Origin of the sequence: Collinsella aerofaciens, assembly GCF_015561195.1 — a bacterium.
Lineage (GTDB): Bacteria > Actinomycetota > Coriobacteriia > Coriobacteriales > Coriobacteriaceae > Collinsella > Collinsella aerofaciens_AC.
This window is the reverse complement of sequence record NZ_JADMSU010000001.1, coordinates 1-115,343: the sequence shown is the minus strand read 5'-3', so window position 1 is coordinate 115,343 and position 115,343 is coordinate 1. Positions and strand designations below refer to the sequence as shown.

The 115,343-nt window shown below is 60.5% G+C and carries 98 protein-coding genes, 2 tRNA genes and 1 riboswitch (1 of these 101 running past the window's edge); of the genes, 80 read left to right on the top strand and 20 right to left on the bottom strand.

The window, feature by feature from the left end; translation table 11 throughout:
* The 7 genes from I2H81_RS00500 to I2H81_RS00470 all read left to right on the top strand — a co-directional run.
* Positions 1-256 carry the end of an ATP-binding protein gene (locus I2H81_RS00500; protein ID WP_195644129.1) on the top strand. Its footprint begins 1,124 nt before the window's first position, so the window shows 256 of its 1,380 coding nt (coding positions 1,125-1,380); its start codon lies off the left edge, out of view; its stop codon occupies positions 254-256.
* A 458-nt stretch (positions 257-714) separates the two neighbouring features.
* Complete coding sequence (locus I2H81_RS00495; protein ID WP_195644127.1) at positions 715-1,449, top strand: 3'-5' exonuclease; 735 nt, start codon at positions 715-717, stop codon at positions 1,447-1,449.
* A gap of 63 nt (positions 1,450-1,512) precedes the next feature.
* The gene (locus I2H81_RS00490) at positions 1,513-1,677 is read left to right on the top strand and encodes a hypothetical protein (RefSeq protein ID WP_195644126.1); all 165 of its coding nucleotides are present in this window, start codon (positions 1,513-1,515) and stop codon (positions 1,675-1,677) included.
* Positions 1,678-1,885: 208 nt separating this feature from the next.
* Positions 1,886-5,452, top strand: a complete 3,567-nt coding sequence (locus tag I2H81_RS00485) for a helicase-related protein (RefSeq protein ID WP_195644124.1) — start codon at positions 1,886-1,888, stop codon at positions 5,450-5,452.
* Complete coding sequence (locus tag I2H81_RS00480) at positions 5,443-8,214, top strand: DUF1156 domain-containing protein (protein WP_195644122.1); 2,772 nt, start codon at positions 5,443-5,445, stop codon at positions 8,212-8,214. Before I2H81_RS00485 ends, I2H81_RS00480 begins: the two co-directional genes overlap by 10 nt.
* Before the next feature lie 18 nt (positions 8,215-8,232).
* Complete coding sequence (locus I2H81_RS00475; RefSeq protein ID WP_195644120.1) at positions 8,233-11,646, top strand: DUF499 domain-containing protein; 3,414 nt, start codon at positions 8,233-8,235, stop codon at positions 11,644-11,646.
* 5 nt (positions 11,647-11,651) lie between these two features.
* Complete coding sequence (locus tag I2H81_RS00470) at positions 11,652-12,125, top strand: hypothetical protein (protein WP_195644119.1); 474 nt, start codon at positions 11,652-11,654, stop codon at positions 12,123-12,125.
* Positions 12,126-12,404: 279 nt separating this feature from the next.
* On the opposite strand, the gene I2H81_RS00465 is transcribed toward I2H81_RS00470, so the two are convergent.
* Entirely contained in the window at positions 12,405-12,827 is a 423-nt protein-coding gene (locus I2H81_RS00465; RefSeq protein ID WP_195644117.1) for a hypothetical protein, read from the bottom strand.
* A gap of 8 nt (positions 12,828-12,835) precedes the next feature.
* A riboswitch (SAM riboswitch) is annotated at positions 12,836-12,926 on the bottom strand.
* Positions 12,927-13,194: 268 nt separating this feature from the next.
* On the opposite strand from I2H81_RS00465, the gene I2H81_RS00460 reads away from it, so the two are divergent.
* On the top strand, positions 13,195-14,517 hold the full coding sequence (locus I2H81_RS00460) for an ATP-binding protein (RefSeq protein WP_195644115.1): 1,323 nt from the start codon (positions 13,195-13,197) through the stop codon (positions 14,515-14,517).
* 37 nt (positions 14,518-14,554) lie between these two features.
* Here the strand turns inward: I2H81_RS00460 and I2H81_RS00455 are convergent, their stop codons facing one another.
* The gene (locus I2H81_RS00455) at positions 14,555-15,520 is read right to left on the bottom strand and encodes a hypothetical protein (RefSeq protein WP_195644113.1); all 966 of its coding nucleotides are present in this window, start codon (positions 15,518-15,520) and stop codon (positions 14,555-14,557) included.
* 123 nt (positions 15,521-15,643) lie between these two features.
* Positions 15,644-16,297, bottom strand: coding sequence for a helix-turn-helix transcriptional regulator (locus I2H81_RS00450; protein WP_117583047.1), 654 nt, complete (start codon positions 16,295-16,297; stop codon positions 15,644-15,646).
* A 277-nt stretch (positions 16,298-16,574) separates the two neighbouring features.
* On the opposite strand from I2H81_RS00450, the gene dpaL reads away from it, so the two are divergent.
* From dpaL to hydA, 5 genes are all read left to right on the top strand, one after another.
* On the top strand, positions 16,575-17,789 hold the full coding sequence (gene dpaL, locus I2H81_RS00445) for a diaminopropionate ammonia-lyase (RefSeq protein ID WP_055252227.1): 1,215 nt from the start codon (positions 16,575-16,577) through the stop codon (positions 17,787-17,789).
* A gap of 285 nt (positions 17,790-18,074) precedes the next feature.
* A complete protein-coding gene (locus I2H81_RS00440) occupies positions 18,075-19,460 on the top strand; it encodes a YgeY family selenium metabolism-linked hydrolase (RefSeq protein ID WP_195246774.1) in 1,386 nt (461 codons plus the stop codon).
* 201 nt (positions 19,461-19,661) lie between these two features.
* Positions 19,662-20,864, top strand: coding sequence for a knotted carbamoyltransferase YgeW (gene ygeW / locus I2H81_RS00435; RefSeq protein ID WP_195644111.1), 1,203 nt, complete (start codon positions 19,662-19,664; stop codon positions 20,862-20,864).
* Between the two features lie 150 nt (positions 20,865-21,014).
* Positions 21,015-21,629 (top strand): nucleotidyltransferase family protein, encoded by a 615-nt coding sequence (locus I2H81_RS00430; RefSeq protein ID WP_195644109.1) that lies wholly within the window; start codon positions 21,015-21,017, stop codon positions 21,627-21,629.
* Between the two features lie 9 nt (positions 21,630-21,638).
* Positions 21,639-23,006: a dihydropyrimidinase gene (gene hydA / locus I2H81_RS00425; protein WP_195644107.1), complete on the top strand. Its 1,368-nt coding sequence runs from the start codon at positions 21,639-21,641 to the stop codon at positions 23,004-23,006.
* 171 nt (positions 23,007-23,177) lie between these two features.
* On the opposite strand, the gene yqeC is transcribed toward hydA, so the two are convergent.
* Complete coding sequence (gene yqeC, locus I2H81_RS00420) at positions 23,178-23,912, bottom strand: selenium cofactor biosynthesis protein YqeC (protein ID WP_195644105.1); 735 nt, start codon at positions 23,910-23,912, stop codon at positions 23,178-23,180.
* Between the two features lie 101 nt (positions 23,913-24,013).
* On the opposite strand from yqeC, the gene yqeB reads away from it, so the two are divergent.
* The 24 genes from yqeB (at position 24,014) to I2H81_RS00300 (ending at position 40,067) form a co-directional block, all read left to right on the top strand.
* On the top strand, positions 24,014-24,808 hold the full coding sequence (yqeB, locus tag I2H81_RS00415) for a selenium-dependent molybdenum cofactor biosynthesis protein YqeB (RefSeq protein WP_117564179.1): 795 nt from the start codon (positions 24,014-24,016) through the stop codon (positions 24,806-24,808).
* Between the two features lie 9 nt (positions 24,809-24,817).
* Positions 24,818-25,861: an XdhC family protein gene (locus tag I2H81_RS00410; RefSeq protein WP_195644099.1), complete on the top strand. Its 1,044-nt coding sequence runs from the start codon at positions 24,818-24,820 to the stop codon at positions 25,859-25,861.
* A gap of 126 nt (positions 25,862-25,987) precedes the next feature.
* Positions 25,988-27,301 (top strand): uracil-xanthine permease family protein, encoded by a 1,314-nt coding sequence (locus I2H81_RS00405; protein ID WP_195644097.1) that lies wholly within the window; start codon positions 25,988-25,990, stop codon positions 27,299-27,301.
* 308 nt (positions 27,302-27,609) lie between these two features.
* Positions 27,610-28,167 carry a 50S ribosomal protein L5 gene (gene rplE, locus I2H81_RS00400; protein ID WP_006235260.1) on the top strand — a complete coding sequence of 186 codons (558 nt, stop codon included), beginning with the start codon at positions 27,610-27,612 and terminating at the stop codon, positions 28,165-28,167.
* Positions 28,168-28,247: 80 nt separating this feature from the next.
* Positions 28,248-28,433, top strand: coding sequence for a type Z 30S ribosomal protein S14 (locus tag I2H81_RS00395; RefSeq protein ID WP_022094280.1), 186 nt, complete (start codon positions 28,248-28,250; stop codon positions 28,431-28,433).
* A 119-nt stretch (positions 28,434-28,552) separates the two neighbouring features.
* Positions 28,553-28,951: a 30S ribosomal protein S8 gene (rpsH, locus tag I2H81_RS00390; protein WP_006235262.1), complete on the top strand. Its 399-nt coding sequence runs from the start codon at positions 28,553-28,555 to the stop codon at positions 28,949-28,951.
* 33 nt (positions 28,952-28,984) lie between these two features.
* Positions 28,985-29,521 (top strand): 50S ribosomal protein L6, encoded by a 537-nt coding sequence (gene rplF, locus I2H81_RS00385; protein ID WP_117564182.1) that lies wholly within the window; start codon positions 28,985-28,987, stop codon positions 29,519-29,521.
* Between the two features lie 75 nt (positions 29,522-29,596).
* Positions 29,597-29,965, top strand: coding sequence for a 50S ribosomal protein L18 (rplR, locus tag I2H81_RS00380; RefSeq protein WP_006235264.1), 369 nt, complete (start codon positions 29,597-29,599; stop codon positions 29,963-29,965).
* 14 nt (positions 29,966-29,979) lie between these two features.
* A complete protein-coding gene (gene rpsE / locus I2H81_RS00375; protein ID WP_055252236.1) occupies positions 29,980-30,504 on the top strand; it encodes a 30S ribosomal protein S5 in 525 nt (174 codons plus the stop codon).
* A 2-nt stretch (positions 30,505-30,506) separates the two neighbouring features.
* A complete protein-coding gene (rpmD, locus tag I2H81_RS00370) occupies positions 30,507-30,689 on the top strand; it encodes a 50S ribosomal protein L30 (protein ID WP_006235266.1) in 183 nt (60 codons plus the stop codon).
* Positions 30,690-30,692: 3 nt separating this feature from the next.
* Positions 30,693-31,142 carry a 50S ribosomal protein L15 gene (gene rplO, locus I2H81_RS00365; protein ID WP_006235267.1) on the top strand — a complete coding sequence of 150 codons (450 nt, stop codon included), beginning with the start codon at positions 30,693-30,695 and terminating at the stop codon, positions 31,140-31,142.
* Positions 31,136-32,422, top strand: coding sequence for a preprotein translocase subunit SecY (gene secY, locus I2H81_RS00360; RefSeq protein ID WP_195644086.1), 1,287 nt, complete (start codon positions 31,136-31,138; stop codon positions 32,420-32,422). The genes rplO and secY overlap by 7 nt, the downstream gene beginning before the upstream one ends.
* Before the next feature lie 18 nt (positions 32,423-32,440).
* Positions 32,441-33,067, top strand: coding sequence for an adenylate kinase (locus I2H81_RS00355; RefSeq protein ID WP_195644085.1), 627 nt, complete (start codon positions 32,441-32,443; stop codon positions 33,065-33,067).
* The gene (gene map / locus I2H81_RS00350) at positions 33,064-33,852 is read left to right on the top strand and encodes a type I methionyl aminopeptidase (RefSeq protein WP_006235270.1); all 789 of its coding nucleotides are present in this window, start codon (positions 33,064-33,066) and stop codon (positions 33,850-33,852) included. Before I2H81_RS00355 ends, map begins: the two co-directional genes overlap by 4 nt.
* Before the next feature lie 148 nt (positions 33,853-34,000).
* A complete protein-coding gene (gene infA / locus I2H81_RS00345; RefSeq protein WP_035137443.1) occupies positions 34,001-34,219 on the top strand; it encodes a translation initiation factor IF-1 in 219 nt (72 codons plus the stop codon).
* 150 nt (positions 34,220-34,369) lie between these two features.
* Positions 34,370-34,483, top strand: a complete 114-nt coding sequence (gene rpmJ, locus I2H81_RS00340) for a 50S ribosomal protein L36 (RefSeq protein WP_006363204.1) — start codon at positions 34,370-34,372, stop codon at positions 34,481-34,483.
* Between the two features lie 14 nt (positions 34,484-34,497).
* Positions 34,498-34,872 (top strand): 30S ribosomal protein S13, encoded by a 375-nt coding sequence (rpsM, locus tag I2H81_RS00335; RefSeq protein WP_022094275.1) that lies wholly within the window; start codon positions 34,498-34,500, stop codon positions 34,870-34,872.
* 14 nt (positions 34,873-34,886) lie between these two features.
* On the top strand, positions 34,887-35,291 hold the full coding sequence (gene rpsK / locus I2H81_RS00330; protein WP_006235274.1) for a 30S ribosomal protein S11: 405 nt from the start codon (positions 34,887-34,889) through the stop codon (positions 35,289-35,291).
* Between the two features lie 19 nt (positions 35,292-35,310).
* A complete protein-coding gene (gene rpsD, locus I2H81_RS00325) occupies positions 35,311-35,907 on the top strand; it encodes a 30S ribosomal protein S4 (RefSeq protein WP_006235275.1) in 597 nt (198 codons plus the stop codon).
* A 32-nt stretch (positions 35,908-35,939) separates the two neighbouring features.
* A complete protein-coding gene (locus I2H81_RS00320; RefSeq protein ID WP_006235276.1) occupies positions 35,940-36,881 on the top strand; it encodes a DNA-directed RNA polymerase subunit alpha in 942 nt (313 codons plus the stop codon).
* A 30-nt stretch (positions 36,882-36,911) separates the two neighbouring features.
* Complete coding sequence (gene rplQ / locus I2H81_RS00315) at positions 36,912-37,379, top strand: 50S ribosomal protein L17 (protein ID WP_006235277.1); 468 nt, start codon at positions 36,912-36,914, stop codon at positions 37,377-37,379.
* Between the two features lie 92 nt (positions 37,380-37,471).
* Positions 37,472-38,296: a tRNA pseudouridine(38-40) synthase TruA gene (gene truA, locus I2H81_RS00310; protein WP_195644083.1), complete on the top strand. Its 825-nt coding sequence runs from the start codon at positions 37,472-37,474 to the stop codon at positions 38,294-38,296.
* Between the two features lie 160 nt (positions 38,297-38,456).
* Positions 38,457-39,497: a glycosyltransferase family 2 protein gene (locus I2H81_RS00305; RefSeq protein WP_195644082.1), complete on the top strand. Its 1,041-nt coding sequence runs from the start codon at positions 38,457-38,459 to the stop codon at positions 39,495-39,497.
* Between the two features lie 132 nt (positions 39,498-39,629).
* Complete coding sequence (locus I2H81_RS00300; protein WP_006235280.1) at positions 39,630-40,067, top strand: arginine repressor; 438 nt, start codon at positions 39,630-39,632, stop codon at positions 40,065-40,067.
* A gap of 185 nt (positions 40,068-40,252) precedes the next feature.
* Here I2H81_RS00300 and I2H81_RS00295 read toward each other — a convergent pair whose 3' ends face one another.
* Positions 40,253-42,451 (bottom strand): transglycosylase domain-containing protein, encoded by a 2,199-nt coding sequence (locus tag I2H81_RS00295; protein ID WP_195644081.1) that lies wholly within the window; start codon positions 42,449-42,451, stop codon positions 40,253-40,255.
* 162 nt (positions 42,452-42,613) lie between these two features.
* Here I2H81_RS00295 and I2H81_RS00290 point away from each other — a divergent pair, with 162 nt between their 5' ends.
* From I2H81_RS00290 to I2H81_RS00275, 4 genes are all read left to right on the top strand, one after another.
* A complete protein-coding gene (locus I2H81_RS00290; RefSeq protein ID WP_195644080.1) occupies positions 42,614-44,572 on the top strand; it encodes a peptidase U32 family protein in 1,959 nt (652 codons plus the stop codon).
* 97 nt (positions 44,573-44,669) lie between these two features.
* On the top strand, positions 44,670-45,881 hold the full coding sequence (tyrS, locus tag I2H81_RS00285; protein ID WP_117635320.1) for a tyrosine--tRNA ligase: 1,212 nt from the start codon (positions 44,670-44,672) through the stop codon (positions 45,879-45,881).
* Positions 45,882-46,157: 276 nt separating this feature from the next.
* Positions 46,158-47,978: an adenine deaminase gene (locus tag I2H81_RS00280; protein WP_195644079.1), complete on the top strand. Its 1,821-nt coding sequence runs from the start codon at positions 46,158-46,160 to the stop codon at positions 47,976-47,978.
* 206 nt (positions 47,979-48,184) lie between these two features.
* Complete coding sequence (locus tag I2H81_RS00275; RefSeq protein WP_195644078.1) at positions 48,185-48,979, top strand: Cof-type HAD-IIB family hydrolase; 795 nt, start codon at positions 48,185-48,187, stop codon at positions 48,977-48,979.
* A 118-nt stretch (positions 48,980-49,097) separates the two neighbouring features.
* On the opposite strand, the gene I2H81_RS00270 is transcribed toward I2H81_RS00275, so the two are convergent.
* The 3 genes from I2H81_RS00270 to I2H81_RS00260 all read right to left on the bottom strand — a co-directional run bounded on the left by I2H81_RS00270 (position 49,098) and on the right by I2H81_RS00260 (position 51,811).
* Positions 49,098-49,940 carry a Cof-type HAD-IIB family hydrolase gene (locus I2H81_RS00270; RefSeq protein WP_195644077.1) on the bottom strand — a complete coding sequence of 281 codons (843 nt, stop codon included), beginning with the start codon at positions 49,938-49,940 and terminating at the stop codon, positions 49,098-49,100.
* Positions 49,941-50,027: 87 nt separating this feature from the next.
* The gene (locus tag I2H81_RS00265; RefSeq protein ID WP_195644076.1) at positions 50,028-51,446 is read right to left on the bottom strand and encodes a citrate synthase; all 1,419 of its coding nucleotides are present in this window, start codon (positions 51,444-51,446) and stop codon (positions 50,028-50,030) included.
* Positions 51,447-51,523: 77 nt separating this feature from the next.
* Positions 51,524-51,811, bottom strand: a complete 288-nt coding sequence (locus tag I2H81_RS00260) for an ACT domain-containing protein (RefSeq protein WP_006235289.1) — start codon at positions 51,809-51,811, stop codon at positions 51,524-51,526.
* Between the two features lie 304 nt (positions 51,812-52,115).
* Between I2H81_RS00260 and rpmE the strand changes: the two genes are divergently transcribed.
* From rpmE to I2H81_RS00230, 6 genes are all read left to right on the top strand, one after another.
* Entirely contained in the window at positions 52,116-52,541 is a 426-nt protein-coding gene (gene rpmE, locus I2H81_RS00255; protein ID WP_006235303.1) for a 50S ribosomal protein L31, read from the top strand.
* A gap of 307 nt (positions 52,542-52,848) precedes the next feature.
* On the top strand, positions 52,849-55,656 hold the full coding sequence (secA, locus tag I2H81_RS00250) for a preprotein translocase subunit SecA (RefSeq protein ID WP_195644075.1): 2,808 nt from the start codon (positions 52,849-52,851) through the stop codon (positions 55,654-55,656).
* Entirely contained in the window at positions 55,656-56,804 is a 1,149-nt protein-coding gene (gene prfB, locus I2H81_RS00245; protein ID WP_195644066.1) for a peptide chain release factor 2, read from the top strand. Before secA ends, prfB begins: the two co-directional genes overlap by 1 nt.
* Positions 56,805-56,970: 166 nt before the next feature.
* A complete protein-coding gene (locus tag I2H81_RS00240; RefSeq protein WP_195644064.1) occupies positions 56,971-57,861 on the top strand; it encodes a YitT family protein in 891 nt (296 codons plus the stop codon).
* A gap of 207 nt (positions 57,862-58,068) precedes the next feature.
* On the top strand, positions 58,069-58,899 hold the full coding sequence (locus tag I2H81_RS00235) for a transketolase (protein WP_195644061.1): 831 nt from the start codon (positions 58,069-58,071) through the stop codon (positions 58,897-58,899).
* Between the two features lies 1 nt (position 58,900).
* Positions 58,901-59,842 (top strand): transketolase family protein, encoded by a 942-nt coding sequence (locus I2H81_RS00230; protein ID WP_195644060.1) that lies wholly within the window; start codon positions 58,901-58,903, stop codon positions 59,840-59,842.
* 142 nt (positions 59,843-59,984) lie between these two features.
* On the opposite strand, the gene I2H81_RS00225 is transcribed toward I2H81_RS00230, so the two are convergent.
* Positions 59,985-60,479, bottom strand: a complete 495-nt coding sequence (locus tag I2H81_RS00225) for a hypothetical protein (protein WP_195644059.1) — start codon at positions 60,477-60,479, stop codon at positions 59,985-59,987.
* A 747-nt stretch (positions 60,480-61,226) separates the two neighbouring features.
* Between I2H81_RS00225 and ftsE the strand changes: the two genes are divergently transcribed.
* From ftsE to I2H81_RS00175, 10 genes are all read left to right on the top strand, one after another.
* Positions 61,227-62,447, top strand: coding sequence for a cell division ATP-binding protein FtsE (ftsE, locus tag I2H81_RS00220; RefSeq protein ID WP_195644058.1), 1,221 nt, complete (start codon positions 61,227-61,229; stop codon positions 62,445-62,447).
* Positions 62,434-63,354 carry a permease-like cell division protein FtsX gene (gene ftsX, locus I2H81_RS00215; RefSeq protein ID WP_117778507.1) on the top strand — a complete coding sequence of 307 codons (921 nt, stop codon included), beginning with the start codon at positions 62,434-62,436 and terminating at the stop codon, positions 63,352-63,354. Before ftsE ends, ftsX begins: the two co-directional genes overlap by 14 nt.
* Positions 63,355-63,545: 191 nt before the next feature.
* On the top strand, positions 63,546-65,681 hold the full coding sequence (locus tag I2H81_RS00210; RefSeq protein WP_195644057.1) for a ribonuclease R family protein: 2,136 nt from the start codon (positions 63,546-63,548) through the stop codon (positions 65,679-65,681).
* Positions 65,682-65,858: 177 nt separating this feature from the next.
* Positions 65,859-66,464, top strand: coding sequence for a recombinase family protein (locus I2H81_RS00205; RefSeq protein WP_195644056.1), 606 nt, complete (start codon positions 65,859-65,861; stop codon positions 66,462-66,464).
* Positions 66,465-66,568: 104 nt separating this feature from the next.
* Entirely contained in the window at positions 66,569-67,150 is a 582-nt protein-coding gene (locus I2H81_RS00200) for a VanZ family protein (RefSeq protein WP_195644055.1), read from the top strand.
* 204 nt (positions 67,151-67,354) lie between these two features.
* Positions 67,355-68,206, top strand: coding sequence for a MurR/RpiR family transcriptional regulator (locus tag I2H81_RS00195; RefSeq protein WP_195644054.1), 852 nt, complete (start codon positions 67,355-67,357; stop codon positions 68,204-68,206).
* A gap of 10 nt (positions 68,207-68,216) precedes the next feature.
* Positions 68,217-69,140, top strand: a complete 924-nt coding sequence (gene murQ, locus I2H81_RS00190; RefSeq protein WP_195644053.1) for an N-acetylmuramic acid 6-phosphate etherase — start codon at positions 68,217-68,219, stop codon at positions 69,138-69,140.
* Between the two features lie 57 nt (positions 69,141-69,197).
* Positions 69,198-70,628 (top strand): PTS transporter subunit EIIC, encoded by a 1,431-nt coding sequence (locus I2H81_RS00185; protein ID WP_195644051.1) that lies wholly within the window; start codon positions 69,198-69,200, stop codon positions 70,626-70,628.
* A gap of 117 nt (positions 70,629-70,745) precedes the next feature.
* Positions 70,746-71,798, top strand: coding sequence for a MupG family TIM beta-alpha barrel fold protein (locus tag I2H81_RS10550; RefSeq protein WP_195644049.1), 1,053 nt, complete (start codon positions 70,746-70,748; stop codon positions 71,796-71,798).
* A gap of 92 nt (positions 71,799-71,890) precedes the next feature.
* Entirely contained in the window at positions 71,891-72,250 is a 360-nt protein-coding gene (locus I2H81_RS00175) for an arsenate reductase family protein (protein WP_118226386.1), read from the top strand.
* A gap of 72 nt (positions 72,251-72,322) precedes the next feature.
* Here I2H81_RS00175 and I2H81_RS00170 read toward each other — a convergent pair whose 3' ends face one another.
* Complete coding sequence (locus I2H81_RS00170) at positions 72,323-72,733, bottom strand: hypothetical protein (RefSeq protein WP_195644047.1); 411 nt, start codon at positions 72,731-72,733, stop codon at positions 72,323-72,325.
* A 266-nt stretch (positions 72,734-72,999) separates the two neighbouring features.
* Between I2H81_RS00170 and I2H81_RS00165 the strand changes: the two genes are divergently transcribed.
* The 6 genes from I2H81_RS00165 to I2H81_RS00140 all read left to right on the top strand — a co-directional run bounded on the left by I2H81_RS00165 (position 73,000) and on the right by I2H81_RS00140 (position 75,585).
* A tRNA-Gln gene (locus I2H81_RS00165) sits at positions 73,000-73,073 on the top strand.
* A gap of 17 nt (positions 73,074-73,090) precedes the next feature.
* Positions 73,091-73,167, top strand: a tRNA-Glu gene (locus I2H81_RS00160).
* A 97-nt stretch (positions 73,168-73,264) separates the two neighbouring features.
* Positions 73,265-74,182 carry a tetratricopeptide repeat protein gene (locus tag I2H81_RS00155; protein WP_195644045.1) on the top strand — a complete coding sequence of 306 codons (918 nt, stop codon included), beginning with the start codon at positions 73,265-73,267 and terminating at the stop codon, positions 74,180-74,182.
* Positions 74,172-74,642, top strand: coding sequence for an SsrA-binding protein SmpB (gene smpB / locus I2H81_RS00150; RefSeq protein ID WP_195644043.1), 471 nt, complete (start codon positions 74,172-74,174; stop codon positions 74,640-74,642). The genes I2H81_RS00155 and smpB overlap by 11 nt, the downstream gene beginning before the upstream one ends.
* A gap of 206 nt (positions 74,643-74,848) precedes the next feature.
* On the top strand, positions 74,849-75,352 hold the full coding sequence (locus I2H81_RS00145; RefSeq protein WP_195644034.1) for a flavin reductase family protein: 504 nt from the start codon (positions 74,849-74,851) through the stop codon (positions 75,350-75,352).
* 89 nt (positions 75,353-75,441) lie between these two features.
* Positions 75,442-75,585, top strand: a complete 144-nt coding sequence (locus tag I2H81_RS00140) for a rubredoxin-like domain-containing protein (protein ID WP_117638060.1) — start codon at positions 75,442-75,444, stop codon at positions 75,583-75,585.
* A 153-nt stretch (positions 75,586-75,738) separates the two neighbouring features.
* On the opposite strand, the gene I2H81_RS00135 is transcribed toward I2H81_RS00140, so the two are convergent.
* Together I2H81_RS00135 and gpmA are read right to left on the bottom strand one after the other, a co-directional pair.
* The gene (locus I2H81_RS00135) at positions 75,739-76,995 is read right to left on the bottom strand and encodes an Nramp family divalent metal transporter (protein ID WP_195644032.1); all 1,257 of its coding nucleotides are present in this window, start codon (positions 76,993-76,995) and stop codon (positions 75,739-75,741) included.
* Positions 76,996-77,069: 74 nt separating this feature from the next.
* Complete coding sequence (gene gpmA / locus I2H81_RS00130) at positions 77,070-77,843, bottom strand: 2,3-diphosphoglycerate-dependent phosphoglycerate mutase (protein ID WP_229107982.1); 774 nt, start codon at positions 77,841-77,843, stop codon at positions 77,070-77,072.
* A gap of 624 nt (positions 77,844-78,467) precedes the next feature.
* Between gpmA and gltB the strand changes: the two genes are divergently transcribed.
* The 5 genes from gltB (at position 78,468) to I2H81_RS00105 (ending at position 88,814) form a co-directional block, all read left to right on the top strand.
* Positions 78,468-83,174: a glutamate synthase large subunit gene (gltB, locus tag I2H81_RS00125; protein WP_195644030.1), complete on the top strand. Its 4,707-nt coding sequence runs from the start codon at positions 78,468-78,470 to the stop codon at positions 83,172-83,174.
* A 5-nt stretch (positions 83,175-83,179) separates the two neighbouring features.
* Positions 83,180-84,661 carry a glutamate synthase subunit beta gene (locus I2H81_RS00120; protein ID WP_195644028.1) on the top strand — a complete coding sequence of 494 codons (1,482 nt, stop codon included), beginning with the start codon at positions 83,180-83,182 and terminating at the stop codon, positions 84,659-84,661.
* A gap of 424 nt (positions 84,662-85,085) precedes the next feature.
* Positions 85,086-85,793, top strand: a complete 708-nt coding sequence (locus tag I2H81_RS00115; protein WP_195644026.1) for a hypothetical protein — start codon at positions 85,086-85,088, stop codon at positions 85,791-85,793.
* Positions 85,794-86,070: 277 nt separating this feature from the next.
* Complete coding sequence (locus I2H81_RS00110) at positions 86,071-87,147, top strand: hypothetical protein (RefSeq protein WP_195644025.1); 1,077 nt, start codon at positions 86,071-86,073, stop codon at positions 87,145-87,147.
* A gap of 296 nt (positions 87,148-87,443) precedes the next feature.
* Positions 87,444-88,814 carry an amidohydrolase family protein gene (locus tag I2H81_RS00105; protein WP_229107981.1) on the top strand — a complete coding sequence of 457 codons (1,371 nt, stop codon included), beginning with the start codon at positions 87,444-87,446 and terminating at the stop codon, positions 88,812-88,814.
* Positions 88,815-88,946: 132 nt separating this feature from the next.
* Here I2H81_RS00105 and I2H81_RS00100 read toward each other — a convergent pair whose 3' ends face one another.
* From I2H81_RS00100 to I2H81_RS10545, 7 genes are all read right to left on the bottom strand, one after another.
* Positions 88,947-89,420, bottom strand: coding sequence for a hypothetical protein (locus I2H81_RS00100; protein WP_195644023.1), 474 nt, complete (start codon positions 89,418-89,420; stop codon positions 88,947-88,949).
* Positions 89,421-89,566: 146 nt separating this feature from the next.
* A complete protein-coding gene (locus I2H81_RS00095) occupies positions 89,567-89,836 on the bottom strand; it encodes a metal-sensing transcriptional repressor (RefSeq protein WP_226812542.1) in 270 nt (89 codons plus the stop codon).
* A gap of 50 nt (positions 89,837-89,886) precedes the next feature.
* Positions 89,887-90,108, bottom strand: a complete 222-nt coding sequence (locus tag I2H81_RS00090; protein WP_006235338.1) for a heavy-metal-associated domain-containing protein — start codon at positions 90,106-90,108, stop codon at positions 89,887-89,889.
* Between the two features lie 147 nt (positions 90,109-90,255).
* The gene (locus I2H81_RS00085; protein ID WP_195644022.1) at positions 90,256-92,598 is read right to left on the bottom strand and encodes a heavy metal translocating P-type ATPase; all 2,343 of its coding nucleotides are present in this window, start codon (positions 92,596-92,598) and stop codon (positions 90,256-90,258) included.
* Positions 92,599-93,090: 492 nt separating this feature from the next.
* Positions 93,091-94,164 carry a DUF6273 domain-containing protein gene (locus tag I2H81_RS00080; protein WP_195644021.1) on the bottom strand — a complete coding sequence of 358 codons (1,074 nt, stop codon included), beginning with the start codon at positions 94,162-94,164 and terminating at the stop codon, positions 93,091-93,093.
* A gap of 3 nt (positions 94,165-94,167) precedes the next feature.
* Positions 94,168-95,175 (bottom strand): protein kinase domain-containing protein, encoded by a 1,008-nt coding sequence (locus tag I2H81_RS00075; protein ID WP_195644020.1) that lies wholly within the window; start codon positions 95,173-95,175, stop codon positions 94,168-94,170.
* A gap of 171 nt (positions 95,176-95,346) precedes the next feature.
* Positions 95,347-96,309 (bottom strand): FHA domain-containing protein, encoded by a 963-nt coding sequence (locus I2H81_RS10545; RefSeq protein ID WP_195644019.1) that lies wholly within the window; start codon positions 96,307-96,309, stop codon positions 95,347-95,349.
* 508 nt (positions 96,310-96,817) lie between these two features.
* Between I2H81_RS10545 and I2H81_RS00065 the strand changes: the two genes are divergently transcribed.
* The 12 genes from I2H81_RS00065 to I2H81_RS00010 all read left to right on the top strand — a co-directional run bounded on the left by I2H81_RS00065 (position 96,818) and on the right by I2H81_RS00010 (position 112,975).
* On the top strand, positions 96,818-99,061 hold the full coding sequence (locus I2H81_RS00065) for a DEAD/DEAH box helicase (protein WP_195644017.1): 2,244 nt from the start codon (positions 96,818-96,820) through the stop codon (positions 99,059-99,061).
* A 619-nt stretch (positions 99,062-99,680) separates the two neighbouring features.
* A complete protein-coding gene (locus I2H81_RS00060) occupies positions 99,681-100,442 on the top strand; it encodes a 4Fe-4S dicluster domain-containing protein (RefSeq protein WP_195644016.1) in 762 nt (253 codons plus the stop codon).
* A 294-nt stretch (positions 100,443-100,736) separates the two neighbouring features.
* Positions 100,737-101,249: a PTS sugar transporter subunit IIA gene (locus tag I2H81_RS00055; protein WP_195644015.1), complete on the top strand. Its 513-nt coding sequence runs from the start codon at positions 100,737-100,739 to the stop codon at positions 101,247-101,249.
* Positions 101,250-101,267: 18 nt separating this feature from the next.
* Positions 101,268-102,122, top strand: a complete 855-nt coding sequence (locus tag I2H81_RS10540; protein WP_195644014.1) for a PRD domain-containing protein — start codon at positions 101,268-101,270, stop codon at positions 102,120-102,122.
* A 99-nt stretch (positions 102,123-102,221) separates the two neighbouring features.
* A complete protein-coding gene (locus I2H81_RS00045; protein WP_117817223.1) occupies positions 102,222-103,838 on the top strand; it encodes a PTS transporter subunit EIIC in 1,617 nt (538 codons plus the stop codon).
* A gap of 3 nt (positions 103,839-103,841) precedes the next feature.
* A complete protein-coding gene (locus I2H81_RS00040; RefSeq protein WP_195644009.1) occupies positions 103,842-105,224 on the top strand; it encodes a 6-phospho-alpha-glucosidase in 1,383 nt (460 codons plus the stop codon).
* Between the two features lie 256 nt (positions 105,225-105,480).
* Positions 105,481-107,313 (top strand): NAD(P)-binding protein, encoded by a 1,833-nt coding sequence (locus I2H81_RS00035; RefSeq protein ID WP_195644008.1) that lies wholly within the window; start codon positions 105,481-105,483, stop codon positions 107,311-107,313.
* A complete protein-coding gene (locus tag I2H81_RS00030) occupies positions 107,307-109,118 on the top strand; it encodes a [FeFe] hydrogenase, group A (RefSeq protein ID WP_229107980.1) in 1,812 nt (603 codons plus the stop codon). Before I2H81_RS00035 ends, I2H81_RS00030 begins: the two co-directional genes overlap by 7 nt.
* Positions 109,119-109,120: 2 nt before the next feature.
* Positions 109,121-110,176 carry an ABC transporter substrate-binding protein gene (locus I2H81_RS00025; RefSeq protein WP_195644006.1) on the top strand — a complete coding sequence of 352 codons (1,056 nt, stop codon included), beginning with the start codon at positions 109,121-109,123 and terminating at the stop codon, positions 110,174-110,176.
* 3 nt (positions 110,177-110,179) lie between these two features.
* Positions 110,180-111,556: an ATP-binding cassette domain-containing protein gene (locus tag I2H81_RS00020; RefSeq protein ID WP_195644003.1), complete on the top strand. Its 1,377-nt coding sequence runs from the start codon at positions 110,180-110,182 to the stop codon at positions 111,554-111,556.
* 215 nt (positions 111,557-111,771) lie between these two features.
* Positions 111,772-111,975, top strand: coding sequence for a type II toxin-antitoxin system RelB/DinJ family antitoxin (locus I2H81_RS00015; protein WP_117637355.1), 204 nt, complete (start codon positions 111,772-111,774; stop codon positions 111,973-111,975).
* Positions 111,976-112,039: 64 nt separating this feature from the next.
* Positions 112,040-112,975 carry a CPBP family intramembrane glutamic endopeptidase gene (locus tag I2H81_RS00010; RefSeq protein WP_195643998.1) on the top strand — a complete coding sequence of 312 codons (936 nt, stop codon included), beginning with the start codon at positions 112,040-112,042 and terminating at the stop codon, positions 112,973-112,975.
* On the opposite strand, the gene I2H81_RS00005 is transcribed toward I2H81_RS00010, so the two are convergent.
* Positions 112,972-115,113 carry a YgiQ family radical SAM protein gene (locus I2H81_RS00005; RefSeq protein ID WP_271817461.1) on the bottom strand — a complete coding sequence of 714 codons (2,142 nt, stop codon included), beginning with the start codon at positions 115,111-115,113 and terminating at the stop codon, positions 112,972-112,974. The two genes, I2H81_RS00010 and I2H81_RS00005, sit on opposite strands and share 4 nt — an antisense overlap.
* Positions 115,114-115,343: the final 230 nt, after the last annotated feature.

The following is a 115,343-nucleotide window of genomic DNA, read 5'->3' as shown; positions in this document are numbered from 1 at the left end:
TAATCGCACGCATACGCAGGAAGAAATCGACTTGATTGTTGACGATGGCGAGGGCGCTGCGCTGTTTGTGGAGTGCAAATGGCGCAATGAACCGGCGGGCGAAGACGTGCTGCAAAAGCTCGTGCATCGAAGTGAGCTCTTTAGACGGCAACGAAAAAGCTATGCACTTTTCTCAAAAAGCGGCTTTACGCAGGGATGTCGGGATGCCGCGGAAAGTAGGGGAGACGTCAGACTGATCTCGTTTGCCGAGATGTGAGGGCGCAGCGGCGGTTGCCGAGGCCTCGTTACCGAAAATCCATTTGTTAAACCCAGTGTCCGTGGCTAGAATAAAATGGACGGCAGCCCAAGTAGTGAAGAGCTGGGCAGCGCCGTTGCTTGGTCAAGAGGTCAGTGCCTTAATGGCAGCGACTTGTTATGCTTCGAATGCTGCTTGAGTGCCTCGGAAAGTTCGATAAGCGCCGTGAAGAGCAAGACCAAAGCAACCAAGAGCTCTGTGAGCTCTGATGGGCCCGGGATGACCGCTGATTCAAGTCACCGGGCCTAAATCTTTTTCATGCATTTGAATAGAGCGGGCGACTCCCTTGGGGCCGTCTGTGTGGCGAGTGCCTGGCGCATGGCATTGCGTCCCGCTTTCATGTCCGCACGGGCGCCTATCCTTACGGCAATGTAGCCGCCTGTGTAGCAAGCGGCAAGCAACGGAGAAAGGCCCTAACCGTGTCAGCTGAAAAGACGCCGTGTATCTCGGCTATCGATACGACGAACTTTGCGCGCCAGATCGTGCTGGACTTTGAGTTTGCGCCGGTGCCAAAGCAGCGCCAGCGCCGTGGACTGCGCAACGAGATTATCGAGGTCGGCGCCGTCAAGCTCGATTACCACGGCAACGTTATGGGCGAGTTCTCGCAGTTTGTACAGACGAATTTTACCGAAGGCGTTGCGTTTCCCGTCCGCGAGCTTACGGGGATATCGGCCGTGGACACCGCGACGGCCGATCCGCTCTATGTGGTGATCAAAAGGCTCAGCGATTGGATTGGTCGCTACTCCGCCCAGATAGTTTGCTGGAGCGGGACGGATCGTCGACAGCTTTTGACCGAGTGCCAGGCAAAACACATCGACCTTGCCGCATTTCCGACGGACTGGGCCGACCTGCAGGCGTTTTACACTTCGATTATGGACGTGGGCAGCCACGGGCGCGTCTCGTTGGGCGACGCGGCAACGTGGTTTGGCATCGAGTTCGACGAGTCGACGGGCCACGCCCACAGCGCCCTTGCCGATGCGCGCGTGACCGCCAAGCTGCTCAAGCAGGCGATGGATGGGGACTATCACGTGAGTCCGCGCGCCCAGGAGATCCGCCAGCGGTGGGGGATGGGCGAGCGAGCCCAGACGCGCCTCTCCAGCAAGTGCCCCGAGCTGGGCGACCTGCTGCTAAAGCTGAAGGCGGAGGGGAGGTAGGCGGATGCCCTCCGCCCATGTTGGTGCAGCGAATTACTGCCTGGCAGTTCCCGATGTCGGTAAATGACTTCTGCAGTGACCTATCGCGATCAGCTTCGCCTCGTCGTCAAAACAATGGCGACGGCAACGCCAAGCGATTACAAGGCATTCACGCCGTTCGCAGCATTGTTGGACAACAAACCGCGCGAGGTAAAAACGATTCCTTTTGCAGAAAACCTCATGACATAGCAAGCTGATTGAAAGACAATAGATAAAGCTGTAGCAAGGGTGAATCGTCTTTCACCCCGGTATCAATAAACCCAGGAGACTTTTCGTGATCATTCAGGCGAAAACTCTTCGGGGGGGGGGTGCTCGTTGGCGAGTATCTTCCTTCGATAGACAATCCTAACGTCATCTTGCTACGCGCGTTTCCGCTTCTCGTAAAGCGGGGCGCGTGATGGCAAAGCTAGCAGAGATAACGCCCGGTACGCGCGTTCGCGGTATCGCGGGGGATTCGCCCGTGACTATCAAGGCTGTCGAATGGCATGGCGATTCCGTCTTAAACGTAATCTACAAGACGGACCAGGGCGCACTGGGTGACCGACCTCTCTTCGATACGGACGAGGATAATTACACCATCGAAAAGTCCAGCGCCTGGGCGTTCGATGCCGACCCCGATGACCTGCGACTCGTGTCCGAGGCATATCGCATAGGTTTGGCTCATCTGTTCGACCCCTATCTGGCTATTCGCACGTCGTCTATCGAGCCGCTGCCGCACCAGATTTCGGCCGTCTACAAGGAAATGCTGCCGCGCTTGCCGCTGCGTTATGTGCTGGCGGACGATCCCGGTGCAGGCAAGACCATCATGACGGGCCTCCTAATAAAAGAAATGATTGCTCGCGGCGATCTTAGGCGTTGCCTTATCGTGGCTCCCGGTAATCTTGTGGAACAGTGGCAAGATGAGCTATGGCAAAAGTTTGGGCTCAAATTCCGCTTGCTAACAAATGATGTTCTGGAGTCTTCTGCTACCGGGAATCCCTTCGATGAGGTCAATTTTTGTATCGGCCGCCTAGATAAGCTTGCTCGCAACGACGAGATTCAAAAGAAACTCAGTGCGACCGCGTGGGATCTCGTTGTATGCGACGAGGCCCACAAGATGAGCGCGACAAACTTTGGCGGCGAGTTCAAGCCGACCAAACGCTATAAGCTCGGTCAGCTCTTGGGTGACACAACCGAAAACTTGTTGCTTCTTACGGCTACGCCTCACAACGGTAAGCCGGCTGACTTCCGCTACTTTATGGCGCTTGTGGACAAGGACCGGTTTGCGGGAGGCAACCGCGTTAAGAATCCTGCGGCGCGCTCCACTGCCGGTCAGGCTCAGAGCCTTCCGCCCGCACCTTCGCTTGACTGCGATGTTTCCGATGTGATGCGTCGCCTCGTGAAAGAGGAGCTGCTCAAGTTCGATGGGCGCCCGCTATTCCCCGAACGCTGCGCCTACACAGTCGAATACGACCTATCTCCTGCCGAGCGGGAGCTCTATGACTCGGTGACTCATTACGTCACCGAGGAGTTTAACCGTGCGGAGCGCTTGGGTGGCAAGCATAAGAACAGCGTCGGCTTTGCTTTGACTATCTTGCAGCGTCGTCTTGCGTCGAGTCCCGAGGCCATCTTCCAGTCGCTTCGGCGTCGTCGCATACGGCTTGAGTCCAAGCTCGCCGAGGCAAAAAGCGTTGCGAGCGGCAAGGTCGCCTATGCAGATAAATGGGGCATCGATTCCAGAGATTTTGACGAGGACGATTACGACTCCGAAGAGTACGAACAAATGGAAGATGACGTCGTAGACACCGCTTCTGCGGCGGCGACTGCGGCTGAGCTCGATGCCGAGATCGCGATTTTACGTACGCTCGAGCGCAAGGCAAACGATGTTCGCATTAGTGGCGAGGACCGTAAGTGGGAGGAGCTTTCGCGACTGCTTCAAGACGATTCCAATATGTTTGGCATGGACGGTCGACGTGAGAAACTCATTATCTTTACGGAGCACAAAGACACGCTGAACTACCTCGCAGAGAAGATTGGCTCCCTCCTGGGTGACCGTTCTGCCGTGCTCACTATTAAGGGCGGTATGACGCGCGACGAGCGCCATCGTGCCGAGGAAATGTTCAAGCAGGATGCGAACTCGCGCATCCTAGTTGCTACGGATGCCGCCGGCGAGGGCATTAACCTACAACGCGCGCACCTTATGATCAACTACGACCTGCCGTGGAATCCCAATCGACTCGAGCAGCGCTTCGGTCGTATTCACCGCATCGGTCAAACCGAAGTATGCCATCTGTGGAACCTTGTCTCCACACAGACGCGCGAGGGAGAAGTATTCCAGCGCCTGTTCAACAAACTCGAGGTGGAACGTGCCGCGCTGGGCGGCAAGGTTTTCGACATCTTGGGCAGGGTCACCTTTGAAGGCAAGACACTCCGTGACTTGCTCCTCGATGCGATTCGCTATGGCGATGACCCCGAGGTGCGGGCGCGGCTCAACCAGGTAGTCGATGCGTCGCTCGATACGAGTGCCATCAAAATGCTCCTCAAGGAATATGCGCTTACCGATGACGTCATGGACGCTCGCAGCGTAAGCGCTATTCGCGAGGACATGGAACGCATGGAGGCGCGCAAGCTCGAGCCGCACTTTATCCAGGCATTTTTCATGGCGGCAATGAAGCGTTTGGGAGGACGCGTGGCATCTCGCGAGTCTGGAAGGTTCGAGGTGCTCGAAGTGCCGTTCTCGGTTCGCTCGATGAGCATGGGCGGCGAATGCGGCCACGTGCTTGCCTCCTATGAGCGTATTTGCTTTGACAAAGAATCTAAAGAGGGTCCTGGACTCGTTCCCGCGGAGTTGGTATGCCCCGGTGAACCGCTTTTGGATGCAACGGTGAAGGTACTGATTGGCCAAATGGGCTCGGCGCTCAAGCGGGGCTGTGTGCTCGTGGACGATAGAGATTTTGGAGACAAGCCGAGACTCTTGCTCTATATCGAGAACTCCGTCCAGGACGACACGACGCTGGCCGACGGCACCAAGCGTACGGTATCCAAAGAGTTTAGGTTCGTTGAGGTTGACGCTGCGGGCGAAGCTCGTGATGCGGGCTATGCGCCCTATTTGGACTATCGCGGTCCTCGTCCGTCCGATGCGTCTGCCGCACACGCTATCGCTTCTGAGCAGGAGTGGCTTACCGGCGACATTGACGCGCTTGCCATGGATTTCGCCATTCGCGAGATCCTCCCTGTGAGCCTCAAAGAGGTGCGCGGTCGTCGTATTCCGCAGATCGAGAAGATTGAGCGAGCCGTTGACGCGCGTCTTACCGACGAGGCCAATTATTGGGATGGTCGCGCGTGGGAGCTGGAGGAGAAAGAAAAGCAAGGCAAGAAGACACGCCTGAGCTCTCTGAATGCTCGTCGTCGCGCCGACGATTTGCGCGACCGTAGACGAATGCGCTTGGCGGAGCTGCAGCGCGAAAAGACCATCACTCCCGCGTCTCCGAGGGTGCTGGGCGGCGCGCTTGTGATTCCAGTTGGCATGCTGCCCCACGACTCGCATGCTACCACCGAGTCCAGTGCGGCAGGCAGGCGCGAGGTAGAGCTTGCCGGCATGCGTGCCGTCATGGCTATCGAGCGGGAGCTGGGATTTATGCCGCGGGATCGAAGTGCAGATAACTGCGGCTACGACATCGAATCTGCGGTGCCCGATGAGCTTCGTGCCAAGGGGCCGGCGCTGCGAATGATTGAGGTCAAGAGTCGCACCGCGGGCGCCACTACGGTCACCGTCTCGCACAACGAAGTGATGTGTGCGCTCAACAGGCCAGATGCCTTTGTGCTCGCACTGGTCGAGGTCGAGGGAAACACGACCCGAACTTCTTACATCGCACATCCATTTACAAGTCCGCCGGATTATGCCGCGGCAAGCACGAACTACGACATCGCGCGCCTCAAGGAAGCAGGCGACGTGATACTAGAGAGGGAGCAGACATGGCAGTAAAGAAGAAGCTCATCGAGGTGGCTCTGCCGCTCGATGATATCAATGCGGCGTCCGCGCGTGAGAAGTCCATCCGCCATGGGCATCCCTCGACGCTGCATCTCTGGTGGGCCCGCCGCCCGCTGGCCGCGGCGCGCGCCGTCATCTGGTCGTCGCTGGTGGACGACCCGTCGGCGCATCCCGAGGAGTTCCCCACCGTGGAGGAGCAGGCTGCCGAGCGCGAGCGCTTGTTCAACATCCTGCGCGAGCTCGTGATATGGGAGAACTCGAACGACGAACGCGTCCTGGACGCTGCGAAGGCGGAGATCAGGAAGTCGATGGGCGACGAGTTGCCGCCGTTACTAGACCCGTTCGCGGGCGGCGGCGCCATACCGCTGGAGGCGCAGCGCCTGGGCCTCGAGGCCTATGCGCAGGACCTGAACCCCGTTGCGGTGACCATCAACAAGGCCATGATCGAGATTCCGCCGCTGTTCGCGGACAAGCCTGCTGTCAATCCCGAGGCTTGTGGCAAGCTGACCAATGGAGGCTGGAGTGGCAATGCTGGTCTGGCTACCGACGTTAAGTACTATGGCACCTGGATGAAGAAGGAGGCCGCCCAGCGTATCGGGCATATGTACCCCAAAGTGTGGGTGCCTGCCGAGCAGGGCGGCGGCGAGGCGACCGTCATCGCATGGCTGTGGACCCGCACCGTCAAGTGCCCCAACCCCGCCTGCGGACACGAGGCAATCCTCGTGCGCTCGTTCGATCTCTCCAAGAAGAAGGGCAAGGAGTGGCACGTCGAGCCCGTCTGCGAGGACGGCGAGGTGCGCTTCGAAGTCGCGCCTGGCAAGGCGACGCAGGACGGCACGGTGAACCGCCGCGGCGCGACCTGCGTGCACTGCGGGACACCTATAGATTTTAAATACGTCAGGGCGGAAGGCCGCGCGCACCGCATGGGCGAAAAACTTATGGCGATTGTTGCCGAGGGTAAGCGTGGGAGGGTTTATTGCGCGCCAAACGATGAACAGGCATCCGTAGCGGACATCCCAAAGCCAGACGAATATCCCGATGCGGATATCGCATCTAACCCCAGGGACTTCAAGACTCCCAACTATGGTCTCGCAACTTTTTCTCAGCTCTTTACCAATCGACAGCTGACGGCGCTGACGACGTTCTCGGAGCTCGTCGGCGAGGCGCAGAAAAAGGCCGAGTCGGACGCCATCGCTGCCGGGCTGCCCGATGACGGCGTGGGCCTGGCGGACGGCGGCACCGGCGCTCGCGCCTACGGCGAGGCCATTGGCGTGTACTTGGCGAATCTTGTTGACCAGCTTGCAAACCACAATTCGTCAATCTGCAGCTGGCACGCCGGGAACACGCAGCTCAGGAATGTTTTCTCGCGTCAAGCCATTCCAATGACATGGGACTATGCAGAAAGTAATCCGTTCTGCAACTCATCTGGCTGCTTCGACAACCTGTTTATCCGGATGACAGAGGCCTTTCAGGGGCTTCCGAGCATCGTTGGCAAGCCAGGTATCGTTCGGCAATTTGACGCCCAGAGCGATAACGGCATGCGAAACATTGTTGTCTCGACCGATCCCCCGTACTACGACAACATCGGTTATGCAGACCTATCGGATTTCTTTTATGTCTGGCTGCGCCAATCGTTGCGACGCACTTACCCCAGACTTTTTAGCACCATGCTCGTGCCCAAGCACGAGGAGCTTGTAGCCACGCCTTATCGGGAAAGTCGCGGCAAGGACGGCGCGCGTGACTTCTTTGAAGAGGGCATGTTCAGTACATTCAAACAGATTTGTAAATATGCTTGCGATGACGTCCCTGTAACTATCTACTATGCCTTCAAACAAAGCGAGACCGAATCGACTAATGATGTCGAATCTACTGCGTCGACGGGCTGGGAGACAATGCTCTCTGCTATCATCCGCGCGGGGTTCTCTATCACTGGAACCTGGCCCATGCGAACCGAAATGGGCTCTCGTATGATTGCCTCGGGCACCAATGCTCTCGCGTCTTCCATCGTCCTCGTCTGCCGCAAACGCCCCGAAGATGCCCCCATGGGTACGCGTCGCGACTTTGTGATGTCGCTCAAGCGCGAGCTGGGGTCTGCGCTCGATAAACTTCGTTCTTCGAATATCGCACCTGTTGACCTTGCGCAGTCGGCTATCGGACCTGCTATTGGCGTGTATTCGCGCTACAGCCAGGTGCTCGAGGCCGACGGTAGCCCCATGACGGTGCGTGCAGCGCTGCAACTTATCAACCAAGAGGTCGATGCGTACTTCAGTGACCAGGATGGCGAGCTCGATCGCGAGAGCCGCTTCTGCATCGATCTTTATACGCAGAAAGCCTTTGACACCATTAAGTTCGGAGAAGCCGACGTGCTTGCTCGCGCTAAGAACGTTTCCATCGAAGGGCTGGCGGCACAGGGGCTCCTTGCTTCCGTTAAGGGCAACGTGCACTTACTCGACCGCAGTGAGGTATCGGAGCGCATTGACTTTAAAGCGCCTACCTGGCTCACGACTCAGCAGCTGACGCGTGCGCTCGAGGAGGGCGGTGTTACGGCTTGTGCCAAGATCGTTAGCCAGACGCTCGGCGGTCGTGCGGATGGTGCCAAGGCACTTGCGTATCGCCTCTTTACCATTGCGGACAAGCGCAACTGGCAGCAGGAGGCCTTCGCTTACAACTCGCTCGTAACGGCATGGCCCGAGATTCAGTCGAAGGCAGCGCAGCTTGCTATCGAGCGTCCCACGCAAGACTCGCTCTTCGATTAAGTCTCAAGGAGATAAACCATGGAGAACAACAGCAACAACAGCGAGCTTCTCAACAAGGGTTTTGACCTTTTGCTCAAGGCTCTCGACCCTTATGTGATGCGCGAGCTTATCCAGGCATATGGCAATAATTTTTGGCAAGTCGGCGTGCTCAACAAGCTCTATGACGACCAAAAGCGCAACCTGCCTGAATCGGGTGACTATGCCACTCTTGCCGACTCGCTCGATATTGCCTTGTGCTTGCTGCTCATTGACATCAACTGGCGCGATGTGTTTCGTCTTAGGTTGCCTCAGGATTGCAAAAACTACGTCATGGAGCTCAAGGGCGTTCGTAACAAGGTCGCGCATCGCGGTATGGGTGGCATCTCCGACAGCGATGCATGGCGTGCGCTCGATACCATGAGCCGCTTGGCCGAGCAAATCGATCAAGATGCCGCAGCGCAGATCAACGCGATGCTCCGCGAGGTTCGTTATGGCAGCGCCGAAGGCTCGACGGCAGTGACAACAAATGTTGATGCTGGCGTGAATGCCCCGGCGTCTCGTAGGAAATCACTCGAGCAAACCAAGGCTGTGCGTGGCCTGCCTAGCTGGCGCGACGTCATGGAGCCCCATATGGATGTGGCTGAGGGGCGCTATAAAAACGCTGAGTTTGCGGCTGATCTTGCCCAGGTGGCGCGCGGCAAGGGCGAGCTGGAGTACCGCGACCCAGTCGAGTTCTTTAATCGTACGTATGTGACTGAAGGCATGAAGGGCCTGCTCGTGCAGTCGCTGCGCCGCGTGAGCGGCCTCGACGGCGAGCCCGTCATCCAGCTCAAGACGGCCTTCGGTGGCGGCAAAACGCACAGCATGCTCGCGCTTTACCATATGATGCGCAGCCGTTCGCGTTTGGGGCAAATCGCTAATATCGCTTCCGTGCTCGAGGAGGCGGGCGTTGCCGAAGTCCCTGAGGTGCATGTTGCTGTGCTCGTGGGCACCTCTATCAATCCGGCAAAAGCCATGCGCCCGGCTACCATGCCCGGCATCATGGTCAACACGCTTTGGGGCCATATGGCATACCAGCTTGCAGAATCCGCTGGCAGGCCCGAGCTCTATGACTATGTGAAAGATGCTGATAAGAAGGGCGTCTCGCCGGGATCCGCTGCTCTGACTGAATTATTCGACGATTGCGGCTGCTGCCTTGTCCTTATGGACGAGCTCGTTGCCTATGCCAAGAAGATTTATGGCGTCGATGGACTTAACGCCGGCAGCTTCGACAACTTCATCACCTTTATTCAGGAGCTCACTGAAGCAGCACGCGCTTCGAAGCGCAGTCTGGTCGTGGCCTCTATTCCCGAATCTGACAACGAGATAGGTGGCGAGGCGGGCCAGCGAGCTTTGGAGCAGATTGAGCATACCTTTGGGCGTATGGAGGCTATCTGGAAGCCCGTGGCGGCAAACGAAGGGTTCGAGGTTGTGCGCCGCAGGCTTTTCCTTGATTGCAAGGATGATGCCGCTCGCGATGAAGTGTGCGCGACATTTAGCAAGATGTACAACGAAAATACTACGGACTTCCCGGTGGAGTCGCGCGAGCTTGAATACCGCGACCGCATGGTTTCCTGCTACCCGATTCACCCTGAAGTGTTCGACCGTCTCTACGAGGACTGGGCAACGCTCGAAAAGTTTCAGCGTACCCGTGGCGTGTTGCGCTTAATGGCGTCGGTTATCCACGAGCTGTGGATGAATCAGGATCCTTCGCCCATGATTATGCCGGGGTCGTTCCCCCTCGATGTGCCTGGCGTGCGCGATGAGCTCACGCGCTATCTTGATGACAACTGGAATGCAGTTGTTGATTCCGAGATTGACGGCAAGCAGTCCGTTCCGTATCGCAATGACGGCAACAATACTCGTTACGGCAATCTATTGGCTTCGCGTCGCGTCGCACGTACCATCATGCTTGGCAGTGCTCCCGACGTGGGCGGTCAATCCGTCCGCGGTATCGAGCGCGCGCACATTCGCTTGGGCACTGTTCAGCCTGGCGAGAACATCTCCGTATTCAACGATGCCCTGGGCACGCTGCAGACATCCTCGTCTTTCCTCTATAGCGATGTCAACGGGAATCGTTTTTGGTATGACACTCGTCCCACGTTGCGCAAAGTTGCCGATGACCGCGCCCAGCAGGTCAAGGACTCAGACGCGCTCTACGAAGTCGAGAGCCGCCTAAAGAAGCTGCGCAAGATCGATCCTTTCTCGGGCATTCATGTATGCCCTGCAAGCTCACTTGACGTACCGGATGACCAGACGCTGCGTCTGGTGGTGCTGACGCCTTCTGCAAATCACCGTTCAAAGGCAGTTGAGTCCGCGGCGCTCTCCCTGGCTTCGGAGATGCTCTCAAATCGTGGTACGTCCCCTCGTACATACAAGAATATGGTTGTGTTCGCCGCTGCGGACGCATCTTACTATGCACAACTCCTAAGTGCGGCGAAACAATACCTTGCTTGGGATTCCATCAAGAAAGATCGCGAGTCACTGAACCTTGACGTGGCACAGACGCGCGAGACTGACCAGAGTGTGAGACGTGCCGACGAATCGCTCGAGCTAAAGATCCAGGAGGCCTATAGCTGGCTTATTTATCCGCGTGTTGACCTTTTCAGCGGCTCGATGGATATCGTTTGGGAAGCAGAACACGTTGAGGGCGGCGGCGAAAATATCGTTGCCAAGATGGCGCGCAAGCTTGTTTCCGATGAGGCGGCCATCAAGACCTGGGCACCGGCTCTGCTTAAGATAGAGCTCGATCGAGTGCTCTGGAAGGACGCAGACCACATCCAGATTAAGCGTCTGTGGGAGTTCCTGTGCTCTTATTGCTATCTCCCCAGGCTGTCGTGCTATGGCGTGCTCGAGGACGCGATTCAAAGGGGCTTGGGCTCAAAGGAATACTTTGGCCTTGCTGCTGGCTTCTCGGACGATCGCTATATGGAGCTGACGTTTGGTGAACAGAAGACATTTATTAACGAGAGCGACCTGCTGGTAAAGCCGACTGTGGCAACAAAGCAGATCGAAGAGGAGGAGGCCGCTGCTCGTGCCGCGGCAGCGGAGGCTGCGCAGAGCTCCGATGGCGGCGGGCATGGAATTGCGTTTGGTCCTACGACGAGCGAGACGGTGACGGACGGAATTGGCAGGACCACGGTTGTCGACACGACGCCAGTGGTGGTGCAGCCCACGAGGCAAAAGACATCCTTCCATATGACGGCAAAGCTCGACAACACTCGTGTCAATCGCAACATCCAGATCATCATGGACGAAGTGGTGAGCCAACTAAGCATGCTGGGCGGTGCCGACGTACAGCTTTCGTTTAGTGTCTCCGCTTATGTCGAAGACGGAATTCCCGTGCAAACAGTCCGAGCAATAAGCGAGAACTGCTCCACGTTGGACATCAACGACTATAGATTTGGGGAGTAACGGCGATGACAATTAATAAGACGAAGATTCTTTCCTCTGGGACTTGCGAAAACGTTGGCGACGGTCCCGAGTCGATAGTGGTGCATGTTCGTGTCGATACACATAGGTGTGGCGAAAAAGATGACGCATGGATACTGGCGAGTGCGTTTTTGGGATGCGGTGACGATCATATTTGTGCTCAGGTGCAAAAGATGGCTGATTTTCAATACGATGAATCGGATTTGGTCGCAGAATGCGAATATGAATGCCGGTTCGAAGTTTCGTCAGCCTTCTGGCAAAAAGCCTTGTCTGATTCCGATATTTTGCGCTTGGTTATTGTTGAGTACACGGAGGCGGGGGATGTTACCGACTATGAATTCGTGAGGGACAAAGAGTTTTCAGAGAAATGCTCATGGACGTTGCCCGCGGACACCATTAACGTGCCCGACTATGTCGAAACGGCTGTTAGGAATTTGAAGGCAGAGCTGAAATCGAAATAAGCTAACTGACGCTTATTGTCCGGGGGCATAGAGAATCACAATTATCATCATCTGGCATGATGGGTTGATGCGGATTGCGGCTGACTATCCTGCGGGCAGTTGGTAAGACACTCCGCCAAACAAATGAACCGCGCTGACACTTGTGTATGTCAAAAGGCATACACAAGTGTCAGTCTTTTGACATCGTGTGGCCTGAGAAACTGTACGTGATGGCAACCATCGTTTACGGCGTTGCGACGGCAACAGCATTAAGACGTGCGCAGAGCGGCCTCCGCCCGTCTACACCTCCGCAATCCCACGCGCCACATTCAGCAGCTCATACTCCCTCTGGCTCCACTGACGCAGCTTGGTCGCGCGTACGGCGTCGCGGCACAGATCCAGGAACACCTCGGTTCCCTCGCAGAAGCACTCGCGGGCAAAGTCACCCGAGCCGCTTGCGACGCACGAGCCGTCGGCAAACAGCTTCCAGCTGGACGGCTCACGCGAGTCATCTCCGAGAAGCTGAATCTGCAGCACGTGCGGGTCGCCAGTGGCGCAGAGCTCTTCCTCGAGCTTCTGCACGGTAAAGCGCATCTGGTGGGAGAGGCTGCTCTTGACCATTGCCGAGGCATGGCCGCTCGGCTCGTCCAGAAGATGCATGTGATTCGGTTTGACGACCAGGTTGTGGAAGTTGCGCTCGCTGCGCACGGAAAAATTGTCCATACGGACTCCTTTCATCGATGTTGGCAGGGCCACCGTGCCTCTTGGCCGGTTGGCGTCGGGATCGTGGAGCCAACTCTCTACCCCGACTCTGGATAAAACGCGCCCGCTCCTTGCGGGCACGATGGAGTCTATCAGCGAGCGCGGACACAAATCAAGCGCGCTTGCGAAATGACGCGCGAACGGCGCTTGATTTCGCCGGCTACTGCTAGGCTAAAGTCCGAAAAAGTGTCGAAATCTCCCGTGTAAAAGAACGAAAAAGTGTCGTAATTTACACTTTAAAACCTCGGAGAAGTGTCAAATCGACCGTAATCTAACTACGGAAAAGTGTATCCTAGTGCTAAAACAGCACGTAATAAGGGGTACGCTTATGCTGCAGAGAAAAGCGAAAGCACAGTTTGAATCTTGGCTTACCTCGTCGCCTAACAAGGCTCTTTTGGTCAAGGGCGCCCGACAGGTAGGAAAGTCATATTTGGTCAACGTCTTTGCAAACGAATCGTTCGAAAATGTCGTGACGTTCGACCTTATCGCCGACACGTCCGTGCGCGATTCGTTTTTAGCGGCAAAAAGTGCGGATGACCTGCTTATGCGCATGTCTATCGCTGCGACGCAGCCGATGGTTGCGAACAAGACCGTTGTGGTTATCGACGAGGTGCAGCGATGCCCCAACGTGGTGACGTTTATCAAATACCTGGTCCAGCGCGGCGACTTTCGATACATCCTTACCGGATCGCTCCTTGGCGTTGAGCTCGAGGGCATCGATTCCCTGCCGGTGGGGTATGTCGAGCAGGTCCAGATGTACCCGCTCGACTTTGAGGAGTTTTGCTGGGCAAATGGCGTTGGTGCCAGCGTGTTTGACATGCTCAGGGGCTGTCTAAAGAATGAGGGGGAGCTCCCCGGCTATCTGTATGACCGCTTGCTCGATCTGTTCCATCAGTATGTGGTGGTGGGAGGCATGCCCGATGCGGTCAATTCCTTCTTGGCGACGCGCAATGTCGACGAGGTTCGAAACACTCACCGCGATCTTCACGCCCTGTATCGCGATGACATCGCAAAGTACGCTCCGCCTGAGCTACGCTTAGTTATTCGCGATATCTATGATCTGATTCCCAGCGAGGCCGGCTCCAAAAACAAGCGATTCAAACTGTCATCGATTAACGGTGTCAAACGTTTTTCGCAGGTGACAGATCATTTTCTCTGGCTATCGGAGGCGGGTGTTGCGCTTCCTGTGTATAACGTAACGGCGCCCGTGGCACCCCTTTTATTGGGGGAGCAACGAAATCTGTTTAAGCTGTTTTACTTGGACACCGGAATGCTTATGTCGTCGTATTCCAAAAGGGTCGCCCAAGGCGTTTTTGATGGGGAAGCGGAAGACGCCTTTGGCATGAATATGGGGGCGGCATTCGAGGGCTTCGTTGCCCAAGAGTTCAAAGCCCACGGATTTAGATTGCGCTACTTTACGTCCAAAAAGGTCGGTGAGCTCGATTTTGTGGAAGAGACGTTCGATGGGGAAGTGTTTGCCATCGAGGTCAAATCGGGCAAGAGTTTTAAGTCCCACGCGGCGCTCGATAACGCACTGGCAACGAAGGGCTACGGAATCGATCGCGCCCTGGTACTTGCGGAATGTAATCTTCACCGCGATGGTGACGTGCTGTATATGCCCATCTTTATGGCAGGGCTTTTGGAGCCGTAACATGCCGCCGGCTCTTCCGGCCCTCCCTTAACCCTCGCTACTCGTCTCCGTCGTTGGGGTCGCCTTTGAGGGTGTTGATGTCCAGGTGCTGGTTGTCATCCTCTTTTTCCTGGGTCTCCGACTCCGCTTGGGTAGGGCCGGAGAACAGACGGAATCCCTCAAACGCAATGACGCCGAGCAGGGCAATGACAATGGCGATAAAGGCAACCTTGACTGCCTGCGGAAATTCCGAGAAACGCAGCGCCTTTTCCTCGGCGTAATAATCGGCGAAGCGCTCTTCGCCCGTGCTTTTGGTATACGCCGGCGCGGACGCGGCCTCCGGGTCATATTCCGGTGCAGGCGTGGCAGCGTACGGATCGTTGAGATAATCGCTCGATGCGGTGCCATAATCCTCGGTCTCGATGCGATCGGTGCCAGCATAGCCATCGGAATAATCGGAATATGCCGCACCGCCCTCATAGTCCGCGGCGCTCGTGTTGGCGGCAAAAAGCGGGTTAACTGGAACGTCGAGCGCCGGCATGCCGGTAGAGGTCTCATCCAGATCGGCTGCAGCCCAGGAATCGTAGGCAACCTGATGGGCAACGGGCTCATCGAGCCTTGTGACCGGAGACTTGCGTGCCGCAGGAACAGGCAACTGCTGGGCGCTGTACATAACGGTGCTGTCGGCCGATTTGCTCCGCGTCGCCGCAGCGAGAAATGCCGCCGTCTCGGACGGGTCGCTTGCGGGGCGGGGAGTGGGCGCGGGCGTAGACGCGGGCGTCGAAACAGGCGGCTGCGCAGGAGTCGGCGCAGATGCGGGCTTAGGCGCAAGTGCGGGATTGGGGCTTGACGGGCGAGCCCCGCCACCCATGAGTTCGTCGGCGGTCCACGGGCGATCATCCATCACGTCGTCAAGGCTCAGCGAAAACAGGTCGTCTTCACCCTCATCGAACATGCGGTGCACATGTCCACCAATTGCCGGAATCAATCCGCGACCGGTGCATGATGCCTTGCTCAACGCCATTCTGTTCCACCCTTTCGAAATACTAATGACATCGATTATATGGAACTTCCCAAGCGGCTCGGTCTTGGATTCATGCTCTCCAGAACTCGCGCCCAAAAGGGGAGGGGCAATCCGGGCGAGTGCCTACTTGTCGTCGGCCGCCGCCTTGGCCTCATTGAGGTAGCTATAGAAGCTGTATTTGGAGATGCCAAAGAACTCGCAGGCGCGTTCGCTCGACTTGGAAATGAGGAAGGCGCCGCGACGGTCGAGGTAGCCAATGGCGCGAATGCGCTCATCTTTGGTCATAAGTGCCGCGGGCTTGCCCACAAACTGCTCGCACTCGTGCAGCAGGTCCTCGAGCAGGTCACCGATGTTCTTGGTAATGGGCTCGGGCTCGGTATAGCCCGTGCCGCCGGTGCCGGTAAAGGCGTCGAGCGAACGCTCAAAAGCCTTCATAAGCGTAATGTCAAAGTTGATGCCCAAAATGCCGACGGGCTTGCCCTCGTCGTTGCGGATAAAGATGGTCGAGGACTTGAGCAGCTTGCCGTCGGTGGTTTTGGTGAGGTACGGCTCGCGGTCGTGCACGTCGGTGGTGCCCTCGTGCATGGACTCAAACACAATATGGCTGGGGCCGTCACCCAGTTTGCGCCCGCTGACGTGGCCGTTTTCGATCACCACGATGGAGTGGTCCACGTCCTCGGTCTCCAGATCGTGGACGACGACTTCGCAGTTGGGGCCAAATTGGAGCGCCAGGCCGTGTGCAAGGCGCTTATAAAACTCAATCTGTGCGGGGGTCATGGGTGCCTTCCTAAAAATTAGTTTGGGCACACTTTGCCATAAACAACACTTGTTCGCAAATAACGAAAGCGTCGCTGCGTTATGTGACCGTTCGGCGGCGAAAAGGTACCGATTACGGCAACAAACAATTTGTTAGGTTTACCAATCAAAAAGTGTGATAGAACAGTGCTAACAAACTTTTTGTTTGGCATCCACATAAAAGTTCAGTCGCATGAATGGGAATGGGCTGAAACGCGTATGCGGGGGCCGGCAAGAGAGGACTTAAGGAGTTCACCGTATGGCCGATAAGATCCAGTGGGCGGGCAACACGATGCCCAAGAGCGATGACAAGCACTTGGGAATCATGAGCCTCGACCACGTGAAGAAGGCCCGCGCCTTCCACCAGTCGTTCCCTCAGTACACCGTCACTCCGCTTGCCCGCCTGGATGGTCAGGCTGCGCGCCTGGGCCTTTCCAACCTGTGCGTTAAGGACGAGAGCTATCGCTTTGGCCTCAACGCCTTTAAGGTTCTGGGCGGTTCGTTTGCCATGGCCAACTACATTGCCGACGAGACCGGCAAGGACGTTGCCGAGTGCACCTTCGATTACCTGACCTCCGATCAGCTTGCCAAGGACTTTGGTCAGGCCACCTTCTTTACCGCCACCGACGGCAACCATGGCCGCGGCGTGGCATGGGCTGCCAACAAGCTGGGCCAGAAGGCCGTCGTGCACATGCCCAAGGGTTCCACCAAGCCCCGCTTTGATAACATCGCCGCCGAGGGCGCCACGGTGACCATCGAAGAGGTCAACTACGACGAGTGCGTGCGCATGGCCGCCGCCGAGGCCGACGCCTGCGAGCGCGGCGTCATCGTTCAGGATACCGCCTGGGAGGGCTACGAGAAGATCCCGTCCTGGATCATGGAGGGCTACGGCACCATGGCTTCCGAGGCTGCCGAGCAGCTGCGCGAGATGGCCATCAACCGCCCGACGCACGTCTTTGTCCAGGCTGGCGTGGGCTCGCTCGCCGGCGCCGTGGTGGGCTACTTCACCAACCTGTATCCCGATAACCCGCCCACCTTCGTCGTGGTCGAGTGCGCGCCTGCCGCCTGCCTGTACAAGGGCGCTGCCGCCGGCGACGGCGATCCGCGCATCGTGGACGGCGACATGCCCTCCATCATGGCCGGCCTGTGCTGCGGCGAGCCCAACATCCTGGGTTGGGATATCCTGCGCAACCACACCACCGCCTTCGTGTCCTGCCCCGACTGGGTCACCGCTCGCGGCATGCGCACCCTGGGCGCTCCCGAGAAGGGCGACCCGCGCGTTATCTCCGGCGAGTCCGGCGCCGTGACCACCGGTCTGGTTGAGACCCTCATGCTCGATCCCGAGTACGCCGAGCTCAAGGAGCTCATCGGCCTGGACAAGACGAGCTCCGTGCTCTGCTTCTCCACCGAGGGCGACACCGATCCGGATCAGTACCGTCGCATCGTCTGGGAGGGCGAGTACCCGACTTGCTAGCAGACTGACCTGTCCGGAGGCAGCCGGAGGACTTTACTCCCTGCTCGGACAGTTCGCTAGGCGGCGCAACGCGCCGCGCCAAATTTCTATTAGACCCCCTATGTCCTGTAGATGCATGAACCCGGGAGGCGGAGCGATACCTATTTGCTCCGTCGCGAGTTCCGCACGCAAAGGAAAGCACTTAATGTGCTTTCCGTCTTGCGCAGGACTGTCCGAGCAGCGGAGTAAATAGGTATCGCTCCGCCACCTCACAGGTAGATTCCTTCGTTTGAAAGGTTATGAACAATGGCTAAAGAACTCGATTTCGACGCTATCAAGGCTGCTGCTGAGTCCCACCGTGCTGATATGACGCGTTTTCTTCGCGCAATGATTAGCCACCCCTCTGAGTCCTGCGAGGAGGGTGAGGTTGTTGCCTGCATCAAGGCCGAGATGGAGAGCCTTGGCTATGACGAGGTCAAGGTCGACGGCCTGGGCAACGTTATGGGCTTTATGGGCGAGGGCGACAAGATCATCGCCATCGACTCCCACATCGACACCGTCGGTATCGGCAACATCGAGAACTGGGACGCCGATCCCTATGAGGGCTACGAGACCGACGAGATCATCTACGGCCGCGGCGGCTCCGACCAGGAGGGTGGCATGGCTTCTGCTACCTACGCTGCCAAGATGATGAAGGACATGGGCCTCATCCCCGAGGGCTACAAGATCATGGTCGTCGGCACCGTCCAGGAAGAGGACTGCGACGGCATGTGCTGGCAGTACATCTACAACAAGGACGGCATTAAGCCCGAGTTCGTCATTTCCACCGAGCCCACCGACGGCGGCATCTACCGCGGTCACCGCGGCCGCATGGAGATCCGCGTCGACGTTCACGGTACCTCCTGCCACGGCTCTGCTCCCGACCGCGGCGACAACGCCATCTACAAGATGGCCGACATCATCGCCGACGTCCGCGCCCTCAACAACAACGGCTGCGACGAGTCGACCGACATCAAGGGCCTCGTCAAGATGCTCGACCCTAAGTACAACCCCGAGCACTACGAGGATGCCCGCTTCCTGGGCCGCGGCACCTGCACCGTCAGCCAGATCTTCTACACCAGCCCCAGCCGCTGCGCTGTCGCTGACTCCTGCGCCATCTCCATCGACCGTCGTATGACCGCCGGTGAGACCTGGGAGTCCTGCCTGGACGAGATCCGCAACCTGCCGGCCGCCAAGAAGTACGGCGACGACGTGAAGGTCTCCATGTACATGTACGACCGTCCGTCCTGGACCGGCGAGGTCTACGAGACTGAGGCTTACTTCCCCACGTGGATCAACAAAGAGACCGCTCCGCACGTCAAGGCCCTCGTCGACGCCCACAAGGCCATGTTTGGTGACGAGCGCATCGGCTGCGAGCCCAGCATGGACAAGCGCACCGGTCGCCCGCTGTGCGACAAGTGGACCTTCTCCACGAACTGCGTCTCCATCCAGGGCCGCTACGGCATCCCTTGCGTGGGCTTTGGCCCGGGTGCCGAGTCTCAGGCTCACGCTCCCAACGAGGTCACCTACAAGGACGACCTGGTCACCGCTGCCGCCATGTACGTGGCTGCCCTGAACCTCTACGATCCGAGCCAGGCCGATGGCGACGCCACCGTGTTCCGCGCCGGTCTGACCAACAACAAGATCGATTAGTCCCATTCCTCGATTTTGTTGAGCCGGGGGCCGCTCGTGTCCCCGGCACCCCCCGTTGACTTGGGGCCCGCGGTCGTTATCTCCCATGCTTCCTCAACGGTAGCGGGTCCTCGTCATAGTGCTCGGCATGTTCTAGCCACACGCGCATGCCGGAGCACATCTACTCATTGCGATCGTTTCACCTTTAGAAAGGACATTTACATGGACGCCAAGTTTACCGAGCTCGTCGAGCAGCTGAACGGCCTCGATTTTAAGGGCATGTACGGCAGCGACTTCCTGCACACCTGGGACAAGACCACCGATGAGCTCAAGGCGCTCTACATCGTCGCCGACGCCCTGCGCGAGCTGCGCGAGAACAACGTTTCGTCCAAGATCTTCGATTCGGGTCTGGCCGTCTCCCTGTTCCGCGACAACTCCACCCGTACGCGCTTCTCCTTCTCTAAGGCCGCCAACCTGCTCGGCCTTGAGCTGCAGGACCTGGACGAGAAGAAGTCCCAGATCGCTCACGGCGAGACCGTCCGCGAGACCGCTACCATGATCTCCTTCATGGCCGACGTCATCGGCATCCGCGACGACATGTACATCGGCAAGGGCGACGCCTACATGGCCGAGGTCTCCGAGTCTGTCCAGCAGGCCTACGAGGACGGCGTTCTGGATCACCGTCCCACGCTCATCTCCCTGCAGTCCGACTCCGATCACCCCACGCAGTCCTCTGCCGACATGCTCTACCTCATCAACGAGTTTGGCGGCCTCGAGAACCTCAAGGGCAAGAAGGTTGCCGTCACCTGGGCCTATTCGCCCTCTTACGGCAAGCCGCTGTCCTGCCCGCAGTCGCTGATCAGCCTGCTGCCCCGCTTTGGCATGGACGTCACCCTGGCTCACCCCGAGGGCTACGACCTCATGCCCGAGGTCGTCGAGCGTGCCAAGAGCTACGCCGCCGAGTCCGGCACCACCTTTAAGCAGGTCAACACCATGGCCGAGGCCTTCGAGGGCGCCGACATCGTGATCCCCAAGAGCTGGGCTCCGTTTGCCGCCATGGAGAAGCGTACCAACCTGTACGCCGAGGGCGACGACGCCGGCATCGCCGCGCTCGAGAAGGAGCTGCTCGCTCAGAACGCTACCCATCAGGATTGGTGCTCCACGACCGAGCTCATGGAGAAGACTGCCAACGGCCAGGACACCATCTTTATGCATCCGCTGCCCGCCGACATCTCCGGTGTCTCTTGCGAGCACGGCGAGGTCAACGCCGACGTCTTCGACATGCACCGCGTGGGCATGTACAAGGAGGCCAGCTACAAGCCGTACGCCATCGCAGCCATGATGTTCCTGCAGAAGGTTGCCGATCCCGCCGCTACCCTCAAGGCCCTCGACGAGCGCAACACCGCCCGTTGGTTCCAGGCCTAAAGCCGCGCTGAGGTAAGCCATGTAAAGGGGGCGCTCTGCCAACCGGCGGGGTGCCCCTTTTTGCATCGTGGGCGTGCGGGATAAGCGCTTTCGATGTAGATGCCCCGCGACGCGAGTTATGGGTACGATGGTTTCAGGGGAGGTATCGCCATGAAACTTGGTTGCGTCATTATGGCTTCGGGCGAGGGCAAGCGATTTGGCTCTAACAAGATGCTCGCCGATATCTATGGCGAGCCGCTGATTGCCCGGACCATTGATTCGGTTCCCCGGGGCTTTGACGTCGTGGTTTCGACGCGTTGGCCCGAGGTCGCTCAGATTTGCGAGGACAAGCATTGCCCGTGCGTGCTGCATGATGGCGAGCTGCGCAGCGAAAGCGTCCGTGCGGGCCTTTCGTGGGGAATCGAACGCAACTGGAAAGGTTGCCTCTTTTTGCCGGGCGACCAGCCGCTCGTGAGTTCGGATTCTTTTGAGGCTATGGTTCGTGCATTTGACGAGCGTGGCCGCAAGCATCCGGTGCGTCTTGCGTGCAACGGTGAGCCTTCGAGCCCGGTGCTCTTTCCGGCGGAACTGTTCGATGCACTTATGTGTCTTGAGGGTAAGGACGGCGGCGGTTCGATTCTCAAGGACCGTACCGACATGGTGCTGGTCGAGGCGCGTGCCTACGAGCTGTGGGACGTCGATACCGTCAAGGGACAGCGACGCATAACGGAGCATATCGCCGCCTGCTCGTATTTTGATCGCGTGGCCAACTGCATCAATCAATAAGGAGCAATTATGATCATCATCAAAAACGGCGCGCTCGTGACGCCCCAGGGGCTTCGCCGCGCCGATCTTGCCATGGATGGCGATAAGATCGTGCGGATTGCCGCGGCGATTGAGCCGGCCGAGGGCAATACCGTCGAGGATGCTGCGGGCTGCTGGGTGTTCCCGGGCTTTATCGATGGGCACACGCACATGCAGTGCTGGACCGGCATGGATTGGACAGCCGATAGCTTTGAGACCGGCACGCGCGCGGCTGCCTGCGGCGGCACGACGACCATCGTGGACTACGCGACGGCCGATCGCGGCGTGACCATGCCCGATGCCTTGGTCGAGTGGCATCATCGCGCCGACGGCACCTGCACCGCCAACTATGCCTTCCATATGGCGCTTGCCGAGTGGAATGAGCGCAACCGCGCCGATCTTTCGGCCATGCGCGAGGCGGGCGTGTCGTCGTTTAAGACCTACTTTGCCTACGACCATCTGCGCCTGGACGATGCCGAGACGCTCGAGGTGCTGGAGGAGCTCAAGCGCGTGGGCGGTATCCTGTGCGTGCATTGCGAGAACGGCACGTTGGTCAACGCGCTGCAGAAGCGCGTGTTTGAGCAGGGTGTCCACGGGCCCGAGGGCCATGCGCTCAGCCGTCCGGACGTGTGTGAGGCCGAGGCCGTGAGCCGCCTGCTGTATCTGGCGCACTTGGCCGGGGACGCTCCGGTCAACGTGGTGCACCTTTCGACCAAGCTGGGGCTCGAGGCCATTCGCGCTGCCAAAGCGCGCGGGCAGAAGAACATCTATGTCGAGACATGCCCTCAGTATCTGATGCTCGACGACACCTGCTATCTGGAGCAGGGCGAGGACGGCTTTGCGGGCGCCAAGTACGTGATGAGCCCGCCGCTGCGCCATGCCGGTGACCGTGCCGCGCTGCGCGAGGCGCTTGTGGCTGGCGAGATCGATACTATTGCGACCGATCATTGCAGCTTTAACCTGCACGGGCAAAAGGACCGAGGACGCGATGATTTCCGCGCGATTCCCAACGGCGGGCCCGGCGTGGAGCATCGTCCCGTTGCGATTGCCACGAGCTTTGAGGGACAGCTGGGTCCCGAGGATCTGTGTCGCTTGATGAGCGAGAATCCGGCGCGCGTTTTCGGCATGTATCCGCGCAAGGGCTGTCTTGCCGAGGGCGCCGATGCCGACGTGTGCGTGTGGGATCCGTGCGCGCGTTGGACGATCAGCGCTGCGACGCAGCATCAGGCCGTGGACTACACGCCGCTCGAGGGCTTTGAGTCACATGGCCGCGCCAAGGCCGTGTTTGTGAACGGCGTGCTGGCGGCACGCGACGGCGAGCCCACCGGAGCCCAACCCGGCCGCTACGTCCCCCGCTAACAGGAAGGCCGCCGGGGTAGCTAATTTGGGACGTGTCTTTTAGCTACCCCCACCTGCCTGATGATTTCTCTGGGACGGGATATAAAAATCATTAGGTACGCAATGATTTTTATATCCCCGTCCCAGAGAAATCATCCTTCGGCTTTGCTTGGGGGGGTTAGGCCGGCGGGCCTACTTGAGGCTGCCGGCGACGATGGGGCGGCCGAGGGCGGCCTCAAAGCGGCCTGCCATCGCCAGGTCACAGAGCGTGTCGACTTGGTTGAGCATGACGCGTGCGGTGCTGAGTCCCAGCGCCTGCATCTCGGCATTGAGCTCCTGGGCGACGCACTCTGGGGTGGCGGTGTCGGTGGGCTCGCAGCCGCAGCGCTCGCAGAAGAGCTCGGGGCGGTGGACAACCTTGGCGACGGGCTTGCCCAGCCCTGAGGCGCCGACGACCCAGACAACGTTTGCCGTGGCGGCGGGAATTACCGGCTCCCAGGCGGCATGCGCCTTGAGCGGGAGTCGCTTGCTGCCATCTGCCTCGGCCAACACATAGTCAAAGCGCTGCGCCAGCTGGTCGAGCGGCTCAGCGGGGGCGGAGAGCTTGCCTGTCTCCGGGTCCAAGACGCCTGCCTGGCAGATGCTTCCGCGCACAAGGCCCGCGCAGGCCTCGCAGGTGCAGCCGGGGGCATGCAGGGTCCCCGGCTTCCAAGGCGCGGCGTCCAGGCGACGGCTCGACCCGTCCCATGGCACGCCGGCGACGGGAAACATGTGCGTGGTGGTGCAGAGGAGCACGCGGCCGCCAGCGCGCATAAGCTCAAGGCCGAGCGTCTTTAGCAGCGTCGACTTGCCGCCGCTGCCGACAATCGCGGTAATGCCCGGCTCGATCTTGAGCGCGGAGGCAAGGTTTCCGCTCGTCGTTTTCATCTGTTCACCGCCGTATAATACTGTGATAATAAAAAATCATCAGAGTAGCGGTCGAACCGCTTTGCTCTGCTCAAACCGTAGCACAGGGAGGTGTCCCGGGAATGCTCGTTTATGTTCGCGGCGCTGGCGATATCGCCACGGGCGTCGCCGCTCGCTTGGTACGCTCCGGCGTGTCGGTCGTTATGGCCGATATCGCGGTTCCCACGTGCATCCGCCGCACAATCAGTTTTTGCGAGGCCATTCGCCTGGGCGAGGTCGAGGTCGAGGGCATTCGCGCTCGCTTGGCACAGACGCCGGCTGAGGCGCTTGCGATTGCCGAGGCTGGAGACGTCGCCGTCGTGGTAGACCCTCAGGCCAAGATGCTCGATGAGCTTAAACCCACGGCTGTGGTCGACGCGATTTTGGCTAAGCGCAACTTGGGCACCACGCGCGATATGGCGCCTGCCGTCATCGCCGTGGGACCGGGCTTCACCGCGCCGGTTGACTGCGACGCAGCGGTCGAAACCATGCGCGGGCATTTTTTGGGCCGCGTCATTACCCAAGGTTCGCCCCAGCCCAACACGGGCGTGCCGGGCGTCATCGCCGGCTATGGCAAGGAACGAGTTATCCACAGCCCCGCCGCCGGCGTGTTTCGGTCCGACCGCGCAATCGGCGACATCGTGAGCGCCGGAGACGTGATTGGCTACGCGGGAGATACACCCATGTGCACGCAGATCGATGGCTGTCTGCGCGGGCTTTTGGCGAACGGCGTGCGGGTGACTGAGGGCTTTAAATGCGCCGACGTCGATCCGCGCGGCGATGCCAGCTATATCAACTATATTTCGGACAAGGCGACGTCGGTCGGCGGCGGCGTGCTCGAGGCACTCGCTATGCTCACCGATGTCTTTAGAGGATAGAAGGCGGCAATGGAAAAGCTCGATGTGGTGAATGCGGCGCTTGCCGCCCTGCGTGCTGGCGAGACGTGCGAGCTCGTGGTCGTGGCCGGCACGGCGGGGTCATCGCCGCGCGGCGTGGGCGCCTGGATGGCCGTCTTTGCCGATGGCAGCCAAGCGGGCACCATCGGCGGCGGCAAGATTGAGCTCTTTGCGCTGGACGAGGCGCGCGAGCTGCTGGGCGCAGGGCAATCGCGTCTGGTCCGCTACACCATGGGCGGCGAGAACTCCGATACCGGCATGATCTGCGGCGGAGCCATCTGCCTGTGCTATCTGCACCTGGATGTATCGCAGGCGCCGTTGTTCCAGTCGATTGCCGACGTCTTGGCGTATCGACGCATCGGCGACTTCGTCATCGACTTTGAGCCGTTTATCGCGAGCGCGCTCGAGGGCGATGTGGTTGAGTACCATGGCGAGACATCGCGCCATACCATTGCCGGCTGCCCCGAGCTTTCGCTGGTGGAGGAGGGGAGTAAGGTCACCTACACCAACGCCGCCTCCGAGATTCCCCCGGCGCACATCGAGACGCTCTGCCCCGAGGGCCTGACCTATATCTTTGGCTGCGGCCACGTGGGCGCTGCGACGGCGCGGGTGCTCACGGCGGCGGGCTTTGCCGTCGTGGCTTGCGACGACCGCCCCGGCACGTTGACCCCCGAATGGGTGCCCGGCGTCTACGACCGTCGTCTGGTCGATTATAAGAACCTGAGCGAGCTGTGTCCCATCGGCCCGCGCGACCTGGTGGTCGTCGCCACGGCGGGTCACAAGTCCGATATCGACGTGGTGATTCAGGCCATGCGCGCCAAACCCGCCTATCTGGGCTGCTTGGGCTCGCGCCGCAAGACGGCCTTTGTGTGCGCCCGCTTGGAGCAGGAGGGCTTTACGCAGGAGCAAATCGACGAGCTGCACCTGCCGATCGGTGTCGCCATCGAGGCCGAGGACCCCGAGGAAATCGCCATCTCCATCGCCGCCGAGATGATCCACCTGCGCCGCACCAAACTCGTCCCCCGCAAGCGCTAGCCCGTCCCAAATTAGCTACCCCAGCCCTCTGTCGCATACGGGTCAAAATGCTACCTGCGCCATATGCCCTATAATGTCCGCCCGTTGGGCGGCATGGGGCCGCTGCCTAGGGTATGGGAGGCGCAAATGGCAGAGTCGGCAGCAGGGGATGCCCTGTTCGAGCGTACGGGAAAAGTATCTTTTGTGCAGGTATTGCCCCATGCACTGCAGCATGTGCTGGCGGCATTCGCGGGTATCGTCACGCCCGCCATCATCATCGCGTCGGTCTGTGGCTTTACCCCTCAAGAGGAGGCCGCCGTCATCCAGGCATCGCTGGTTCTCTCGGCGCTCGACATTTTCCTTCAACAGTTCCCCATAAAAGGCGTCGTCGGTTCGGGCCTGCCCATTGTGATGGGTGCGAGCTTTACCTTCGTGCCGGCGCTCAAGGCAGTCGGTCTTGAGCTTGGCTTTGAGGCCGTGCTGGGCGCCCAGGTAATCGGCGGCGCGCTCGTCGTGCTATTCGGCCTACTGTTTAGGCGCGTGAGTTTTCTGTTCCCGGCTCCGGTGCTTGGCACCGTTATCTTTGTCATTGGCCTGTCGCTATGCCCAGTGGCAGTTGCCTCCATGGCGGGCGGGGAGGGCGCGGCCGATTTTGGCAGTGTCACCAACTGGGCCGTCGCACTCGTGACGTTCGTCGTTACCTTTATGGCCGGCAACTACGGCAAGGGCGCGCTTAGGCTGGGCAGCATCCTGGCTGGTATCTGCGCGGGCTTTGTTTTGGCTGCGGTGTTGGGCATGGTCGATTTCTCGGCCATCGCGACTGCCAGCTGGTTCGCCCCGCCGGCCCTGGGCGCCCATCGCCTGGTGTTCGACCCGGCCGCGTGCGCCGTCGTGGGCGTCGTCGCCATTGTCAACGCCGTGCAGGTTATGGGTGAGTTTGCCGCTGTCTCGTCCGCTGCGCTCGATACCCCTGCGACCGATAGCCAGATCTCGGGTGGCCTGATCGCCAACGGCCTGGTCGGTATGCTGTCGGGCTTTTTTGGCGGCGTCCCCACGGCAACCTTTGGCCAGAACGTGGGCATTATCGCCGAGAACAAGGTCGTCAACCGTATGGTCTTTACGCTTGCCGCCGCCATCTTGCTCATCGCGGGTCTGCTGCCCAAGTGTGCGGCAGTGCTCACGTCCATTCCGCAGCCGGTAATCGGCGGCGCCACGATCGGCGTGTTCGCGACCATCGGCATGAACGGCGTTGTCATGTTTGCCCGTCACGGCCTGTCTCAGCGCGATACCACGCTCATGGGTCTCTCTATCGCCTTTGGCACGGGCATTGAGCGCACGGCCGGCGCGCTTGCTGGCGCTGGATTCCCCGCATGGGTCGGCACCGTCTTTGGCGGATCCTCCATTGCCGTCGCCGCACTTGTTGCCGTCGTCCTCAACCTGGTCCTGCCTCGCCAAAAATAACGCCTCATATATGAGTTGCGTTGAAATACGGATTGTTTAAGCCTGTTAGGCCGCCAAACAGTCCCTATTTCACCGCAACTGCTTGTTGAGACCAATTTGTGCGGGGGAGTTGTGGAGTTGTGCAAGCAGACGAGGTTTTTCTGGAAATACGCTCCCGATGCGCGTATAGTACCGATTGTTTTGTCGGCTCCTGCTGCGTCGAGTCCAAACCGCGTAAATGCCATGAGCGGCGCGGATGCAGCCAGGAGGCACGAGGACAACCCATCGTGGCCACGCCCCGTGCTTAAAACCCCAAGAAGGAGTGAACAATGGCAGAAGAGAAGTATGTGCCGCGTCTGAAGACCAAGTACAACAACGAGGTCAAGCAGCAGCTTCAGGACAAGTTCCAGTACGAGAACGTCATGATGATCCCCAAGTTTGAGAAGATCGTTGTGAACATGGGTGTCGGCGAGGCCGCTACCGATTCCAAGGCCATCGACGGTGCCGTGCGCGACCTGCGCGCCATCACCGGCCAGCAGCCGATGATCACCCGTGCCCGCAAGTCCATCGCTACCTTCCGCCTGCGCGCTGGTATGCCGATCGGCTGCAAGGTTACCCTGCGTGGCGACCGTATGTGGGAGTTCTTCGATCGTCTGACCTCCGTCGCGATCCCCCGTATCCGCGACTTCCGCGGCATCTCCGCCAAGAGCTTCGACGGCCGTGGTAACTTCTCCATGGGCGTCACCGAGCAGCTCATCTTCCCCGAGATTGACTTCGACTCCGTCGATCACCAGCGTGGTATGGACATCACTTTCGTGACCACCGCCAACACCGATGAGGAGGCCAAGGCCCTTCTGGACGCCTTCGGTTTCCCGTTCAAGAAATAGGTTCACCTGCCCTATAAGCGCCGTTCCCACAAGGGGGCGGCGCTTGGGGGCGAACAATACTCTATGTGAGGAGGATATAAGTGGCTAAGACATCGATGATCGTCAAGTGCAATCGCAAGCAGAAGTTCTCTACTCGTGAGTACACGCGCTGCCAGCGCTGCGGCCGTCCGCACTCTGTGTACCGCAAGTTCGGCCTGTGCCGTGTCTGCTTCCGCGAGCTTGCACTCAAGGGCGAGCTTCCCGGCGTTAAGAAGGCCAGCTGGTAAGTCACTACCAGCGTTTCAAGCATCAGTTTGGAACAGGGAAAACGCGCTAAAAAGGCTTTGCCGTTAAGGGCGGCGAAGAACCAAGAGCACGTGTTCATCAAGAACGAAGGAGAATCTGTATGAACCTTACAGACCCGATCGCAGATATGCTTACGCGCATCCGTAACGCTAACTCTGTGAACAAGGCCACGGTCTCCATGCCGAGCAGCAAGAAGCTCGTCGAGATCGCTCGTGTTCTGCACGAGGAGGGCTACATCGAGGGCTACGATGTCGAGGACACCGTTCCCCAGAAGACTCTGCACATCACGCTTAAGTATGGTCCCAAGAAGGCTAAGGTCATCAACGGCATCCGCCGCATTTCCAAGCCGGGCCTGCGTAAGTACACCGGCGTTGCCGACATGCCCCGCGTCCGCGGTGGCCTTGGTACCGCCATTATTTCCACCAGCCATGGCGTTATGACCGACCGCGATGCTCGCAAGCACAACGTCGGCGGCGAGATCATCGCTTACGTCTGGTAATTCGCTCGGTAGGTAGAAGGAAAGGAGATCACCGTGTCTCGTATCGGTAATAAGCCTGTCCAGATTCCCGCCGGAGTCGAAGTGGCAGTCAACGGCAACAACGTTGTCGTCAAGGGCCCCAAGGGCCAGCTCGAGCTCGATGTCTTTGAGAAGCTCGCTATCAACATCGAGGACAACGTCCTCACCGTTTCCCGTCCCGACGACGAGCGTGAGACCCGTGCCCGCCACGGCCTCACCCGTGCCCTCATCCACAACATGGTTGTTGGCGTTTCCGAGGGCTTCGAGAAGAAGCTCGAGCTCGCCGGCGTCGGTTACCGCGTGCAGCAGAAGGGCAAGAACCTCGAGTTCTCCCTGGGCTTCTCGCACCCCGTGATCGTCGAGGCTCCCGAGGGCATCACCTTCGAGGTTCCCGACAACACCCACGTGAACGTCAAGGGTATCAACAAGCAGCAGGTCGGTCAGATCGCCGCTGAGATCCGCGGCCATCGTCCTCCCGAGCCTTACAAGGGCAAGGGTATCCACTACGTTGGCGAGCACATCCGCCGCAAGCTGGGTAAGGCCGCCAAGTAGTCGTAACCGACTCACTCGCATAAGACCAGCACCCCGTCAGGTGCTGGCAAGATCAACCTTTTTAGGAGTTTACGTATGAACAAGCATAAGGCGAAGCTGGAAGGCCTCAAGCGTCGTCAGCGTCGTGTTCGCGGCAAGGTCTCGGGTACCTCCGAGCGTCCGCGTCTTCGCGTGACCCGTACTAACGCCAACATCTATGCCCAGATCATCGACGACAGCAAGGGCTCCAGCCTGACGCTCGTCTCTGCCTCGACCCTCGAGGCCGAGTTCAAGGGCACCCACACCTCGAACAAGGAGGCTGCGGAGAAGGTCGGTCAGCTCGTTGGCAAGCGTGCCATCGAGGCCGGCATCACCAAGGTCGCCTTCGATCGCGGTGGCCGTATCTACCATGGCCGCGTCAAGGCCCTCGCCGACGGTGCTCGTGCCGCCGGTCTCGAGTTCTAGGAGGTATGTAGCACATGGCTCGTAATCAGAAGCAGCAGCGCGAGGCCTCCGAGTTCGAGGAGCGCGTCGTTTACATCAACCGCGTGTCGAAGACCGTCAAGGGTGGTCGTCGCATGAGCCTCGTCGCTCTCGTCGTCGTTGGCGACGGCAAGGGCAACGTCGGCGTTGGCATGGGCAAGTCCGCTGAGGTGCCCCTGGCCATCTCCAAGGCGTCTCTCGATGCCAAGAAGAACATGTTCCACGTGCCGGTGACCGAGCAGGGCACCATCCCGCACGAGGTTCTCGGCCACTTTGGTGCCGGCCGCATCATCATCAAGCCCGCTGTCGAGGGTACCGGCGTTATCGCCGGCGGCGCTGTGCGTCCCCTCTTCGAGCTTGCTGGCATCAAGAACGTCCTGTCCAAGTCCCTCGGTACCGACAACGGCCTCAACATCATCAAGGCTGCCGTCGAGGGCCTCAAGGAGCTCTCCAGCCCTGAGGACGTCGCGGCTCGCCGTGGCCTGACGGTCTCCGAGATGTTCGTCGGTAAGGAGAACTAAGCATGGCTGACACCATCAAGATCAAGCAGGTCCGCAGCACCAACGGTTGCAAGCAGGACCAGGTCCGTACTGTCCGTGCCCTCGGTCTCCACAGGATCCGCGAGGTTCGCGAGATTGCTGACAACGAGTCCGTCCGCGGCATGATCTTCAAGGTCAAGCACCTTGTCGAGATTGTAGAGGAGTAGCAAATGCAGCTTCACGATCTTACTCCCGCGCCCGGTTCCACCAAGAACCGTAAGCGCGTCGGCCGTGGCAATTCTTCGGGTCACGGCACCACTTCTGGCCGCGGCCAGAAGGGCCAGGGTTCCCGCTCTGGTGGCACCAAGGGTGCCGGCTTCGAGGGTGGCCAGACTCCGCTGGCTATGCGCCTGCCCAAGCTTCCGGGCTTCCGCAACCCCCGTCGTATCGAGTACACCGCTGTTAACGTTGAGCGTCTCGAGCGTAAGTTCGAGGACGGCGCTGTAATCGACGGTGCCGCTCTTAAGGCCGCTCGCATCACCAAGAGCGAGTTCGAGCCCGTCAAGGTGCTCGGCAATGGTGAGCTCACCAAGAAGTTCACGGTCAAGGTCGACAAGGTCAGCGCTTCTGCGCAGGCCAAGATCGAGGCCGCTGGCGGAAAGGTCGAGCTGCCGTGCTAAATGGTCTTAAGAATGCTTTCCGCATCAAAGAATTGCGCGAAAAGATTCTTTTTACCATAGCTATGCTCGTCGTGTACCGCATTGGTGCGCACGTTCCTGTGCCCGGCATTCCCTTCCAGGGGATGCTGGGCCTTTTCTCGACCGATAACAATTCGGTCGCCGCAGGTGCTATGGCCCTCCTGAATCTTTTCTCTGGTGGCGCGTTGAGCTATGTGTCGATGTTTTCGCTGGGCATCATGCCTTACATCACCAGCTCGATCATCCTCCAGATGCTCCAGGCCGTCGTGCCTTCCCTGCATGAGCTTGCCCGCGAGGGCGAGGTCGGTCAGACCAAGATTACGCAGTATTCGCGTTACCTCACCCTGGCTCTGGCAATCCTCAACTCCGTTGGTTACCTCTTCCTCTTTAAGAGCTTCGGCATCAGCTTCAATGGCGCCGGCGCTCCCGAGATCATCTTCGACCTCATGATCGTCGGTACGCTCACCGCAGGCGCTATGCTGATCATGTGGATTGGTGAGCTCATCACCCAGCGCGGTATCGGCAATGGCATGTCGCTGATCATCTTTGCGAACATCATGGCCGGCCTTCCGCAGGCTATCTTCTCCAGCACCGAGGGTAATGCCGGCGGCATCATCACCATGGTGATCATCTGCGCCATCATCCTGCTGGTTATCCCGCTGATTGTTTTCCTTGAGCGCGGCCAGCGCCGCATCCCGGTCTCCTATGCCAAGCGCGTCGTGGGCCGTCGCATGATGGGTGGCCAGACCACCTACCTGCCCATCAAGGTCAACACCGCGGGCGTCGTGCCGATCATCTTTGCCTCGGCGCTGCTGTACTTCCCGGCTCAGATTGCCGTGTTCTTCCCCGGCATCGGCTGGATTCAGGCAGTTGCCTCTGCGCTTTCGACCGGTTGGCTCAACTGGGTGCTTAACGTTGTCCTCATCGTGTTCTTCGCGTACTTCTACACCTCCATGGTGTTCAACCCCGATGACACGGCCGACAACCTTAAGAAGCAGGGTGGCTTTATTCCGGGCGTCCGTCCGGGTAGGGCTACCGCGGCCTACATCAAGAACGCGCTCAACAAGATCACGCTTCCCAGCGCTGTCTTTTTGGCGCTCATCGCCATCGTGCCTTCGATCATCTTCTCCTTCACGGGTAACCATCTGATCCAGGCATTTGGCGGCACGTCCATCCTCATCATGGTCGGCGTCGTGCTCGACACGGTCGATAAGCTCGAAGGCCAGATCAAGATGTATGATTACGATGGATTCTTTAAATAGGCTAGAGGAGGATTGCTCATGAACCTCGTATTGCTCGGAGCTCCGGGTGCCGGTAAGGGCACCGTCGCACAGGAGCTCGTCGCCGAGTTTGGCGTCGCTCACATTTCCACGGGCGACCTGCTGCGTGCTGCCGTCAAGGGTGGCACCGAGCTTGGTATTCAGGCTAAGAAGTACATGGACGCTGGCGAGCTCGTTCCCGACCAGCTCGTGATCGACCTTGTCAAGGAGCGCCTTGCTGCCGATGACGCCCAGCAGGGCTTCATCCTCGACGGCTTCCCGCGCAACACCGCCCAGGCTGTGACGCTCGATTCCGAGCTCTCCGCCATGGGTCGCGAGATCGACTGCGCCCTTCTGGTCGACGTGGCCCCCGAGGTCATCATCGCTCGTCTGTCTTCGCGTCGCACTTGCCGCGCCTGCGGTTACACCGGCACTGCTGCTGATGTCACCTGCCCCAAGTGCGCCGGCGAGATGTATCAGCGCGACGACGACAAGCCCGAGACCATCAAGAACCGTCTCGACGTCTACGAGAAGTCCACGAGCCCGCTCGTCGACTACTATCGTGGCCAGGGTCTGCTCAAGTCGGTCAACGGTGACCAGGCTCGCGAGACCGTGTACGGGGATGTCAAAGAGGCTCTCGGTCTATGATCAAGATTAAGTCTGCAACGCAAATTGAGCAGATGAAGAAGGCAGGAGCGCTATCTAAGATGGCGCTCCGCCACGTTGGAGCCATGGTGCGTCCTGGCGTTTCGACTTTTGAGCTCGATCAGCTCGCGGAGCAGATTATCCGTATGCATGGCGGCACCCCGGCTTTTAAGGGTTACGGCGGGTTCCCGGGAACCATTTGCGCATCGATCAACGATGCTGTGGTCCACGGTATTCCCAACCCCGACATGATCCTGCGCGATGGCGATATCATTTCCATCGATACGGGAGCCGTTGTCGACGGTTGGGTCGGCGATAACGCTTGGACGTTTTTCGTCGGTACCCCCACGCCCGAGGCCAAGGCCCTGTGCGAGGTTACGCGCGATTGCCTTAAGGCTGCCATCGAGCAGGCTGTTCCCGGTAACCATATCGGGGATGTTGGCTATGCCGTTCAGTCTCTCGCCGAGTCTCACGGTTACGGCGTGCTTCGTGATTATGTGGGCCATGGCATTGGCCGCGTGATGCACGAGGACCCCAACGTTCCTAACTATGGAAAGAAGGGGAGGGGCGTTCGCCTCCAGGCCGGCATGGTCATTGCCATCGAGCCGATGGTTACGATGGGTTCCAACCATGTGAGCACGGGCTCCGACGGTTGGATTGTTACGACCAACGACCACCTGCCCGCCGCGCACTACGAGAACACCGTCGCCATTACCAATGACGGTCCGGTGATTCTCACCACCGACGCTCAAGGTGCTTGGTGTTCCTTGCAGGGCGGTGAAATGTAGGGGCCGCGTTCAAACACGTCGGCATTTACATTTCTGGAAAGTAACAAGTTCCGCTTAGTTGTGGAGCCATTACGAAGATATTACGATACGTGCATGCGTATTGTAGAATACTCAATCGCTGTCGTTTTCTAGAGAAAGATGATTGCTTGTGAAGAAGGAAGACGCAATTGAGCTCGAGGGTACGGTAAAGGAACCGTTGCCCAATGCCATGTTTAAGGTTGAGCTCGAGAACGGTCATTCGGTTCTGTGCAACATTTCTGGCAAGATCCGAATGAATTACATCCGTATTCTCCCCGGTGACAGGGTTGTCGTGGAGCTTTCCCCGTACGACCTGACCCGCGGCCGCATCACCTATCGCTACAAATAGCGGCACGCATACACGCACTCCATTTCCGGCTGCAGGCTTAGCTCAACCTACGGTCGGATTGTGTGTGAAGACCAGCCATAGTTTTAAACGCCTGCGGCTGGGCGAGTAGATAGTAGGGAAGTAGTTTGAGCGCTACCGAAAGGAAGAACGATGAAGGTACGTCCTTCGGTCAAGAAGATGTGCGATAAGTGCAAAATCATTAGGCGCCATGGCAAGGTCCTCGTCATTTGCGAGAACCCCCGTCATAAGCAGCGTCAGGGTTAAGAGAGGAGACTACGTTGGCCCGTATTAATGGTGTCGACCTCCCGCGTGAGAAGCGCGTTGAGATCGGTCTGACCTACATTTACGGCATCGGCCGCACCACTGCGACGAAGATCTGCGTCGAGTGCAACGTTAACGTGGATACGCGCGTTAAGGACCTCACCGAGGATGAGGTTAACGCCATCCGCGATTATATCGATAAGAACCAGATCATGGTTGAGGGCGACCTCCGCCGTGAGCGCAACCAGAACGTCAAGCGCCTTATGGACATCGGCTGCAACCGCGGCCTTCGTCACCGCAAGGGCCTCCCGGTCCGCGGCCAGCGCACCCACACTAACGCTCGTACCCGCAAGGGCCCGAAGCGTCAGATCGGTGCTAAGAAGAAGAAATAAGGAGCGCTAGATAGATGGCTACTGCTAAGAAGAACGTTCGCGCTGCCCGGCTGAAGCGCGCGGACCGTAAGAACATTTCCGTGGGCCAGGCTCACATTCGTTCTACGTTCAACAACACGATCGTTTCGATCACCGATCCCCAGGGCAACGTCATTTCCTGGAAGTCGGCTGGCCAGGTGGGCTTCAAGGGCTCCCGTAAGTCCACGCCGTTCGCTGCCCAGATGGCTGCCGAGGCTGCTGCCAAGCAGGCCATGGAGCACGGTATGAAGAAGGTTTCCGTCTTCGTCAAGGGCCCCGGCTCCGGTCGTGAGACCGCCATCCGCTCCCTCCAGGCTGCTGGCCTCGAGGTCTCGAGCATCCAGGACAAGACCCCCATTCCGCACAACGGCTGCCGCCCCAAGAAGCGTCGCCGCGTGTAACTGAAAGGATCGTATCAATATGGCAATCGACAGGACTCCTGTTCTTAAGCGCTGCCGTCAGCTCGGGATCGATCCCGCTGAGCTCGGTTACAGCAGCAAGAAGGAATCTATCCGTCAGCCCAAGCGCCGTCGCAAGGAATCTGAGTACGGCATGCAGCTGCGCGAGAAGCAGAAGGTCAAGTTCATCTATGGCGTTCTGGAGAAGCAGTTCCACGGCTACTTCAACAAGGCCCGCAAGATGAACGGCGTCACCGGTGAGAACCTCATGATCATCCTTGAGTCTCGCCTCGACAACGTCGTCTTCCGTCTTGGCTTCGCCCGCACCCGCAAAGAGGCTCGTCAGTCCGTCCGTCACGGTCACTTCACCGTGAACGGCAAGCGCGTGGACATCCCGTCCTACCGCGTCAAGGCCGGCGACGTCGTCGCTGTCGGCGAGAAGTTCCGTGACCTCCTCCCCATCAAGGAGGCTCTGATTTCCTCCGAGCGCTTTGAGGTCCCTGGCTGGCTCGAGGTCGATATCGAGAAGCTGTCTGGTAACGTGCTCGCTCTGCCGACGCGTGAGCAGATCAGCGGTGATATCAACGAGCAGCTCATCGTCGAGCTCTACTCTAAGTAGTCCATCCGGGCTGCTGAGGCTGGAGGTAATACATGTCAGAATTCATTAGGCCTCAGGTTCAGGTCGAAGAGATCAACGAGACGTCTGCTCGTGTCTCCGTTGAGCCGCTCGAGCGTGGCTACGGCGATACGCTGGGTAACTCCCTTCGTCGCGTACTTCTGTCCTCGCTCGAGGGTGCCGCCGTCGAGGCTATTCAGATCGATGGTGCACAGCACGAGTTCATGACCATCCCTAACATGGTCGAGGATGTCACCGACATCGTCCTGAATGTCAAGGGTCTTGTCTTCAGGGCTCTCGGCACGACCGACGAGGCGACCGCCACCATTTCTGTTGACGGCCCCTGCGAGGTCACCGGTGCGGACTTCTTTATTCCGTCCGAGTTTGAGCTAGTCAACCCCGAGCAGCACATCGCTACGCTTACCGAGGGTGGCCATCTCACCATGAGCATGCGCATCGGCTATGGCCGCGGCTATGTCTCTGGCGAGGCTAACAAGCGCGACAACGATCCCATCGGTGTGATCCACGTCGACTCGCTGTACTCGCCGGTGTCCCGTTGCGCCAAGCTCGTTGAGGCTTGCCGTGTCGGTCAGCACACCGACTACGACCGCCTTGTCCTCGAGATCGAGACCAACGGCTCCATCGCCCCGCGCGACGCCGTGGTCCAGGCTGCCAATATCATCAACCAGCATATGGCCGCCTTTATGAACCTTGCCGAGACCCCCGAGGTCGAGGAGGAGGCTTCGATCTTCGCTCCCGAGGTCACCAACGACAACGCCGAGCTGGACAAGCAGATCGAGGATCTGGACCTTTCTGTCCGTTCCTACAACTGCCTTAAGCGCGCCAGCATTCACTCGGTCCGTCAGCTCGTTGAGTTCTCGGAGAACGATCTGCTCAACATCCGTAACTTCGGTGTTAAGTCGATCGAGGAAGTGAAGGACAAGCTTGAGTCCATGGGCCTGAGCCTGAAGGCTTAATGCTTCGCATATTTGAGGAGAAACTAGACCATGCGTCACAACGTTAAGAAGGGCCTGAAGCTCGGCACCGATGCGAGCCACACCAAGGCCATGAAGAAGAGCCTTGCTAAGGCCCTCTTCGAGAACGACCGCATCAAGACCACCGAGACCCGCGCTAAGGCGCTGCGTTCGGTCGTCGATCCGATCATCACCTGGGCCAAGAAGGGCGACCTGCACTCTCGTCGTCTGGCTATCGCCAAGCTCGGCGATAAGCAGCTCGTTGCCGAGATCTTCGACAAGGCTGCTCAGGGCATGTGGCAGGACCGCAACGGCGGTTACACCCGCATCATGAAGCTCGGTAACCGTAAGGGCGACAACGCTCCTATCGTTATCATGGAGCTCGTCACCGAGCCTTGCACGCCTAAGGCCAAGAAGGCTGCTCCGGCCCCCAAGAAGGCCGCTGCTCCCAAGAAGGTCGAGGCTGTCGAGGAGGCTCCTGCTGAGGAGACCGCTGAGTAGACATTCCGTCTGCATAGGCTATATTCGAGGGGTACGTTCGCGTACCCCTCTTTTTTTGTTGCGATACCGTTGCTTGTTTGTTGGGAGCGCCCATGACTGCGCCGTCTGATTTCAATTCGATTTCCGAGCTTGACGCTACGCTCGTATTTCGCGTGGCCTATGATGGCTCGTCGTATAGCGGATTTGCCGAGCAGCCGGGACAGACGACGGTTGCGGGTGAGCTACGTCGAGCCATCGAGACGCTGCTTCGCCGCCCGATCGATCTGACGTGCGCGGGGCGTACCGATGCCGGCGTGCATGCCGTGGCTCAGTATGTCAGCGTGCCCGTAACGGACGCTGAGCTCGCTTGTACGCGCCGTAGGTGGCTGCGGGCTATGGATGCCCTGCTGCCCAAAGAAATCGCCATTAACGAGGTCTACAAGGCTCGTAAAGGCTTTTCTGCGCGTTTTGACGCGCGCTCCCGTACGTATACGTACCGTATTGCCGATCGAGATGCGCGCCCTGTGCTGTCCCGCGGTGCCGTGTGGTGGCATCGCTATCCCTTGGATGTTGAGGCTATGTCTGCTGCCTGCCCCGCACTGCTGGGCGAGCAGGACTTTAAAAGCTTTTGCAAGGTCGCTTCGGCCGTTGGCAAGCCCACGCATCGCTGCGTGATGCGTGCCGAATTTGGCCATGAGGTTGCGTTTGGCGAGGACATCCTGACGTTCACCATCGAGGGCAATGCGTTTCTGCATTCGATGGTCCGTACGATCGTGGGCACGCTTGTCGAGATTGGCATGCATCGCCGTGAACCCGAGTGGATGCGCGAGGTCATCGATGCTTGCGACCGCACCGCTGCGGGCCCCACGGCTCCTGCCTGCGGCCTTACGTTTATGGGCGTGGATTACGATCCCGCCGAGCTTGTCGTGCTCGACTAGGGGAAGGGCTCGTCGCGCCCTCGTCGGCGTTTGCCATGTGTGAGCTGCGCGTGTGCAACATCTGTTCTTGGCGTGCAGCACAGCCGGCGTCCCGTTGCTTTTATTGCCGGGGTGTACCATGAACGACGGTTGATTAACAGTTGTCGAGAGGACGGAAAACTTGGTTCGACGTGGTTCGCATCCGCGACTTTCGGTGATCCTTATTGTTGAGGGTTCGCCCAGCTATGCGATGCGTGCGCTCGAGAGTATCCAGAACCAAGACCTCTACGATTTGCAGATTGTCGTTGTCTGTCGCGATACTGCGCCCGGTGTGCGCCATTCGCTTCAAGTTGCTGCCGACAGGGACATCCATATTGATTTGATTGACGTCGAGGACGCGACACGCGGCGCGTGTCTTCGTGCCGGTTTTGCTGCCTCGCGCGGCTCTCAAATCATCGCCATGAACGCCGATGAGTGGTTTGCTCCGCAATCCCTTTCCAAGATGGTCGATATCGCGTGCGATACTGCGGCAGACATAGTGTTCCCCACGGTGTCGCTCGACCGCTATGATGCACATCGAGAGCGCCATTCGCGCGTCTTGGATGCTACTCATATTTCCATTGATAGCAAATCTTCGATGGTGGCCGGGCTGCCTCAGTTGATTTTAGGCGGCTTGGTTGCTCAAGTCTCTGGCGTGATGTATAGCCGTCCGCTGTTTGAGGCATGCCTGTCGCACGGCAAGGCGTACCGTACGGTTGAGTTTATGGCGTGCGTGCTCTCGCAGGCGCAGCGCGTCTCCGGATGCGGCGACGCTTGTTTCCACGCGGTGGCGCCTAAGCTTACAGATGCCTTTGATCCCACCATGTATGCTAGGGTAGCCGATGACACCCGAGCGCTCGACGAGCTTGCGGACTCACTCTCGGAAGCAGATAGCGGTGGTCGGCTCAAGCTGGCAAGCCAAAAGTTCTACTTTGCCGGACTGGTCGCCTGCATCGAGAATTTGTGTCTGAGCCCGCATGGGGTGTCGTCAATCGAGCGTTCCGCCCGCATGCGTGATATGCTCGAGGCGCCTCGAACCCGTCAGATGGTCGCCGCGCTCAAGGATAACCATCGGGGGCTCGGTCTGTTGTTTGGGCCGATCGCCAGCGCTAAGCCCGCGCGCTGCGTGATGTGTACGCATCTGGCAGCTTTTCTTAACCGGACGGGCGCAAAAACCGCCTAAACGGCTCATTACGAAACAAACTTGCATAGAATTGTTTCGAAATGCGTTCTTATACACAAAAGCCTTCAAATAGCGTTAAACTATTCAATTACTGATTGATTGTCTCCGCCATCTTTTGGAGAGAGGGTTTGTATGGCTAAAAAACGCAATGGGCGCCAGGATGCCATTAGAGATATTGTGCGCAATAAGGATGTCCGCACGCAGCGCGTGCTGGTTGATGAGCTCCGTGCTATGGGCTTTGATTGCACGCAGGCGACTGTCTCTCGCGATATTGCCGACATGGGGCTGCGTAAGCTCCCTGAGGGCATCTATGTTCTGGCAGAGGACCTGCACCTGCAGCGTATGGTTTCCGAGCTCGTAACGGGCGTTCTGCGTACCGATAATCTGGTTATGATCAAGGCTCAGCCTGGCACGGCTTCCGGCATCGCCGCCGCCGTTGATGCGGCAGAGTTACCCGATGTGCTTGGCTCGCTTGCCGGCAACGATACGATTTTGGTTATTGCCCAGACGGCCGAGGACGGCGAGCGTCTCGAGGCGCTGATCAATAAGTTGAGCAATTCTCGCAAGTAGGCGTGCGGGTCGTGCGTTCGGCATTGTGTGCGCTGACATAGTGGCTTGTAAGGGGTATCGACGTTGGTCGGTACCCCCTTTTTGTTTGCCGGTATAAAGACCGCCCTCCAGGTCGTTTCAAACTAAAAGGCCCCGAGCAGTTCAATAAGCTGCTCGGGGCCTTGTTGGCTTTAGTCGCGTACTTCTTAGCCGACCGTATCGTCAGGCGTGGGCGAGGGGTCTGGAGTGGGCGTAGGCGTAGGCGTGCCGCCATCGCCGCCGGTCGAACCACCAGTGGAGCCGCCCGTCGAGCCACCGGTCGTACCGGTGCCGCCGGTGGTGTCGCCGCCTGTGGTCTCGGTGGTCGTGGTCGTCGTGGTAGTCGTTGTGGTGGTTTCCTCTTCCTCTTCGTCCTCGTCCTCGTCCTTGTCGTCGTTCTCCGACTTCTTGGTGTTGTTGGTGCCGTAGAACTTCCAGACGCTGTTGTTCTTGTAGGTGGGCGCCGTTCCGGTCGCAAACTCCTCGCGCTCGGTACCGGTCAGAACGGTGTTCATAAACCGCTTAAAGACAGGCAGGTTGGTGCTGTCGCCCAGCAGGTCCGTGCCGTACTTTTGGATGGGGATCTCGCCCGCGGAATAGCCGGTCCACAGGGCGCATGCCAGCTGCGGGGTATAGCCGCAGAACCACAGGTTGGTGGTGTTGTCGGTGGTGCCCGTCTTGCCGGCATAGGGCTGGTTGACACTCAGGGCGCCGGCAGCACCCGTACCGCTGCCCTTCATGACGCCGGACAGAACATCGGTGACCGCGGCGGCCTCGCCCTCGGTAAGCACCTGTGAGGGATTGTCGGTGTGCTGGTACAGCACCGAACCGGTACGAGAGTCAATCTCGGCGATGGCGATCGGCTGGCGATAGTAGCCGCCGTTGGCAAACGTCGCGTAGGCGGCGGCCATCTCGAGCGGCGAGATCGAGCCGGTGCCGAGGGTCATGACGGGAACGTCCTCGATGTTGTCCTTGGCGGGGTCGATGCCGAGCTTTTTGACGAGCGAGATGATCTTGCTGTTGCCGACGGCTTCCGCCACCTGGATGTAGCCGGTGTTGGAGGAGTATGCCGTCGCCTGCTTAAGCGTGATGGTGCCGTAGCTTTGATTGGCGTAGTTTTGTACCTCGGTTGTGGTGCCCTTGGCCTTGAGCGGCGAGTTGCAGTTGAGGGTGACGTTGGGGTTCATGCCGTTTTGGATGGCAGTTGCCAGCGTAAAGGCCTTAAAGGTGGAGCCGACGGGACGCTTGGCCGTGGCATGGTTTACGTGGTTCTCGTCGGCGTTGTAGTCGTAGCCGCCCACCATGCACTTGATGTAGCCGATCTTGGGGTCGACGACGACCATGCCCATGTCCAGGCCGTCAAGCGAGAGCGTGTCGAGCTGCTCGCGGACGGCATTCTCTGCCACCTGCTGCATCGTGGGGTCGATGGTGGTCTTGACGGTCAGGCCGCCCTTAAAGAGCACGTCGGTCGAGAACTCCTGCTCCAGCAGCTGCTTGACGTAGGAGACAAAGTAGGGCTGCGAGTATACGTCGACGCCGCTGCCCGAGATTTCGGTCACGTTGAGGGTGATGGGCTCGGCCTGTGCGGCATCGTGCTCCTCCTGGGTGATGTGGCCCAGGCGCAGCATGTTGTCGAGAACCTTGTTGCGGCGGGACAGTGCCAGATCGGGATTGACCGTGGGGTCGTACTGCGAAGGCGAGTTGGGAAGGCCGATGAGTAGCGCGGCCTCGCTCAGGGTGAGGTCGGCGGCGCTCTTGGACAGATAGGTCTCGGCTGCGGCCTCGATGCCGTAGGTGCCGTGGCCGTAATAGATGGTGTTGAGGTACATCATGAGGATCTCGTCTTTGGAGTACATGTCCTCCATCTTGATGGCGATGTAGGCCTCGCGCACCTTACGCTCAATGGTCGAGTCGAACTGCTCCTCCTGCAGGATGGTGTTGCGCACAAGCTGCTGGGTGATAGTCGAGGCGCCTTCGTGCCCGCCGCCGAGGGTTGCCACCGCAGCACGCGCGATACCCCACAGGTCGATACCGCCGTGCTCGTAGAAGCGCTCGTCCTCGACGTCAACGGTGCCCTGCAGCACGTAGGGGGAGACCTCGTCCTTGGTGATGGATTTGCGGTTTTGCGTGTAGAATCTCGCGATCTTGTTGCCGTTGCAGTCGACGATCTCGGTGGGCTCGCTCACCAGATACGCGTTGGCGTCGGTGTAGTCGGGCAGATCGGACAGCCAGCGGTTGACGTTGCCGACCATGCCGATGCCAAACGCCACGCCCGCAATCAGCAGAAAGCCCAAAAACGAGAGCAGGATTATGGGCAGGGCGTGCGTCTTTGAACGGCTGTGTCCCTGTCGTTGGCGAGGACCCATATATTGACCTCCAGGTATGTCGTGCCGGACGGTGGATGTGCCGTCGGGGCAGGATGGACATAAGTTATTACACGATAAACCAAACGGGGCGCGCGAGGCCTCGTGTATGCTGGAAGACGGCATTTTTCAGAGTGAATGCATACCTTGGTAAGGAGTTTGTCGATGGCGATTCGGGCGATGGGGCCGAGCGGACAATGCGAGACTGGATTGGATGCTGCCGGTGCGGCGCTGCCCGAGCTGCTGGCACCGGCGGGCGGACTCGACCAGATGCTTGCGGCCATCGCCGCGGGTACCGATGCCATCTATGCGGGGTTGGGCGGCTTTAACGCCCGTGTGAGCGCCCACGGCTTTACGGATGACGAGTTTGCGCGCGGCTGCGCCGTGGCGCATGCCCATGGCGTGCGTGTGTACGTGACGCTCAACGTGTTCGTGTTTGACGATGAGTTGTCCGACGCGGTGGCGTTGGGAGCTCATGCACTGGAGCTGGGCGCCGATGCTCTGATTGTGGCCGATGCCGGGTTGGCCTGCGCGCTGAGCGCGGCGATTCCCGGGGTCGAGATTCACCTGTCTACGCAGGCGGGCGTTCATAGCGAAGGCGCCGTGCGGCTTGCCGCCGATGAGTTGGGGGTCGAGCGCGTGACGACGGCGCGCGAGCTGACGGTCGACGAGATTGCGGCGCTCTGTGCCACGGGCGTGCCCATCGAGGTATTCTGCCACGGTGCGATTTGCATCGGCTATTCGGGGGCGTGCGAGTTCTCGGCCCTGCGGCGTGGACGATCGGCGATGCGCGGCGACTGCACACAGCCGTGCCGTCTGGCGTACGACCTAGTGGACGAGGCGGGACAGAGCGTTGTCGCCGTTGAGGGGGATCGTCTGCTGTGTCCGCATGACTATCTGGGTATTGCGCATCTGCCCGAGCTTGTAGATGCCGGCGTGGCGTCGCTCAAGATCGAGGGGCGCATGAAGAACCCCGATTACGTATTCAACGTGGTGCGGGTTTGGCGCCGGGCGCTCGATATGCTGCGCGACGGCGCGTGGGACCCCGGTGCCGTGGAAGAGCTTGAGCGCGAACTGGGAAGGTCGTTTAACCGTGGGTTTACCGATGCGTACCTGCGAGGGCGTTCGGGTGCCGAGCTGATGAGCTTTGAGCGTGCAATTAACCAGGGCGTGCGCGTGGGGCGCTTGGTCGCTGTGGGCCACGAAGAGGTGACCGTTGAGCTCGATGCCGCCGTGGCGGCGGGTGACATGCTCGAGATTCGGTTCTATCCGGGCGTCGACGCGCGCCCCGATGTGCCCAAGCGCTGGCCGCAGGTGCCCTGCCCGGTGGATGCCGCAGCGGGGAAGCGCGTCGTCGTGCATTGCAAGCGTAAGGTGGACGCGGGCTGCGAGGTATACCTGATTCGCAGCGCCGGCGTGTTGGATCAGACAGCGGCGGTGTTGGAGCGCATGCGGGCCGAGGCGGATGCGATTGCACCCGTTGCGCGCGCCGTTGAGGTGCTGCCCTTTGAGGACGTTGCGGTGGATGGCGGTGCGTCGACGGAGTTGGCGGAGCGCGCGGTTCCCGCTCACATGGTTTTTGCTTGGCAGCTGATGGATGCCGATCCGCGCGGAGAACGCGATTTATCCGACGCCGTTGTGGTGCTGGACGAGGTGTGCCGCACGGGTGACGTTGATCGGACCCGCTCACTTATGCAGCGTGCCGGGCGCGTCGTCTGCCGCAACCTGGGACAGGTGGTGATCGCTCGCGAGCTGGGCATGACGTTTGACGTGGCGGCGCCGGTGTTCTGCGCGAATCGGGTCACGCTTACCTGGCTGCGCGGACTCGGGGCGGGGCGGGTGTACTTGTCGGCCGAGTTGCTCGGCAATGATGCGGAGCGTGTTGCCGAGCTTGCCGCTTGTCCCGGTGTCTTGGGGCCTGTCGATGCCGACCGTCCCGAGCTCATGGTGTGCGAGCACTGCTTGCTGACTGCCGAGGGCGCCTGCGCCACGGATGCAACGGGGCAGGTCCGTTGCCGTGACTGCTCGCGCCGTCAGCAGGCGCGCTTTTTGGTCGAACGTGACGGCACGCGTTTGCCGGTCGTTATCGACGCGTGCGGCAGGACGAGGATTTTCCTGTCGTAGGTGCCGCGTCGCGCTGTTTTGGTTATTATTAGTGGGTTTATGAACTTCCAGCACCGCCGTATCCGGTGAGGGTGCTATAGCAAAAGGAGGATACCCAATGCTGTCTGTTGACGAGCAAATGCGTATCATCACCTCGGGTGCAGCGCAGATCGTCCCCGAGGCCGACCTTCGCAAGAAGCTTGAGAAGGGCGAGCCCCTCAACATCAAGCTCGGCGTCGATCCCACCAGCCCCGACCTGCACCTGGGCCATGCCGTGCCCCTGCGCAAGATGCGTCAGTTCCAGGACCTGGGCCACAACGTCACCCTTATCATCGGCAACGGCACTGCGCTGATCGGCGACCCCTCGGGCAAGAACTCCACCCGCCCGCAGCTTTCGCAGGAGCAGATCGAGGCCAACGCCGAGACCTACGTGAGCCAGGCCATGAAGATCCTGGACCCCGAGAAGACCACCATCGTGCACAACGGCGACTGGATCCTTTCGATGGACCTGGCCGGCCTGCTGCAGGTGTGCTCCAAGTTCACCGTCGCCCGCATCCTTGAGCGCGACGACTTTACCAAGCGCTACCAGTCCCAGACGCCGATTGCCCTGCACGAGTTTCTGTACCCCGTGATGCAGGCCTTCGACTCCGTTCAGATCAAGGCCGACGTCGAGATGGGCGGCACCGACCAGCTCTTCAACCTGCTCGCCGGCCGCGAGCTCATGGAGAAGATGGGCATGGAGCCGCAGATCGCGCTTACCATGCCGCTGCTCGAGGGCACCGACGGCGTGCGCAAGATGTCCAAGTCCTATGGCAACTACATCGGCCTGACCGACGCTCCCAAGGATATGTTCGGCAAGACCATGTCCATCCCCGACGAGATGATCGGCAAGTACTATCGTCTGGCCAGCTCGCTCGCCCCGGCCGAGGTCGACAAGATCGACGCCGCCCTGGCCGATGGCTCCGCCGACCCCTACGAGCTCAAGCGCGCTCTAGGCCGCGACCTGTGCGACACCTACCACGGTGCTGGCGCCGGCGACGAGGCTCAGGCCGAGTTCGACCGTGTGTTCAAGGAGGGCCAGCTTGCCGACTTCCCCGAGAAGCACGTTGAGCTGACCGTCAACGACGAGGGCCAGATTTACCTCGCTGGCCTGCTCAAGGACCTGGGCCTTTCGGCCAGCGCCGGTCAGGCCCGCCGCGACATCGACGGCGGCGGCGTCAAGATCAACGGCAAGGCTGTGGCTTCCAAGAGCTACAACATCGATCCGAGCGCCCTCAAGCTGGGCGACACCCTCTCCGTGGGCAAGCGCAAGGGCTTCAAGTTGGTCTAGTAAGTAGGTTAACCTAACATGTGCAATAGGGCCGCAGCCGGAACGATTCCGACTGCGGCCTTTTTGGCACTTGGGGACGTTCCTTTTGTGTCGGCACTTTGGGACACTCCTTGTCATTGGTACAAAGCAACCTGTCCCCATTGCGCCAAGCGGCGTGTGCCGTTAAGCGGAGGGGGTGTATTCCCGACCCATCGTTTGGGCATACAATGGCTATTGTCTTGCTGCGGTGAAGGCCTGTCCGCTCCGCAGCTGTTTTCTACGGTTAAAGGAGAATGTATGTCCGTTGAGGTCATGAGGTCTGTGATCGAGGCCGCCGAGGGCCGCGTGCCCGTCGACACGCTGTTTACCAATGCGCAGATCGTCGACGTGTATGGCCAGCGTGTGGCGCCCGGTAGCGTTGCCGTCAAGGACGGTGTGATCGTCGGCGTGCTCTACGATGGTCGCGACGATGCCGCTGGCACCTACGAGGCAACTGAGGTCGTCGACTGCCAGGGTCGCTATCTCGCTCCCGGTTTTATTGACGGGCATCTGCACATTGAGTCCTCGAACATCCGTCCCGCCGAGTATGCTCGCATGGCCGCGACGCGCGGTACTACCACCGCCATTGCCGACAGCCACGAGATTGCCAATGTTGCCGGTCTCGACGGCCTGCGCTTTATGATCGAGGATGGTCGTCGTGCGCCCATCTCCATCAGGTACATGATGCCTTCGTGCGTGCCCGCACTGCCCGACGAGCAAGCGGGCGCTGTGATTACCGCCGCTGACATGCAGGCGTTTTTTGCCGAGCATCCGGGCGATGTCTTTGGTCTGGGCGAAATGATGAACCTGCCGGGCGTCTTTATGGCCGACCCCGAGACCTGTGCCCGCATCGATGCTGCCAACCAGACGCCGTCCAAGCAGGTTGACGGCCACGCGCCGCTCGTTGCCGGTAAGGACCTCAACGCCTATGCCGCAGCGGGCATTATCGCCGACCACGAGTCGACGATTCCCGAGGAGGCGCTCGACAAGCTGTCCCGCGGCATGTATGTGATGCTGCGTGAGGGTACGTGCAGCCACGACCTGGCCAATTTGTCTCCGATGCTGCTGGAGAACCCTGCCCGCGCCCGCCGCTGCTGCTTTGCGACCGACGACCGCGCTCCCTCCGATGCTCTTTCGACCGGCATGATCGACAATGCCTGCCGCGTGGCCATCGAGGCCGGCATCGACCCGGTGGTCGCTATCTCTATGGCGTCCCTCTCCACGGCCGAGGCGTTTGGCCTGGATCACGGCTGCCGCGACCCGCACGAGCTGCGTGGTGCGATTGCCCCGGGCAAGCGTGCCGACCTGTTGGTGCTCAATGACTTGACGTTTGCTACGGCTCCGCATCGAGTATATGCCGCCGGTGCTCTGGTGGCGCAGGACGGCACTTTTGTGGGCGAGGTCGCACCCGAGATGGCCGAGGTTGCGGCCCTTGCCGATGAGCTGCGCGCCTCCGTTAAGCTGCCGAAGCTTTCGCTCGACGTGTTTGACTATGCCTTTAAGCCGGGCGAGGCCGTGATTGACGTGGTACCGGGTAAGGCCATCACGGGTATGGTCCGTCCCGAGACTGACGAGGACTTGCGCCGCATTATGCTGATCGAGCGCCATGGCCGCGGCGTGTCGCTGCAGACCGAGGGTGCCGATGGCGACGGTCCCGCTGGCTTGGGCCTGGTCGGCAAACACATCGGTCGCGGCTGGGTGCGCGGTTTCACCATCACCGGTGGTGCCATTGCCTCCACGATCGGCCATGACTCGCACAACGTGTGCGTGGTGGGCGACAACGCCGCCGATATGATGGCTGCTGTCGAGGCCGTGGGCCAGGGCGGCCACGTGCTGGTGCGTAGCGGCGAGGTCGTGGCGCGCATTCCGCTGGCGCTCGGTGGCCTGATGAGCGAAGGCACGGCCGAGGACGTTGCCGCGCAGCACGACGACTTTATGGTCAAGGCGCGCGCCATGGGTATTGAGCCGCCGCTCGACCCCATCATGGGCATCATCTTCCTGCCCCTGCCGGTTATCCCGACGCTCCGCATCCGCCCCGAGGGCATGTTCGACGTTACAACCTTCACCTACGCCGACTAGTCATCGGGGACGTTCTTAAACGACTAGTCGTTGGGGACACTCTTTGGCGTGTCGCCTGACGCTGCGATTGTGGGACCTCTGGCATGTGTGAGCTATTTGCCAGGTCCTTGTAACGTTTACGCCCGCGGAGTCTTATTTGAGCTCCCTTTGGGTACGTTGGAATCGGATACACGTTCGATTCCAACAAGCCCGAAGGGAGCTTTTCTATGTTTAAACTGATTGCATCCGATATGGACGGCACACTGCTTGACGAAAACGGCCAGGTGCCTCCCGAGACCTACGAACTGATTCTGGCGCTACACGAGCATGGCGTGCATTTCGCCGCATCGTCAGGTCGTCGCTACGATCGCCTGTGCGAGTTCTTTGCGCCCGTTCGCGACAAGATGGACTTTGTCGCCGCTAACGGCGCCCAAGTCTACGCCGACGGTAAGATGGTAGACCGTGAGGTGTATTCCCACCTGGCGATTCGAAGGCTCGCCCAAGCCGTCAGGACGTTTCCCAATCTGCATCTTGCGCTCTTTGACCGAACCAAGTCCTTCCTGCTCGATGACGAGTGCAAGTTCGTGCGTGAGGTCGATAAGGACCTTCCCAATGCCGAGCGTATTTGGGAGCTGCCCGATCCCAGCGTAAATATCATCAAAGCGAGTATCTTTTGCGACGACAGTGCGGTTATGGACAGTGCGTACGTGCTACAGCGCGAACTTGGTCAGCTCTTTACTTTTGCGCCTTCGGGCAACGCGTGGATCGATGCCATGCAGCCTGGTGTGTCGAAGGCCTCGGGTATCGCGCAGCTCGCGGAGCATTACGGCATTGGGCGCGACGAGGTCATGGCGTTTGGCGACTCGATGAACGACTACGAGATCATTCGCTTTGTCGGCACGGGTTGCGCGATGGAAAACGCGCGCCCCGCGCTTAAGGCGGTGGCCGATCGCGTAGTGGGTCGTAACCGCGACCACGCCGTCCAGCAGGAGCTCCGTCGCGTGCTGGAGAGTCTCTCCTAATCCGGCAGATGGGGACGTTCCTTTTCTGCCGACAGCGGGGGACAGTCCTTGCAGCTTTTTGCGAAGAGTGTCCCCAGTGACTAGTCGTTTAAGAACGTCCCCAATGACTGACCAATGACTAGGCGAGGGCGGCCATGATGGTGCGGGCGACGCCGTCGTGGTCGTTGTCGTATTTAGTGATGGCGTCGGCGGCCTCGCAGTCTTCGGACTCGGCGTTGATCATGGCCATGCCGTGGCCCGCTGCCTGCAGCATGGGGATGTCGTTGATGTTGTCGCCGAACGCCCAGGCGTCGGCGAGACGCTCGCCCAGGTGCTCGCATAGCCACGTGAGGGCCGTCCCCTTGGTGGCGCCCTCACCCATGACCTCGATATTCATGGCGTAAGAACGCGTGACCTCAATTCCTCCGAGCGTGTCGAGCGCCGCCGCGATGGCGTCGCGATCGGCGGGGTCGTGCCAGTACATAGCGATGCGTTCGAGCGTCTCGACCTCGTCGATTTTGCTGTCGATATCCATGTCGATCGGCGTTCGTGTGCGCTTGAGCGAAGCCGCGATGTGGGGGTCGCCGCCGCAGAACTCATCCAGACGCCCGTATAGCGAGCGGGGGAGGAAGCACTGTCCATCCGCGAAGATATCGAAGGTCACATCGTGGCCGGCGGCAATGCGATGGATGCGGTGGGCGATGGCGCGGTCGAGCGGTCGGCTCAAAATGCGCATAGCACGTGAAGTATCGGTGGGCGTACCGTCGTCGAGTTGCCAGACGCTGGCGCCGTTGGCGCAGACCGCGTAGTGTACGGCGGGGTGGGCGAGGATGGGCTCAAAGATGCCCGACAGCGGGCGCCCCGTGCAGGGCACAAACTCAATACCGCGGCGCGCAAGCTCGTCGAGCATCGCCCAGGTGGCATCGCTCATCTGCTTATCGCTCGTCAACAGCGTCCCATCCATATCGGAAAACACAATCATTTGATGCAGCCCTTTCTGCTGGCATAAAAAGCGTGGCCGAGGGCGGAGATGCCCTGGCCACGCTCGAGTTCTATAACGGTCCGCGTCCTAGCGGTCGGCGAGCGGCTTGTACTCCAGCGGCTCGATCACCGGACGATAGGCCGGGCGAATAATACGGTGCGCGCAGAAGAGCTCTTCCATGCGGTGCGCCGACCAGCCTGCCATGCGGGCGACGGCGAATAACGGCGTAAAAAGCGTCTCGGGCACGCCGAGCATCTTGTAGATAAAGCCCGTGTACAGGTCGATGTTGGCGCAGATGGGCTTGGTCATGCCGTGGTCGCGCATGACCTGGGGTGCCAGGCGCTCGATGCGCTCGATGAGTGCGAACTCTTCGCCCAAGTCCTTCTTGGCTGCCAGCGAGCGCGCGTAACGGCGGCAGACCTCGGCGCGCGGGTCGCTCAGCGTGTAGACGGCGTGGCCCATACCGTAGATGAGACCCGTGCCGTCGAAGGCCTGCTTGTCGAGGATCTTGCCCAGGTAGGCTGCGACCTCGTCCTCGTCCTCCCAGTTGGAGACATGCGCGCGGATGTCCTCGTGCATGGACACGACCTTGGCGTTGGCACCGCCGTGGCGTGGGCCCTTGAGCGAGCCGATAGCCGCGGCGTAGGCGGAATACGGGTCGGTGGCCGAAGACGACAGCACGCGGCAAGCGAAGGTGGAGTTGTTGCCGCCGCCGTGCTCGGCATGCAGCATGAGCATCACGTCGAGCAGCATGGCTTCGTCGCGGGTGAACGCCATGCCACCGCGCAAGACCTGTAGGATAGTCTCGGCGGTGGAGAGACCGGGCGTGGGGTGCGGCACGTGAACCTCGGAGCCGCGAAGCTTGGCGACCGAGGCCATGTGTGCGAAGGCGGCGATGCGCGGGAGACGTGCGAGCATGGAAATGGCGACGTCGATTTCATGTTCGGGCGTGATCACGTCTGGTTCGGCATCGAAGGCGTAGAGCAGCAGTACGGCGCGCTGGAGCACGTTCATGATGCTCGACGACACCGTGGTCATAGGGAACTCTTTAACGTACTCGTCGCTCAGATGTCTAAAGGCGCCCAGGCGCTCGCAAAAGCCGTCGAGCTCTTCCTTGTTAGGGAGCGAACCCGTGATAAGCAGATAGGCGACTTCCTCATAGCCGTAGCGATTCTCGGCCTGGGCATTGTTGACCAGATCCTCGATGCTGTAGCCGCGAAGCGTGAGCTTGCCCTGATCGGGCACGACCTTTCCGTCGACCTTGTTGTAGCCGTGCACATCCGAGATACGAGTGAGACCCGCGACCACGCCCGAGCCGTCGGCATTGCGTAGGCCGCGCTTGACATTGTGCTCGACAAACAGGCCCTCGTCATAAGGGTCGGTCGGCAGGCCGTGGTAGAGGCTTTCGCTCTCAGACGAAATCTGGCGGCTTGCTTCGTAATCCAGGACTAGTCGGCTCAAGTGGTCATCGAAGCGGTAATAGATTTTCTTGGCGTCGTAGGCCATGCGCGCTCCTCTCCGGGCCGCATCGGGGTGGCCTGCATGGGCATGCGCGTGTCAGGCTATCCCCAGCGGCCTGTTCGCTACAGGCGGTACATAAAGTTAAAGACGTCCTCGCGCTGGATGGACACGTTGACGCCCGAAAGCTCGCCGGCCTCGGCCAGGGCCTTCTGCAGCTCAGCGAAGTCGAGCTTGGACTCGGCGGTATCGGCCAACATGGTCATGGTGAAGATGTCCTCGATAATGGACTGCGTGATGTCGCGGATGTCGACGTTGGCCTCGCCCAGGACACGGGTGACGCCGGCGACGATGCCGGGGCGGTTCTTGCCAAGGACGGTGATGACGATACGGGAGGACGAGATCTCGGCCATGGGAAACCCTTTCGCGTGGTTGCGGCGCGCGGGGCGCTCCGCTACGGTACAGTGTTCATCATTGTACCTGTCTGGCGCCAAAAGGGGTGTGCTTACTGCGGCGTTACACGTCTGCAACATGGGAGAAGGGGCGACAGGGTGCGTGTCCGCTGCGGTTGGCCACGCCGCGTTGCACAAAGACCGTGAACCTTTTGTGGGACGCGCGGCGCCGTGGTACCATAGCCGAGTTTGTTGTCTTGGTCGGAAACCAAGACGCCTTATGCGCTGATCGGTAACCAGCGCCTGACCAATAAGGAGTCCTACCATGAAGCAGGGTATCCATCCCCAGTATGTCGAGTGCACGGTGACGTGCTCCTGCGGCAACACCTTCAAGACGCACGCTACCGTGTCCGAGATGAAGGTCGAGCTTTGCAACGAGTGCCACCCGTTCTACACCGGCCAGCAGAAGTTCGTCGACACCGGTGGACGCGTCCAGCGCTTCGCCGACAAGTTCGGTGGCGCCGCTGCCGCCCAGCTCAAGAAGGCTGAGGAGGCCAAGGCCGCCAAGGCCGCCAAGGCTGCTGAGGCCGAGGCCGCTCGCAAGGCCGCCGCTGAGGCTAAGGCCGCCGAGAAGGCTAAGCGTGCCGCTAAGTTCGCCGAGGAGGCTGCCAAGCAGGCCGCCGAGGCTCCCGCAGAGGCTCCCGTCGAGGAGGCCGCTGCCGAGGCCGAGACCACCGAGGCTGCTGAGTAAATAGCTCGCCGCGGAATCACTCGCATTCATGGCATGAGGGCCGTGCATCCATTTGGGTGCGCGGCCCTTTTCTTTTTATTGGTGCAAGCTAACCTGTCCCCGTGGCACCAAATGGCAGAGAGACGGCGTTTGCTCAGATAAAACTTGCCAAAATAAACCTGTCCCATTGTGGCAGGTTGGTCGTAGTTATTACGTGGCGGTCGAGGTCGACCGTATAGGCCGCGCCCTGTTTGGCTAAAGTACAATTATCTGTGTTTAACTCGCCCGCAGCTGCACGGCGTGGGCGATGGCCAAAAAGGAAAACCACATGGGATTCATGTCAAAGCTGCTGTCCTTTGGATCCGATAAGGACCTTAAGCGCTACTACAAGATCGTCGACCAGATCAACGGTCTTGAGCCCCAGTTTGAGAAGATGACCGAGGAGGAACTCCGCGGCCAGACCGATAAGTTCCGCGAGCGTTACGCCAACGGTGAGTCGCTCGACGACATGCTCCCCGAGGCCTTTGCCACCGTGCGTGAGGCTTCCAAGCGCACCATGGGTATGCGCCACTTTGACGTGCAGCTCATTGGCGCCATGGCGCTGCACGAGGGCCACATCGCCGAGATGAAGACCGGCGAAGGTAAGACCCTCGTCTCCACGTTGGCCGGCTATCTCAACGCCATTGCCGGCAAGGGCGTGCACGTCGTTACCGTCAATGATTACCTTGCCAAGCGCGACTCCGAGTGGATGGGCCGCATCTATAAGTACCTGGGCATGACCGTCGGTCTGCTCCAGAACAACATGCCGCTTGAGCTCAAGCGCCCGGCCTACCAAGCCGACGTCACCTACGGCACCAACTCCGAGTTCGGCTTTGATTACCTGCGCGACAACATGGTTACCCGTCCCGAGCAGCGCGTGCAGCGCGGCCACAACTACGCCATCGTCGACGAGGTTGACTCCATCCTGATCGATGAGGCTCGCACCCCGCTGATCATCTCGGGCGCTGGTACCAAGTCCGCCAGTACCTACAAGGACTTCGCGCGTGCCGTGCGTGGCCTTGAGCGCGGCGAGGACGTGTCGCACGACATGCTTACCGCCACCGAGGACGTTGAACCCACGGGCGACTACGTCATGGACGAGGCCAAGCACACCATCGCCGCCACCGAGCGCGGTCTTAAGAAGATCGAGCGCCGCCTGGGTATCGATGACATCTATGCCGATCTCTCCGGCCAGCTGGTCAACCACCTGCAGCAGGCGCTGAAGGCCCAGTACATGTTCCACCGCGACAAGCAGTATGTGGTCACCAACGGCGAGGTCAAGATCGTCGACGAGTTCACCGGCCGCATTATGGAAGGCCGCCGTTACTCCGAGGGCCTGCACCAGGCCATCGAGGCCAAAGAGGGCGTGCTCGTACGCGAGGAGAACCAGACGCTGGCCACTATCACCTTGCAGAACTACTTCCGTCTGTATGACAAGCTCTCCGGCATGACCGGTACGGCACTCACCGAGGATGCCGAGTTCCGCGAGATCTACAAGCTGCCCGTCGAAGTCATCCCCTCCAACAAGCCCGTGCAGCGCGTGGACCACGAGGACCTGGTGTACCGTACCATTCAGGCCAAGTACAACGCCGTCGCCGACGATGTCGAGCAGCGTCACGCCAAGGGCCAGCCGGTCCTGGTGGGCACCGTCTCCATCGAGAGCTCCGAGAAACTGTCCGCCGCCCTTACCAAGCGCGGCATCGCGCACGAGGTCCTCAACGCCAAACATCACGAGCGCGAGGCTCATATCGTTGCCCAGGCCGGACGCTACGGCGCCGTGACCATCGCCACCAACATGGCCGGTCGTGGTACCGACATCCTGCTGGGCGGTAACCCCGACGAGCTGGTGCGCGAGCGCCTTGAGTACGAGGGCCTGACCATGGAGGACGTGACGCCCGAGCAGCTCGAGCAGTTTAACGCCGAGGCCAAGGAGACCTGCAAGGCTGAGCGCGAGCGCGTGCTTGCCGCCGGCGGCCTGACCGTTATCGGCACCGAGCGCCACGAGTCCCGTCGTATCGACAACCAGCTGCGCGGCCGCTCCGGCCGTCAGGGCGATCCGGGCGAGACCCAGTTCTACCTGTCGCTCGAGGACGACCTCATGCGCCTGTTCGGCGGCGACAAGATGGAGCGCGTCTCCAAGATGATGGTCACGGCCGACATGGGCGACGACATGCCCATCCAACACAAGATCATCTCCAAGGCCGTCGAGAGTGCCCAGCACAAGGTCGAGAGCATCAACTTCTCCATGCGCAAGAGCGTCCTTGAGTACGACGACGTCATGAACAAGCAGCGCCAGGTCATCTACGCCGAGCGCAATAAGATTCTGGACGGCAAGGACCTGACCGACCACATCACCGAGGTCATGCACGACACCGTGTACCGCTGCGTGCAGGAGTTCTGCACCAAGGACAGTCACGATGGCGAGCGCGACCTGGAGGGCCTGCGCAAGTGGGTTGTGGAGCTCACCGGCCACATCGATACGCCGAAGTTCCCCGACGAGGATTATGAGGCCCTGGCTGCCGATGTCCTGGCTTACGTAGAGAAGTGCTACAACATGAAGGCCGAGCGCTTGGGCGAGGACCTGATGCGCGAGCTCAACACCCAGGTCATGCTGCGCGTCATCGATACCCGCTGGATGAACTACCTGCAGGAGATGGACTACCTCAAGACCGGTATCGGCCTGCGCGGCTTTGGCCAGCGCGACCCGCTGGTCGAGTACAAGACCGAGGCCTACGGCGCGTTCCAGATCCTCGTCGACACCATGTACGAGGATTACCTGCGCACGGTTCTGCGCATCGAGATCAAGGCTGCCCCGCGTGCCGTGGAGCACAAGGAGGAAGCCGCTCTCGAGGGCGCGCACTTCTCCGGTCCTGCCGAGGTCGATGGTGACAACAGCGACTCGGTGCTGCGCAAGCAGGCGCAGGTGCAGGCCCGCACGGCTGTCCAGGGTGGTCCGGCTGCCGTCAACAACGGTGGCAAGGTGACCACCTATCGCAAGTCCGAGAGCGACGATCCGTACGTCAACGTGGGCCGCAACGACCCGTGCCCCTGCGGTAGCGGCAAGAAGTTTAAGTACTGCCACGGCAGGAATCGTTAATGGCTGAGGCTTTAGAGGTAACGCCCGCCGAGCTGGACGCGTTTGCGGACCGGCTCGGCGAGGTCGAGTCGTATCTCCACTTGGACGAAAAGCGCACGCGCGTGACCGAGCTCGAGGCCAAAAGCGTGGCCCCCGGCTTTTGGGATGACGCCGACGCCGCCCGTGCCACCATGGAGGAAATCGCGCGCACCAAGGAAGATATCGCTGCCGTGGACAACGCGCGCGGCGAGCTTTCCGATGCCCGCGCGGCGCTGGAGCTTGCCGAGGAGATGGGGGATGACCCCGACGCCGCGGCATTGCGCGAGGAGGCTGCCGCTACGGCAGAACGCCTGGCCCGCGCTATCGACGAGCTCGAGCTTTCGAGCTGGTTTACCGGTGAGTTCGATCACGGCGATGCCATTGTGACCATCAAGCCCGGACAGGGTGGCCTGGAGGCCCAGGACTGGACCTTCATGCTCTTTAAGATGTACATGAAGTACTGCCAGCGTCGCGGCTGGAAGGTCACCATCAACGACTGTCCCGCGGCCGAGGTCATCGGCATCGACCGCGCGACCTTTACCGTCGAGGGCAAGGACGCATTTGGCATGCTGCGCGCCGAGGCCGGCGTTCACCGCTTGGTGCGCATTAGCCCCACCGACGACAAGAAGCGCCGCCAGACCACGTTCGCTGGCGTCGAGGTCATCCCCGTGCTACCCGATGATATCGACATCGAGATCAGTCCCGATGACATTCGCGTGGACGTGTACCACGCGAGCGGCCCGGGCGGTCAGGGCGTCAACACCACCGACTCCGCCGTGCGCGTGACGCATTTTCCCAGCGGCATTGTGGTTACCTGCCAAAACGAGCGCAGCCAGATCCAGAACAAGGCCGCGTGCATGCAGATCCTCAAGGCTCGCCTGTACGAGATTGAGCTCGAGAAGCGCGCCGAGGCGCTCGATGAGATTCGCGGACCCAAAACCACGATCGGTTTTGGCAACCAGATTCGCAGCTATGTACTCTACCCGTACCAGATGGTCAAGGATCTGCGCTCGGGCGTGGAGACCAGCAATGTCGAGGCCGTTCTTGACGATGGCGACCTGGACCCGTTTGTTATTGGCTACCATCGCTGGGCCACCGGCAACGCCGACGCGGAGACCCCATCTGCATAAATCGCTTGGTTTATGTGGGAATGGATAAAACCCTCCGAGCAGGGTGGTTTTGTATCCAAAGCAAACCCTGCGCAGGGGTGGTTTTTGTTCGGCGAATCGGTAGAATCGAATACAGCAAGAAGTTCGAAGCGCATCCGTTTGAGTGCGCTTTTTTGAGGGAGGCAGCATGGCATATCGACTGGACATCAAGCGCATTCTTTCGATGAACTTCTTTCACGATCTGCCCCAGATTATGCTGGGGTGCGCTCTGGCCGCTATTGCGACCGACCTGTTTTTGATTCCCAACGGCCTTGCCGCCGGTGGCGTCACAGGCCTTGCGACTATCATCCAGGCCCTCGGTGCGGCGCGAGGCGTGTCGCTTCCCGTCGGTATCCAGACCATTGTGATGAACGCCTTGCTGTTACTGGTCGTCATGCGCGAGGGCGGCATGTTCTACGTGGTGCAGACGGCGACGGGCTTTGTGCTGCTGGGCTTCTTTACCGACCTGTTCGCCCCGTTTGTAGCACCTCTGGCGCATGCGGACCTGATGCTTCCCGCTATGTGGGGCGGCATTATTACGGGCATCGGTTACGGCATGGTGCTGCGTGCCGGCGCCAACACCGGCGGCTCGGACACGATTGGCCAGATCATCTCGCGTAACACCTCGCTGCCGGTGGGCTCGACCGTTATGGCAATCGATGTTGCCGTATGCGCGGCATCGGCTCCGGTCTTCTCGCTCGAAAATGCCCTGTACGCAGGACTTTCGATGGTGATTAGCGGCTATGTGATCGATGCGGTGGTCGATGGCGGCAACAAGCGTCGTATGGTACTCATCATCTCGGATAACTTCCCCGATATCGCGGCCGACATCATGTATGGTCTGGGCCGCGGCTGCACCAAATTAAAGGCGACCGGCATGTATTCGGGCGCCGAGAAGCCGGTGATCATGGTCATCGTGAGCCGTCGAGAGCTCAATACCCTCAAGACGATCGTGCGCGAGCGCGATCCTCACGCCATTGTGACGGTCGCCGACGTTACGGAAGCCTTCGGCGAGGGATTCAAGGACATTAACGCGTAGGGTCGACCGCGTTCCATCCAAAAGACGTTCACATTGATAAACCGTTTCATCAGCGGTTCTGCCTGCTCAATTGCTCAAAAAATGATAAAAAGTCTGGTAAAGCCATCAGTTTCCAGCATAATGAATGACGTACGTGCATTGCGGCTGTGTTGGGATTACCTTCGGTGCCGCGCGCATTTTGTCTAATGAGGATGAAAGGAAGGCACAATGAGCGACGAAGAGCTCAAAAAGGTTGCCAACGAGGTAAGGAAGGGCATCGTCACCGGCGTGCACGCTGCCAAGTCCGGCCATCCGGGCGGTTCGCTCGGCGCTGCCGACATCATGACCTATCTGTACTTTGAGGAAATGAACGTCGACCCGGCCGATCCCCGCAAGGCCGACCGCGATCGCTTTGTGCTTTCCAAGGGCCATTGCGCTCCGGGTCTGTACGCCGTGCTCGCCGAGCGCGGGTTCTTCCCCAAGGAGGATCTTGAGACGCTGCGCCACATCGGCAGCCACCTGCAGGGCCATCCCAACATGAACGACACTCCGGGCGTTGACATGTCCACCGGTTCACTCGGCCAGGGCATCTCCGCCGCCGTGGGCATGGCCGTTGCCGCCAAGCACTGGGGCGACGACTATCGCACCTACGCCCTGCTGGGCGATGGCGAGAGCGAGGAGGGCCAGGTCTGGGAGGCCGCCATGTTTGCCGGCAACCAGCAGCTCGACAACCTCTGCGTGATCGTCGACCACAACGGCCTGCAGATCGACGGTCCCGTCGAGGAAGTCAACGACCCCATGCCGCTCGCCGACAAGTTCCGCGCCTTCAAGTTCCACGTGGTGGAGCTTGCCGACGGCAACGATTTCGACCAGATCCGCGCCGCCTTTGCCGAGGCCCACGCCACCAAGGGTCAGCCGACCGCCATTATCGCCGAGACCCTGAAGGGCAAGGGCGTCTCCTTTATGGAGAACCAGGTGGGTTGGCACGGCAAGGCCCCCAACGATGAACAGTTTGAGCAGGCCATGGCAGAGCTCACGGCCGCCGGAGAGGAGCTCTAGGATGGCAGACGTCAAGAAAGTCGCCACGCGTGTAAGCTACGGCGAGGCCCTCGTCGAGCTCGCCAACGAGCACGATGACTTTGTGGTCCTCGACGCCGACCTGGCCGCCGCCACTCAGACCGGTAAGTTCAAGGCGGCCTGCCCCGACCGCTTCTTCGATGTGGGCATTGCCGAGAGCAACCTGATGGGCGTCGCCGCCGGTATCGCGACCACCGGTCGTGTTGCCTTCGCGAGTACCTTTGCCATGTTTGCCGCCGGTCGCGCCTTTGAGCAGGTTCGTAACTCCATCGGCTACCCGCACCTCAACGTTAAGATCGGCGCCACGCACGCCGGTATCTCGGTGGGCGAGGACGGCGCCACGCATCAGTGCTGCGAGGATATCGCCCTCATGCGCGTCATCCCCGGCATGACTGTGATCGTTCCTGCCGACGACGTCGAGGCCCGCGCCGTGACGCGCGCCGCCTACGAGTGCGACGGCCCGGTGTACATGCGCTTCGCCCGCTTGGCCTCGCCGGTTATCAACGACCCCGAGACCTACAAGTTCGAGTTGGGCCGCGGCATTGTCATGCGCGAGGGCGCCGATGTGACCATCATCGCCTGCGGTCTGATGGTCGGCGAGGCTCTCGAGGCCGCCGAGCAGCTTGCTGCCGAGGGCATCGACGCCGAGGTCATCAACATGCACACCATCAAGCCCATCGATGCCGACCTGATCGTCAAGAGCGCCACCAAGACCGGCCACGTCGTGACCGTCGAGGAGCACTCTGTGATCGGTGGCCTGGGCAGCGCCGTTGCCGACGTCCTGTGCGAGCAGTGCCCGACGCCGCTCAAGAAGATCGGCGTCAACGACACCTTCGGTGAGTCTGGCCCGGGTGCCGAGCTCCTGCACAAGTACGGCCTGGACGCCGCCAACATCGTGGCGACCACCAAGGAGTTCTTGGCATAAGGCAAGACGGATCTCAAGGACTGCTTCGCCAGAACTATAAAACTGCTTCGCCAGTACTATGGAAACCCGGCAGGGGCGCTCTCTTGGAGAGCGCCCCTGTTTCAGTTGCGGTGAAATAAGGACTGTTTGCCAGCCTAAAGGCTCAATTAATCCGTATTTCACCGCAACTTTCGAAGGCGTTCCCGCTTGTGCTGGCGGCGGCACGACGATTGATTGCTGCCTGGCACAGGGTTGCTACATTGGGCGCGTCATGGCCTTTATATGTCATGGCGAGCAAAGCGGCATCATAGATTTCGTCGTTGGTCATATCGCCGGCATCGATGGGGCAGAAGGTGAGTATCGAATCCTGCTCAGCGAGCTCGGCGAGATTGATCGTTTCGCTCATGGCAAAGGCATCATCGAGGACGAGTGTGGCACTCGTGCATGGAATTTGATAGATCGTGCCGTCCGCAGCGATGGGGGAACCTGCTGCCTCGAGCGTGTAGACACCTTGTATGAGATTGATGCCAGAGCCATCGGAGGCGACGAACTCAATCCTGTCGACCGTTATTCCGTCGATGGTCTTGCCCGTAATGTGTATCGGAACGCGCGATGCCCCGCTATCGGTATCCCAGCCCGCAGCCGCGACATTCAGCACGATGGCGTGCTCCGAATGGGCAGATATAAAGTGCGACAACACCTGCCGCAGATAAAGACCCAAACAGCTACCGCCGATGATGCCGATTATCAGCATGCAGATAAGGATAGCCGCAACGTGGTTCCGAGGCTTTACCCGAAGTCCAGAATCAGCAGAGACGCCATTGACGGCAACCCCGCACGCCGTGCAGTACCTAACACCATCGCGTAACCCAGTTCCACAATAAGGACAATTCATACCAGCCTCCCGTAACCATAGGCGTTCTAATCGAGGCCACTGTAAAGCGATAATCCAAATCCAAGTTGCGCAACAATGAGCCCCAATATAAGTTGCGGTGAAATAAGGACTGATTAGGGCTTTTAACTGCTAAAACAGTCCCTATTTCACCGCAACTTCTAAAGAGGCTGTATCAAGCAGGATTTCTATTGGGATAAGGGCCCATTCCAGCCACGTTCAATTCAGCCACCAAGCATGGCGCTGCTGCACTTAAGCAAAACCCAGCGACCCCTTAGCTACCGCAGGCCGGGCGCAGGGTTACTCTCCAAATCTTTCCGCAGGACGGAGGAGCCCCTGCCGCGCGAAGCGCGCAGCGGGGGCTCCGACATGTCCGAGGACGATTTGGAGAGTAACCCTGCGCCCGGCCTGTGGGATCCCAAAGCCCGCCATGCTTCTTATGTGCAGCAAAGCTAATGCTGCTAAAATACAAAGCGCTCATGTAGTTTAAACGCACGACGATAAGGAGCACCAGTGGGTAACCACTTCCGTACCTCCGGTGCGGGCGATGATGCCCCCAAGACGCAGACAGGCGTCCAGGGCAGTCGTTTCGCCACTCCGGATTCAGAGGGCCAGCCTGTTGCTCAGGCCCCCGCTCAGCCGGCAGATCAGGCACAGCCGGCATCCGATCCCTTTGCCTACAATCCCACCAGCGATGTTGCGCTTTCCGGCACGGCGGGTTTTGAGCCCGTTCAGGCCGTGACCGCTCGCGTGGAGCAGCCTCAGGCTGGCGCCGCCACGCCGCAGCCTACCATGGCCGGCATTCCCGACCCCATGGCCCCTGCGACACCGGCTCCTCAGCCTGCGCAGTCCGGTCTCTTTGCCGCTATTCCCGATCCCACGCAGCCTGCTGCCCCGGTGGTCGAGAGCGATCAGGCAGCCGAGGTCGCAAGCCTCGATAACGCGCTCAACAACCCCGATTTTACGTCGGTGTTTGCGCCCATCGATCCGCAAGCCAGCCGCAAGAAGATGGCCAAGCAGGCCGGTGTCGAGCCCGTCATCCTTATGGAGCATGTCACCAAGATCTATCCGGCACAGCCCAACAAGCCTGCGCTCGACGACATCAACATCGAGATCTATCCGGGCGAGTTCGTCTTCCTGGTCGGTCATTCCGGCTCGGGTAAGACCACGCTGCTGTCGACGCTCAACCGCGACGTCAAGCCGACGAGCGGTCGCATCCTAGTTGCCGGTCAGGACCTCATGAAGATCAAGAACCGCAAGGTTCCGTTCCTGCGCCGCCAGATTGGCGCCGTGTTCCAGGACTTTAAGCTCCTGCCGCAAAAAACCGCCTACGAAAACGTGGCGTTTGCTCTGCAGTGCATCGGCAAGCCCAAGGGCGTCATTCGCAGCCAGGTGCCCGAGGTGCTGCGTCTGGTCGGTCTGGCCGATCAGATGGACTCGCTGCCCGACCAGCTTTCCGGTGGCGAGCAGCAGCGCGTTGCCGTCGCCCGCGCTATGGTCAACCGTCCGCCGCTGCTGATCTGCGACGAGCCCACGGGTAACCTCGACCCGGCGATCTCGCTGGGCATCATGAAGCTGCTCGAGCGCATTAACCGCACCGGCACCACCGTGATCGTCGCCACGCACGACCGCGAGATGGTCGATAGCATGCACCGTCGCGTGATCGCCCTCGAGGGCGGCCACGTTATCCGCGACCAGGAGAGGGGAGGTTACGGCAACTATGGCACCAACTAACGTGGGCTACTCCTTCAAAGAGGCAATCAGCCACTTCTTCCGTAACTGGACTACCTCGCTCGGCGCCGTCATCACGATCTTCCTTTCGCTGTTTATCATCGGCCTGTTCATCATGGGCTCCGCGATGCTGAACTCCGTGATCGGCACCGTCGAGGATCAGGTTGTCATCAACGCGTTCATTAGTGATGACGCCGATCAGGCCGATGTTCAGGCTTTTGAGGCCGAGCTTAAGACGTGGAATAACGTCAAGTCCGTGACCTATAAGGACAAGGACGACGCGCTGGCCGAGTATACGAGCAAGATGTCGGGCAACGCCGACGCCACCATGAGCGCGCTCGATGGCCAGAACCCGCTGCCGGCTTCGTTTGCAATTGAGATGGACGATCCGTCCAAGGTCGAGAGCACGGCAGAGAAGCTCAAGAAGAACGCCGACTTCCAGAAGATCGCGGATGACGGCGACGTCAACGCGAGCGTGCTGTACGGCCAGGAGGAAGTGAGCCGCCTGTTCCAGGTGACCAACTACATCCGCATCGCCGCCGTGGTGCTCGTCGGCCTTCTGACCTTTATCGCATTCATCTTCATCAACAACACGATTCGCCTGTCCATCACGGCGCGTCGTCGTGAGATTGCGATTATGCGTCTGGTCGGCGCCAGCAACGGCTTCATTCGCGGCCCGTTTATCACCGAGGGCGTACTGCAGGCCATTTTGGGCTCGCTGCTTTCCATCGGTGTTCTGGAGCTGCTGCGCAATCTGATGATTCCGCGTCTGCAGGAGAGCATCGGCTGGATGTCGTTTGCCCTGCCGATGCAGTACTACCTGGTGACCTATGCTGCGCTGATTCTGGTCGGCGTGATTATCGGTCTCTTTGGTTCTGCCATCGCCATGCGCCGCTACCTGCGCGTGTAGGCATGCCTGGAATTCACCCTTCCAACGGGTCGTCTCTTATGGGGCGGCCCGTTTTTTGATCCCTAGGGGACGGAAGAAAACGGGTCATTGTGGCGCTGGTCTATCTATGTGACCCGCAATCCTGCCGTCCCCTAGGGATCATTTGGGTAGACTCTTGGGATGTAAACGGCAATCGATAGCAAGGAGGCGCCATGGGGCGCAATAACAAGCATAAGCGCGGCGCCCGCAATAAGCGTGGGCCGGTGCGCAGCGAACGCCGTCCGAGCCTGACCGGGCGCGTGCAGCTCCATGAGCATGGCGCCTATGTCATAACCGAGAGCGGCGACTACAAGGTTATGGGCCGCGGTAAGCGCGAGATCATGGATGGCGATACCGTTGCCGTGAGCATTAAGAACAGCCCGCACGGTGAGCGGCGCGCCGTGATCGAAGGCGTGGTTGAGCGCGCAGCCATAAGCGTGGTGGGTACGTACCAGACTGCTGGTCCGCTCGGTGTGATCGAGCCGCTCGATTCGCGCCTGAAGGCCGACTTCTTCATTCTGCCCGAGGATACCTCGGCGGATCGTCTGGGCGTCCACCCGGGTGATGCCGTTGTCGCGCGCATTTTGACCTACCCGACGCGCCTGGAATCGGGCACCGTGACGATCGAACGCTGCATTGGCGGAGATGACGCGCCCGATTTGGGCGTTCAATACGTGATGGCGCGTTACGGCTATACCGATAGCTATCCCGAGGCCGCGCTGGACGAGGCCGAGGGGCTTTCGCTCGATGTGTCCGCGGCGCTTAAGGACCCGCTCCGCCGCGATCTGCGCGACCGTTTTGTCATCACGATCGACCCGGTCGACGCGCGCGACTTTGACGATGCCATTTCGCTTGAGCGCACGCCCGAGGGTGGCTACAGACTGGGTGTGCATATCGCTGACGTTTCTCACTATGTGGCTTGGGACGGGCATATCGATCTTGAGGCTCGCCATCGTACGACATCGGTGTATCTGGCCGATCGCGTGCTTCCCATGCTGCCCGAACGCCTGTCCTGTGACCTGTGTTCGCTTCGCCCTGACGAGGACCGTCTTGCGTTTACCGTTGACATTGAGCTCGATGCGCAGGGTCGCGTGCGGCATTACGATCCTTACCCCAGCGTGATTCGCTCGCGTGTGCGTATGGACTATGACGGCGCCGAGGCGCTGCTGGTGCGTGCCGACGCGGTTGAGTATTCGGTGCTGGAAGGCGCCGCTGAGGATGTTGCGGCTGCTGAGGCCTCGCGCGAGGAGGCGCTTGAGCGCGGTCTTGCGTGCGAGGAAACTGCTCGCGGCTATAACGTCGACCTCGGCGATTTCCTTGTCGCCGCCAACGAACTCGCCGAACTTCGCCGTCGTATTCGTCGTGCCCGCGGCTCAGTCGATTTTGACACGGCCGAGATTCGCGCTCTATTGGATGAGGACGGAGTACCCGTGCAGATTGTGGCGCGCGAGCGTTCGTGTGCCACGTCGCTTATCGAGGAAGCCATGCTACTCGCCAACGAGTGCGTTGCAGAGTGGCTGGCAGACCGTGATATCGAGGCCTGCTATCGCGTGCATGAGGATCCGAGCCCCGATAGCCTACACGGTGCCGCCGTTGCGCTGGCGCAGCTAGGCATCATCGACGATCGCCGTGCTGCCGGTATCGCCCTGGGGAGTCCCGATGAGCTACAGGCTGCAGTTGATGCTGCCGCCGGTACGGCCAACGCACCGCTCGTCAACACGCTGCTTCTGCGCAGCATGCAGCGCGCACTGTACAAGCCGCGCAACGAGGGCCACTTTGCGCTCGCCGCGCCGTGCTACTGTCACTTTACGAGTCCCATCCGTCGCTACCCCGATCTGGTGGTGCACCGCGTGCTCAAACTGCAGTTGGCCTATGAGCAGCTCGGCGGCAAGGACGCCCTGGTCCGTACGCCGCGGCTGATCGGCAAGGGGCGCGAGTCGCTGCCGCGCATTCTGCCGCAGATCTGCCGCGCATGCAGCGATGCCGAGCGCGCGGCAGATGCCGCTAGCCATGCGACGCAAAAGATTAAGATTGCCCAGTACTATGAGGACCGTCTGGGCGAGCGCTATGCCGGAACCGTCTCGTGGGTTAGCAGCATGGGTCTCTTTGTGCGCTTGGACCTAACGCAGGTCGAAGGCTTGGTTTCGATCAAGAGCCTGGGCAACGAGTGGTTCGAGTTCGACGAGGATGCGCTTACGCTGACGGGCGCCGACACGGGGACTCGCTATGAACTGGGCCAGCGCGTGATTATCGAGGTCTCGCGCGTCAATACCACGCGTGGGCACTTGGACTTTAAGCTTATCCATTAGCCAAATCCCGACTCGCGGCGGGAGGGCGGAGGGCGGTCTTTCGGGGCCGCCCTTCGCATTTGAATCGTGACTACCTTGCCGTCTGCTCGGCCGCCCGCTTGCCTGCTATTGGAGAGGTAAAACCTACCAAAATAAACCTGTCCCTTTTTGGCAGGTTTACAAGAAAGCGGGGATGAGATGGCGACGGTGTATGGTTATGCGCGGGTGAGTTCGCGCGATCAGAATCTTAATCGGCAGCTGGATGCGCTGGGCGCCTATGGCGTGGGCTCGGCGAATATTTATGCCGACCATGCGAGCGGCAAGGACTTCGATCGCCCGCGGTATCGCGATCTGCTGCACGTCCTGGGAGACGGGGACGTGCTGGTGGTGCTTTCTATCGACCGACTTGGTCGTAATTACTCCGAGATTCTTGAGGAATGGCGACGCATTACCAAGGAGCTCGGAGTTGCCATTGTGGTGTTGGACATGCCATTGCTTGACACGCGCGCCAGGGCCAGTGGCGCGCCGGATGTGACCAACACCCTGATTGCCGATATTGTGCTGCAACTGCTGAGCTACGTGGCGCAGGTGGAGCGCGAGAATATCCATCGGCGCCAGGCGGAGGGGATTGCGGCGGCGCGGGCGCGAGGGGTTCGTTTCGGTCGACCTCGCAAGCCGTGCCCTCCTCAGTTTGAGCTGGTGCGCGATAGCTATGAGGCAGGCGATATTACCCGCAGCCAGGCAGCAAAGTGCCTGGGCGTGTGCGTGGGGACGTTCGATCGCTGGATGCGCGAGGCGGGGTAGGGGTTTGCGTTGCTTTGGCGCTTCCTGTTGCGATTCAAATTTTGATACGGTGGCGATGTCATTTGGGGCTACACTCGCTGATATTCAAAAAAGGAGGTAGGCCCTTGGCGCGCGTAAAACAAATAATCGGATGGACCGCGATCGTTCTGTTCGCTGCAACGCTGGCGGGCATCTGGGTGCTGACGGAGCAAAATGCGGTGGAGACGTCGTTGCTGAGCGAGTCCACCGCGCGTGTGGTGGAGGGTCAGGCTACGGGCGTACAGGCTGCCGATGCCACGGGTGAAGCTCAGACGGAGAACGGAATGACCGGGGGCACCGATTCGGCTGCCTCGAATGTACGGTCTGGCCGACTCGCTTCCATTCGCATGTGGGTGGGCACGAACGTCCGTCGCGTTGCCCATACCGTAGAGTTTTTCTTCGTCGGATTGTTCGCCTCGGTGGTCGTGGTTTGCCTTTCCAGGCGTCTGTGGAGCGTATGCTCCCGTTGCGTGCCCGTGTTGCTCTTTTGCGCCGTCTGCTCCGTTGGCGATCAGGTACATAAGATCTTTGTTCCCGGCAGGCATTTCGACGTTATCGACTTAGGATTCGATGCTGCGGGCTATGTCACCGCGATGCTGCTGGTATTGCTGGTCTCCGCATGGGTGCACCACGCGACGCGACCCATCGGCGCCCATGCGAGGCGCTAGCCGGTAACAAACCCGTTTCTGATAATGCGACCTTGTTGAATTATTTTGTGTCGCGCGTATTTCCGAGCGGTCGGATTTGAGGGGCGAGCGGTAGAACGCTCGCCCTTTGTGCGCCACGATGCGGCACAATGTACCGTAAAAGTTGTTTGTATCCGGTACGAATCGTTCGTTGGTCTTTAATTCTTCTCAACGGAGGTGTTTGAGATGGCAAACGGATTGCTTTTGCGGCTTCGCGAGCGTGAGCTCAGCGCGAGCCCGGCGGAACGCAACGTCATCGCATATGTAAGCGCTCATCCGCACGAGGTGGTCGGGCTGTCCGTCCGCGGTCTTGCCGATGCCACGTTCTCCTCGCCCTCGAGCATTTTGCGCTTTTGCAAGCGCTTGGGTTTTGCGGGCTACAAGGAGTTCCAGCGCGAACTGATTGCCGAGCTGGCGCTCTTGGGTGACAAGAAAGACGTTGCCCTCGAGGACATCTCCATGGATGACAGCGTTGAACGTATCGTGGGGAAGGTGATGAAAAGCAACGTGCGCACGATCGAAGCGACGGCGCGAACGCTCGATTACACCGTCTTGGAGCGATGTGCGGCCTATCTTAAGCGGGCACGCGCGGTCAATCTGTTCGGTATCGGTGCCTCTCGTTTGGTCGCGCACGATCTGGCGCAAAAGCTCATGCGTGTCGACAAAGAGTGCCATCTGTACGACGACTGGCATGATCAGCTCTTGTGTGCCAAGAACATGCATGAGGGCGATATGGCAATCGCCTTTAGCCACTCGGGCTTGACACAAGAGGTGCTGGACTGCACCGCCGAGGCCCAACGTCACAACTGTCCCGTTGTGGCCGTGACCAAAGTAGATGGATCATCCAAGCTTGCCACCATGGCCGATGCCGTGCTCGGCGTCGCCGCGAGTGAGCCCTTGGTCCGCAGCGGTGCCATGGCTTCGCGTATGGCTCAGCTTATGGTTGTCGATGCCCTGTACGCTGCTTACGTTGCCAGCGACTACGAACGAGCGACGCATGTCATTAAGCAAAACTACATCGAGAAACAGGAAAGATGAGGTGAATGAAATGCTCGATTTAACAAAATTCACGACCGAACAGCGTAATCAAAGGTCAATGGACCTCGATACGATGACATCGATGCAGATCGTCACGACGATGAACGATGAGGATCTTCGTGCCGTCCAGTCGGTCACGAAAGTGTTGCCCCAGGTTGCCACAGCAATCGACTGGGCTGCTGAGGCACTCGAGCGCGGCGGGCGCGTCTTTTACATGGGTGCAGGCACCAGCGGTCGTCTGGGCGTACTCGACGCATCGGAGTGTCCGCCCACGTTTGGCGTGTCACCCGATCTGATTGTCGGGCTCATTGCCGGAGGCGAGACGGCGTTTATCAAGGCTGTCGAAGGTGCCGAAGACAGCGAGGAGCTTGGCGCGAGCGACCTGCGGGGGCGTGGACTCTCGGACAAGGATCTTGTCGTTGGCCTGGCGGCAAGCGGTCGTACTCCCTATGTGGTGGGCGGCCTTGTGTACGCCAAGGCAACTGGGTGCAAGACGATCGCAATTGCCTGCAACCAAGGGTCGAAGATCGGGGAGAGCGCAGATCTTGCCATTGAACCCGTGCCCGGTCCCGAGGTACTGACCGGCTCAACGAGGCTCAAGGCGGGAACGGTTCAAAAGCTCATTCTCAACATGATTTCGACCGGTGCCATGGTCAAGATCGGCAAGGTATACCAAAACCTGATGGTCGATGTGCAGCAGACGAACGAGAAGTTGGTGGTGCGCGGCCAGAACATCGTGATGGAGGCGACCGGCTGCACGCGCGAGTGCGCTATTCAGGCGCTTGCAGATGCCGGCGGCCACGTAAAAACCGCTATTGTCTCGGTGCTGCTGGACTGCGATGCCGAGCAGGCTGCGGTAGCTCTTGAGCGAGCGCGAGGCCATGTCCGTGCTGCGGTGAGTGGCCATGAGAAGAGCGATGCCGATGCCCAATAGGTGTACGGCGTGAGCTGATATGACATCCAGACGAGATACCCAATACAAGGAGGAGTTATGACGAACAAAGAGCTGGCTCAAAAGCTGCTGGACCTTTTGGGCGGTAAAGACAACGTGCTGGCAAACGCGGCGTGCATGACGCGCCTGCGCGTGACCGTCAAAGACGCGGGCAACGTCGACACGGAGGGCATTAAGGCACTCGACGGCGTGATGGGCCTAGTCGAGGACGACACGATGCAGATCGTGCTGGGGCCGGGCAAGGTGAATAAGGTGCTCGAGGAGTTCTCCAAGCTCACCGGCCTTGCGAAAGGCGTTGCTGACGAGAGCGTGGTCGACGCTGCGGCCACAAACAAGGCCGTGCAGAAGGCAAAGTACGAGTCCAAGCCGGTTCAGGCCTTCCTCAAGAAGATTTCCAATGTCTTCGTCGCCCTGCTTCCCGGCATCATTGCGGCTGGCCTCATCAACGGTATCTGCAACGTCATTAACGTCTCGACGGCAGGCGCGCTTGCGGGCGAGTGGTGGTACCAGGGCATTCGTTCCATGGGCTGGGCCCTGTTTGCCTATCTGCCCATCTTGGTGGGCTATAACGCGGCACGTGAGTTTGGTGGCTCCGCTGCGCTGGGCGGCATCGCCGGCATGATGTGTATCGCCAACAGTGCCATGCCCCTGCTTGCGCCTGGCGCGGCCGATCCTGCCACTGCCATTCTGCTGCCGCTCACCAATGCGCAGTACAACCCCGCAGCGGGCGGCATGATCGCGGCTCTTATCGCTGGCGCATTTTTTGCCTGGATGGAGCGTCAGATTCGCAAGGTTATGCCCAACGCACTCGACACGTTCTTGTCCCCGCTGCTGGTGCTCATCATCGGCGCCTTTGCTCTGATGCTCGTCATCCAGCCGGTTGGCGCATGGCTGACGACTGCCATCTTTAGCGTTTTGACCTTTATCTTCGAGAAGCTGGGCGTCCTGGGCGGCTATATCCTGTCGGCAGGCTTCTTGCCGCTGGTTTCCGTCGGCCTGCATCAGGCGCTCACGCCGATCCACGCTATGCTCAACGATCCCGACGGCGCTACCAAGGGCATCAATTACCTGCTCCCCATCCTTATGATGGCTGGCGGCGGTCAGGTCGGTGCCGGTCTGGCGCTGTACTTTAAGACCAAGAACGCCAAGCTCAAGAAGTACGTCGCAGAGTCTATTCCCGTTGGAATCCTGGGTGTGGGCGAGCCTCTGATGTATGCTGTTACGCTGCCGCTCGTTCGTCCGTTTGTGACGGCCTGCCTGGGTGCCGGATTTGGCGGCGCGCTCGCGGCGCTGCTTCACATCGGCACGGTTTCTCAGGGCGTTTCCGGTCTGTTTGGCCTGCTGATCGTCGTTCCTGGTCAGCAGCTCGGCTACGTTGCCGCTATGCTGCTTGCCTATGCCGCCGGCTTTGTCCTGACGTGGTTCTTTGGCGTCGACGAGCAGAAGATCAACGAGTTCTTTGGCGAGTAGTTTGATATCGCGAGCCGTGTTGCTCAGGGCTCGCGGCGCGTGGCAGATTTCTTGATGCTATGGTTGTGCCGGCGGGGCTAACTGCTCCGCCGGCCTTTTTTAAAGGAGCGTTGAAGCGTGAAAACGGGTATTTCGATTTATCTTTCCAGCCCTCTGCAGGATATTGAGCGGACAATTGAGCGTGGTGCCGCGGCGGGTGCGCGCAATGCGTTCACCTCGCTGCATATTCCCGAGGATGGGGGAGCGGCGTATGCCGATAAGGTCCGTCATGTGCTGTCGCTGCTTTCCGCCCGCGGCATTGCGCTCATTGCCGATGTGGGGCCTCGCACGTGCGATTTGCTCGGGCTTGAGCGCATCGAGGACCTGCGCGATCTGGGGTTGGAATACCTTCGTTTGGACTATGGCTTTAGCGCCCAGCGGGTCGCGGAGCTGTCCGGTGTATTTCGCATTGTGGTCAATGCATCGACGGTGAGTTCTGATGAAATCGCATCGTGGCGTGAGGCCGGTGCCGATGTGACTCGTTTTGCCGCCTGCCACAATTTTTACCCCAAGCCTTATACCGGTTTAGCTCTGGAGGACATTGCTCGGGTGAATCTTCGTCTTGCGGCGCTTGGATTCGAAATCATGGCTTTTGTGCCGGGTGATGCTAACGTTCGCGGGCCGGTATTCGAGGGACTGCCGACGGTCGAGGCGCAGCGCGGTCGCGCGTCAAAGGTTGCCCTCAACATGCTTGAGCTTGCACATGGCGCCGATTGCGACATTGTGTTGGTCGGCGACCCCGATCTTTCCGATGCGGGCTGGGCGCAGTTTGCTCAAGTTTCCGCCGGATACGTGGACTTGCAATGCGAGCTTGAGCCCGGTTATGCCTATGTACGTGGGCAGATTCATCACGACCGGCCCGATTCGAGCACCCTCATCTTTAGGTCTCAGGAGTCGCGTACGACGCTTAAGCCGGATTCCGTGCCGACGGATGCCGGTGCCGGCCTGTTTCGAAAGGCGGGGTCGATCGCTGTGAGCAATAGCGGCTATGGGCGCTACGAAGGCGAGCTTGAGATTGCGCGGGTCGATCTTCCCGGTGACGAGCGCATGAACGTTGCGGGTCATATCACGCCCGAGGCAATGGAGCTGCTGCCGTTCATCAAACGCGGATTCGGGGTACGGTTCGTTTAGTGTGTGACCCGTGGGCTACAATTGGCCCATCATGCGAAGGCGCCTCGTGTGGCGTGTGCCTGCGTTGGCCGATCTATATTCGGAGGATTCCCATGACCGTACTGTTTGTTGAATATCCCAAGTGCTCGACCTGTAAGAAGGCCAAGGCATGGCTGGACGAACACGGGGTAGAGTATATCGACCGCGATATCGTTTTGGACAATCCCACGGCTGATGAGCTTGCGACCTGGATTGCTCGTTCGGGGCTGCCGGTGCGGCGCTTCTTTAATTCGTCAGGCATGAAATATCGAGAGCTGGGCCTGAAGGCGCGTCTGGATGCGGGCATGACGGATCGGGAGTGCTACGAGCTGCTGGCGACCGACGGCATGCTGGTTAAGCGCCCACTGCTGGTGGGCGACGACTTTGCGATTCCTGGCTTTAGGGAATCGGCTTGGGCCGAGGCGTTGCTGTAGCGGCTGCGGAAAGCGCGACCCGTTTTGAGCGCTCGGGGTGGGACGTGTTTTCCATCGGAGGGCTCGCTCGGCTCAATCCTTGAGCTGTGCCCATTCGTGCGGATCATAGACCTTTACGTGCTTGTTGGGCTTGCCGCTCCAGTACTCCTCGTCCATAAAGGGCAGATATGCCTGAACGCCGGGGCAGATAAAGGGGATCCGCTGCTGTTGCAGTCGCTCGCGCTGGTGCTGCTCCAGGTGCGCCTCGGATATGACGGTCGGCATACCGGACAGCTCGACGAGGCTTGCCTGGATTCGCTTAAGGTCGGGGAGTCCCGCGTGCCATGACATCCGCATGATCAAAAAGGATGCACGGCGGTATTTTGCCTGCATCACCGTGATGGCGGGGCGCAGAGTGGGATGGATTTTGTCCCGTTCGGGCCAAAGGTCAGCAGTGATCTCGAGGCCCAGGGTCTCCCATAGGTAATCAAGCTCTTCGTCCATGGCGCCTCGATATCTACGTGATCATTGATACTTCGATTGTGTTGCCTGGTGCTATCGTTTTCGCGGTAGAATCTGCCAACGGTTGACGGCTACCGCTCGCGGCGTTTTGCCCTTCGTGTGCAGCGGTCGACTTCACAGGTCCTTCACGTGTTGGCCGTATTTGATTGAATTTCAAAAAAGTCAAAATTGGGGCTTGCGTCACGGCCGGACTTCCCGTATATTTCTTTCTTGCGCAAAGGCACAGCCGAGCGCAGCGATGCAGTCATTGGGATGTCGTCTAATGGCAGGACAGCGGATTCTGGTTCCGTCAATGGGGGTTCGACTCCCTCCATCCCAGCCATTGCATTTGCTACATATGGCCCGTTCGTCTAGCGGTTTAGGACGCCGCCCTCTCAAGGCGGAGATCACCAGTTCGAATCTGGTACGGGCTACCAAAATTGAACGCCCGGGCCTCGTAAGAGACCCGGGTTTTGTGTATTGACCGATATTTAAGGCGCGCGTTGAGTCTGCCGCCCGGACCGAGGAGTTGTCATGGACCTGCCTATCAGCTTGGAAGACATCACGTATGCCGAGAACTATCTGGCGCAGGGCGACCTGGCTACGGCGACGCCGCTGCTTGAGCGTCTGGTGGAGCTCGCCGAGGAGTATATCGACGCTGAGTGCAAGACGGAGGAGAAGCGCCAGTACTTTAGCTTCGACAGCAAGTTTGAGCGCCTGGCCTATCGCCGTGTGGAGAAGGATCCGCGCGAGCTGGTGCAGGTCGAGGTTCCCTTTGACCGCCTGTACTCCGACATGGCGTTTGCCTACATTCGCCAGCAGGATTATGTGAGTGCTCGGAATGCCCTGATGCAGGCCGTGCGTTGGGATCCCATGAACTGCAACTATCGCTTGGACTTGGCCGAGCTGTTCCGCGCGCTCGAGGACAAGCAGGAGTGGGCATCGCTCTCGTTCTCGGTGCTGGAGCGCGCGAGCGACGGTAAGTGCGCCGCACGCGCCTACACCAACTTGGGTCAGTACTTCTTGGAGTCCGAGACCGAGAACATTTCGGCTGCTGTGGGCTGCGCGCGTCTGGCGCTGCGCCTGGCGCCCAATGATGCGCATACGACGCGCCTGCTCAACAAGATCCATACCACCTATCCGGATGCCGCGGACGAGAGTGACGACCATGTGATGGGTGAGCTCGCCCTGCAGGGCGTGCCGACCTCGCCTTCGGCCGAGATCGCCATCTGCCTGATCATGTGTGCGACCGATGCTGCAAGCGACGGCGACAAGCAGGAGGCTACGCGTCTGACGGTCCGTGCCCGCGACCTGGTGGGCGAGGAGGCATGCGCGGCGATTATCAAGCTGGTGCGCGAGAGCGATGCCGAGCTTAATGCCGAGCGCAGGGCAAAGCGCGAGGCTGCGGGCTCAAACGCCAATGGCGCCAAGGAGGCCGGCGATGCCCAGTAAGCGCGAGCGCAAGCTCATTTCCAAGAATCGCTCGGCACATCACGAGTACTTTATCGATGAGACGTTTGAGTGCGGTATCGAGCTGAGCGGTACCGAGGCCAAGTCGATTCGCGAGCGCGCGTGCCAGATTACCGATACCTTTGCACTGATTCGTGGCGGGGAGTGCTGGCTCGTCGGCCTGCATATCCACCCTTATAGCCATGGTGGCGTGTGGAATCGCGATCCCGACCGTCGGCGCCGTCTGCTGCTGCACCGCAAGGAGATCGACTTTCTTGACGGCAAACTTCGCAACCGTGGTTATGCGCTGGTTCCGTTGGAGCTCTACTTTAATACCGACGGTCGCGTAAAACTGCTGCTGGGCCTGGGTCGCGGCAAGAAGCTCTACGACAAGCGCGAGGACATGGCCAAGCGTGATGTCCAACGCGAGATCGACCGCGCCCTCAAGGAACGCAACCGCTGACCGTCCTTCATAAGTTGCGGTGGAATACGGACTGTTTTGCCTGTTTGAGGGGCTATTCAGTCCCTATTTCACCGCAACTGCGGGTGTCTCATCTTTCTTACTGTTCTGACACATATGTTTCAAAGGCGGCGTCCGTTATGGGCGCTGCCTTTTTTGTGGGTACATACATCCATGAGGTTCCAACCCGAGTTAGGGGAGTGATCGTTATGGACAAAACTGCGTTCTTTACCATGCCAAGCGGCCTGTACGTGGTGAGCTCCGCTGCAGACGGGCTGCGCGCCGGCTGCGTCATCAACACGGCGGTGCAGGTGACGTCCATGCCGCCGCGCATTTCGGTTGCGGTGAACAAGGACAACGTCACCTCGGGCGTCATCGCATCGGCCAAAGCGTTCGCGTTGACCGTGATCGATCAGACCGCCGACATGCTCTATATCGGCAACTTTGGGTTCCGCACCAGCAGCGATTATGACAAGTTTGCCAAATACGAGACCCGCGAGACGGCTCTGGGCATGCCCTATGTGCCCGAGCACGCGACGGCCTTGTTTAGCTGCCGTTTGATCGACACTGTGGATGCGGGCACGCATCTACTGTTTATCGGCGAGGTCGAGGATGCCGAGCGCCTGAGCGACGAGACGCCGCTCACCTACGATTACTACCATAAGGTCCTGAAGGGCAAGACGCCTCCGAAGGCGTCCTCGTATCAAGGCTAGAAATGTTCTAAAAATACTTGCATTATATTATTGAGAACCTATACTAATAAACGAAGTACATCACCAGTCGCGTTCGAGAGGAGAACATCATGGCTGAGGAGAAGAAGACGTATAAGTTCGTGTGCATCGTTTGTGGTTACGAGGTTGAGGTCGATACGCCCGAGCTGCCCGAGGATTATGTATGCCCGGTGTGCGGCGTCGGTCCCGATCAGTTTGAGCTCGTCGAGGAGTAGCTCGTCGGCACACGGCTCACGGCAACACATAGCTCTGTCCAAGGGTCCCGGTCGGAAATCCCGGCCGGGACCCTTTTGATTTATCTGACGGTTTAAAACGGCCTTACGTGTTACAGATTGAGACGTTATATCTGGACAGCCACGCCATCCCAATTACATCCCCGTTAGCAGCACGATGTCGAGAATCGTCACGATGACGCCGATCCCTACAAGCAGCGCGTTGAGTGGACGCGAGTTGGCGTATTTGCCCATGACGCGGGGTGAACTGGTGAGCCGTATGAGCACAAAGACCGTAATCGGCAGCTGAAGCGACAACAGTGCCTGACTCCAGATGAGACCTTCAAAAGGATTTGGGACGACCAGGCACGCCGTCACTGCGCCGACGAAACAGGCCGCCACCCCGATCGAGGAATGTCGGTCTTGGATATCGTATTCCTCGTCGAACATGCCCGCAGTGATGGTTCCCGCCGCCATGCCCGCTGTCACGCTGCTCGATAGTCCCGCGAACAGCAGCGCTACCGCAAAGATGGTCGAGCTCGCCGGGCCCAGAATGGGGGAGAGCGTGGCCGCTGCGACGGCGAGGTCGTCTACGACCATGCCGTGCGCAAAGAAGGTCGTTGCGGCCAGGATGACCATTGCCGAGTTGATTGCCCAGCCCACGCCCATCGAAAAGAGCGTGTCAAAGAGCTCGTAGCGCAGACGTTCTTCGATAACCTGCTCGCCTTGGCCTTCGAAGTGCATGGATTGGATGACCTCGGAGTGCAGAAAAAGGTTGTGTGGCATAACGACCGCACCCAGGACACTCACGATAATCGCGGCAGAGCCAGTGGGCATACTAGGCGTGATCCAGCTTGCGGCGGCTTGCGGCCAGTCGACCTTGACTAGTGCAAGCTCGGCCAAAAACGAGAGTCCTACCACGCCTACGAAGGCGATGATCCAGCGTTCGGCATGCTTGTAGGAGTTCGTCATGAGCATCGCCATCGATACTGCCGCCACGATGACGCAGCCCGCGCGCACGGGCAGCCCAAAGAACATTTGAAGGGCAATCGCGCCGCCCAGGACCTCGGCCATGGCGGTGGCGATGGTCGCGAGATAGGCACTGGCGAGCACCGTGCGCCCGACGAAGCGGGGGAGGTAACGTGTCGTGGCCTCGGCAAGGCAGGCGCCCGTGGCGATACCCAGGTGCGCCGCGTTGTGCTGCAGCACGATGAGCATAATCGTGGACAGCGTGACGATCCACAGCAGCGCGTAGCCAAACTGCGAGCCCGCGGCCATATTGGAGGCCCAGTTGCCCGGGTCGATAAAGCCGACGGTCACGAGCAGCCCGGGGCCGATATGCCGCGCAATGTCTAGGCCTCCGTGACCACCGGTGCGTCGGGAGCCAAAGTGTTGTTTGAGATGGTTGAGCATGGTGCGCTCCTGCGTATGGGCGGCGTGACGTCGCATTGGGTCGTGCGGCGCCACGCGTCGGATTTGGGTTTGGGCTACTTGTGCGCTTTGCCCTGATTGGCCACGGCGTCGATCTTGGCGGCGATGGTCGCCGGGTCGCCGATGTAGCGCTTGTCGAGGACATTGAAATCGGTATCGAAGGTGTAGACGAGCGGCACGCCGGTGGGGATGTTGACCTTGAGGATCTCCTCGGGCGTGAGGCGCTCGAGCTTCATGACGAGTGAGCGCAGGGAGTTGCCGTGTGCGGCGATGAGTACGCGCTTGCGGGCGAGCATCTGGGGGCGAATCTCGTCTTCGAAATAAGGCCAGGCGCGGGCGATCGTGTCCTTGAGGCACTCGGTATAGGGCAGCTGATCGGGTGCGACGTCGCGGTATTGCTCCTGGGTGTGGGGGTCGCGCGCGTCGTTCGGCTCGAGCGCCGGCGGGCAGATATCGAAGGAGCGGCGCCAGATGAGCACCTGCTCGTCGCCGTGCTCTGCCGCGGCATCGGCCTTGTTGATACCCTGCAACGCGCCGTAGTGGCGCTCGTTGAGCTTCCAGGATTTGATGACGGGCAACCACTCGCGATCCATTTGGCCGAGCACGATGTCGAGGGTGTGGATCGCGCGCTTGAGGCGCGAGGTGTAGCAGACGTCGAAGTCGAAGCCCACTTCTTTGAGGGCTCGACCGCCTGCTGCGGCTTCTTCGCGGCCCGTTTCGGTGAGTTCTACGTCGGTCCAGCCGGTGAACAGGTTGAGTTTGTTCCACTCGGATTCTCCGTGACGGATAAGGACAAGTTGCATTGTCTGTTGGTCTGTCTGGTGTGTCATAGGGGTCTCCTTGATCTGGCACGGTGTGCGTGCCGTTTGCTTGACGCCGCAAAGGATACCCGTTTTAGGCTTAAAAGTTAACCAAGACTAACAAAATTGTTGTATTTGAATGGGATGGTGAAAGGGGGCTGCCGAAATGTCTCGATCTGTAACAACTAGGGATGGAAATTGGGCCTAGGTGTTAGAGACCGAGACAAACCAAAACCGTCCCGCAGAAAATCTCAATCTGTAACATCTAGGCGCCAAAATCGGTTCCTCCTGTTACAGATTGAGATGTTTGAAGCGGTGAGCTTACAAGCCGAACTTGGGCGCCTTGTTGCCGCCCTTGAGGTCTGCGGTGTCGAGTCGCATCATGCAAAAGTCTGCGTGGCCCTCGTTTCCAGAATAATTCAAAGGGGTTGGATGCATATGTGCCGGCCGTCCCTGCACTAAAACGTGTACGTCAGCCTCCAAAGATGTCAAATTTCGACATGTTTGGAGGCTGACGTACACGTTTGATAGCAAGACGTTGATGGCCGGCGTGCGTTACGCGATTGTTTCGAAACGGGCGGGAAACACAACGGGCCGGCGATGCTCCTAGTATGCCTATTCAACTGACTGTCTAATATCTAGGGGAGGATCGCGATGCAGGCAGATTCCGCTCAGCAGCAGGGCCTTTATCGCCCCGAATTCGACCACGATGCATGTGGCATCGGCGCGCTTGCCGATATCAACGGTGAGCGCCATCACCAGATTCTGGACGATGCGCTGTCCATTCTGGTCAACTTGGAGCACCGCGGCGGCACGGGACTCGAGAAGAACACCGGCGACGGCGCTGGCATCCTGTTCCAGGTTCCGCATCACTTTTTCCGTAAAGAGGCCCAAAAGTGCGGCCAGATTCTGCCGGCAGAGGGCGACTATGGCGTGGCCATGCTGTTCTTCCCGCAGGACGACAAGGGCGTAGAGGATGCCCGTCGCGTGTTTGAGGAGGGCTGCGCCGAGGCCGGCGTGCCGCTGCTCTTTTGGCGCGAGGTGCCCGTCGACCCGCACGACCTGGGCGAGACGGCGCGCGCCTGCATGCCCATCATTCTGCAAGCCTTTCTGGGCCGCCCCGACGATACGCCGGCGGGTGACGCCTTCGAGCGCCGCCTGTACGTGTGCCGCCGCACTATCGAGAAGAAGGCCGATGCCGAGTTTGCCCTGCGCGACAAGATCTTCTATGTGTGCTCCATGAGTTCGCGCACCATCGTGTACAAGGGCATGCTCGTCGCCACGCAGATGCGCCGCTTCTTCATCGATCTCAACGACGCCGCCGTCAAGACGGCCGTTGCGCTCGTCCACTCGCGCTACTCCACCAACACCACGCCCAGCTGGGAGCGCGCGCACCCCAACCGCTTTATCATCCACAACGGCGAGATCAATACCCTCAAGGGCAACGTCAACTGGATTCGCGCCCGCGAACCCAACCTGTACAGCCCCGTGCTGCAGCATGATCTTGAGCGCGTGATGCCCATCATCAACCGCGAGGGCTCCGACTCCGCGATTTTGGACAACGTGCTTGAGTTTTTGGTCATGAACGGTCGTCCGCTCACGCGTGCCGCGTCCATGTTGCTGCCCGAGCCGTGGGACCACAACGACAGCCTGAGTGAGGAGCGCCGCGCCTACGACGCCTACCAGTCCATGCTCATGGAGCCGTGGGACGGTCCTGCCGCTATCGCCTTTACTGATGGCCGTACCCTGGGTGCCGCCCTCGACCGTAACGGCCTGCGCCCGGCTCGCTACTACGTGACGCGCGACGGCCGCTTTATGCTGGCGAGCGAGGTTGGCACCATTGAGGTGCGCCCCGAGAACATCCTGACGAGCGGCTGCCTGGGACCGGGCCAGATGCTCGAGGTCGATTTTGCCCGCGGCCGCGTGATCTACAACGACGAGCTGCGCGCCCGCTATGCCAAGGAGAAGCCCTACCGCGACTGGATTGCCGAGGAGACGCTGACCGTCGACGCGCTCGACGAGCCCGCCGCGCCCGCGCCCGCCGAGGATGCCGAGGTGCCCGCCGCCGTGCGCATGGCCAAGCTCGGCTATCACTGGGATGATGTTGACGAGGTCGTGCGTCCCATGGCCCAGCAGGGCAAGGCCCCGCTCGCCTCGATGGGCATCGACGCGCCGCTAGCCTGCCTGTCCAAGAAGACGCGTTCGTTCTTCGATTACTTCTATCAGCTGTTCGCCCAGGTCACGAATCCTCCGATCGATGCCCTGCGCGAGCACATGGTGACTTCGACCACGCTCTACCTGGGCAACCACGGCAACCTGCTCGAGGATTCCCGCACGGCCTGTCAGCTGGTGCGCTTGGAGCGCCCGTTGCTCAACGAGGAAGAGTTCGAACATATCTGTGCCATCGACCGTGTTGGCTTTAAGACCCGTCGTTTCCGTGCCGTCTACCGCCGCGATGCCGGCGAGGGCGCGCTGCAGACTGCGCTCAAACAGCTTGCCGAGGACGTTGAGGCTGCGGTCCGCGACGGCGTGAACATTGTGGTGCTGAGTGATCGTGCCGGAGCAGGCGAGGTGCCCGTGCCGTCGCTGCTTGCCGTGGGCTGCGTGCACAACCACCTGATCCGCGCCGGTGTGCGTACCTTTGCCGATATTGTGGTGGAGTGCGGCGACGCCGTGTCCCCGCACGACTTTGCGGCACTAGTGGGCTACTCCGCGAGCGGCATCTATCCGTACAACGCACATGCGTGCATCCGCGATCTGGCGGCACGCGGCGACCTGGACGTGACGGCCGAGCAGGGCATCGCCAACTACAACAAGGCTGCGACTGCCGGCATCGTCTCCATCATGTCCAAGATGGGCATCTCCACGGTGCAGAGCTACCATTCGGCGCAGATCTTCGAGGCCGTGGGCTTTACGCCGGAGTTTGTCAACGCGTACTTCGCCGGCACGGTGAGCCGTGTGGGCGGTATGGGTGTCGAGGACGTTGAGCGCGAGCAAAACGAGCGCTACGACGCCGCGCTCGCCATCCTTAAGAGCCCGGCTCCCGATCAGCTGCCCACGCTGGGTCTGACCAAGTGGCGCCCGCTCGGCGGCGAGGATCACCTCATCGATCCGCAGGCTGTCTACTTGCTGCAGACCGCCTGCCGTGAGGACAGCTACGACACCTTTAAGGAGTACAGCGCCCGCCTGCACCGCACCGGCCGTGCCGTGCGCCTGCGCGACTTGCTCGACTTTAATGCCAGCGGCCGCACGCCGGTTTCGCTCGACGAGGTGGAGCCCGCACTCAACATCGTCCGCCGCTTTAACACCGGCGCCATGTCGTATGGCTCCATCAGCAAAGAGGCGCACGAGTGCATGGCCATCGCCATGAATCGCCTGCACGGACGCTCCAACTCGGGCGAGGGCGGCGAGGACCCGCGTCGCGAGACCCCGTTGGCCAACGGCGACTCCAAGAACTCCGCAATCAAGCAGGTGGCAAGTGCGCGCTTTGGCGTGACGAGCCGCTATCTTTGCAGCGCCTTTGAGATTCAGATTAAGATGGCCCAGGGCGCCAAGCCCGGCGAGGGCGGCCACCTGCCCGGCAAGAAGGTCTACCCCTGGATTGCCGAGGTCCGTCAGTCCACGCCCGGCATCGGCCTGATCTCGCCTCCGCCGCACCACGACATCTACTCCATCGAGGACCTGGCGGAGCTTATCTTCGATCTTAAGAACGCCAATCCCGGCGCACGCGTGTCGGTCAAGCTGGTCAGCGAGGCCGGTGTCGGCACCATCGCCACCGGCGTGGCCAAGGGCGCTGCCGATAAGATCTTGATCAGCGGCCACAATGGCGGCTCGGGTGCCGCTGCGCGCGACTCAATCTGGCACGCGGGTCTGCCGCTGGAGCTTGGCCTTGCCGAGGCCCAGCAGACGCTGCTGCAAAACGGCCTGCGCTCGCGCGTGGTGCTCGAGGCCGACGGCAAGCTCATGGACGGTACCGATGTCGCCGTTGCCTGCCTGCTGGGTGCCGAGGAGTTTGGCTTTGCGACCATGCCGCTCATCTCCATGGGCTGCCTTATGCAGCGCGACTGCCAGCAGGATACCTGCCCCGCCGGCATCGCCACGCAAAACTGCCGCCTGCGTCGCGGCTTCCGCGGCAAGCCCGAGCACGTCGAGCGCTTTATGCTCTTTGTTGCCGAGCAACTGCGCGAGGTCATGGCGAGCCTGGGCTTCCGCACCGTCGACGAGATGGTCGGCCATCCCGAGTGCTTGCGCCAGATCGAGGTCCCGGGCAACCGCAAGGCCAACCTGCTCGATCTGTCGCCCGTGCTGGCGAGCGCGACCTGTGAGTTTGGTGCCCACATCCCGGGTGCCGACGGCCGTCACTTCCTGCCCCAGATGGCTGCGGACAGCGAGCTCGACAAGACGCTCGACTCCACGTTGTTTGTGCCCTATACGGCCGATGCCCGTGCGCACCTGCGTCCGATTCGCTTCCGCGCCGATATCGCCAACGTCAACCGCTGCGTGGGCACCATCTTGGGCAACGCGGTGACCAAGGCGCATCCCGAGGGCCTGCCCGCCGGTTCCATCACCATCGATTGCGATGGTTCGGCCGGTCAGAGCTTTGGTGCCTTCCTGCCGCGCGGCATTACGCTCAACGTGTGCGGCGACGCCAACGACTACTTTGGCAAGGGCCTTTCGGGCGGCGAGGTGTCGGTGCGCCCCAACCCGCATGCGACCTACAAGTTCGACGAGAACATCATCGTGGGCAACGTTGCGTTCTTTGGTGCCACGAGCGGCCGCGGCTTTATTAACGGCCTGGCAGGCCAGCGTTTTGCCGTGCGTAACTCCGGCGCCACCGTGGTGGTCGAGGGCTGCGGCAACCATGGCTGCGAGTACATGACGGGCGGTCTGGCGCTCATCCTGGGCGAGGTCGGGCAGAACTTTGCCGCCGGTATGACGGGCGGCGTGGCCTATGTCTTTGACCAATACGGCACGCTCGATGCCCGCGTGAACCACGAGAGCGTTGAACTCAAGGCCCCGACGGCCGGCGAGCTGGCGCAGATTCGCGAGCTCATCCAGGAGCACGTGGACGCGACGCAGAGCCCGCGTGGCATTAAGTTGCTCTACAGCTTCGACTCGATGAGCAAGCATTTTGTGAAGGTCATTCCGACCGAGTACGAGCGCGTGCTGGCGATTGTCGCTGCTGCCGAGGCCGTGGGCAAGACGCATGCGCAGGCTGAGGAGCTGGCGTTTGACATTGTGACCGGTCGCGCGAGTGCCGCGGATGTCGCTCGCTTTGATGTCGCGGGCGGCGCGGCTAGCGCGGGTGTTGCGCCCGTGGCTGCTACCGGTTCTGTTGCTTCGACCAAGAAGGAGGCGTAAGTGCCATGGGTAAGCCCGGTGCTTTTCTTGATATCGATCGTGTGACCCACGAGCTTCGCCCCGTGGAGGAGCGCAGTCATGATTTTGATTCCCTGTACGTGGAGCTCGATGACGACGCACGTCGCGTCCAGGCGAGCCGCTGCATGATGTGCGGCGTGGCGTTTTGCCAGATGGGCGCGAGCTTTGGCAAGGCGCGCCCGAGCGGCTGCCCGCTGCACAACTTGATTCCCGAGTGGAATGAGCTGGTGTACAGCGGCCGCTGGGATGAGGCTGCCGAGCGCCTGTCGCTCACCTCGCCCATGCCTGAGTTTACGAGCCGCGTGTGCCCGGCGCTGTGCGAGGCCGCGTGCAACCTGGGTTCGGTCGACGGCCAGCCCACGACGATCCATGACAACGAGCGTGCGATCAGCGACCATGAGTGGGCAAACGGTGGCCCGCGCCGCTTTGAGCCGGCGGGGGAGGACGCGCCCACGGTTGTCGTGGTGGGCTCCGGTCCTGCTGGTCTGGTGGCTGCATGGGAGCTTGCGCGTCGCGGCGCCCGCGTGACGGTGTTTGAGCGCGACGACCGCCCCGGCGGCCTGCTCATGTACGGCATTCCCAACATGAAGCTCGAGAAGTTCGTGGTCGAGCGTCGCGTGGCGCTCATGCGCGAGCTGGGCATTGTGTTTGAGCTGAGTGCCGACGTGAGCGATCCCAAGGTTGCCGCCAAGCTCGATGGCTTTGACGCCGTTGTGGTGGCTGCCGGTGCTCGTGCGCCCCGCGGTCTTTCGGCTACGAACATCGATGCGCCCGGCGTGGTGTACGCCGTGGACTACCTGACGGCATCGACCGTCTCGGTGCTCGATGGCGGCGAGCCTGCGGTTGATGCGCGCGGCCTGGACGTCGTGGTCATTGGCGGTGGCGATACCGGCAACGACTGCGTGGGTACCGCCGTGCGCCAAGGCGCGCGCAGCGTGCGCCAGTTTGAGTTCTTGCCGGCTGCGCCCGATAAGCGCGCGGCAGGCAACCCCTGGCCGCAGTGGCCCAACGTTAAGAAGACCGATTACGGCCAGCAGGAGGCTATCGCTGCGATGGGTGGTGAGATGCGTGCCTGGGGCGTGGATACGCTCGAGGTGCTGCTGGACAAGAAGGGTGCGGCTGCGGGTCTGCGCGTGGTCGATCTGGACTGGTCGGCGGGAAAGCCCGAGCGCATCGCGGGCTCCGAGCACGAGGTGCCAGCGCAACTGGTGCTCATCGCCTGCGGCTTTACGGGTCCGGAGCACGGTGTGTTCGATGCGGTGAGCGTGCCTGTTGCCACCGCTGGTCGTCCGCTGCCGGTGATGGCTGCTGAGGGCTCGCATCTCGCGGCTCGCACGGAGGGTGTTGCCGCGGATGCCGCGCCGGTGTATGTGGCGGGTGATGCCCGCAACGGCAGCTCGCTCGTGGTGAGTGCCATGGCCGATGCCCTGGCCTGCGCTGCCGAAGTCGCCGACGCGCTGGAACTGTAAAGTAGTCACGGAGATATTCAACAATCGAATCGGCAAGGGCTGTCCCTAACTGCCGACAGAAAAGGAACGTCCCTAAGTGCCGACAGTTAGGGACGTTCCTTTTCTGTCGGCATTCGGGGACACTCCTTGCGGATTTGCGAGCAGTTTGCTCGTTTGTCGACGTGCGGGTGTTCATTTGTCGACTTCTTGGGCTGTGGTCACCTGTTGTTTCTGTGGTGGCTGCGGGCATCTGGCTCAAAAGGGCGGGTTGGCCGTCGATGTTTACCTGCGGTTTTGTTGCGGCGCGCATTTTCGGTCAAGCTTTTCGTCAAGTGTTTGGTCAGCATCTGGTTTGCAGCCGGGGGCCTATTTTGCCCGCGCTGGTCGTGGCTGCCCACCCTCCTCGTAAGCTCAAATTGAGGTCCATCAGTTTGAGGAGGATGCCATGACTGACCACGCTTTTGACCGAGCAGAGCTGGCTGAAGCCGTCGGCAACGATATTGCCGACATGGCCCATTTTTGGATGCTGCGGAAGTTTCAATTCCTGGAGCCGGCGCGCGAGCAGTTCGAGATTATCGTCGACCCGTGGCTCAGCTATTGCGAGGAACCTTCTCAAAACGAAATCATGGCCTACAACATGGCGTTTACCGATTGGCTGCTGTTTGAGCGCCCCTATCGCCATGGCAAAACGCTGCTCGAGCTATATGTTGACGAGCCGCCGGCATCGCTTTCGCCTGCCTCGCTCAAGCGGCTCGAGCAGGTACGCGACACGCAGTATTTCTCGCGCTTTGGCATTTTGGACAAGAATCCTGCGTCCGGCATGGTCGTGCTGAAGGACACGCGCACCGATCATCGCTTTGATGTCTACGATCCGCATATCGTGCAGAAGGAGCACTGGAGTGACGGCGCGATTGCGGTGCGCCTCGCCTGCGTCGACGATGTCTGGCTTACGGCGGGACAGCTCTACCTGTATGACATCGCGCACCTGAACGACACGGCGGTCGACGGGCCGGGTGCGGTGCATCCCGAGGACCTGCAGGACGGCTTTGACACCTCGTGTATCAGCTTCTTCTTGCGGCTGGTCCGCGACATCATGGGCGCCCAGGGGCGGTACGTAAAGTCGCTCAATATCTACGAGCAGGAGTGGGAGTAGGGGATGGACGGTTGTCGCCTGCCTTGCCTTTTGCCTTTTTGTCTCGATCTGTAACGTTTGGGGGCAAAAAACCAGTCTACCTGTTACAGAACGAGACGAATGCTTGGGCGCCGCTGGTTTGTCTAAATCTGTAACGTTTAGGGGCCTGGAGAACGTCTAACTGTTACAGATCGAGACGTTTGGCACCTGGTTGGGGGAATGTCTCAATCTGTAACATCTACAGTCCAAAAATCGGTCTTCCTGTTACAGATCAAGACATTTATCAGCGGAGGCAACGGTGACGATGGTCCATTTGTCCGATGTGGTGGTGATGGAAGTGTCTAATACCGTTTTCAAACACAAGCATGCAACACGTAACACCTTGGCGCGGAATAGGATGCTTGCCAGGCTCACGGAGGCGACCGAGCAAGGTGCGCTGCTCGCAACGCATGACAATGCCGAGCTCATGTGGCTGCGGCGTCATGTTGGAACCGACGATATCGCGGAACCCGAGCCGTATTTGTTCTGCTTTCAACATGATTGGGGTGTACTGACGCCGGCGGAGCGAACGCTGCGTACCATCAAAGGGCTTGCAGAGTTTCATCCCGATTGGGCGTTTTGGGGTTATGACGCGGCGCTTTTGTGGGGCCTGGAGGTGCCGAATGATCTGCTTGGGTCGCGTTTTCTTGTTAAGACGGGTTGTTCGGTGACGTTGAGCGGCGGGTGCAGGTTGTTGCGTCCGCAGATGGCGGGCGCACTCGAGCATGTTGATGGCGTGCGGGTGACGTCGTTTTGGCGCACGGTGGAGGATTGCCTACTGCGCGCGCCGTTCTCCTACGGGTTGGCGATTGCCGATTCTGCACTGCGGGCAAAAAGCGTATCACGTGGGGATTTGTGCGAGCGCCTCCGCGCCGATTGCGAGGGCAGGCGAGGGTATCGCAGGGCACAGGTGATTGCGTCGTATGCGGACGGGCTGTCTGAAAACGGCGGCGAGTCTCGGTTCCGAGCATTCTTTATTGCGTACGGTTTTCCGGTTCCGGAGCTGCAGGTGGAGTTTCGCGACCCGCTCGATCCGAGCCAGGTGTTTCGCGTCGACTATTTTTGGCGGCTCGAGGACGGGACGTGTGTCATCGGCGAGCTCGACGGAAAGGGGAAGTACACCTTGCAGAGCGGCGAGGGTCGGGAGTCGGTTGACCCATTCGTGGCAGAGCGTCAGCGGGAATCTCATCTGACAATGCTCGGGCATAAGGTGCTTCGGTTTACGTTTAACGAACTCAAAGGCCCGGGGAAGCTAGTCGAGAAAATGAGGCTGGCGGGTATTCCTCGGCAGGTTGAATTGGCTGAGGAGTGGAGATGCCAGTGGTATGGGCGCTGAGAGGTCTTGTCTCGATCTGTAACGTTTAGAGGCTGTTTGAGCTCGTAATTGTTACAGATCGAGACAAGCCGGTGAAACGTCGACCGAATGTCTCGATCTGTAACATCAAGAGGCCTAATAACCCTGTACCTGTTACAGATCGAGACATTTCCCTGGTGTCGCTGGGGTGGGACTGCAACGTGTTCCGTCTCCCCACATCCCCTCTTCCTTCCGTTAACCGATGCGTCTGCAGCAATCCAGCGGGACTAGGTGATAATGGACAAATGTTCAAGTTAATCGTGAGGGAGGAGCTCGATATGGCATCTGCCGATCGTTCCACGTTGTTTATCAATGCGACCGTTCTGGATGGCTCAGGACATATGGAGCCGCTGCCCGACATGGCCGTGGCCGTCGAGCGTGGCATCATCACCTGGATGGGGCCGAGCGCTGTGGCGCAGGCGCCTGCAGGTGCCGAGGTCATCGACTTGGCAGGGGCGTATCTCATGCCGGGTCTCATCAATATGCATGTGCATCTGTGCGGTTCGGGCAAGCCGGTTTCGGCGGGCGATGCGGGCGCACTGATGAAGAAGCTCGATAATCCGGTGGGCCGCGCCATCGTTCGCCACATCCTCAAGGGCAGCGCTCAGCAGCAGCTGGCAAGCGGCGTGACTACGGTGCGCGGTGCGGGTGACCCGCTGTTTGCCGACATCGCCGTGCGCAACGCTATCGACGCCGGCAAGTATCAGGGTCCGCGTCTGGTGGCGCCGGGAACGGGCGTCACGGTGCCGGGCGGCCATGGTGCGGGCTTGTTCGCCCAGGTGGCTAATAGTCCCGCCGAGGCAGCCGAACAGGTGCGAGGCCTGTATGCGCGCGGTGCCGATGTCATCAAGCTGTTCGTGACGGGCGGCGTGTTCGACGCGACCGAGGTGGGCGAGCCGGGCGTGCTGCGTATGCCGGTGGAGGTTGCGGCAGCGGCGTGCAAGGCGGCGCACGAGGTGGGCCTGCCGGTTATGGCCCATGTCGAGAGTACCGAGGGCGTGAAGGCCGCGCTTGAGGCCGGCGTTGACACGATTGAGCACGGTGCCCCGATGACGCCCGAGATCCTGGAGCTGTACCGTGGAGCCGCGGGCACGCAGCTCGAGGGACGCGCGCCGAGTGTGACCTGCACTATCAGCCCGGCGCTGCCGTTTGTGTTGCTCGACCCGGAAAAGACTCATTCGACTGACACGCAAAAGAAGAACGGCGACATCGTGTGCTCGGGCATCATCGAGAGTGCTCGTGCGGCGCTGGATGCCGGCGTTAAGGTGGGTCTGGGCACGGACTCGAGCTGCCCGTTCGTGACGCAGTACGATATGTGGCGTGAGGTGGCCTATTTTGCCAAGTACGTGGGCGTGAGCAATGCGTTTGCGCTGCATACGGCCACGCAAGTCAATGCTGAGCTACTGGGCCTGGGTGACGAGACCGGTACGATCGAGTGCGGCAAGGCGGCCGACATTTTGGTGACGCGCGAGAATCCGCTCGATGACCTGGCGGTGTTGCGTGAACCGATGCATGTGATGTGCCGCGGTGACCTGGTGCGCAAGCTGAAGATCAAACGCATTCCCGAGGTGGACGCCGAGCTCGACGCGATTATGGCCATGCCTGCCGAAGCGCTGGCCGAGGAGCTTGCCCGCGACGGTGTGGCGTAGATGTGACAAAGGTGCAGCTCCGTTGCCGCATACAAAAAGCCGAGGTCTCAACACGAGGCCTCGGCTTTTTATCGAACAAATATTTAAGATTTGGGACAAACAAACCTGATTAATTTGTCCCGCGTGCGGGCGCTAGGAGCGGGTTTCCATCTTGGCGTGGCACTTGGGGCAGGTGACGCGGATCTTGCCTTTGCCCTTGGGGACGGAGAGCATCTGGCCGCAGTTGGGGCACTTGAGGTATGCCGTGGTCTTGCGTCCCTTCCACATCTTCTTGGCCGTGCGCTTGGCGCGCTCAAAGTCTTCCTTGCTCGTTCCAGCCGCGCGCGAGGTGCTGGCCGCTGCAGCGCCGCCGCCCAAGCTGGCGACAAACTTGCCCAAGCCGGGGACGTTCGCGGTCGCGGCGACAAAGGCAGCGTTTTCCTTGCGACGCGCATCGATGTTTTTGGACAGGCCGCGCAGCACGCCAATCACGATTACGGCGATGGCAATCCAGCTGAGCCACTGGATGTGGGCTATCGATCCGATCATCGCGATGACAATGCCGGCAAAACCCATCACGATGGTGAGTTCATCGGCACCATTGCGGCCCTTCATAAAGTCATTCATGCAAATTGCCTTTCGTTCGATATGCTGCACGCCTTTATACCCGATTTAGAGCAAGGGGGACAGGTCAATCTGCACCAAGGTGGTGCAAACGTACCTATCCCCGATACACCAAGATGGTGCAAAGAAGTCTGTCCCCAATGCCCCAATTACTTGGAGAGCTTGTCGACGACGCGCTCGATCTCGGCGAGCTTGGCGGCCTTGAGGTCTTCGTCGCCCGATTCGATTGCCGAAGTCACGCAGCCCTCGATATGCGCTTTGAGTACGTCGGCATTAATGCGCGCAAGGAGCGCCTGTGTGGCCATGAGCTGCGTGGAAATATCGACGCAGTAGCGGTCCTCCTCGACCATCCGCAGAATGCCGTCGATCTGACCGCGTGCCGTCTTGAGCATGCGGGTCACCGATTTGTGGTCTGCCATCATGGCGAGTCCTCGTTTCTGGTCGGGGGGTCGAATGCCTCTGGTAGCTGCTAAGCGGCGGTTACGGACAGGGCATGGAACTTCTCGCCGGCGCCCTCGACGGCGGCGGCGAGCTGCTCAGCGGTCACGGTATCGGCGCACTCCACCTGTACGGTCTGAGTCTCGTGATCGGCGTCGGCGTCGGTCACGCCTGCCACGTTGAGCAGTGCCGTCTCGACAGTGGCGTCGCAGTGGCCGCACATAAGGCCGGAAGTCTTAATTGTGTAACGCATGGGTATTCCTCTCTGTTGTGTCGGCTTTCCCAGGCACCCGACCTTGATCTTCAAGCCGTCGCTCGCGTACCAAAGTACGCGTCGCTCCTCTTTCAGGTCAATCTCGGGCACCTGGAAAACCCGTTCTAAATGGACTTAATGGTGAGCTTATTTTGCCACTTTAGGCTTAAAGGATTTCAGGCGCAGAGCGTTGCTTACGACGCAGACGCTCGACAGGCTCATGGCCGCGGCGCCAAACATCGGCGAGAGCTGCCACCCGGTGAGCGGGAAGAACACGCCCGCCGCCAGCGGAATGCCGATGCCGTTGTAGAACAGCGCCCAGAACAGGTCCTGCTTGATGTTGCGAATCGTGGCGCGCGAAAGCTCGATGGCCCGCGCAGCATCCATGAGGTCGCTGCGCATGAGCACCACATCTGCCCCTTCTTTGGCGATGTCGGCGCCGGTGCCAATCGCAAGGCCCACGTCGGCGCGCGCCAGGGCGGGGGAGTCGTTGATGCCGTCGCCCACCATGGCGACCTTGCTGCCCGCATCCTGCAGTTCGCGCACGTGGCGCTCCTTGTCGGCGGGGAGGACGTCGGCGATGACCTGCGCACGGTCGAGGCCCACGCGGCGGGCGATTGCTTCGGCGGTGACGCAGTTGTCGCCGGTGAGCATGCGCACGTCGACGCCGAGCTTGCGGAGCGCGGCGATGGCCTCGGCACTCGTTTCTTTGACCTCGTCAGCCACGGCGATGGTGCCGACAAGCTCGCCGTTCTTGGCAAAGAACAGCGGCGTCTTGCCTTCGGCGGCATATTGCTCGGCAAGACCCGCGGGCACGGTAACGCCCAACTCGTCCATCAGGCGCACGTTGCCGGCTGCGATGACATTCTGCCCCTCGCGCGCCGTAACGCCACGTCCGGGTACGGCGACAAAGTTCTCGACCATGCGCGCGACGATCCCGCGCGTCTCGCACTCGGCCATAATCGCCTCTGCCAGCGGGTGCTCGCTCGAGCGCTCCAGCGCGGCGGCCAGCTTGAGCAGCGCCTTTTCGCTCATGGCGGGCGAGCCGTCAGCGCGCGTGGCCACCTCAATGTCGGTTACAGCCGGCTTGCCGCGGGTGACGGTGCCAGTCTTGTCGAGCACCACGGTGCCCACGCTGCGCAGGTTCTCCAGCGCCTCGGCGCTCTTGAACAGAATGCCCATTTCGGCGCCCTTGCCGGTGCCCACCATAATGGCGACGGGTGTGGCCAGACCCAGCGCGCACGGGCAGCTGATCACCAGCACGGCGACGGCGGAGGTGAGCGCTTCGTTGACGCTTCCGGTCGAAACCATCCATGCCACAAAAGTTACGGCAGAGATTGCGAACACTACGGGCACGAACACGCCGGCGACCTTGTCGGCCATGCGGGCGATGGGCGCCTTGGTGGCGTTGGCGTCCTCGACGAGCTGGATAATCTTGGCGAGCGACGTGTCGGCGCCCACACGCGTGGCGCGGAAGGTAAACGAACCGGTGCGGTTGACCGTGGCCGCGTTGACGGTGGCACCGGCGGTCTTTTCCACGGGGATGGACTCGCCGGTGAGCGCACTCTCGTCCACGGCCGAGCTGCCCTCGAGCACCACGCCGTCAACGGGGATGGACTCTCCGGGGCGTACGCGCAGGATCTGGCCGGGAAGGATACTGTCGACGTCGACGGTGGTTTCGGTGCCGTCGTCGGCAACGACGGTCGCGGTCTTGGGCGCCAGGTCGATGAGCGCTTCGATGGCGCCGCCGGTTTTGGACTTGCTGCGCGTTTCGAGGTATTTGCCCACGGTGACGAGCGACAGGATCGTGCCCGCACTCTCAAAATACAGGTTGTCCATGCCTGTCATCATGGCCTCGTGGATTTGCCCGGCGGCCAGCTGGTCGGCCATGATAAACATTGCATAGAGCGACCAGGCGATGGACGCGGTGGCGCCGACGGCGATGAGAGCGTCCATGGTCGGCGCGCCGTGCGCGAGCGATTTAAACCCGTTGATAAAGTACGCGTCGTTGACGTAGACGATGGGGATGAGCAGGACGAGCTCGGTGAGCGCGAGCGTCATGCTGCGGGTATGGTCGGTGAAAATGCCGGGTAGCGGCCAGCCAAGCATGTGCCCCATGCCTATGTAGAACAGTGGGATGAGGAATACGATCGAGACGATGAGGCGGGTGCGCATGGCGGAGGCGGCGGCCTCCAGCTTTTTGGTAGGCGACTCCATATGGGCGGCGCCGGACCTGGCTTGCGCACTGCCGTTTGAGCCGGCGGCACCGGTGCCCACATCGACGGGCGAGGCCGAGTAGCCTGCGCGGTCGACGGCGGTGCAGATATCGTCGGGGGAGACCTGCGCGGGGTCGTAGTCCACCAGCATAGAGCCGGCGAGCAGATTGACCGCGACGCTCTCGACGCCGTCGAGCTTGCTCACGGCACGGTCCACGTGCGCCTGACAGGCGGCGCATGTCATGCCACCCACATCGAATTTATCTTGAGCCATGGCTTCTCCTTTCTGTGGCGTAGTGTCGGAAATGTTAACCAACCGATACTATACACCCATACCCCCTGGGGGTGTCCAGTACAGAAAGAAATATATGACATTTCGCTACAGATGAGGGTAGTTGGTTGGCTGATGGACCGTCCCAACCAATCATCTCAATCTGTAACATCTAGCAGGGAAAATGACCTCTAACTGTTACAGACCAACACATAGAAATCGGCCGAAAACTAACGTCTCGATCTGTAACATCTAGGCCCCGTTTTACCGAGTATTTGTTACAGATCAAGACAAACAGTTGGCAGGAAACTCAATGTCTCGATCTGTAACATCTAGCAGCAAATATGACCCCTTACTGTTACAGATCGAGACAGACCGTCCGCGGTCAACTCAAATGTCTCGTTCTGTAACATCTAGACCTGTATCTGCCGAGCTAGTGTTACAGATCGAGACAATTGCCGGGGAGGGGTCCCGTCACGGCAAGACGCCCGCCGCCTAGATGCAGAACCCGGGGATCACACAGGTTAGCTTGTTTGGCTTTTCCGCAGGCGTTGCGTACGTAAAGACGTCGCCGTCGTGCCCCACGCGGTTCATATAGAGCGTGCCTTCGCTCTCCGATGTGTCGGGGCTCACCGTGCGCTCCCACCAACAGGTGTCCTTGCCCTTCCACTGGCGGACCATCGTCTCGTTCGTGGAATACGGGCTCACCTTGAGCTCGCGGAAGAGTTGGTACTCCTTGCCCTCGCCGTTATAGATGTCTGCCAGGTAGTGATAGTCCTCGGCAAACGAATCGGGCGGTTGCGTACCGCACAGCTCGACCATGGCGGGCAGCCAAAGGGTTGCGGGCAACTCGCTCAGACACGATGCACTGTTGGCGGCGCCAACGTTATTTGAGATCTTTTTGACGGATTTGATGAGTGCGCGCAACTCGTTGGGCAGCAGCTTAAGGCCGTCGCCGTTGAGCCATTCCCGCAGCTCGCAATCTGCCCAGCCGGCGCTCGGCGGTTCAGCCGCAGCGTTGCGCTCGGTAATACCCGCGTCGAACATAAACGTCAGCCCGGCCTTGCCCGTCCCGTCCAGAAGTTCGTCGTGGCGGATGCCCACAAGCTGCGCGCCAACCTCCAGCCCGTTGGTGAGCGTGACACGCTTGGTGCACGGATAGGGGATATGCCCATCAGTGTCGAGCAGGTGGTAGCGCTTGGCAATCTCGCGTGCCTCGCTACGGGTCTCGGCGGCCTTAATCTTGAGCGAAATCTCCTGCAGCTGAGCCCAGGTGTAGTCGTCAAGCGAACCGCGGATGCCGTCCAGGTAGTCGGGGATGCCAAAGCCATGGGTTGCCGCCCCGATAACGCCGAGCCCCGCAACGGCTGCAACGACGCCGCCGATGACAAAGCGGCGGCGGGTCATGGCATCGTGACGGGCCTGCTCCAGGATCTCTCGTGCGCGCTCGCCGGCGACGTCGACCTTAAGGTGCGTGCCAGAATCGATATCAATTGCGGCCTCGTCTCCTGCACCCTCGCGGTCCTCAGATTCTGCAGCGGGGAGGTATGTCGAGAGCACCTCGAGCATCTGCTACTCGGTAGGGCGATCGCCCTGTTCGACCGAGATGCCTTTCATGATGATCTGCACGAGCGCTTCGTCGCCCTCGCAGCGCGGCTTGAGCGGTGCCGGCTTGGTCTTGGTCTTTATGAGGTAGAACGAGCCGGTTGCCGCGGCACCCGTCGACTCGACGTCGAACGGCTTGCGACCGCTGTAGAGCTGGTACAGAATGCTCGAAAGCGCGTAGACGTCGATTGCCGGCGAACGGCGAAGGGCCGCGATGCCTTCGATATCCTGCGTGAGCATCTCGGGCGCGGCGTATGCGGGCGTAGCAAAGCGCCAGATGTCGGCACGTCGGGTGATCGTGTCATCGCTGAGGGCCATGGTAGCGGAGCCCATGTCGATGAGGCAGGGGTCAAAGGAGCAATCGGCAATCTGTTGTTCGAGCGTTCGGCCGGTGGTGCGGAACATGATATTGGCAGGCGACAGGTCGCGGTGGACGACCGGATTCACGAGGTCTTGGGTCATCAAGAGCGCGCGTAGCACGGCGTTTCCGACGGCGGCGACCATCTGGGTGGTTAGCCCGCCCGAGGCGTCGTGCGGAAGCAAGGGCAGCGCCTGCTTGAGCGAGGTGCCCTCGACCCACTCCATGAGGATAAGCGGGTCGTCCTCGCACGATCCGTAGCCATAGACGCGCGGAAATCCGCGCAGGTGCGAGACGGTACACAGATGACGGTATTCCTCGAACAGCGCGGCGGTGTTGGCCAGATGCGCGGCCGATTGCTCGGCGGAGCGGTCGGGGGCTTGGCCGGAAAGGATGGCGTTGTCCTTGAGTAGCTTGACGGCAAAGACCTCGCCGCTCGTGTTGGTCGCGCGAAGTACGTGTCCGATATTGCCGCCGTCGCGGTATGCCGTCTGAAGAATAAGCGTCATAAACCGGCGCTTGGCGTCGTCCTCGGCACTGGGGTCGACTGCCACGGCGGTATCGAACGTGTCGAGACGGATGAGCTTGTCGCCATAGGCGCTATCGGTAGTATCCATGGCGTTCCTTTGTCTGGCATGGGTTGCCGCGCGTATACGCGGGCAGTGCGGATATCGGTAAGGTACTATCTTAGCCGCACTACCCACGTATACCGCTGGGTATTGTCGGTTACGACGCAGAAGGTAGAAGACGAAAGACGGGCGGTGACCGTCTTTCGATCACCGCCCGCGCTAATCCACAATGACAAGGAATGTCGTGTAGAGACCCAGATGGAGCCTGTCGCTGTTTTCGATTTCCACCGGGGGATAGATCTTGCCGGGCTCGCGTTGGTCGCGCGGCGGCTCAATCACAATATCGCCGTCGCCCGCGCCCGATTCGAGCACTGTGCCGTTGGTCGATCCAAGGCCCTGGGCGTACCAGTGCTCACCCTCAAGCCAAATGCGAAGATGCTCGCGCGATGCGTCGGCGCCCACATCGGTGATGCTGGGCGAGGTTTTGGGCAAAGAACCAATCACGGTGCCGCGCGGATCGCGTGTGAGGGGATGGATTTGCATGTCGACGCAGTTGTCGGCATGTGTCCTGAGCAGACCGAGGTTGGGGGCGACGGTGCGCGGCTGCTCCAGGCTGCCCATAAAGCCACGTCCGACGGTAGTTTCGGTGGTGCCAAAGTGCCCGCCCGTCTTGCTGTCGCAAAAGCGCTCGACGGTGGCCACGCCTTGGATGGGGTCGGCGAGCGCCCCTGTTGCCACAAAGAGCATAAGGTAAAGCGTACTCTTCTCGCGCACGGCATTGCCGTCAAAGTTGTCGATGTGATTGAGGGCATTTGCATATAGGCGGCTGTCCAGCTTGTAGCTGGCGAGAGCCGACATCATTTCGTTGGCGGCCGGGCCGCGATAGTGCTCGGCGATTGCCTGATAGGCGGACTCGCCGCCGCCGAGCTTGCTGCAGATTGCCGCGGAAAGATTGAGCGTGGTGACGGCAAAGTCGCTGTAGATGGCGGGCGCGCACTGGTCAGGCTCGCGATGGACGATGTAACGGGTGAGATACGAGCGGTTGGAAGAGCATTTCTCGAGCAGGGTACTGCCGAGATAAGAGTTTCCATTGATGAGCATTCGGGCGATCTCGAGATGTTTAAGACCGCCGAACGAGCGAATATCGTTATAGAGGACCGAGCAAGGCGTCTCTGCTGCCACGGATACCTCCTTTGATTGCTTCCTAGCCAATAAGGTGATAGGAATTAATGGCCCCCGGTGGGCGACGTATTAAATGGCTGCGCAATATGTAGCGTAACCAAAGCAATATTATAGGCCACATGCTCGAAATTGCAGGAGGAGCGAGAGATTTGGTTTGGACTGGACGGTAATCCCTCTCTGTCTTGATCTATAACAATTGGGACCGATTTTGCCCCGTAGCTGTTACAGATTGAGACAATCGGCCCAGACCCGCCTCGTCCGCCTCGTCATCTGTGGTTTACGTGGGGGCATGCGAAGCACGGGTATACTAACCCGCGGCGAATCTGCTCCATCGCTTAGAGCTGCTGCGTCTGGACGGCGCGTGATAGGGCTGCCAAAGCGATCGCCAGCGTGCTGAGCAACGTCCTCTCTGTGCGCACCCGTTTTTGTATGTATTAGCGCACTACCAAGCACGCCCGCGCGGCCGCATGCCGTGCCCATTGCGCGTGCAGATAAGGAACAACAACATATGCGTAATTCTGTATCCGACGTCACCGACGCCGAGATCCTGGACGAGACCCGCGAGGCCATGACCCAGGCTGCTTTCGATGCCGCCGATGAGGCCAATGCTGCCCAAGCCGTCGAGTCCGCTACCGAGAGCCTGCCCGCCTTTGACGAGCTGGGGCTTTCGGACGAGATGCTTCGTGCTATCGAGAACCTGGGCTACACGGCGCCGACGCCTGTTCAGGCCGGCTCGATTCCTGTGGTGCTCGAAGGCCGCGACCTGCTTGCCGCCGCTCAGACTGGCACCGGCAAGACGGCCGCTTTCTTGCTGCCGACCATGAACAACCTGGAGCACATTGCTCCGCCCAAACCCGTGCGCGAGCGCGGCGGCCGCAACCGCCGTCGCGGTGCCAAGAAGCCCGAGGGCAACGGCCGCGGCCCCGTGATGCTCGTCATCACCCCCACGCGCGAGCTTGCCCAGCAAATCGACGAGGTCGCCAGCAAGATCGCCGACGTCACCGGCCATGTCGCCGTGACCGTCGTGGGCGGCGTGAGCTACAAGCCGCAAACCGCCGCCCTCAAGTACGGCTGCGACATCCTGGTCGCTACGCCGGGCCGTCTGGTCGATTTGATCGAGCAGGGCGCCTGCCACCTGGACGAGGTCAAGGTGCTGGTGCTCGACGAGGCCGACCGCATGCTCGACATGGGCTTTTTGCCCGCCGTCCGCCGCATTGTGCGCGAGACGCCGGCCGAGCGCCAGACGCTGCTGTTCTCGGCCACACTTGACGAGGAGGCTGTGGGCGAGATCACCGACCTGGTGAGCGACCCGGCCCGCGTGGAGATCGCGCCCGCCACGTCGACTGCCGACACCGTCGACCAGTTTGTGTTCCCGGTGTCCATCGAGGCAAAGAACAACCTGCTGCCCGAGTTCCTCAAAAAGGAAGGCCCGGAGCGCACTATCGTCTTTATGCGCACCAAGCACCGCGCCGACAGCTGCTGCCGTCGTCTGGAGCGCAAGGGCATCAAGGCCGCCGCGATTCACGGTAACCGCAGCCAGGCTCAGCGCGAGCGTGCCCTTTCGGCCTTCCGCGACGGTACCGTCGACGTGCTGGTGGCAACCGACGTGCTTGCCCGCGGCATCGACATTAGCGACGTGCGCTACGTTGTGAACTTTGACGTGCCGGCCGAGCCGACCGACTATATCCACCGCATTGGCCGTACGGGCCGCGCCGGCGAGCTGGGCTGGGCCATTACGTTTGTGACCGAGCAGGACGTCGATGAGTTCTACGAGATTGAGAAGCTCATGGACAAGACCGCCGACATCTACGAGGCCGGCGACCTGCATGTGGGTCCCAATCCGCCCGCGGTTGACCCCGAGCGCGACCCTGCAGCCTTTAAGGTGAAGAAGAAGACCAAGCGCGGCAAGTCCAAGAGCAAGAAGAAGCTTGAGCAGGCGCGTCGTGACGGCAAGCGTAACGGCGATGACTACGGCGATGTGGCCGGTCGTTCCAACCGCGGTCGCGATGAGCGTCGCGGCGACGGCGAGCGTCCGAGCCGTCCCAAGCGCGGCGGCAAGACCCGTGTGCGCGAGGGCGTTCAGGCTCGCGTGGACGAGGCTGTGGAGAGCGTGGCCCGCGAGGTAGCTGCCGAGGAGCGCGCCGGTGCTGTTGAGCGGGGCCCGCGCGGCAACCGTGCCGAGCGTCGTGCCAAGCAGTTCCAGGGCGAGGCACACCGCCGTCGTCGTGAGGACGAGGACCGTGGCGGTCGTCGTCGTGTTGAGCGCGAGGACGAGGGCCGTGGTTCGCGCGGCGGCAAGCGCGGCTCGGGTGACCGCCGTCGTTCCGGTCGTGATGACGAGCGCGGTGGCCGTGACGAGCGTCGCGGCGGCGAGGGTCGCGGTGAGCGAGGTGCCCGTGGCGGTGAGTCCCGTGGCGGCAAGCGCTTTGAAGAGCGCGGTAGCCGCGGCGGCGAGCGTCGCGAGGGTGCTCGCGGCAATGGCGGCCGCGGCGGCGCTGGTCGTTCTAACGAGTCGCGCGATCGCCGCGATCCGCGTGCCAGCCGCGATCGTCGCGATGACTGGCGTAACTACGACGATACCCGCGAGGAGCATCGTGGCGGCTATCGTGGCGGGCGTGGCGGCAGCCAGGCCGGTTCCCGTGGCGGCCGCGCTGGCGGTCGCGATAACCGTGGCAGCTATGGTAACAGCCGTGGTGGCAAGCGCGGTGGCAGCTCCCGTCGCCCCGGCGACGGCGGCGGCAAGCGCAGATAACATACGCATCGCACGCTAGCGTGAGACAAACAAAAGGGCCCGAGCAAATAACGCTCGGGCCCTTTTGTTTACCGTGTCCATCGCTAATTCAAACGTGATTTTCTCGGGAATGCATCTGGGGGATGCCGAGGACCTATTTTCTGTCATGCAGCAATGGGTCCCATGGGGTGCGTCGTGCATTTTTTGGAGTATTCAGCAGCTCTAGTTGGCTGCATACGATTCGGTATTGCCAACGGCGGCCTTCAGATATCCCCTATGAGTGTTTTGAGTTAGATTTCGCCGTTTTTCGAAGCAAAGGTACGTCATTCTCGCTATGTCGGAACCCTAAATGACGCAGCGCCCTACAGTTTTGCTCGCCCACGGCGGTGCTGGCGCGGTCACGTTGCAGAATACTCCGTTTTTTGCACGGGCCAGGATGGGGTACCTCAGGAGAACACGGCGGTATCCCGTAAATATATACAATCTGTACCGTAATTTATACAAAACGAAGAGGCAGACAGCGTAGGGTGGGTGCATTGGGGTGCTTGGTGCACCAAAACGGGGATCCCATGCGCCGTATACTCTGTCTGAATGTGAAAACGGCTTGACGCGTTGCCTGGCGTAGGGGGAGGGTGCCTCGATGAGCGTATTCGAAATTGTGTTTAGTCCGACGGGTGGAACGCGGAAGGTGTCTGGCCTTGTGGCCGGGGCGCTGGACAAAAATACCGTTACCGTCGATCTGACCGATAGCGGGCTAGATTTCAGCGCTGTCTCGATGACTGAGGACGACGTGGCCGTAATCTCTGTGCCGGCGTATGCCGGTAGAATCCCGGCTGTGGTGGCTGACCGGTTGGGCATAGTGCGCGGCAACGGGGCTCGGACTGTTTTGGTTTGTGTATACGGAAACCGCGCATTTGAGGACACGCTCGTAGAGCTGGAGGACGTTGCGAAGCGCGCCGGATTTAGGGTGGTCGCAGCGGTTTCTGCTATTGCTGAGCATTCCGTTGCTCGTCAGTTTGCTGCTGGGCGACCGGATGCGCAGGATGCGGCGCAGCTCGCAGAGTTTGCGCAGCAAATTCAGCAAAAGCTGTTGGCTGAGGATGCATCCGAGCCCTCTATCCCCGGCAATCGTCCTTATAAACAAGCTGGAGGTCATCGCATGGCACCCGAGGCAACAGAGGATTGCGTCTCCTGCGGTGCATGCGCCGCGGCGTGCCCCGTTTGTGCTATCGACAAGGGCGACCCCAAGCGAACAGCTGGCGAGGCGTGCATCTCCTGCATGCGCTGCATCGCCGTATGTCCGCGAGGCGCTCGCAAGCTTGATCCCAACGAGCTATCCGCTGCTTCCCAGACGCTGAGCAAGGTTTGCGTCGTGCGGAAGGAATGCGAACTCTTCATCTAGCGCATACGAAATTGGTTCAAAGGGCTCAGAGCAAGGAGTGTCCCTGGGTGCCGGCAGAAAAGGAACGTCCCTAAGTGCCGCATAGATACCGTTTATCGAAGAATAAATACCGCTCACCGGTCAGAATGATTGTTCTGGCTTTGGGCTTGTCTACAATAGCTCCCGTAAAAAGAAATGCGGAAGGTTACCGAGTCCCTCGGACGTGGGCCTAACCAAAGTCTTTGAACGGGTGTGTCTCTATGGATGCATTCGCTTGATTTTGGTTGGGCTATATTTATGAAGGGACATGCCACCATGGGTTTCTTTTCTCGCCTGATGGGCGGTTCGGATGAGCAGAAGACTGCAACTTCCGAGTTCGAAATCCTCGCTCCTGTTTCCGGCGAGCTTGTTCACCTAGAAAAAACCAACGATCCCGCTTTTAGCAGCCGTGCCGTGGGCGATGGCGTTGCCGTGGTTCCCCAAGAGGGAACGGTGTGCGCTCCTGTCTCCGGTACCGTCGCGGCACTGTTCCCGACCGAGCATGCACTGGGCATCATGTCCGACGACAGCTCTGCTCAGGTGATGCTGCATATCGGAATCGACACTGTTAAGCTTGAGGGCAAGGGCTTCCATGCGCTTGTTGCCCAGGGTGACCATGTTGACGCGGGCCAGCCCCTCGTCGAGGTTGATTTCGACGCGGTTCGCGCCGCTGGCTTCGACCCCACGGTTTTTGTTATCGTGTGTGAGCGTTCGGAGAAGTCGACTCTTCGTGAGCATGCCTCCGGCCCTGTTGCTGTTAAAGAGCCTGTCGTCTGGCTTTCCGAGTAAATTCTTGTGGTGGGTACCGTGGTTATCAAGCGAGTTTTCAACAATAACGTCGCAATGGTCACTTCGGACGATGGCTCCGAGCTCATTGTCATCGGTCGAGGCCTCTGCTTTGGCCGTCATGCCGGCGACGCTATCGATGAAGCATCGGTCGAAAAGACCTATGCGCTGCAGGAGGGCACTTCTCAGGATTCGCGTACGATCGACCGCTTGGCACATCTTTTAGAGTCCATCCCCACCGTCAACCTCGTGATTTCCGAGGACATCGTTCAGATGCTTCGTCGAGAGCTCAATGTTGATGTCAACGACAAGATTCTCATTGCTCTCGCAGACCATATCAGCCTTGCTTTGGAGCGTGAGCGCAAGGGCGTCTCCTGTGAGAATCCGTTGCTGCTCGAGATCCAGCAGTTCTATCGCAAGGAGTATGCGCTTGCGGGCCGTGCGCTGCAGATTATCAAGGAGTATATGGGCATCCAGATGAGCGAAGAAGAGCAGGGTTTTATTACGCTGCATATCGTCAACGCCACTATGCCGCAACGCTCCGACCGTCTCATCATCTCGGTCCAGCTTGTTCGCGACGTACTCGCGATTGTTTCCGATCGTTACGCTGCGACCCTCGACGACACCTCGTTGCCCTATGAGCGTTTCGTCCGCCACCTGCAGTTTTTCGCACAGCGGGCGCTTGACCCCGCGGCCGGGCAGATCAATGACGATGCGCTGTTCCGAATCGATGAAACGGCGTATCCGTGCGCATTCTCGTGCGCGGACGCCATAGCCGCCCACTTGTCGTCTACCTATAACGTTGTCGTTACCGATGCCGAGAAGAGTTATCTCGCATATCACATTGTTAACCTGCTTGGAGAACCTGATCTCTAGGCATAACGTGCCCACACATCGATTGATATAAGGCAGGGCTTACGGTCTTGTCCAGGGCACATCTGTCTTAATTTGCGGAAAAGGAAGGGGAGTACCGCTATGACCGCAAAAAAGAAGTTCAATTTCAAAGCGCCGTTGGAGGTGTTCGCGAAGTCAATCGTCCAGCCGATGATGTATCTCTCGGTTGCCGGCATTCTGCTCATCGTGGGCATCATTCTAACCAACAAGACCATCTGCGCCGTGATCCCTGTGCTGGGCTCCGGTCCGTTCCAGCTCGTGGGCGCCGTTGTTTATCAGTCGCTGATGTTTATCATCAACAACCTCTCGATTCTGTTCTGCGTGGGCATCGCCGGCGCCATGGCAAAGAAGAACAAGGGCCATGCTTCGCTGATCGCTTTGATGTCGTTCTTCCTGTTCCTGCAGGCTAACAACATCGTGCTCAACGCCACTGGCTCTCTTGCCGAAGCGAGCGGCATGCTCGGTCTTACCGGAACCGGCCAGAGCACCGTTATGGGCATTCAGGTGCTCGATACCGGCGTGTTTGGCGGCATCATTCTTGGTTGCATCACCGGTGCCGTGTTCAACAAGTACTCGAACAAGCAGTTCCCCATTGCCCTTTCGATGTTCTCGGGCGTTCGCTTCCCGTTCCTGATCATGATCATCATTTCCTGGATCATGGGCGCTGGCTTCTGCATCGTTTGGCCTCCGGTTCAGGGTGCCATCTCCTCCGTTGCCGGCATCATTAAGGAGTCGGGCAACATCGGTCTGTTCATCTACGGCATGCTCAACAAGCTGCTCGTTCCCACCGGTCTGCACCACCTCATCTACACCCCGTTCCAGTTCTCCGATGTGGGTGGCACCCTGACGCTGGGCGATCAGGTTATCGCCGGCGCCTATCCCATCCGTGTCGCCGAGATGGCAATGACGGGCCAGCCCTTCTCCGATAGCACCTACTTCAACAGCTACACCTTCAACAACCTGTGGCCCTACATCGGTATCGGTCTCGCCTTTATCTTCACCGCTTACAAGGGGAACAAGGATAAGACCAAGGCCGTTATCATCCCGCTGATCATCACCGCCGTGCTCTCCTGTGTCACCGAGCCCATGGACTTCCTCTTTGTCTTTGCCGCTCCCGTTCTCTTTGTCGTTCACTCGGTTCTTTCCGGTATCTTCCTGGTTCTGCTCAAGGTCCTCTCCGTGCCCGCTTCGACTGCAGGCGGCATCATCAACATCGTGGTTTCCAACCTGGTCCTCGGTGTCGACAAGACCAACTGGCCGGTTATGCTGGTGCTTGGAGTCGTCAACGCCGCGCTGTACTTCTTCCTCTTCACCTTCCTTATTAAGAAGCTCAACCTCCACACGCCTGGTCGCGAGGAGGAGTCCGAGCTCGCCGAGTCCGTTGCCGAGGGCGAGGCCGCCGCGTCTGTCGCGGTGAAGCAGGGCGCTGTTGCCGCAGCTCCCGCAGAGGGCGTCGATGCAGGTATTGCCGACCTGGTCGCAGGTCTTGGCGGCAAGGACAACATCGAGGAGCTCGAGAACTGCTTTACGCGTCTTCGCGTGAACGTTAAGAACCCGGATCTCATCGATGAGAACCTCATCAACCACGTGCCCAACAGCGGCATCAACCGCAACGGTAACAATATCCAGATCATCTTTGGCATGAAGGTCGCCGAGATGCGCGACAAGGTCGAAAACGCAATTGAGAAGGAGCAGTAAACAATGATCATTACTCTGTGCGGTGGCGGATCCACCTTTACCCCCGGCATCGTCAAGTCCATCGCCCTGCGCAAGGACGAGCTCGACGTTGACGAGATTCGTCTGTACGACATCAACGAGGAGCGCCAGCGCAAGATCGGCGTGCTCGTGGACTGGATTTTGCACGAGGACCTTGGCCTGGACATCAAGCTTACGGTGACCACCGACAAAAAGACGGCTTTTACCGACGCGAGCTTCGTGTTTGCCCAGATGCGCGTGGGCGGCTACGCCATGCGCGAGCAGGACGAGAAGATTCCGCTGCGTCACGGCTGCGTTGGTCAGGAGACCTGCGGTTGCGGCGGCCTTGCCTACGGCATGCGCACCATCTTCCCCATGGTCGAGCTGATCGATGACGTTGAGAAGTACGCCAAGAAGGACTACTGGATTCTCAACTACTCCAACCCTGCTGCCATCGTGTCCGAGGGCTGCCGTGTGCTGCGTCCCAACGCTCGCATCATCAACATCTGCGACATGCCGATCGCGATCATCGACGTGGTTTGCGCCGCACTCGATATCGACAAGAAGGATGTCGAGTACGATTACTTTGGCCTCAACCACTTTGGCTGGTTCACCTCGATTCGCCACAAGGGCGAGGAGGTGCTCCCGCAGCTGCGCGAGTACATCAAGGAGCACGAGATTCTGCTGCCCGATTCGTACCTCAAGGGCATGGGCTCGCTGATGTCCAAGAAGCCCGAGGAGGCCACTGACGAGCACCCCGAGCAGAACCGCCACACCAAGGGCAGCTGGTACTACGTCTGGAAGGGCGAGTACGAGATCATGGAGTGCTTCCCGGAGTACCTGCCTAACACGTATCTGAACTACTACCTGCAGCAGAAGGAGTTCGTCGAGCATTCCAACCCCGAGCGCACCCGAGCTAACGAGGTTGAGGAGACGCGCGAGAAGAACCTCTTCGACGGCATCGACCACTACGAGAAGACGGGCGAGATCGACGAGAGCACGTTCTACGCGGGCAGCCACGGCGACTGGATTGCCGATCTGGCTATCGCTCTGAAGAACGACACCAAGCAGCGCTTCCTGGTCATTTGCGAGAACAAGGGCGCTATCCCCAACATGCCCTACGACGCTATGGTCGAGCTGCCTGCCTACATTGGCAAGAATGGCCCCGAGGTCATCAGCCGCGACAACATTCCTCTGTTCCAGCAGGGCCTCATGATGCAGCAGCTGAACTCCGAGAAGCTCGTGGTCGAGGCTACGATCGAGGGTTCTTACGAGAAGGCGCTCAAGGCCTTTACGCTGAACAAGACCGTGCCGTCGATGAAGGTCGCCAAGGAGGTTCTCGACGACATGATCGAGGCCAACAAGGGTTACTGGCCCGAGCTTAAGTAAAAGCAACAGGGTCGCTGGCCGCATACCTGGAGCAATGCCCCGTCCACGTGATTGCGTGGGCGGGGCATTGTCATTTGGTAACGCGTTTTATCAAATATGGCATTTATCTGCGGTAATGTTCTATTTCACCGCCGAGGGTGACATTTCATACCGCCTGCCGAACTGCGTGGAGACCTAACAACTTTTTAGGTCAGTGTTGTGCGTGTAGCAACTTCGCTCGGTTTCGCCTCCGGGCTGCCATGTGAGAGGGGATCTTATGGCTCGACTGCACGTAATGGAACGCAGCCACGCTCAGGCCGTCATGGACGACCTGCACGATGCGCTCGGACGCCGTCTGGCGGTGAGTTCGCTCGCCCCGTGTCCCGTTGAGTTTACGGCAGCGCTCGTTAACCTGTGCTCCACCCAGAGCTGCGGCAAGTGCACACCCTGCCGTGTGGGCCTGAGCGCGCTGAGCGACTTGCTCGCCGATGTGCTCGAAGGGCGCGCCGATGAGTCCACGCTCAACCTGATTGAGCGCACGGCCTGCACCATCTACCTTTCGAGCGACTGCGCCATCGGCTACGAAGCCGGCGCCATGGCACTCACGGCCATTCGCGGCTTCCGTGACGATTTTGAGCATCACATCCGCGAGCACTCCTGCGGCTTTGACCGCGAGGCCCGCGTCCCGTGCGTCTCGGGCTGCCCGGCGCACGTCGACATTCCCGGTTACATCTCGCTCGTCGAGGCAGGCCGGTATGCCGACGCCGTCAAGGTCATCCGCAAGAACAACCCACTGCCGCTCGTCTGCGGCTTGGTGTGCGAGCATCCCTGCGAGATGCATTGCCGCCGCGGCATGGTCGACGATCCCATGAACATCCTCGCCCTCAAGCGTTTTGCCGTTGAGCACAGCGACCTCAACGACCACAAGCCGCATGTAGTGGACGACACCGGTAAGCGCGTCGCCGTGATCGGCGGCGGCCCGGCCGGCCTTTCCTGTGCCTACTACCTGGCCGTGATGGGTCATAAGGTGACCATCTTTGAGCAGCGTCACCACCTGGGCGGCATGCTGCGCTACGGCATTCCCAGCTACCGTCTGCCGCGCGAGCGCCTGCAGGCCGAGATCGACTGGATCTTGAGCGCCGGCATCGACGTTGAGCTCGATCACTCCGTCAACGGCGAGGAACTTGCCCGCCTGCGCGACGAGTTCGATGCCGTCTACCTGGCCATTGGCGCCCACAGCGATAAGAAGCTCGGCCTTCCGGGCGAGGAAGCGCTCGGCGTGGAGTCGGCCGTCAAGATGCTGTGCGCCATCGGCGACGACGAGCTGCCCGACCTGAGCGGCCAGCGCGTGTGCGTCATCGGCGGCGGCAACGTGGCCATGGACGTGGCGCGCTCCGCCGTGCGCTGCGGTGCCGAAAAGGTGAGCATCGTCTACCGCCGTCGCATCTGCGACATGACGGCCCAGGATGCCGAGATCGCCGGCGCCCAGGCCGAGGGCTGCGAGGTACTGGAGTTGACCGCCCCGCTCGCTATCGAGACGGGCGAGGAAGGTCGCGTGAGTGGCCTGCGCGTGCAGCCGCAGATCATCGGCGAGCCCCGTCGTGGGCGTCCGGCCCCGCGTGCCGCCGCCACGCCCGAGCGCGTCATTCCCTGCGAGCGCGTGTTTGTGGCCATTGGCCAGGACATCGATTCCAAGCCGTTTGAGGACATGGGCATCGCCTGCAAGTGGGGTCGCGTCGTCACCGATTCGGATGGCGCCGTGCCTAACTTCGATGGCCTCTTTAGCGGCGGTGACTGCCAGACCGGCCCCGCCACCGTCATCCGTGCCATCAACGCCGGCCGCGTTGCTTCGGCAAATATCGACCGCTATCTGGGCTTTGACCACAAGATCAAGCTCGACGTTGAGCTGCCGACCGTGCAGTTTAAGGGCAAGCACGAGTGCGGCCGCTGCGAGCTGGGCGAGCGCGAAGCCGGCGAGCGCATCCACGATTGGAATCTGGTCGAGCAGGGCCTTACCGAGGAGGAGGCACGCCAGGAGGCAAGCCGCTGCCTGCGTTGCGACCACTTTGGCTTTGGCGCGTTCCGCGGAGGGAGGAACCTGGAATGGTAGAGCCCAACAAAACCACTGTCAGCGACAACACCGAAAGCGGAGCACTCAACATGGTCAAGCTCACGATCGATAATTGCGAGGTCGTGGTGCCCGAGCACACCACGATCCTGGATGCGGCCAAGTCCGTCGGCATCCAGATTCCCACCCTGTGCTACCTGCGCGATCTGAACGAGATCGGCGGTTGCCGCGTGTGCGTGGTCGAGGTCGAGGGCTGCGACCAGCTGGTTGCCGCCTGCAACAACTACGTGCTCGACGGCATGGTGGTCCACACCAACAGCCCCAAGGCCCGCGAGGCGCGTCGCACCAACGTGCAGCTGCTGCTGTCCCAGCACGACTCGCGCTGTACGAGCTGCGTGCGCAGTGGTAACTGCAACCTGCAGACCATCGCCAACGACCTGGGTATCTTCTATCTGCCGTACGAGCAGCACCTGGCGCGCGAGGGCTGGGACTTCGATTTCCCCATCATCCGCGAAAACGACAAGTGCATTAAATGCATGCGCTGCATCAAGGTGTGCGAGAGCGTGCAGGGACTAGGGATTTGGGACCTGACCAACCGCGCCACGCATACCGCCGTGGGTACCCGCGGGCGCGCGCCGATCGGCAAGACCGATTGCGTCGCGTGCGGCCAGTGCATTACACATTGCCCGACGGGCGCACTGCGCGAGCGCGACGATACCGAGACCGTGTTCGACGCCATCGCCGATCCCGACAAGATCGTGCTGGTGCAGATCGCGCCGGCCGTGCGTAGCGCTTGGGGCGAGGAACTCGGCATGTCTCGCGAGGAAGCCACCGTTGAGCGCTTGGCTTGCGCGCTGCGCCGCGTGGGCTTTGAGTACGTGTTCGATACCGATTTCTCGGCCGACCTCACCATTATGGAGGAGGGCTCCGAGCTGCTCGAGCGCCTGGGCGCCGCCGCCAAGGGCGAAGGTGACAGCCGCGGCTGGCCCATGTTTACGAGCTGCTGCCCGGGTTGGGTTCGCTTTGTGAAGGCGCGTTATCCGGAGTTTGTCGACAGCCTGTCCACGTCAAGGTCGCCGCAGCAGATGTTCGGCGCCATCGCCAAGACGTACTACGCCAAGGTGCTGGGCGTGGAGCCCGAGCGCCTGTTCGTGGTGTCCGTGATGCCGTGCACGGCCAAGAAGGCCGAGTGCGCGCTGCCGAGCATGATGGGCGAGGGCGGCGCGCCCGACGTGGACGTTGCGCTGACGGTGCGCGAGATGGTGCGCATGATTCGCGCGAGCCACGTGAGCGTCGACACGCTTACCGAGGAGCCGCTCGATACGCCGCTGGGCTTCGGCACGGGCGCGGGCGTGATCTTTGGCGCCACGGGAGGCGTGATGGAGGCTGCCGTGCGCTCGGCCTATTACCTGGTGACGGGCAAGAACCCCGATGCGGATTTCTTTACCGACGTGCGTGGCCTGAATGGCTGGAAGGAGGCCGTGGCCGATATCGATGGCACCAAGGTGCGCGTCGCCGTGGCGCACGGGCTGGGCAACGCTGCCCGTCTGCTCGATGCGATTCGCGACGGCCGTGCGAGCTATGACTTCGTCGAGGTCATGGCGTGCCCGGGCGGCTGCGTCGGTGGCGGCGGTCAGTCCATCCACGACGGCTGCGAGCTGGCGGCCGAGCGCGGCCAGGTGCTGTGGGGCCTGGATGCCGCTGCGGACATTCGCTTCTCGCACGAGAACCCCGATGTTCAGGCGTGCTACCGCGAGTTTTTAGGCGCGCCGCTCTCGCCGCTGGCTGAGGAGTTGCTGCATACCGACCATCACGCCTGGTCGATGCCTAACGAGGGGGCGTGCTAGCGATGCGCGCGTTTAATGTTGAGATGTCGCGCCGGGGGTTTGCCTCGGCGCTCGCCGCGGGTGCGTTGTCGCTTGCGCTGGTTGGCTGTGGTGGCGGGGCTGCATGTGCCGGGTTCGACGCGGGCTCGACTGCCGCGGACGGCGCCGGTGCTGCTGCAGAGCCGGTCGAGGTGCACGTCGCCTCGCTCAAGGGGCCGACCTCGATTGGCCTGGTGCAGTTTATGGACCAGGCGGCCGATGGCGAGACGGACAATGAGTTCGACTTTGCGATCAACACTGCCGCCGACGAGATCGTGCCCAAGGTCATTCAGGGCGATATCGACATTGCCCTGGTGCCAGCCAACGTGGCGAGCGCGCTCTACAACAAGACCGAGGGCGCGGTGCAGGTCATCGACATCAACACGCTGGGCGTGCTGAACGTTGTGACGGGCGATGCGAGTGTGGCCTCGTTTGGCGACCTGGCGGGTCGCACCGTCTACATGACGGGCAAGGGCACGACGCCGGAGTACGTCATGAACTACCTGCTGGAGCGCGCGGGCCTGACCGGCCAGGTGACGCTCGAGTTTAAGAGCGAGCCCACCGAGGTGCTGTCGGCGTTGCTTGCCGATCCGTCTGCCGTGGGCGTGCTGCCGGAGCCGTTCAAGACCGCTGCTATCGCCAAGAGCGAGGGCAAGCTGTCGGCACCGGTGAGCCTGACCGATGTGTGGGACGAGCTGGCAGGAGACACGGGCTCGCGCTTGCTGACGGGTGTGACCGTGGTGCGCCGCGCGTTTGCCGAGGAACATCCCGAGGCCGTGGCGGAATTCCTGAGCTGCCATGAGGCGAGCGTGAAGGCTGTCAATGCGGCGCCGTCAGACTGGGCGCAGGCCGTGGTCGATGCGGGCATCGTGGATAACGCCACGATTGCCGAAAAGGCGATTCCCGGGTGCATGCTCGTGTGTCAGACGGGCAAGGATATGAAGGCGGCACTTAGCGGGTATCTGCAGGTGCTGTCCGACGCGGACGCGAGTGCCGTGGGTGGTAAACTTCCGGCTGACGATTTCTACTACTTGGAGTAGCCCGTGCGTGCGTTTGCTCGACAAATGACGGAGCGTATGAAGGCGGTGGCGGCAGCAGGTGCCGTCGCCGCCTTTTGGCTTGCCGTGTGGATGCTGGTGGCGGCGCTGGTGGCGCAGCCGCTGATTTTGCCGGGGCCGGGCGCTGTTGCAGTGGCGTTGCTGCGGCTGGCATGCGATGCCGGCACGTGGGCGATTCTGGCGGGCTCGGGTGTGCGGATTCTGGGCGGGCTGGCGCTTGCCGCGGTATGCGGCGGCGTGCTCGCCGGAGTCTCGTCGCACTCGCGGACGTTTGCCCACCTGGTGGCGCCGGCGCTTTCGTTTGTTAAGGCGACGCCGGTTGCCTGCGTAGTGGTCCTGCTGCTCATTTGGCTGGGGTCGGCGTGCGTGAGCATTGCGGCGGTCTTTTTGATGGCGCTGCCGGGCGTGTATTTCTCACTGGTCGAAGGCTTGTCGCAGGTGGATAAGCCACTGGAGCAGATGTTTCGTCTGCATGGCGTGCGGGGCTGGCGACTGTTTTGCGCCCACACCTGGCGCGAAGTCCTGCCGTTTGTGCTTTCGTGTGCGCGTGCCGTGATCGGCATGAGCTGGAAGGCCGGTGTGGCAGCCGAGCTGATCGGCATGGCGGTGGGCACCGTGGGTGAGCGCATCTATCAGGCGAAGCTTTTGATTGAGACGGCCGACCTGCTGGCTTGGACCGTGCTGGTCGTTGCCGCCTCGTGGGCGTGTGAGCGCGTGCTGGTGTGGCTGCTGCGGGTTTCGGGGCCCGTGGCGTGGGGTGCGGCCGTGCGGGCGCATGGGCATGGGCTGCGCGGGCGTGCGAGGGCTGCGGGCGATGGCGCTGCGGCGGAGCTTGCGCTTGCCGTGGGCGATCGCGCGCCCTGGGCGCCGGCGCTCGACGGACTGGTGCTCAACGTGCCCGCGGGTGGGCGTATCTGTGTGATGGGCGCCTCGGGTGCGGGTAAGTCGACGCTCCTTGCCCTTGCGGCAGGGGAGTGCGCACCGTGCTCGATGGTGTTTCAGGATGCACGCTTGGTCGAGTCCGCCTCGGCGCTGGATAACGTGCTGGTGTGCGCCGATGCACGCGTGGACGCCTCGAGTGCTGCGGCCCTGTTGCGCTTGCTGGTGCCGGGGGTCGATGTGCATGCTCGCGTGGCCGAGCTTTCGGGCGGGCAGCGCCGTCGCGTCGAGATCACTCGAGCCCTGCTGTGCCCGGGCGGCGCGGTGATTCTTGACGAGCCCTTTACCGGCTTGGATGCCGCCGCGCGCGATGTGACGGCCGACGCTGTGCTCGACTTGCTCGACGGCCGCATGCTCCTGCTTGCCACGCACGACACCGCCGATGCTCAGGCCCTCGATATCTCGGATATCATCACGCTCTAAATACTAACTCAGCAACAAAATGATCCGTTTTCCTCCGTCCCCATGGGGTCGGGTGTGGTATTCTATCTGCGGGGTAATACTTAGGGTTACCAAGTAATACCAACGCAGCAGAAACAAACTCCGGATGCGGGCCAACCGGGTTGCCTTCACAGCCCGTCGCCCAGCCGCGTGGCCCGCATCTATCCGCACCACCGTCGTTTCAAAAAGGAAGCGCCATGGCAGAACACATGACCCCGGTTGTCGCGAAGGTCTTGCCCGAGGAAAAGGCGGCCTTCGCGGCGGCAACCCAGCTCGTGGGCACCACGCCGTCCAACGCCATCCGCATGTTTATCGCCGCGTTCAATCGCTGCGGCACCTTCCCGTTCGACATCTCGCCCAACGGGGCCTTTGGCATTTCGCCCGATTCTCATCAACAATGACTGTCCCAAACTGCCGGCACTTAGGGACGTTCCTTTTCTGCCGGCAGTTAAGGAACGTCCCTAAGTGCCGGGTTTTGAGGAGGTTGGCATGCTCAATGCGCTGGTTTGGGCGCTTGCCTGTTTTGGTGTCGTCGCTGCCGATATTGCCCTGAGCATTGTTTTGTTCTCCGCGCTGGACATCGTGTCGGCACTGACGGGTTTCCCGATCGACAATCTCGATATTCAATGGTTTCAGGCCTCCGCTCAGACGGCGTCGTTTTTGATGGCGCTGCTGTGGTGGCGCTATCTGTGGCCCCGCTCCTTCATGGCGCGCCGGCAAGGTGAACGCCCGCTCGGCGGGGGAGCAAATGCTGCATGGAAGCGCATCGCATGCGTTGTCGTGATCGGCCTATCCATACAGGTGGTCATTAGCTACCTATGCGACGGCGTGCTGTCGCTGCTGCCCGAGGTTGCGGCGGACTATAGCGAGCTCGTCGAGGAAACAGGCTTGGGCGATACCAACCTTCTTGCCGTCCTGACCACGGTGCTCGGCGCTCCGTTTTGCGAGGAGTTGCTGGTGCGCGGCATCATTTTTGAGTTTTCGCTCCGAGCGTTTAACCCGCAGTGCCGCCCACTTTGGAAGCGCCGGCGTCGTGCGAGCGCGCAAGACAGCGCCATAGTGCCTTGGGCGGCACCAAGCACGTGGGGTATCGCCGCGGCGATTGTGCTGCAGGCGGCGATCTTCGGTTTTATGCACATGAACTGGGTGCAGGGCTGCTATGCAGGTGCCGCCGGCCTCATCTTTGGTTGGGTGCTCGTTACCACCGGAAAGCTCCGCTACACGATCCTGCTGCACTTTGCCTTTAACGCCGGGTCGTACCTGATGGGTCTGTTGTGGTTTGTGAACACACCGCTCGACGTGATAATCACGGTCGCTATCGCCGGCGTCATCCTCGTTGAGGCTATGCGCTCGCTGCGCCACGCGTGTGGGATGGGCGCAGCGAGCGCGCCGCTGCCCTAGTTGCGACGCCCGCCTCCGTTGGCGCCCTGACGCCCCTGGGCCGCGCGATTACGCCCGGCAGTGTTCTGTGCACGCGACATGCCGCCGTGCCCCTTGCTGCCTTTGGGTCCCTTGCCGCCAGCACCACCGTGCGGTTTGCCGCCCTTCTTGCCGGTGCCGTGTCCGCCGCTGGCCGATGTCTCGCCTGGGCGCGGCGGCACGGGGCGAATCAGGCAATGCTTGGTGTAGCCGATCAGGTCACGACGCCCGGCTTTTTCCAGCGCCTCGCGCACCAGCTTGTAGTTCTCGGGTTTGCGATACTGGATGAGCGCGCGTTGCATGGCCTTCTCGTGCGGGTCGCGAGCTACATAGATCGGCTCCATGGTGCGTGGGTCCACGCCGGTGTAGTACATGCACGTCGACATGGTGGACGGTGTGGGGTAGAAGTCCTGCACCTGCTCGGGCATGTAGCCCATGTCGCGCACGGCCTCGGCAAGGTCTACGGCTTCCTTCATCGTCGAGCCGGGGTGGCTCGAGATTAGGTATGGCACCACGTACTGCTTGAGTCCGTATTCGCGGTTCAGGCGTTCAAATTTACGGCAGAACGCGTCGTAGACGGCGCGGCTCGGCTTGCCCATCACAGAGAGCACCGCGTCGCTCACATGCTCGGGCGCTACGCGCAGCTGGCCCGAGACATGGTGTTCCAGCAGCTCGCGCAAAAACTCGTCCGAGGCATCTGCCATGGTGTAGTCAAAACGGATGCCGCTGCGGACGAAGACCTTTTTGACGCCCGGCAGCTGGCGCAGGTCGCGCAGCAGCTGCGTGTAGCCGCTCTCGTCGACCACCATGTTCTTGCACACGCTCGGCCATAGGCAGCGCTTGTTCTTGCACACGCCGTGCTTGAGCTGCTTGTCGCAGGCAGGGCGGCTAAAGTTGGCCGTCGGTCCGCCCACGTCGTTGATGTAGCCCTTAAACTCGGGATCGCGCGTGAGCAGCTCGGCCTCGCGCATGATCGAGTCGTGGCTGCGCATCTGCAACACGCGGCCCTGGTGGAAGGTGAGGGCGCAAAACGAGCACTCGCCAAAACAGCCGCGGTTGGAGCTAATGGAAAACTTGATCTCGGCAAAGGCCGGTACGCCGCCTGCCGCGTCGTAGTCGGGATGCCAATCGCGTGCGTAGGGGAGTTCGGCCACCTCGTCCATCTCGTCTGTGGTGAGTGTTGCCGACGGCGGGTTCTGCACCACATAGACGCTGTTGGGGTAGGGCTCTACCAGACGATGCCCGGTGATGGGGTCCATGTTCTGCTGCTGCACATTAAAGCTGCGCGCGTAGTTGAGCTTGTCAGCGGCAAGGTCGTCCCAGCTGGGCAGCAGGTCGTAGTCGTAGACCTCGTCGAGCGAACCCGTGCGGTAGACGGTACCGTTGACGTAGGTGATCTGATCGACAGGCAGTCCGGCATCGAGCGCGTCGGCGATCTCGACGATCGCATGCTCGCCCATGCCGTAGATGAGGATGTCGGCGCCCGAGTCGAGCAGTACCGAGCGCTTGAGCTTGTCCTGCCAGTAGTCGTAGTGGGCCAGGCGGCGCAGGCTTGCCTCGATGCCGCCGATGATGATGGGAGCGTCCTTGAACGTCTGGCGGATGAGGTTGCCGTAGACCGTGACGGCTCGGTTGGGACGGCGCCCCTCCTCGCCGCCGGGGGTATAGGCATCGGTGTGGCGGCGGTGCTTGGTCACCGAATAGTGGTTGACCATGGAGTCCATGTTGCCGGCGCTGACGAGAAAGCCCAGGCGCGGCTCGCCGAGCACGGTGATACTGGCGGGGTCGGTCCAGTCGGGCTGGCAGATGATACCCACCTTGTAGCCATGCGCATCGAGCACGCGGCTGATGATGGCCATGCCAAAGCTCGGATGGTCCACGTAGGCATCGCCGCAGATGTAGACAAAGTCGCACTGGTCCCAGCCACGCGCATCCATGTCGGCGCGGCCGACGGGGAGGAACTTGTCGCGGCCCGGTCGCCAGGGGCGGGCGGGCGTCGCTTGGGAATGCTTGGTGCGGGCGACCGTGGCCTGCGCCTTGCCGCCGCGCTTTTGCTGCTGGCCCTGTTTGCCCTGCTGACTGCGCTGGTTGTTCTGAGCGTGCTGAGGCTTTTTTGCCACGATCCCTCCCGGTGTTTGTATGCTGCACGTAATTGTAACCAGTCTTTTTGGGACGTGTCTCTATAGTTTTGTCAACCGCGTGCTTCGCGCCATTTCGGCATGACGCATCCGGGCGCCTGGCGCCCCCGCTTCCTCTTCGGTTGATTCCGCCGCCCGCTAGGCCGCGTACGGGACGGCGTCGCGCATGATCGCGTAGATGACCTTGAGCCTCTTCCTCGCGACCGCCTTCA

Bases quoted from the DNA above. Each gene is read 5' to 3' on its own strand.
- I2H81_RS00355 (WP_195644085.1), top strand. From the start codon at position 32,441: ATGAACCTCGTATTGCTCGGAGCTCCGGGTGCCGGTAAGGGCACCGTC.
- rplE (WP_006235260.1), top strand. From the start codon at position 27,610: ATGGCAGAAGAGAAGTATGTGCCGCGTCTGAAGACCAAGTACAACAAC.
- I2H81_RS00410 (WP_195644099.1), top strand. From the start codon at position 24,818: ATGGAAAAGCTCGATGTGGTGAATGCGGCGCTTGCCGCCCTGCGTGCT.
- I2H81_RS00045 (WP_117817223.1), top strand. From the start codon at position 102,222: ATGACCGCAAAAAAGAAGTTCAATTTCAAAGCGCCGTTGGAGGTGTTC.
- gltB (WP_195644030.1), top strand. From the start codon at position 78,468: ATGCAGGCAGATTCCGCTCAGCAGCAGGGCCTTTATCGCCCCGAATTC.
- I2H81_RS00300 (WP_006235280.1), top strand. From the start codon at position 39,630: ATGGCTAAAAAACGCAATGGGCGCCAGGATGCCATTAGAGATATTGTG.
- I2H81_RS00440 (WP_195246774.1), top strand. From the start codon at position 18,075: ATGGCTAAAGAACTCGATTTCGACGCTATCAAGGCTGCTGCTGAGTCC.
- rpsK (WP_006235274.1), top strand. From the start codon at position 34,887: ATGGCTACTGCTAAGAAGAACGTTCGCGCTGCCCGGCTGAAGCGCGCG.
- secA (WP_195644075.1), top strand. From the start codon at position 52,849: ATGGGATTCATGTCAAAGCTGCTGTCCTTTGGATCCGATAAGGACCTT.
- I2H81_RS00185 (WP_195644051.1), top strand. From the start codon at position 69,198: ATGACGAACAAAGAGCTGGCTCAAAAGCTGCTGGACCTTTTGGGCGGT.
- smpB (WP_195644043.1), top strand. From the start codon at position 74,172: ATGCCCAGTAAGCGCGAGCGCAAGCTCATTTCCAAGAATCGCTCGGCA.
- I2H81_RS00120 (WP_195644028.1), top strand. From the start codon at position 83,180: ATGGGTAAGCCCGGTGCTTTTCTTGATATCGATCGTGTGACCCACGAG.
- rplO (WP_006235267.1), top strand. From the start codon at position 30,693: ATGCAGCTTCACGATCTTACTCCCGCGCCCGGTTCCACCAAGAACCGT.
- I2H81_RS00275 (WP_195644078.1), top strand. From the start codon at position 48,185: ATGTTTAAACTGATTGCATCCGATATGGACGGCACACTGCTTGACGAA.
- tyrS (WP_117635320.1), top strand. From the start codon at position 44,670: ATGCTGTCTGTTGACGAGCAAATGCGTATCATCACCTCGGGTGCAGCG.
- dpaL (WP_055252227.1), top strand. From the start codon at position 16,575: ATGGCCGATAAGATCCAGTGGGCGGGCAACACGATGCCCAAGAGCGAT.
- I2H81_RS00030 (WP_229107980.1), top strand. From the start codon at position 107,307: ATGGTAGAGCCCAACAAAACCACTGTCAGCGACAACACCGAAAGCGGA.
- rpsH (WP_006235262.1), top strand. From the start codon at position 28,553: ATGAACCTTACAGACCCGATCGCAGATATGCTTACGCGCATCCGTAAC.
- I2H81_RS00145 (WP_195644034.1), top strand. From the start codon at position 74,849: ATGGACAAAACTGCGTTCTTTACCATGCCAAGCGGCCTGTACGTGGTG.
- hydA (WP_195644107.1), top strand. From the start codon at position 21,639: ATGATCATCATCAAAAACGGCGCGCTCGTGACGCCCCAGGGGCTTCGC.
- I2H81_RS00085 (WP_195644022.1), bottom strand. From the start codon at position 92,598: ATGGCTCAAGATAAATTCGATGTGGGTGGCATGACATGCGCCGCCTGT.
- I2H81_RS00170 (WP_195644047.1), bottom strand. From the start codon at position 72,733: ATGGACGAAGAGCTTGATTACCTATGGGAGACCCTGGGCCTCGAGATC.
- I2H81_RS00470 (WP_195644119.1), top strand. From the start codon at position 11,652: ATGACAATTAATAAGACGAAGATTCTTTCCTCTGGGACTTGCGAAAAC.
- I2H81_RS00235 (WP_195644061.1), top strand. From the start codon at position 58,069: ATGAGCGACGAAGAGCTCAAAAAGGTTGCCAACGAGGTAAGGAAGGGC.
- I2H81_RS00140 (WP_117638060.1), top strand. From the start codon at position 75,442: ATGGCTGAGGAGAAGAAGACGTATAAGTTCGTGTGCATCGTTTGTGGT.
- I2H81_RS00095 (WP_226812542.1), bottom strand. From the start codon at position 89,836: ATGGCAGACCACAAATCGGTGACCCGCATGCTCAAGACGGCACGCGGT.
- I2H81_RS00450 (WP_117583047.1), bottom strand. From the start codon at position 16,297: ATGACCCCCGCACAGATTGAGTTTTATAAGCGCCTTGCACACGGCCTG.
- I2H81_RS00155 (WP_195644045.1), top strand. From the start codon at position 73,265: ATGGACCTGCCTATCAGCTTGGAAGACATCACGTATGCCGAGAACTAT.
- yqeC (WP_195644105.1), bottom strand. From the start codon at position 23,912: ATGAAAACGACGAGCGGAAACCTTGCCTCCGCGCTCAAGATCGAGCCG.
- I2H81_RS00205 (WP_195644056.1), top strand. From the start codon at position 65,859: ATGGCGACGGTGTATGGTTATGCGCGGGTGAGTTCGCGCGATCAGAAT.
- I2H81_RS00100 (WP_195644023.1), bottom strand. From the start codon at position 89,420: ATGAATGACTTTATGAAGGGCCGCAATGGTGCCGATGAACTCACCATC.
- I2H81_RS00015 (WP_117637355.1), top strand. From the start codon at position 111,772: ATGGCAGAACACATGACCCCGGTTGTCGCGAAGGTCTTGCCCGAGGAA.
- I2H81_RS00490 (WP_195644126.1), top strand. From the start codon at position 1,513: ATGACTTCTGCAGTGACCTATCGCGATCAGCTTCGCCTCGTCGTCAAA.
- I2H81_RS00075 (WP_195644020.1), bottom strand. From the start codon at position 95,175: ATGGATACTACCGATAGCGCCTATGGCGACAAGCTCATCCGTCTCGAC.
- I2H81_RS00105 (WP_229107981.1), top strand. From the start codon at position 87,444: ATGGCATCTGCCGATCGTTCCACGTTGTTTATCAATGCGACCGTTCTG.
- I2H81_RS00065 (WP_195644017.1), top strand. From the start codon at position 96,818: ATGCGTAATTCTGTATCCGACGTCACCGACGCCGAGATCCTGGACGAG.
- I2H81_RS00035 (WP_195644008.1), top strand. From the start codon at position 105,481: ATGGCTCGACTGCACGTAATGGAACGCAGCCACGCTCAGGCCGTCATG.
- I2H81_RS00240 (WP_195644064.1), top strand. From the start codon at position 56,971: ATGGCATATCGACTGGACATCAAGCGCATTCTTTCGATGAACTTCTTT.
- I2H81_RS00485 (WP_195644124.1), top strand. From the start codon at position 1,886: ATGGCAAAGCTAGCAGAGATAACGCCCGGTACGCGCGTTCGCGGTATC.
- I2H81_RS00135 (WP_195644032.1), bottom strand. From the start codon at position 76,995: ATGCTCAACCATCTCAAACAACACTTTGGCTCCCGACGCACCGGTGGT.
- I2H81_RS00230 (WP_195644060.1), top strand. From the start codon at position 58,901: ATGGCAGACGTCAAGAAAGTCGCCACGCGTGTAAGCTACGGCGAGGCC.
- rpmD (WP_006235266.1), top strand. From the start codon at position 30,507: ATGGCTGACACCATCAAGATCAAGCAGGTCCGCAGCACCAACGGTTGC.
- I2H81_RS00195 (WP_195644054.1), top strand. From the start codon at position 67,355: ATGGCAAACGGATTGCTTTTGCGGCTTCGCGAGCGTGAGCTCAGCGCG.
- rpmJ (WP_006363204.1), top strand. From the start codon at position 34,370: ATGAAGGTACGTCCTTCGGTCAAGAAGATGTGCGATAAGTGCAAAATC.
- I2H81_RS00280 (WP_195644079.1), top strand. From the start codon at position 46,158: ATGTCCGTTGAGGTCATGAGGTCTGTGATCGAGGCCGCCGAGGGCCGC.
- I2H81_RS00090 (WP_006235338.1), bottom strand. From the start codon at position 90,108: ATGCGTTACACAATTAAGACTTCCGGCCTTATGTGCGGCCACTGCGAC.
- I2H81_RS00430 (WP_195644109.1), top strand. From the start codon at position 21,015: ATGAAACTTGGTTGCGTCATTATGGCTTCGGGCGAGGGCAAGCGATTT.
- I2H81_RS00320 (WP_006235276.1), top strand. From the start codon at position 35,940: ATGTCAGAATTCATTAGGCCTCAGGTTCAGGTCGAAGAGATCAACGAG.
- I2H81_RS00210 (WP_195644057.1), top strand. From the start codon at position 63,546: ATGGGGCGCAATAACAAGCATAAGCGCGGCGCCCGCAATAAGCGTGGG.
- rplQ (WP_006235277.1), top strand. From the start codon at position 36,912: ATGCGTCACAACGTTAAGAAGGGCCTGAAGCTCGGCACCGATGCGAGC.
- ygeW (WP_195644111.1), top strand. From the start codon at position 19,662: ATGGACGCCAAGTTTACCGAGCTCGTCGAGCAGCTGAACGGCCTCGAT.
- I2H81_RS00290 (WP_195644080.1), top strand. From the start codon at position 42,614: ATGGCGATTCGGGCGATGGGGCCGAGCGGACAATGCGAGACTGGATTG.
- I2H81_RS00475 (WP_195644120.1), top strand. From the start codon at position 8,233: ATGGAGAACAACAGCAACAACAGCGAGCTTCTCAACAAGGGTTTTGAC.
- gpmA (WP_229107982.1), bottom strand. From the start codon at position 77,843: ATGACACACCAGACAGACCAACAGACAATGCAACTTGTCCTTATCCGT.
- I2H81_RS00265 (WP_195644076.1), bottom strand. From the start codon at position 51,446: ATGGCCTACGACGCCAAGAAAATCTATTACCGCTTCGATGACCACTTG.
- I2H81_RS00175 (WP_118226386.1), top strand. From the start codon at position 71,891: ATGACCGTACTGTTTGTTGAATATCCCAAGTGCTCGACCTGTAAGAAG.
- truA (WP_195644083.1), top strand. From the start codon at position 37,472: ATGACTGCGCCGTCTGATTTCAATTCGATTTCCGAGCTTGACGCTACG.
- rpsD (WP_006235275.1), top strand. From the start codon at position 35,311: ATGGCAATCGACAGGACTCCTGTTCTTAAGCGCTGCCGTCAGCTCGGG.
- I2H81_RS00040 (WP_195644009.1), top strand. From the start codon at position 103,842: ATGATCATTACTCTGTGCGGTGGCGGATCCACCTTTACCCCCGGCATC.
- prfB (WP_195644066.1), top strand. From the start codon at position 55,656: ATGGCTGAGGCTTTAGAGGTAACGCCCGCCGAGCTGGACGCGTTTGCG.
- I2H81_RS00405 (WP_195644097.1), top strand. From the start codon at position 25,988: ATGGCAGAGTCGGCAGCAGGGGATGCCCTGTTCGAGCGTACGGGAAAA.
- I2H81_RS00465 (WP_195644117.1), bottom strand. From the start codon at position 12,827: ATGGACAATTTTTCCGTGCGCAGCGAGCGCAACTTCCACAACCTGGTC.
- ftsX (WP_117778507.1), top strand. From the start codon at position 62,434: ATGGCACCAACTAACGTGGGCTACTCCTTCAAAGAGGCAATCAGCCAC.
- I2H81_RS00460 (WP_195644115.1), top strand. From the start codon at position 13,195: ATGCTGCAGAGAAAAGCGAAAGCACAGTTTGAATCTTGGCTTACCTCG.
- I2H81_RS00080 (WP_195644021.1), bottom strand. From the start codon at position 94,164: ATGCTCGAGGTGCTCTCGACATACCTCCCCGCTGCAGAATCTGAGGAC.
- I2H81_RS00025 (WP_195644006.1), top strand. From the start codon at position 109,121: ATGCGCGCGTTTAATGTTGAGATGTCGCGCCGGGGGTTTGCCTCGGCG.
- map (WP_006235270.1), top strand. From the start codon at position 33,064: ATGATCAAGATTAAGTCTGCAACGCAAATTGAGCAGATGAAGAAGGCA.
- I2H81_RS00115 (WP_195644026.1), top strand. From the start codon at position 85,086: ATGACTGACCACGCTTTTGACCGAGCAGAGCTGGCTGAAGCCGTCGGC.
- rpsE (WP_055252236.1), top strand. From the start codon at position 29,980: ATGGCTCGTAATCAGAAGCAGCAGCGCGAGGCCTCCGAGTTCGAGGAG.
- murQ (WP_195644053.1), top strand. From the start codon at position 68,217: ATGCTCGATTTAACAAAATTCACGACCGAACAGCGTAATCAAAGGTCA.
- I2H81_RS00295 (WP_195644081.1), bottom strand. From the start codon at position 42,451: ATGGGTCCTCGCCAACGACAGGGACACAGCCGTTCAAAGACGCACGCC.
- rpmE (WP_006235303.1), top strand. From the start codon at position 52,116: ATGAAGCAGGGTATCCATCCCCAGTATGTCGAGTGCACGGTGACGTGC.
- yqeB (WP_117564179.1), top strand. From the start codon at position 24,014: ATGCTCGTTTATGTTCGCGGCGCTGGCGATATCGCCACGGGCGTCGCC.
- I2H81_RS00270 (WP_195644077.1), bottom strand. From the start codon at position 49,940: ATGATTGTGTTTTCCGATATGGATGGGACGCTGTTGACGAGCGATAAG.
- I2H81_RS00480 (WP_195644122.1), top strand. From the start codon at position 5,443: ATGGCAGTAAAGAAGAAGCTCATCGAGGTGGCTCTGCCGCTCGATGAT.
- I2H81_RS00055 (WP_195644015.1), top strand. From the start codon at position 100,737: ATGGGTTTCTTTTCTCGCCTGATGGGCGGTTCGGATGAGCAGAAGACT.
- I2H81_RS00455 (WP_195644113.1), bottom strand. From the start codon at position 15,520: ATGGCGTTGAGCAAGGCATCATGCACCGGTCGCGGATTGATTCCGGCA.
- I2H81_RS00260 (WP_006235289.1), bottom strand. From the start codon at position 51,811: ATGGCCGAGATCTCGTCCTCCCGTATCGTCATCACCGTCCTTGGCAAG.
- I2H81_RS00060 (WP_195644016.1), top strand. From the start codon at position 99,681: ATGAGCGTATTCGAAATTGTGTTTAGTCCGACGGGTGGAACGCGGAAG.
- rplR (WP_006235264.1), top strand. From the start codon at position 29,597: ATGAACAAGCATAAGGCGAAGCTGGAAGGCCTCAAGCGTCGTCAGCGT.